General features: G+C 69.4%; 74 protein-coding genes, 2 rRNA genes, 1 other RNA gene and 3 pseudogenes (1 of these 80 running past the window's edge). 52 read left to right on the top strand and 28 right to left on the bottom strand.

Going from position 1 to position 92806, the window contains the following annotated elements:
* Nucleotides 1-74 (top strand): 23S ribosomal RNA (locus AB0M87_RS07715); the annotation flags it as partial.
* A 78-nt stretch (nt 75-152) separates the two neighbouring features.
* Nucleotides 153-269 (top strand): 5S ribosomal RNA (gene rrf, locus AB0M87_RS07710).
* Nucleotides 270-347: 78 nt separating this feature from the next.
* On the opposite strand, the pseudogene AB0M87_RS07705 reads toward rrf, so the two are convergent.
* Nucleotides 348-471, bottom strand: a pseudogene (locus AB0M87_RS07705) (SAM-dependent methyltransferase); the annotation flags it as partial.
* A 159-nt stretch (nt 472-630) separates the two neighbouring features.
* Here AB0M87_RS07705 and AB0M87_RS07700 point away from each other — a divergent pair.
* Nucleotides 631-1749 (top strand): annotated as a pseudogene (locus AB0M87_RS07700) (ISAzo13 family transposase); the annotation flags it as partial.
* A 506-nt stretch (nt 1750-2255) separates the two neighbouring features.
* Here AB0M87_RS07700 and AB0M87_RS07695 read toward each other — a convergent pair.
* A complete protein-coding gene (locus AB0M87_RS07695) occupies nt 2256-2804 on the bottom strand; it encodes a hypothetical protein (RefSeq protein ID WP_365850942.1) in 549 nt (182 codons plus the stop codon).
* Nucleotides 2805-2950: 146 nt separating this feature from the next.
* On the opposite strand from AB0M87_RS07695, the pseudogene AB0M87_RS07690 reads away from it, so the two are divergent.
* Nucleotides 2951-4191, top strand: a pseudogene (locus AB0M87_RS07690) (IS701 family transposase).
* A 47-nt stretch (nt 4192-4238) separates the two neighbouring features.
* Here AB0M87_RS07690 and AB0M87_RS07685 read toward each other — a convergent pair.
* From AB0M87_RS07685 to AB0M87_RS07665, 5 genes are read right to left on the bottom strand one after another with little or no spacing between them, the layout of a single operon-like run.
* A complete protein-coding gene (locus AB0M87_RS07685; protein WP_365850941.1) occupies nt 4239-5549 on the bottom strand; it encodes a DUF58 domain-containing protein in 1311 nt (436 codons plus the stop codon).
* A 10-nt stretch (nt 5550-5559) separates the two neighbouring features.
* Nucleotides 5560-6534: a MoxR family ATPase gene (locus AB0M87_RS07680; protein WP_365850940.1), complete on the bottom strand. Its 975-nt coding sequence runs from the start codon at nt 6532-6534 to the stop codon at nt 5560-5562.
* Nucleotides 6531-7748, bottom strand: coding sequence for a DUF4350 domain-containing protein (locus AB0M87_RS07675; protein ID WP_365850939.1), 1218 nt, complete (start codon nt 7746-7748; stop codon nt 6531-6533). Before AB0M87_RS07675 ends, AB0M87_RS07680 begins: the two co-directional genes overlap by 4 nt.
* The gene (locus tag AB0M87_RS07670; protein WP_365850938.1) at nt 7745-8428 is read right to left on the bottom strand and encodes a DUF4129 domain-containing protein; all 684 of its coding nucleotides are present in this window, start codon (nt 8426-8428) and stop codon (nt 7745-7747) included. Before AB0M87_RS07670 ends, AB0M87_RS07675 begins: the two co-directional genes overlap by 4 nt.
* Before the next feature lie 10 nt (nt 8429-8438).
* Nucleotides 8439-9680 (bottom strand): glycerophosphoryl diester phosphodiesterase membrane domain-containing protein, encoded by a 1242-nt coding sequence (locus tag AB0M87_RS07665; RefSeq protein WP_365850936.1) that lies wholly within the window; start codon nt 9678-9680, stop codon nt 8439-8441.
* Between the two features lie 140 nt (nt 9681-9820).
* On the opposite strand from AB0M87_RS07665, the gene mtnA reads away from it, so the two are divergent.
* The 7 genes from mtnA (at nt 9821) to AB0M87_RS07630 (ending at nt 18263) form a co-directional block, all read left to right on the top strand.
* Nucleotides 9821-10933: an S-methyl-5-thioribose-1-phosphate isomerase gene (gene mtnA / locus AB0M87_RS07660; protein ID WP_365850935.1), complete on the top strand. Its 1113-nt coding sequence runs from the start codon at nt 9821-9823 to the stop codon at nt 10931-10933.
* A gap of 15 nt (nt 10934-10948) precedes the next feature.
* Nucleotides 10949-11626 carry a two-component system response regulator MtrA gene (gene mtrA, locus AB0M87_RS07655; RefSeq protein ID WP_365850933.1) on the top strand — a complete coding sequence of 226 codons (678 nt, stop codon included), beginning with the start codon at nt 10949-10951 and terminating at the stop codon, nt 11624-11626.
* A gap of 1 nt (nt 11627) precedes the next feature.
* Nucleotides 11628-13649: an MtrAB system histidine kinase MtrB gene (mtrB, locus tag AB0M87_RS07650; RefSeq protein ID WP_365850931.1), complete on the top strand. Its 2022-nt coding sequence runs from the start codon at nt 11628-11630 to the stop codon at nt 13647-13649.
* Between the two features lie 64 nt (nt 13650-13713).
* Nucleotides 13714-15528, top strand: coding sequence for an LpqB family beta-propeller domain-containing protein (locus AB0M87_RS07645; protein ID WP_365850993.1), 1815 nt, complete (start codon nt 13714-13716; stop codon nt 15526-15528).
* Nucleotides 15529-15587: 59 nt separating this feature from the next.
* On the top strand, nt 15588-16310 hold the full coding sequence (locus AB0M87_RS07640) for a ComF family protein (RefSeq protein ID WP_365850930.1): 723 nt from the start codon (nt 15588-15590) through the stop codon (nt 16308-16310).
* A gap of 334 nt (nt 16311-16644) precedes the next feature.
* Nucleotides 16645-17334 (top strand): ribosome-associated translation inhibitor RaiA, encoded by a 690-nt coding sequence (raiA, locus tag AB0M87_RS07635; protein WP_365850929.1) that lies wholly within the window; start codon nt 16645-16647, stop codon nt 17332-17334.
* A gap of 185 nt (nt 17335-17519) precedes the next feature.
* Nucleotides 17520-18263 carry a response regulator transcription factor gene (locus AB0M87_RS07630; RefSeq protein WP_365850928.1) on the top strand — a complete coding sequence of 248 codons (744 nt, stop codon included), beginning with the start codon at nt 17520-17522 and terminating at the stop codon, nt 18261-18263.
* A gap of 93 nt (nt 18264-18356) precedes the next feature.
* On the opposite strand, the gene AB0M87_RS07625 is transcribed toward AB0M87_RS07630, so the two are convergent.
* Both AB0M87_RS07625 and AB0M87_RS07620 read right to left on the bottom strand, forming a co-directional pair.
* Nucleotides 18357-19538 carry a crosslink repair DNA glycosylase YcaQ family protein gene (locus AB0M87_RS07625; protein WP_365850926.1) on the bottom strand — a complete coding sequence of 394 codons (1182 nt, stop codon included), beginning with the start codon at nt 19536-19538 and terminating at the stop codon, nt 18357-18359.
* A 48-nt stretch (nt 19539-19586) separates the two neighbouring features.
* Nucleotides 19587-20171 (bottom strand): GNAT family N-acetyltransferase, encoded by a 585-nt coding sequence (locus AB0M87_RS07620; protein WP_365850925.1) that lies wholly within the window; start codon nt 20169-20171, stop codon nt 19587-19589.
* Nucleotides 20172-20389: 218 nt separating this feature from the next.
* Between AB0M87_RS07620 and secA the strand changes: the two genes are divergently transcribed.
* Nucleotides 20390-23221, top strand: coding sequence for a preprotein translocase subunit SecA (secA, locus tag AB0M87_RS07615; protein WP_365850923.1), 2832 nt, complete (start codon nt 20390-20392; stop codon nt 23219-23221).
* A 99-nt stretch (nt 23222-23320) separates the two neighbouring features.
* On the opposite strand, the gene AB0M87_RS07610 is transcribed toward secA, so the two are convergent.
* Nucleotides 23321-23758, bottom strand: a complete 438-nt coding sequence (locus AB0M87_RS07610) for an Rv3235 family protein (RefSeq protein ID WP_365850922.1) — start codon at nt 23756-23758, stop codon at nt 23321-23323.
* Between the two features lie 275 nt (nt 23759-24033).
* Here AB0M87_RS07610 and AB0M87_RS07605 point away from each other — a divergent pair, with 275 nt between their 5' ends.
* The 3 genes from AB0M87_RS07605 to AB0M87_RS07595 all read left to right on the top strand — a co-directional run bounded on the left by AB0M87_RS07605 (nt 24034) and on the right by AB0M87_RS07595 (nt 30724).
* Entirely contained in the window at nt 24034-24540 is a 507-nt protein-coding gene (locus AB0M87_RS07605; protein ID WP_365850920.1) for a hypothetical protein, read from the top strand.
* 117 nt (nt 24541-24657) lie between these two features.
* The gene (locus tag AB0M87_RS07600; protein ID WP_365850919.1) at nt 24658-25320 is read left to right on the top strand and encodes an HAD family hydrolase; all 663 of its coding nucleotides are present in this window, start codon (nt 24658-24660) and stop codon (nt 25318-25320) included.
* A 361-nt stretch (nt 25321-25681) separates the two neighbouring features.
* Complete coding sequence (locus tag AB0M87_RS07595; protein ID WP_365850917.1) at nt 25682-30724, top strand: NAD-glutamate dehydrogenase; 5043 nt, start codon at nt 25682-25684, stop codon at nt 30722-30724.
* 116 nt (nt 30725-30840) lie between these two features.
* On the opposite strand, the gene AB0M87_RS07590 is transcribed toward AB0M87_RS07595, so the two are convergent.
* Nucleotides 30841-31614, bottom strand: coding sequence for an ABC transporter ATP-binding protein (locus AB0M87_RS07590; protein ID WP_365850916.1), 774 nt, complete (start codon nt 31612-31614; stop codon nt 30841-30843).
* Nucleotides 31607-32494, bottom strand: a complete 888-nt coding sequence (locus AB0M87_RS07585; protein ID WP_365850991.1) for an ABC transporter permease — start codon at nt 32492-32494, stop codon at nt 31607-31609. Before AB0M87_RS07585 ends, AB0M87_RS07590 begins: the two co-directional genes overlap by 8 nt.
* 203 nt (nt 32495-32697) lie before the next feature.
* Here AB0M87_RS07585 and AB0M87_RS07580 point away from each other — a divergent pair, with 203 nt between their 5' ends.
* The 3 genes from AB0M87_RS07580 (at nt 32698) to AB0M87_RS07570 (ending at nt 36923) form a co-directional block, all read left to right on the top strand.
* Nucleotides 32698-33306 carry a TetR/AcrR family transcriptional regulator gene (locus tag AB0M87_RS07580; protein WP_365850914.1) on the top strand — a complete coding sequence of 203 codons (609 nt, stop codon included), beginning with the start codon at nt 32698-32700 and terminating at the stop codon, nt 33304-33306.
* 119 nt (nt 33307-33425) lie between these two features.
* A complete protein-coding gene (locus AB0M87_RS07575; protein WP_365850912.1) occupies nt 33426-34772 on the top strand; it encodes a hypothetical protein in 1347 nt (448 codons plus the stop codon).
* Between the two features lie 138 nt (nt 34773-34910).
* Nucleotides 34911-36923 carry a glycosyltransferase gene (locus tag AB0M87_RS07570; RefSeq protein ID WP_365850910.1) on the top strand — a complete coding sequence of 671 codons (2013 nt, stop codon included), beginning with the start codon at nt 34911-34913 and terminating at the stop codon, nt 36921-36923.
* 75 nt (nt 36924-36998) lie between these two features.
* Here AB0M87_RS07570 and AB0M87_RS07565 read toward each other — a convergent pair whose 3' ends face one another.
* From AB0M87_RS07565 to AB0M87_RS07550, 4 genes are all read right to left on the bottom strand, one after another.
* The gene (locus AB0M87_RS07565) at nt 36999-37955 is read right to left on the bottom strand and encodes a carbohydrate ABC transporter permease (protein WP_365850908.1); all 957 of its coding nucleotides are present in this window, start codon (nt 37953-37955) and stop codon (nt 36999-37001) included.
* The gene (locus AB0M87_RS07560) at nt 37952-39301 is read right to left on the bottom strand and encodes a sugar ABC transporter permease (RefSeq protein WP_365850906.1); all 1350 of its coding nucleotides are present in this window, start codon (nt 39299-39301) and stop codon (nt 37952-37954) included. Before AB0M87_RS07560 ends, AB0M87_RS07565 begins: the two co-directional genes overlap by 4 nt.
* Before the next feature lie 7 nt (nt 39302-39308).
* Nucleotides 39309-40694: an ABC transporter substrate-binding protein gene (locus AB0M87_RS07555; protein WP_365850904.1), complete on the bottom strand. Its 1386-nt coding sequence runs from the start codon at nt 40692-40694 to the stop codon at nt 39309-39311.
* A 156-nt stretch (nt 40695-40850) separates the two neighbouring features.
* Entirely contained in the window at nt 40851-44147 is a 3297-nt protein-coding gene (locus AB0M87_RS07550; protein WP_365850902.1) for an FtsK/SpoIIIE domain-containing protein, read from the bottom strand.
* Nucleotides 44148-44555: 408 nt separating this feature from the next.
* Between AB0M87_RS07550 and AB0M87_RS07545 the strand changes: the two genes are divergently transcribed.
* From AB0M87_RS07545 to AB0M87_RS07530, 4 genes are all read left to right on the top strand, one after another.
* A complete protein-coding gene (locus tag AB0M87_RS07545; RefSeq protein ID WP_365850901.1) occupies nt 44556-46199 on the top strand; it encodes a serine/threonine-protein kinase in 1644 nt (547 codons plus the stop codon).
* A gap of 189 nt (nt 46200-46388) precedes the next feature.
* Complete coding sequence (locus AB0M87_RS07540; RefSeq protein WP_365850899.1) at nt 46389-47642, top strand: serine/threonine-protein kinase; 1254 nt, start codon at nt 46389-46391, stop codon at nt 47640-47642.
* Nucleotides 47643-47727: 85 nt separating this feature from the next.
* On the top strand, nt 47728-48834 hold the full coding sequence (gene prfB / locus AB0M87_RS07535) for a peptide chain release factor 2 (RefSeq protein WP_365850897.1): 1107 nt from the start codon (nt 47728-47730) through the stop codon (nt 48832-48834).
* Between the two features lie 291 nt (nt 48835-49125).
* Nucleotides 49126-49959 carry a hypothetical protein gene (locus AB0M87_RS07530; protein WP_365850896.1) on the top strand — a complete coding sequence of 278 codons (834 nt, stop codon included), beginning with the start codon at nt 49126-49128 and terminating at the stop codon, nt 49957-49959.
* 82 nt (nt 49960-50041) lie between these two features.
* Here the strand turns inward: AB0M87_RS07530 and AB0M87_RS07525 are convergent, their stop codons facing one another.
* Entirely contained in the window at nt 50042-50236 is a 195-nt protein-coding gene (locus AB0M87_RS07525) for a hypothetical protein (RefSeq protein WP_365850895.1), read from the bottom strand.
* A gap of 290 nt (nt 50237-50526) precedes the next feature.
* On the opposite strand from AB0M87_RS07525, the gene ftsE reads away from it, so the two are divergent.
* The 8 genes from ftsE (at nt 50527) to AB0M87_RS07485 (ending at nt 57447) form a co-directional block, all read left to right on the top strand.
* Complete coding sequence (gene ftsE / locus AB0M87_RS07520; RefSeq protein ID WP_164266073.1) at nt 50527-51216, top strand: cell division ATP-binding protein FtsE; 690 nt, start codon at nt 50527-50529, stop codon at nt 51214-51216.
* A gap of 9 nt (nt 51217-51225) precedes the next feature.
* Complete coding sequence (gene ftsX, locus AB0M87_RS07515; protein ID WP_365850892.1) at nt 51226-52146, top strand: permease-like cell division protein FtsX; 921 nt, start codon at nt 51226-51228, stop codon at nt 52144-52146.
* 68 nt (nt 52147-52214) lie between these two features.
* Nucleotides 52215-53387, top strand: a complete 1173-nt coding sequence (locus AB0M87_RS07510; RefSeq protein ID WP_365850891.1) for a S41 family peptidase — start codon at nt 52215-52217, stop codon at nt 53385-53387.
* An 18-nt stretch (nt 53388-53405) separates the two neighbouring features.
* Nucleotides 53406-53885 (top strand): SsrA-binding protein SmpB, encoded by a 480-nt coding sequence (gene smpB / locus AB0M87_RS07505; protein WP_365850889.1) that lies wholly within the window; start codon nt 53406-53408, stop codon nt 53883-53885.
* Nucleotides 53886-54041: 156 nt separating this feature from the next.
* Nucleotides 54042-54430: a transfer-messenger RNA gene (ssrA, locus tag AB0M87_RS07500) on the top strand.
* 43 nt (nt 54431-54473) lie between these two features.
* The gene (locus tag AB0M87_RS07495) at nt 54474-55802 is read left to right on the top strand and encodes a putative T7SS-secreted protein (protein WP_365850888.1); all 1329 of its coding nucleotides are present in this window, start codon (nt 54474-54476) and stop codon (nt 55800-55802) included.
* Nucleotides 55802-56539, top strand: coding sequence for a hypothetical protein (locus AB0M87_RS07490; protein ID WP_365850887.1), 738 nt, complete (start codon nt 55802-55804; stop codon nt 56537-56539). The genes AB0M87_RS07495 and AB0M87_RS07490 overlap by 1 nt, the downstream gene beginning before the upstream one ends.
* Nucleotides 56536-57447, top strand: a complete 912-nt coding sequence (locus tag AB0M87_RS07485; RefSeq protein WP_365850885.1) for a hypothetical protein — start codon at nt 56536-56538, stop codon at nt 57445-57447. The genes AB0M87_RS07490 and AB0M87_RS07485 overlap by 4 nt, the downstream gene beginning before the upstream one ends.
* Nucleotides 57448-57505: 58 nt before the next feature.
* Here the strand turns inward: AB0M87_RS07485 and AB0M87_RS07480 are convergent, their stop codons facing one another.
* From AB0M87_RS07480 to AB0M87_RS07470, 3 genes are all read right to left on the bottom strand, one after another.
* Nucleotides 57506-58495, bottom strand: a complete 990-nt coding sequence (locus tag AB0M87_RS07480; protein WP_365850883.1) for a MarR family transcriptional regulator — start codon at nt 58493-58495, stop codon at nt 57506-57508.
* Between the two features lie 499 nt (nt 58496-58994).
* The gene (locus AB0M87_RS07475; protein WP_365850882.1) at nt 58995-59195 is read right to left on the bottom strand and encodes a DUF397 domain-containing protein; all 201 of its coding nucleotides are present in this window, start codon (nt 59193-59195) and stop codon (nt 58995-58997) included.
* Nucleotides 59101-59700, bottom strand: coding sequence for a DUF5753 domain-containing protein (locus tag AB0M87_RS07470; RefSeq protein WP_365850990.1), 600 nt, complete (start codon nt 59698-59700; stop codon nt 59101-59103). The genes AB0M87_RS07475 and AB0M87_RS07470 overlap by 95 nt, the downstream gene beginning before the upstream one ends.
* 341 nt (nt 59701-60041) lie before the next feature.
* Between AB0M87_RS07470 and AB0M87_RS07465 the strand changes: the two genes are divergently transcribed.
* On the top strand, nt 60042-60593 hold the full coding sequence (locus AB0M87_RS07465; RefSeq protein WP_365850988.1) for an ATP-binding protein: 552 nt from the start codon (nt 60042-60044) through the stop codon (nt 60591-60593).
* Nucleotides 60594-60725: 132 nt separating this feature from the next.
* Here AB0M87_RS07465 and AB0M87_RS07460 read toward each other — a convergent pair whose 3' ends face one another.
* The 3 genes from AB0M87_RS07460 to AB0M87_RS07450 all read right to left on the bottom strand — a co-directional run bounded on the left by AB0M87_RS07460 (nt 60726) and on the right by AB0M87_RS07450 (nt 63030).
* Nucleotides 60726-61757 (bottom strand): hypothetical protein, encoded by a 1032-nt coding sequence (locus AB0M87_RS07460; RefSeq protein WP_365850880.1) that lies wholly within the window; start codon nt 61755-61757, stop codon nt 60726-60728.
* Nucleotides 61745-62407 (bottom strand): hypothetical protein, encoded by a 663-nt coding sequence (locus tag AB0M87_RS07455; RefSeq protein ID WP_365850878.1) that lies wholly within the window; start codon nt 62405-62407, stop codon nt 61745-61747. The genes AB0M87_RS07460 and AB0M87_RS07455 overlap by 13 nt, the downstream gene beginning before the upstream one ends.
* 200 nt (nt 62408-62607) lie before the next feature.
* Nucleotides 62608-63030 carry a hypothetical protein gene (locus tag AB0M87_RS07450; protein WP_365850876.1) on the bottom strand — a complete coding sequence of 141 codons (423 nt, stop codon included), beginning with the start codon at nt 63028-63030 and terminating at the stop codon, nt 62608-62610.
* Nucleotides 63031-63216: 186 nt separating this feature from the next.
* Between AB0M87_RS07450 and AB0M87_RS07445 the strand changes: the two genes are divergently transcribed.
* On the top strand, nt 63217-63801 hold the full coding sequence (locus tag AB0M87_RS07445) for a dienelactone hydrolase family protein (protein WP_365850874.1): 585 nt from the start codon (nt 63217-63219) through the stop codon (nt 63799-63801).
* A 123-nt stretch (nt 63802-63924) separates the two neighbouring features.
* Here the strand turns inward: AB0M87_RS07445 and AB0M87_RS07440 are convergent, their stop codons facing one another.
* Complete coding sequence (locus AB0M87_RS07440; RefSeq protein ID WP_365850872.1) at nt 63925-64932, bottom strand: LacI family DNA-binding transcriptional regulator; 1008 nt, start codon at nt 64930-64932, stop codon at nt 63925-63927.
* Nucleotides 64933-64974: 42 nt separating this feature from the next.
* A complete protein-coding gene (locus tag AB0M87_RS07435) occupies nt 64975-66270 on the bottom strand; it encodes an MFS transporter (protein WP_365850870.1) in 1296 nt (431 codons plus the stop codon).
* 101 nt (nt 66271-66371) lie between these two features.
* Between AB0M87_RS07435 and AB0M87_RS07430 the strand changes: the two genes are divergently transcribed.
* From AB0M87_RS07430 to AB0M87_RS07405, 6 genes are all read left to right on the top strand, one after another.
* Nucleotides 66372-67364 carry a LysR family transcriptional regulator gene (locus AB0M87_RS07430; RefSeq protein WP_365850868.1) on the top strand — a complete coding sequence of 331 codons (993 nt, stop codon included), beginning with the start codon at nt 66372-66374 and terminating at the stop codon, nt 67362-67364.
* 210 nt (nt 67365-67574) lie between these two features.
* On the top strand, nt 67575-68315 hold the full coding sequence (locus AB0M87_RS07425; protein ID WP_365850866.1) for a hypothetical protein: 741 nt from the start codon (nt 67575-67577) through the stop codon (nt 68313-68315).
* A gap of 23 nt (nt 68316-68338) precedes the next feature.
* Entirely contained in the window at nt 68339-70516 is a 2178-nt protein-coding gene (locus AB0M87_RS07420; protein WP_365850864.1) for a bifunctional polysaccharide deacetylase/glycosyltransferase family 2 protein, read from the top strand.
* Entirely contained in the window at nt 70513-71676 is a 1164-nt protein-coding gene (locus tag AB0M87_RS07415; protein ID WP_365850862.1) for an acyltransferase, read from the top strand. The genes AB0M87_RS07420 and AB0M87_RS07415 overlap by 4 nt, the downstream gene beginning before the upstream one ends.
* A 148-nt stretch (nt 71677-71824) precedes the next feature.
* Complete coding sequence (locus AB0M87_RS07410) at nt 71825-73159, top strand: nitrate/nitrite transporter (protein WP_365850860.1); 1335 nt, start codon at nt 71825-71827, stop codon at nt 73157-73159.
* Between the two features lie 84 nt (nt 73160-73243).
* Complete coding sequence (locus AB0M87_RS07405) at nt 73244-74416, top strand: uroporphyrinogen-III synthase (RefSeq protein WP_365850858.1); 1173 nt, start codon at nt 73244-73246, stop codon at nt 74414-74416.
* A 29-nt stretch (nt 74417-74445) separates the two neighbouring features.
* Here the strand turns inward: AB0M87_RS07405 and AB0M87_RS07400 are convergent, their stop codons facing one another.
* Both AB0M87_RS07400 and AB0M87_RS07395 read right to left on the bottom strand, forming a co-directional pair.
* Nucleotides 74446-74886 carry a type II toxin-antitoxin system VapC family toxin gene (locus tag AB0M87_RS07400; protein WP_365850856.1) on the bottom strand — a complete coding sequence of 147 codons (441 nt, stop codon included), beginning with the start codon at nt 74884-74886 and terminating at the stop codon, nt 74446-74448.
* Nucleotides 74876-75115: an AbrB/MazE/SpoVT family DNA-binding domain-containing protein gene (locus AB0M87_RS07395; RefSeq protein WP_365850854.1), complete on the bottom strand. Its 240-nt coding sequence runs from the start codon at nt 75113-75115 to the stop codon at nt 74876-74878. Before AB0M87_RS07395 ends, AB0M87_RS07400 begins: the two co-directional genes overlap by 11 nt.
* An 80-nt stretch (nt 75116-75195) precedes the next feature.
* On the opposite strand from AB0M87_RS07395, the gene AB0M87_RS07390 reads away from it, so the two are divergent.
* From AB0M87_RS07390 to AB0M87_RS07360, 7 genes are all read left to right on the top strand, one after another.
* Nucleotides 75196-75747, top strand: a complete 552-nt coding sequence (locus tag AB0M87_RS07390) for a GNAT family protein (RefSeq protein WP_365850852.1) — start codon at nt 75196-75198, stop codon at nt 75745-75747.
* Nucleotides 75748-75794: 47 nt separating this feature from the next.
* On the top strand, nt 75795-76376 hold the full coding sequence (locus tag AB0M87_RS07385; protein ID WP_365850850.1) for an ABATE domain-containing protein: 582 nt from the start codon (nt 75795-75797) through the stop codon (nt 76374-76376).
* A 97-nt stretch (nt 76377-76473) separates the two neighbouring features.
* Entirely contained in the window at nt 76474-77037 is a 564-nt protein-coding gene (locus AB0M87_RS07380; RefSeq protein WP_365850848.1) for a sigma-70 family RNA polymerase sigma factor, read from the top strand.
* Complete coding sequence (locus AB0M87_RS07375) at nt 77034-77804, top strand: zf-HC2 domain-containing protein (RefSeq protein ID WP_365850846.1); 771 nt, start codon at nt 77034-77036, stop codon at nt 77802-77804. The genes AB0M87_RS07380 and AB0M87_RS07375 overlap by 4 nt, the downstream gene beginning before the upstream one ends.
* A gap of 129 nt (nt 77805-77933) precedes the next feature.
* Nucleotides 77934-80393 carry a UvrD-helicase domain-containing protein gene (locus AB0M87_RS07370; RefSeq protein WP_365850844.1) on the top strand — a complete coding sequence of 820 codons (2460 nt, stop codon included), beginning with the start codon at nt 77934-77936 and terminating at the stop codon, nt 80391-80393.
* Between the two features lie 428 nt (nt 80394-80821).
* Nucleotides 80822-82255 carry an NAD-dependent malic enzyme gene (locus AB0M87_RS07365; RefSeq protein ID WP_365850842.1) on the top strand — a complete coding sequence of 478 codons (1434 nt, stop codon included), beginning with the start codon at nt 80822-80824 and terminating at the stop codon, nt 82253-82255.
* A gap of 345 nt (nt 82256-82600) precedes the next feature.
* Nucleotides 82601-82882, top strand: a complete 282-nt coding sequence (locus tag AB0M87_RS07360) for an HU family DNA-binding protein (RefSeq protein ID WP_003968811.1) — start codon at nt 82601-82603, stop codon at nt 82880-82882.
* A 92-nt stretch (nt 82883-82974) separates the two neighbouring features.
* Here the strand turns inward: AB0M87_RS07360 and murA are convergent, their stop codons facing one another.
* Nucleotides 82975-84321 carry a UDP-N-acetylglucosamine 1-carboxyvinyltransferase gene (murA, locus tag AB0M87_RS07355; protein WP_365850840.1) on the bottom strand — a complete coding sequence of 449 codons (1347 nt, stop codon included), beginning with the start codon at nt 84319-84321 and terminating at the stop codon, nt 82975-82977.
* A 289-nt stretch (nt 84322-84610) separates the two neighbouring features.
* Here murA and AB0M87_RS07350 point away from each other — a divergent pair, with 289 nt between their 5' ends.
* The 7 genes from AB0M87_RS07350 to AB0M87_RS07320 all read left to right on the top strand — a co-directional run.
* Complete coding sequence (locus AB0M87_RS07350) at nt 84611-85294, top strand: YqgE/AlgH family protein (protein WP_365850838.1); 684 nt, start codon at nt 84611-84613, stop codon at nt 85292-85294.
* 29 nt (nt 85295-85323) lie between these two features.
* Nucleotides 85324-85629 (top strand): DUF3039 domain-containing protein, encoded by a 306-nt coding sequence (locus AB0M87_RS07345; RefSeq protein WP_365850836.1) that lies wholly within the window; start codon nt 85324-85326, stop codon nt 85627-85629.
* 94 nt (nt 85630-85723) lie between these two features.
* A complete protein-coding gene (locus tag AB0M87_RS07340; protein ID WP_365850834.1) occupies nt 85724-87379 on the top strand; it encodes a beta-N-acetylhexosaminidase in 1656 nt (551 codons plus the stop codon).
* A 300-nt stretch (nt 87380-87679) separates the two neighbouring features.
* Nucleotides 87680-88576, top strand: coding sequence for an FAD binding domain-containing protein (locus AB0M87_RS07335; RefSeq protein ID WP_365850832.1), 897 nt, complete (start codon nt 87680-87682; stop codon nt 88574-88576).
* Complete coding sequence (locus AB0M87_RS07330; RefSeq protein WP_365850830.1) at nt 88573-89997, top strand: 2Fe-2S iron-sulfur cluster-binding protein; 1425 nt, start codon at nt 88573-88575, stop codon at nt 89995-89997. Before AB0M87_RS07335 ends, AB0M87_RS07330 begins: the two co-directional genes overlap by 4 nt.
* A gap of 32 nt (nt 89998-90029) precedes the next feature.
* On the top strand, nt 90030-92300 hold the full coding sequence (locus AB0M87_RS07325) for a xanthine dehydrogenase family protein molybdopterin-binding subunit (RefSeq protein WP_365850986.1): 2271 nt from the start codon (nt 90030-90032) through the stop codon (nt 92298-92300).
* A gap of 337 nt (nt 92301-92637) precedes the next feature.
* Nucleotides 92638-92806, top strand: the start of a protein-coding gene (locus AB0M87_RS07320; protein WP_365850828.1) for a terpene synthase family protein. 2036 nt of this gene lie beyond the right edge of the window; 169 of the gene's 2205 nt are visible here — the first part of the coding sequence; the start codon lies at nt 92638-92640; its stop codon lies beyond the right edge, outside the window.

Here is a 92806-nt window from a genome sequence, read left to right as displayed (position 1 = left end):
GGTTGATAGGCCAGATGTGGAAGCCCGGTAACGGGTGGAGCTGACTGGTACTAATAGGCCGAGGGCTTGTCCTCAGTTGCTCGCGTCCACTGTGTTAGTTCTGAAATAACGAACAACCGTGATTACACCCGGTGTTGTTGATTTCATAGTGTTTCGGTGGTCATTGCGTTAGGGAAACGCCCGGTTACATTCCGAACCCGGAAGCTAAGCCTTTCAGCGCCGATGGTACTGCAGGGGGGACCCTGTGGGAGAGTAGGACGCCGCCGAACAATTATTGTGGGGAGCCCCGCACCGTATGGTGCGGGGCTTTTCCGCGTTCCAGTCCCAATGCATCTAGTCACCGTGAGGAGTCGGTAGACGGATACGTGGGAGCGCGATTCGGCGGTGAATTCGCTTCCGCGCCGGTCGGCATGCCCGGACTCCAGCTTCGAAGCCGGCCAACTGAGCCATCAGATCGAGCTCGGCCAGCCATCCAGGCCCCTACCTAAGGGCTTGCAGATCATCAAGGTGTTGCTTCCAGCCCCATGGCTCGTTGATGTGGTATGCGCATCCCAAATGAGATCAGTTCAACTTGCTGTGAAGTTCGGGGTGTTGTCGCCGCATCTGAACGAGCGGCAACGACGGCTGCTGATGGCTGCAGAGGCCCGGGGGCTCGGGCACGGTGGCGTTCGGGCCGTCGCGCGGGCGGCCTCGGTGAGTGAGACCACGGTGCGCAAGGGTGTGTTCGAGTTGGAGGCCGGCGAGGAGCCTCTGGGGCGGGTGCGGCGGCCGGGCGGAGGCCGCAGGAGAGTCGCAGACCTCGATCCGGGGCTGCGGCCGGCACTGCTGACGCTGGTCGAACCGGACGAGCGCGGTGATCCGATGTCACCGCTGCGGTGGACGGTGAAATCGACCCGCACGCTTGTACGGGAACTCAACCGGGCCGGGCACCGGGTCAGTGCCGACACCGTAGGCGACTTGCTGCGGGAGGAGGGCTTCAGCCTGCAGGCCAACGCCAAGACGATCGAGGGCACCCAGCATCCGGACCAGGATGCCCAGTTCCACTATCTCAACGAGCAGGCCCGCGATCACCGGGACACCGGCCAACCGGTGATCAGCGTGGACACCAAGAAGAAGGAGCTCGTCGGCGAGTTCAGGAACAGCGGCCGCCAGTGGCGGCCCGCAGGTGACCCGGTGCCGGTCAGCGTCCACGACTTCGCCGACCCGCAGCTGGGCAAGGCGGTCCCGTACGGAATCTACGACCTCGCGGCGAACACCGGCTGGGTCAACGTCGCCACCGATCACGACACCGCCGCGTTCGCCGTGGAATCGATCCGCCGCTGGTGGCACGGCCAGGGCCAGATCGCCTACCCGCGGGCAACACGACTGCTGATCACCGCCGACGCAGGCGGCTCCAACGGCTACTGCACCCGGGCCTGGAAACTCGAACTCGCCCGCCTCGCCGCCGAAACCGGGCTCACGATCACCGTGTGCCACCTGCCTCCGGGAACATCGAAATGGAACAAGATCGAGCACCGGCTGTTCTCGCACATCACCATGAACTGGCGTGCCCGCCCGCTGACCAGCCACGAAGTCATCCTGAACAGCATCACGGCGACCACCACCCGCACCGGACTGCGCGTGAGGGCCGCCCTCGACACCAACACCTATCCCACAGGAGTGAAGATCGCGGACGCGGAGATGACCGCCCTGCCGCTTACCCGGCACACGTTCCACGGCGACTGGAACTATGCCCTGCACCCCCAGCCACGCCCTGCCATCCAAGCGCCGCGGGCCCCACAGGCTGCCGCCGACAAAAGGGGACCAGGCCCTGCTGGCCGATCCCACCCTGACCGGGATGCCCCACCGCCAACTGGACGACCTCACCCAAACACTGGCCCCCGACGGTGATACCCAGCGAGGCCGCCCGCCCCGGCTCGCCTTCCCCGAACAGGTCCTGGCCACCGTGCTCCACCTGAGAGTCGCCTGGCCGCGGAACCTCTCGCCGTGCTGTTCGGCAGCAGCCGTACGGCCATGCACCGCACTCTCCTGAAGAACAGAAGGCTGTTCGAAACCCACGGGTCACCATCCCGCCCGCAACGACCCCACCCGCAGCCCTCGCAACCCTCCAGGCCAGGGTCCTCGCCCTGACCGACGAGCCCGGCAACAAGATCAAGACGACGTGTTAATAATCTGCAAGCCCTAAGGGCTGTCCCGCAATTCACGGGGACAGCCCTTAGTACTCCAGCTGTAGATCGCTTCTGTGCCGACAGCTCCTATGCTCGCCGTGGCTTGCGCGGCTTGCCCCAGTTGCCGTGCGGCCGGTTTCGTGCCTGGGCCAGCGCGGCTGCGTCAAAGTCGGCCTTACTGGTTACCGCTCGTGGTTCAGGTGCGAGCAGGACAGCAGGAGATTGCCATGGGACAGCTGAGGCCCAACCGACCAATGGCATCGTCTCGTTGTAGCGAGGAGCGAACTGCGCGACGGTAATGGTGGGCATCTGATAGTTCAGGTGGCGGACGTGTTCGACGAATGCGTCGGGCAGCGAGACGTGGTGCGTCTCCACGTAGTGCGGGAAGTCCTGGCGCCAAAGCCAGGTACCGTCGGTCACCAGCGACGAGCACCCCGGTGAGTGGCGGTGGGCGCTGCCGGTGATGGCGTCGCGTCCCCCCTCCATTACGTCGATGAGGACATGGCCGGCATCCAGGTAGGCCACCAGGTCCGTCTCGTCCGGCTCGCCGACGGGCCGGACAGCGTCGCGTATCGATCCGTTCGGCTGGCCGGAGCGGTTGTCCAGTTCGTCGTAGAAGCCCAGCAATCCCAGCACTGCGTCCTCCTCGACAAGCCGTGCCACCCCGCTGACACCCAGATGCGGCCACCGTTGATCATCAGTGTGTGAAGACAAACGATCACGCGGTGGCCGCAGGTCACAGCGTAGACCCTGCCCGTTGGCAGGAGGCGTTCGGCGGCCTGATGGACCGTATCGCCGGCCGGTTCGCCCCGGGTCGAACCGCGCCGTCGAGTACGGCGTCTGGTCATGGGATTGCTGGCGGACCTGCCGCGGAAGAACTGCTGGACCATCGCCGAATGGGCAGGCGAAGCGACACCTGACGCCATGCAGCACCTGCTGAGCCGCGCAAAGTGGGACGCCGATGCCGTCCGCGACGACCTGCGCGACTACGTCGTCGAGCACCTGCACGACGACCAGGCAGTGCTCGTGGTCGACGAAACCGGCGACGTGAAGAAGGGCAGCCACACCGTCGGCGTCCAACGCCAGTACACCGGCACCGCTGGCAGGATCGAAAACTCCCAAGTCGCCGTCTATCTCGTCTACGCAGGCCACCGGGGACACGCCGCACTGGACCGCGAGCTCTACATACCGCGCTCGTGGACCGACCAGCCCGACCGCTGCCAGGCCGCCGGACTCGACCCGGACACCGCGTTCGCCACCAAGCCCGAACTGGCCACCCGCATGATCACCCGCCTCCTCGACGCCGGTCACCGTGTCCCCTGGGTGGCCGGAGACGAGGTCTACGGCGGGAACCCCAAACTGCGAACCGCCCTCGAGGAACGCGCCACCAGCTACGTCCTCGCGGTGGCCCGCATCCACGAGGTCACCACCGGCGCCGGGAAGTTCCGCGCGGACACCTTGGCCAAGAAGCTCCCCCAACGGGCCTGGCAGAAGCTGTCCGCCGGAGCAGGAGCCAAAGGACAGCGCTTCTACGACTGGGCCCACATCGAGCTGCCCAGCACCACGCCCGGCCACCGCCACCTGCTGATCCGCCGCAACCGCACCACCGGCGAACTCGCCTACTACCGCTGCTACTCAGTCGAACCGGTGCCCCTGACAGCCCTGGTGCGGGTCGCGGGGTCCAGGTGGAGGGTCGAAGAGACGTTCCAGTCAGGAAAGGGCTTGGCCGGACTGGACGAGCACCAGCTCCGGCGCCACACGTCCTGGTCTCGCTGGGTCACCCTCGCCATGCTCGCCCATGCCTTCCTGGCCGTCGTCCGCGCCGACGAGCACCGTCTCCGCCCCGGACCCCCACGACCTGATTCCGCTGACGTGCAACGAAATCCAGCGCCTCTTCATAGTCCTCGTCGCCCGGCACGGCCACGAGGCCGACCACTGGCTTCGCTGGTCCCTCTGGAGACGCCGACATCAGGCGCGTTCCCAGGCCCGCCACTACCAACGCCAAACCGCGCTGCCAGCGTGATCGTGATCTACAGCTGGAGTATTAGGTAGACGTTGCCTGATGCGGCACTAGAGACGGCCTGTCGCCTTGAGCGCGAGATAGCTGTCCGCCAGAGCCGGGGCAATGTTCCCAGGGGGCGCGTCGACGACGATTACGCCGTGACGCATCAACTGTTCCGCGGTACGCCGACGCTGTCCCTGTGCCTGAGCTCCGGCTGCTGCTTCGTACACGGCGTCCAGGGTGCCGCGAGACCTCGCCATCTCTTCGATGTGCGGATCGGCGACCGAAGCCACGACCACCGTGTGCCGCCCGGTGAGCTGCGGGAGCACCGGGATCAGGCCTTCTTCGACGGGCGCGGCATCCAGACCGGTGAGCAGGACGATGAGGGAACGCCGGGGTGCATGGGCGAGGGCCGCCGTGCTGAGTCCGCGGGCATCCATCTCGACGAGTTCGGGTTCCAGAGGGGCCAGCGCATCGACCAGGGCAGGCAGTGACTCAGACGCTCTTCGCCCCTGGACCAAGGCACGGATGCGCCGGTCGTAGGCGAGCAGATCGACTCGATCGCCGGCTCGGGTGGCGAGAGCAGCCAGCAGGAGTGCCGCGTCCATCGATGCATCCAGACGTGGAACATCGCCCACACGACCGGCGGACGTCCGTCCCGTATCGAGCACGATGAGGATGTGACGGTCGCGTTCGGAGCGCCAGGTGCGGACCGCGACCGTGCCGCTCCGGGCTGTGGCGCGCCAGTCGATGGACCGGGTTTCGTCGCCCGGTACATAGTCGCGGAGGCTGTCGAACTCTGTCCCCTCACCACGGGTCAGCGCGGTCGTGCGGCCGTCGAGTTCGCGTAGCCGGGCCAGCCGGGAGGGGAGATGCTTGCGGCTGGTGAAAGGCGGAAGAACACGCAGGGTCCACGGCACGCTGTGTTTTCCCTGGCGGGATGCCAGGCCGAGGGGACCGTAGGAGCGCAGCGTGATGCGCTCGGCACGGCGGTCGCCGCGCCGCGTCGGCTTCAGGACCGTGGTGATACGTCGGCGTTCCCCTGCCGGAACCATCAGCCTGTGCCGGGAAGCGGGCTGTGCGGTGCCCGGTAGCCAGCTGCTGGGCGGCCAGGCATCCCGGAGCTGCGCGCGTAGCCGCCGACCTGAAGGGTTTGTGACGGTCAGTTGTATCTCCGCGCTGTCACCGAGTCGAACGGACGTACTGCCCGTTCGGGTGAACTGCACCGTCCGTACTGGCGCGGCGCGGAGCAGGTCGTACAGGATGGCGAGTGAAAGGGGGACATTGACGGCGAGTATCCCAGCCCAACTGGGGGCAAGGATGCCGATGGGGAGAGAGCCGGCGGCGGCGAGCAGTGCGGCGCGTCCAGTGAGTGCCATGGCAGTGGCCTCAGCGCGGGACAGGGACGTGGGCGAGGATCGCCGTGATGACGGAGTCGGCGGTGACGCCTTCCATTTCGGCCTCGGGGCGCAGTTGGATGCGATGCCGGAGGGTGGGGAGCGCCAGGGTCTTCACGTCGTCGGGGATGACGTAGTCCCTGCCGGTGAGCCAGGCCCAGGCGCGAGCAGTGGAAAGCAGGGCGGTCGCGCCCCGTGGTGAGGCGCCGAGCCTCAGTGACGGCGACTCGCGAGTCGTTCGGCAGATGTCGACGACATAGCCAGTGATCTCCGGGGACACGCTGGTTTTTGACACTGCTGTGCGGGCTGCTTCGAGATCTGCGGAGCCCGCCACGGCACGGAGCCCAGCGGCTGCAAGATCACGGGGATCGAAACCGTCCGCATGTCGGGTGAGGACGCTGATCTCGTCTGCGCGCGATGGAAGGGGGACGGTGAGTTTCAGTAGGAAGCGGTCCAGTTGGGCTTCGGGGAGGGGGTAAGTGCCTTCATATTCGACCGGGTTCTGGGTCGCGGCGACCAGAAAGGGGTCAGGGAGGCGCCGGGGGGTTCCGTCGACGGCGACCTGGCGTTCTTCCATGGCTTCGAGAAGGGAGGACTGCGTCTTGGGGGGAGTTCGGTTGATTTCGTCGGCCAGCAGAAGGTTGGTGAAGACGGGTCCCTGCTGAAAGGAGAATTCAGAAGTCCGGGTGTCGTAGACCAGCGAGCCTGTGACGTCACTCGGCATGAGGTCCGGAGTGAACTGCACACGCTTGGTCTCCAGGGCAAGCGATGCCGCAAGGGCTCGGACCAGCAGCGTCTTGGCGACTCCGGGGGCTCCCTCGAGGAGCACGTGTCCCCGGCAGAGGAGCGCGACCACGAGTCCCGTGACGGCGGGGTCCTGGCCGACCACGGCCTTCCCGATCTCGGCACGCAGCGCTTCCAGGGAGGAGCGGGCACTGTCCGCGTTATCAGTGGTCGGGGCCGTCATGAGGAACGAATCTCCTTTTCCAGGGCGTCGAGTTGGTCCGCAAGGCGGACGAGGGCAGCGTCGTCAGCCGGCGGAGGGCCGAACAGCAGAGCGCGGTATTCCCGTCCGGCCTGCGAGAGCCGGACGGAAACAGCGGGGAGGAGAGCGTCGGGAGAGTGGGTTTCCGCCGCCGGCACCCCGAGGAGGGGGGCCAGCCGGGTGCGGGTGGCCGAGCGCAGAACTGAAGCCGCGCGATCGCGGGCGTTGGTCTTGCGGTAGAGACGGGCGCGTCCTTCGGCCGACTCGGAGGCACGGATAGCGACCGGTAGTTGTTCGGACACCAGCGGGCCCAACCGGCGTGCGCGCCAGATGGCGGCGAGCACCGCGGCGACCGAAAGCTGCAGGGTGGCCCAGAGCCACCCGGTCGGGATGAGGTCGAAGAAGCTGCGGTGGCCGCCCTGGGTGGCTGACGCATCACCCAACGAGGGGAGGTACCAGACGAGATGAGGGCGGGATCCCAGGAGTTGAAGGGCGAGCGAGGCGTTGCCCTGCTGGTCGAGCCGATGGTTGTACAAGATGTCGGCCGAGCCGAGCAGTACGGTGTCCCCGTCCCCGTCCCCGTCCCCGTCCCCGCCCGCGCCCCCGCCGGGGACCGGGACCCGGAGCACGGTGGGCAGGCCGTTGCTGGGGTAACAGGCGTCGGCGCCGGGCTGGGTGGTGGTGTACCGGACGCCACCGGTGAAGGCCTTGCCCGCGCGAGCGGCGGCGGGCAGCGAGCACTTCGGCGTCCGGGCGGAGGCTGCGGCTGGGTCCGCTGCCTGGACACGGGGAGCCAGCGTGGCGACGGAGAGCGGGCCGGCTCCGACCAGCACGGTGCGTCCTCGGGCCCGCAGAGCCGCGTCGTGCAGCGAACGCTTCTGCGGGTCGGTGAGCTGGTCGGGGGAGACGATCAGCAGGGTGGTGTCCGCTCTCGTCGCGGACATCGCGGCGGCGGATGTGGTGACGACACGGATGGACACACCGCGGTCCTTGAGGAGTTCGGCCACCGCGCGACTGCCGTAGCGGTCGGACGAACGGGGATCGAGGCTGCCATGCCGCTCGCCGGAGCGCACAGCGGCGAGCGCGACAGCCGCGGCGAGGAGCACGACCAGCGCGAGCAGCAGGCCGCGGGCCCGCTTCCAGACCTGGCCCGCGCCGACCGAGAGCGACGTGGCGCGGGCGGGGATTTCGGTCACTCGGCAGTTCCCGGGATGGCCCCGGCCAGCTGGGGCTTGGTGCGGCCGAGAGCGAGGTCCAGCTCGCCGATGCGCAGATATGCAGGTTCGTCGGCGGTGCGCCCGCCATATGTGACGTCGTCGAACACCCGGGCGGCGGCACGCAGACCGTCGGCATGGCCGGGAAGGGGACGGGCGGCCTCGGCTGCGGCCTCGTCGGCGGTACGGCCCGGGCGGGGCTCGAGCAGGGCGCGCTCCTCAAGAGCGCGCACGATGGCTCGCATCCGTTCCTGGACGGCCTGGTTCCAGCGGCCTGCGGAGGCGTGCGCGGCGGCCTGGAGCCGGTGCTCGGCGGCGGTGCGCGGTCGGTCGTCGAAGAGGGACTCCTGCCGGGCCGGTACGCGCCGGGGGACACCGAGGCGCCACCAGAGGGCTGCGATGACGGCCAGCGCCGCGAGGCTGATCACGACCAGGCCCGCCGAGCCCCCGGGAGCGGCCCCGGAGGCAGCACCGACGAGATCGCCGATCCACTTCCAGAAGTGGTCGATGCCGCGTTGGAGGAGGTTCGGGTCGTGCTCGTGGTACATCGGCTTGGACAGTTCTCGCCGTGCGGCCTCACGTCCGGGGACACGAGGAGTGTCCAGCGGTATGTGGTCGCCGGCGCGGATCAGCAGCCGCGCTGTTGTCGTGCCCCCCGGCATCGGCACCGCATCAGCCCCCGGAGGTCTGGTAGCCCGGTACGCCCGCGGACCGTGCGAGGTCGATGTCGAGGGCCTCGCGACGGATGCGTTGGTCCACGTAGAGAAGCACCGTGACTCCTGCGGAGAACGGGTAGGTGAGTGCCGCGGTGATGACAGCACCGACACCGCTGATGATCAAGTAGGACCAGCCGAATTCCGGGGAACTTCCGGAGAAGAGGCTCCCGAGGCTCTTGCCGTCCGCCGCGACGGCCAGGACATTGAACGGCACGCTGATGATCATCGACACGATCAGCGACAGCAGCACGGTGAGCAGCATGATGCCGAAGATCCGCCACCACACTCCTCTGACGAGCTTGGCGGAGCGCCGCATCGCGGCTGGGATGCCTTGTCGTTCCAGCATCAGCGCGGGCCCTGCCAGGCTGAGACGGATCCACAGCCAGACCACGACCACCAGAGCGGCCAGGCCGCCGAGGGCGCTGAGTCCGGCACCTGCCGCGCCGCCGGCCAGAAGGCCGGGAAGGATGCCGATCGTCACCACGGCCGCGTAGATCAGCGGCAGCAGCAGGCTGAGTCCCACCAGACGCAGGAGCTGGGGCTTCGCCTCGCCCCACGCGTCGGACAGGGTGACCGGACGGCCCAGCACGGAACGGCTGACGACGATGGTCAGGACCGCTGTGGTGAAGATCGTGCCGACCAGCGAGATCACGGAGACCGGGCCCAGGTCGAGCATGCTCGTCCGGAGCGAGTCGAGGCTCTGGCGCAGCTGTTCGGTCGGGTCGGCCGATTGATCGATCTGCGCCGGTTCCGGGAGGAAGAAGTGCTGGAGGAGGATCGAGCAGAGCTGGACGACCGCGGCCACGCCGATCGTGACACCGAGCACCGTGCGCCAGTGGGCGCGCATCGTCGACACAGCCCCATCGAGGATCTCGCCGATGCCGAGGGGGCGGAGTGGAATGACGCCCGGCTTCGCCACGGGAGGCTGCCCCCAGCCGCCCGGTTGCGGAGCGCCCCAACCACCGCCCTGCGGAGGGTCGCCGCCCCAGCCGGGGGCGGGCTGCGGAGGCGCGGCGCGGGGCCCTGGAGGGGCCGGCTGGGTCCACGGCGCGGCCGGCGGCTGGTCGCTGGACCATTGGGGAGCGACTTCCGGTGCGGCTTGCCCCTGGCCGGACGGCTCGGCCGGCCGTGGGACGCCCGGCTCCTGGCCGTCGGAGGGGGCGGATCCGGGCGAGGCCCAACCCGGAGAGTCGTTCATTGTCGCTCCTTCACATGCCTGTCCGCACGACGCGGCAGCAGGCTGTCAGCCATCGTGCCACGCGTTGTCCAGCTCCGGACCGGACCCCGTATCTCCGTTGGACCTTCAATTGTCGGTGCCTTCCGGGGCAGACTGTGCGGATGGCTGATCAGGACGTGCAACCCCCGTTGGACAACAAGCCTCCCCCGCTGCCTTCGTTGCGTTGGGACGAGCCACCGGAGGGCCCGGTGCTGGTGCTGCTGGACCAGACCCGATTGCCCGCCGAGGAGGCCGAACTGGTGTGCACGGACGTGCCGGCGCTGGTGCAGGCTATTCAAACGCTCGCCGTTCGGGGCGCCCCGCTGCTGGGAGTCGCCGGGGCGTACGGAGTGGCGCTCGCCGCGGTCCGCGGCTACGACGTGGACGAGGCAGCCGCACTGCTGGAGCGGGCGAGGCCCACCGCGGTCAATCTGGGATACGGGGTGCGCCGGGTGGCTGAGGCGTACCGAGCGGCTGTCGGCGGTGGTGCTGACCCGGAGGACGCGGCAGCGGCGGCACTGGCCGAGGCCAAGGCGCTGCACCGGGAGGACGCCGGGGCCAGTGCGCAGATGGCCGTGCGGGGTCTGGCACTGCTCGACGAGCTGTTGCCGGGCGGCGGACACCGGATCCTGACGCACTGCAACACGGGCGCGCTCGTCTCGGCGGGGGAAGGTACGGCTTTCGCTGTGGCACTGGCGGCGCACCGTGCCGGCAGTCTGCGGCGCCTGTGGGTGGACGAAACCCGTCCGCTCCTCCAAGGGTCGCGGCTGACGGCGTACGAAGCGGCACGCAACGGCATGGCGTACACCTTGCTCACGGACAACGCCGCGGGCTCGCTCTTCGCGGCGGGTGAGGTGGACGCGGTGCTGATCGGTGCCGATCGGATCGCTGCCGACGGCTCGGTGGCCAACAAGGTGGGAAGCTATCCCCTCGCGGTACTTGCCAAGTACCACCATGTGCCGTTCGTTGTGGTGGCCCCCACGACGACGATCGACCTGTCCACCCCGGACGGGGCGTCCGTCGAGGTGGAGCAGCGGCCCGGCAGCGAGGTCACGGAATTCGGCGGTGGGGCCCCGGTGGCTCCGCTGGGAACACGGGCGTACAACCCTGCGTTCGATGTCACGCCACCGGAACTCGTGACGGCGATCGTCACGGAAACAGGAGCCGTTTCCCCTGTCACGGGGGATGCACTCACCGCGTTGTGTGCCAGGTCACGCCAGGTAACGATGAGCTAATGGGATGATGTCGGTATGAAGGGACGCGTCCTTGTCGTCGATGACGACACCGCACTGGCCGAGATGCTCGGCATTGTGCTGCGTGGTGAAGGTTTTGAGCCGTCGTTTGTAGCGGACGGCGACAAGGCACTGGCCGCATTCAGAGAGGCGAAGCCGGACCTGGTGCTGCTCGACCTCATGCTGCCCGGACGGGACGGTATTGAGGTCTGCAGGCTGATCAGGGCCGAGTCGGGTGTGCCGATCGTGATGCTCACGGCGAAGAGCGACACCGTCGATGTTGTGGTGGGCCTGGAATCCGGGGCCGACGACTACATCGTCAAGCCGTTCAAGCCCAAGGAACTGGTCGCCCGCATCAGGGCGAGGCTGAGGAGGTCGGAGGAGCCCGCACCGGAGCAGTTGGTGATCGGTGATCTGGTCATCGATGTGGCCGGTCACTCGGTCAAGCGGGAGGGACAGTCGATCGCGCTGACTCCGCTGGAGTTCGATCTGCTGGTCGCGCTGGCCCGAAAGCCGTGGCAGGTGTTCACCCGCGAGGTGCTGTTGGAACAGGTGTGGGGGTATCGCCACGCGGCGGACACCCGGCTGGTCAATGTGCATGTCCAGCGACTGCGGTCCAAGGTCGAGAAGGATCCGGAGCGGCCGGAGATCGTGGTGACCGTGCGTGGCGTCGGTTACAAGGCCGGACCGAGTTGACATGACGACAAGCAGTGCTGCTCCGACGCCCGGGGAGCCGGGAGCGCACACGGAGCGGCCTGCCGGTTCGCAGGGGGGTGCGTCCCGGCTCGGTCCACAGCCGGATATGTCCGGCGGGGGCTCCGGGACGCGTTCACCGGGAATGTTCGGTCGCCGGCTGCGGCAGGGTGGCCGGCTGTTGTCCGACGGAGCGCCCGGGAGCCCCATGCTGCGGCTCATCGCGCGCTGGGTGCGCCGTCCGTTGCTGCCCGCTGTGCGGCTCTGGCGGCGGAACCTCCAGCTCAGGGTGGTGGCGGGCACGCTGCTGATGTCGGTGGCCGTCGTCCTGGTGCTCGGGTTCGTCGTCGTCGGCCAGGTACGCAACGGCCTGCTGGACGCCAAGGAGAAGGCGGCGGTCTCGCAGGCGGCCGGCGGATTCACCGTGGCCAAGGACAAGGCCAATGTGCCTGCGGTTCCCGACAGCGACACCGGGGACAGCAGGGCGGCCAGCAGTTCGACGCAATGGCGTACCGACCTCGTCGCGCAGCTCGCCAGCGGGGGGCAGGGGGCGTACAACGTGATCACCCTGGCGCCCACCTCGGAGAGCGCCGACGCGGGTACCGGCGGGCAGCGTTCGTCCGGATCGGTGAGTCCCGACAGCGTCCCTGCCGAGCTGCGCAGCAGCGTCGACCAGGGGACGACGCCGTACAAGAGATACACGGAGATCAAGTACTTCGACGGCCGCCATCCCGAGCCCGGCCTCGTGGTGGGACAGCGTCTCGAGGACATCGACCACAAGCCGTACCAGCTCTATTACCTGTTCCCGCTGGCCCAGGAGGAGAAGAGCCTCGGCCTGGTCGTGCGCACGCTGGCGACCGCGGGGCTGTTCGTGGTGGTGCTGCTCGGGGCGATCGCGTGGTTCGTGGTGCGGCAGGTCGTGACGCCGGTTCGGATGGCCGCCGGGATCGCCGAGCGGCTGTCCGCAGGCCGGCTCCAGGAGCGGATGAAGGTCACCGGTGAGGACGACATCGCCCGGCTCGGTGAAGCCTTCAACAAGATGGCGCAGAATCTCCAGCTGAAGATCCAGCAGCTGGAGGGTCTGTCGCGGATGCAGCGGCGCTTCGTCTCCGATGTCTCGCACGAGTTGCGGACCCCGCTGACGACCGTGCGGATGGCCGCGGACGTCATTCATGACGCCCGCAGCGATTTCGATCCGGTGACCGCGCGCTCCGCGGAGCTGCTCGGCGACCAGCTGGACCGTTTCGAGTCGCTGCTCGCAGATCTGCTGGAGATCAGCCGCTTCGACGCGGGCGCCGCGGCGCTGGAGGCCGAGCCGATCGATTTGCGCGAGACGGTGCGCCGGGTGATATCCGGAGCCGAGCCGCTTGCCGAGCGCAAGGGCAGCCGGATCCGTGTCGTCGGTGCCGAGCAGCCGGTGATTGCCGAAGTGGACGCGCGGCGGATCGAGCGGGTGCTGCGCAACCTCGTGGTCAATGCCGTGGAGCACGGGGAGGGCAAGGACGTGATCGTACGGTTCGGCGTCGCGGGCGGCGCGGTTGCCATCGTGGTGCGTGATTACGGAGTGGGGTTGAAGCCCGGTGAGGCGACCCGGGTGTTCAGCCGCTTCTGGCGGGCCGACCCGGCGCGTGCCCGCACCACGGGGGGCACCGGTCTGGGTCTGTCCATCGCAGTGGAGGATGCCCGGCTGCACGGGGGCTGGCTGCAGGCCTGGGGTGAGCCGGGTGGCGGTTCGCAGTTCCGGCTGACTCTTCCGCGCACGGCGGACGAGCCACTGCGTGGTTCGCCGATCCCGCTGGAGCCGGAGGACTCGCGTCACGGACGGGCCCGGCTCAGGGCCGACGAGGGACGGCTCGCCGCCGTGCCGGCCCAGCCGGTGGGGGAGCGTTCGCCGCTGCCGTCTCCGCCTCGTGCCATACCGGCCGATCCGACGGCTCTGCCGGGCAGTGGCGCCCGGGTGGTGCCGCGTGCGGGGGAGCCGACCACGCAAGCTTCGGACCGGGAGGGCACTGCGCGTGGGCGCTGACCAGGGGGGGAAGCGCCCCGGCGGGCGCGGACTGCGGCTGTACGCACTGCTCGGCTGCGGGGGGATGATGCTGGCCGGTTGCGTGTCCATGCCGAGTAGCGGAGACATCGAAGCGGTTGACCCGTCGCAGCGCACCGACTCGCAGGTCAAGGTCTATGCCGTGCCGCCACGGGAGGGGGCGGCACCCGCCGAGATCGTCGACGGTTTCCTGGAGGCCATGACCAGTGATGATCTGCAGTTCGCCACGGCCAGGAAGTATTTGACGAAGGCCGCGTCGCGAAGCTGGGATCCGGGCACTCGGACGACACTGCTGGCCGACGGCCCCACCCGGCGGGCCGATCCGGCCAATGACCGTGATGCGCCGCAGGTGTCCGCGACGTATCAGCTGAGCGGCACTGAGGTCGCCGTGATCGACAAGCAGCATGTCTACCGGCCGGACGAGGGTAAGTACCGGAACGCCATTCATCTGGTCCGGCAGAACAACAAGGACTGGCGCATCGACGACCTTCCCGCGGGTCTGCTGCTGAGCCTCTCGGACTTCCAGCGCAATTACCACTCCGTCAATAAGTACTACTTTTCCTCCGTCCCGCCGTCCGGAAGTCCGGGCGAGGAAGGAGAAACGGGCGAGGGGTGGCTGGTCGCCGATCCCGTCTACCTGCGCCAAGGCATAGACCCGGAGACGCGGATGGATCCGCTGACGCAGGCCGTCGCCTCGCTTCTGGCGGGCCCGACCAACTGGCTGAAACCGGTGGTGGGCTCCCGGTTCCCCACCGGCACGACCCTGAAGAAGGGCGTCCGGACGCTGACGATCGACGACCGGAACGCGCTGGTGGTGCCGCTCAACGAGAAGGCGTCCGGGGTCGGTCAGGGCCAGTGCAGGAAGATGGCGGCGCAACTGCTCTTCACTGTGCGGGATACGACGTCGATGCGGCTCGACCAGGTGGAGCTGCAGCGTTCGGACGGTTCGCAGCTGTGTGTGCTCAGCGGTGACCAGGCGGCGGACTACACGCCGGACAGGCATACGGGCACTCCGGCGGGCGAGTATTTCGTCGACGCCAAGGGGCGGCTCGTCCGATTGCAGGCGAGCGGGAGCGCCGCCCCCGGCAAGGCCGACCCTGAGCCGGTGCGAGGACCGCTCGGCTCGGGGGACAAACCGTTGAGCACGGTGGCGGTGGCACGCGATGAGCGCCAGGCGGCAGGGGTCTCGAAGAACGGGAGCGTTCTCTCCACGGCGTCGCTCGTCTCGGGCACCGAGCCGGCGCAGTCGCTGTACACCAGCCAGGGCAAGAACGAGAAGGATCGGTTGTCCGCGCCGAGCTGGGACGGGCGCGGCGATCTGTGGGTGGCCGACCGGAACCCGGCCCGTCCGAGGCTGCTGCGTTTCGCCGGGGGGACCGGTGACCCGCAGGAAGTCACGATCGACGGGCTGGACGGGGCCCGCATCCAAAGCCTGCGGATGTCGTCGGACGGGGTGCGGATCGCCCTGCTGCTGTCGCAGAACGGCCACACGGTACTGAAGGTCGGCCGGGTGGTGCGCCAGGGCTCCGGGAGCAAGACGGTCACCGTCGAGGAGCTGCGCCCGGCAGCGCCGCAGATGGCCGACGTGGCCGCCGTGTCCTGGGCCGGTCGGAGCCGCCTCGTGGTGGTCGGGAAGGAGTCCGGCGGCGTGCAGCAGGTGCGTTACATGCAGGTGGACGGCTCGGTTTCGGGGGCGAACACGCTGCCGGGTGCCAACCGGATCACCGCGGTGGCCGCTTCGGACGACGACCGGCTTCCGGTGATGGCGCTCTCGGCCGAGGACGGAATTGTGCGTCTGCCGCTGCGTTCGAATTGGAAAACCGTGGTTGAAGAAGGAACGTCTCCGGTCTACCCGGGATAGCCACCGTGCGTTGTCCACAGGGGTGGATCGAGGTCGGAAAACTCGGCACAGTGGTCGCCATGCGGGAATGGTGGCGGGAAATTTCGGATCTCGTGCTGCCGGTCGCGTGTGGCGGCTGCGGCAGACCTCGCACGGCGCTGTGCCAGGAATGTGCCCGGTCGCTGTACGGCGCTCCGGCTCGCCGGGCGAGACCCGACCCCGAGCCCGCGGGACTGCCCGCGGTGTTCGGGGCGGCGCCGTACGAGGACGCGGTGCGAGCGGTGCTGCTCGCCCACAAGGAGCGGGGCGCTCTGGGGCTTGCCGGGGCTCTCGGCCGAGCGCTCGCCGGCGCGGTGCGGGCCGCTGCCCCGTCCGTGCCCGGTGGTGGGCCGCTGCTGCTGGTGCCGGTGCCGTCGGCGCGCGCCGCGGTCAGGGCACGCGGCCACGATCCGGCGCGCCGGATCGCCTGCGCCGCCTCGCGCGAGCTGCGGAGAACGGGCACCGCGGCCCGTGTTGTCGCGGTGCTCGGACAGTGCAGGACCGTCGCCGACCAGACGGGCCTGGACGCCCGGCAGCGGCTGGCGAATCTGGCCGGCGCGCTGCACGTGGTAGCCGGGGGCGTACGGCTGCTGGAAGCGGGCAGGGTGGTGTTTGTGGACGATCTCATGACGACCGGAGCATCACTGGTGGAGGCGGCTCGTGCGGTACGTGCCGTGGGCAGCCGGGCATTCCCCGGCGGCGGTGAACCGTGCGCCGCTGTGGTCGGCGCCCCGCCCCTTGCTTTCGAAATAAACCGGAACTGATCAGAGGCGTACATCGTTGCAGGTAGTGAGCCGCAAAAAGCACCTGAACGGAGGTACGCGCGAGTAGCGGGTGCCGACACCCGCCCGGGCGAGCTATGTTCGGTTGTGAGGAATGGCGAAAGCCGCGACTCACCAAATGCACGGGCGTGCGCGGACACACTTTCCGGGTTCTGCTGGTTCCACGGAGCTCAGAAGTTGGTGGGGGTGGGGATCTTCCCGACGGGGGAGGAGGAGGTGAAAGTCGCCAAGTCCGAGACTCCGGTGCTCATCGGAGTCTGGTGCAAGAGGGAGTTGCTCCGCCGTTGAGCGGAGTGATCCGGGAACGGAGTTCTGCGTGGACATCGTCGTCAAGGGCCGCAAAACCGAAGTACCCGAGCGGTTCCGCAAGCACGTGGCCGAGAAGCTGAAGCTGGAGAAGATCCAGAAGCTCGACGGCAAGGTGATCAGCCTCGACGTCGAGGTCTCGAAGGAGCACAACCCGCGGCAGGCCGACCGTTCGGACCGAGTGGAGATCACGTTGCACTCCCGAGGCCCGGTCATCCGGGCGGAGGCGGCGGCAGGCGACCCGTACGCAGCGCTTGATCTGGCCACCGGCAAGTTGGAGGCGCGGCTGCGCAAGCAGCACGAGAAGCGTCACAACCGCAGGGGCGTCGGTCGTATGTCGGCTGCCGAGGTCGTCGAGGCAGTGCCGCAGGCGGCGCAGCTCAACGGCAGCGGGGAGCTCGTGGCCGACCGGACGCCGCCCTCCATTCCCACCACCAGGATGGGCTCGCTCGAAGTGCAGGGCGAGGGACCGCTGGTGGTCCGCGAGAAGACCCACGTCGCGGCACCGATGTCTCTCGACCAGGCTCTCTACGAGATGGAGCTGGTCGGGCACGACTTCTATCTGTTCGTCGATGCGGAGACGAAGGAGCCCAGTGTCGTCTACCGGCGGCACGCCTACGATTACGGTGTCATTCACCTGACGACGGACCCGCTCGCCAATGTCGAGGCGGGCGGCGCCGGCGGTGCGCTCGGCGGATGACTTGATGAACCGCGGCGGTGCCCCTGGAAGCGCGAAGCGCACCCAGGGGCACCGCCGCGCGGTGACGGGACCACCGCTCCGCCGCCAGGGCATGAAAGCATGGCGTGACACGCCAATAGGCGCTCTGTGAGCTGCGGTTGGCGCAGAACATGAACTCCGGGCCATGGCCTTCAGGGGGAGGAACGATGGCGGACAGCTTCGGTCCCGTGCACGACGAGGACGAGGGCCGCATGGACCGCACGGATCGCGGCAGTGCGGCAGCACCCGAGGAACCGATCAGGGTTCTGGTGGTGGATGATCACGCTCTTTTCCGTCGTGGTCTGGAGATCGTCCTGGCCGCCGAGGAGGACATCGAGGTGATCGGTGAGGCGGGCGACGGGGCCGAGGCGGTCGACAAGGCCGCCGATCTGCTGCCCGACATCGTGCTGATGGATGTCCGGATGCCCAAGCGCGGCGGCATCGAGGCGTGCACCGCCATCAAGGAGGTGGCGCCCAGCGCGAAGATCATCATGTTGACGATCAGCGACGAGGAGGCCGACCTCTATGAGGCGATCAAGGCGGGGGCCACGGGCTATCTCCTGAAGGAGATCTCGACCGATGAGGTGGCCACCGCGATCCGGGCAGTGGCCGACGGCCAATCGCAGATCAGCCCCTCGATGGCCTCGAAGCTGTTGACCGAGTTCAAGTCGATGATTCAGCGCACCGATGAGCGCAGGCTGGTGCCCGCGCCGCGGCTCACCGAACGTGAGCTGGAAGTGCTGAAGCTGGTGGCCACCGGGATGAACAACCGCGACATCGCGAAGGAGTTGTTCATCTCCGAGAACACCGTGAAGAACCATGTGCGCAACATCCTGGAGAAGCTGCAGCTGCACTCCCGGATGGAGGCCGTGGTGTATGCGATGCGGGAGAAGATCCTCGAGATCCGCTGAGAGATCCGTCGGCCCCGCCGGGCTGCTTCAGGCCGACGCTCCACGCCCGCGGCTTCAGGCCGAGGCCCCACACCGAGCTTCCACGCCCGGGCTTCAGGCCGAGGCGCCCCCCGCCGCCAGCGCTGCGGCGAGCGGCGGGCGCAGCGCCGGCGGGTTGACGCGCTCGATGCGGACGTCCGTGCAGCCGACCCAGCGGGCCGCCTCGGTGAGGGCCTGGGCCATCGGCCGAGCCGCCTTGTGGTTGTCCAGCGAGATCTGCCTGGCCACCAGAGTGGTGCCCTGACGGGCGGGGTCGACCCGGCCGACGAGCCTGCCGCCGGAGAGCAGCGGCATGACGAAGTAGCCGTGCACCCGCTTCGGCTTGGGCACGTACGCCTCCAGGCGGTGGGTGAAGCCGAAGATCCGTTCCGTACGGGCTCGCTCCCAGACCAGCGAGTCGAAGGGTGAGAGCAGCGTCGTGCGGTGGCGGCCGCGAGGCGGGGTCGTCAGGGCTGCCGGGTCTGCCCAGGCGGGCTTGGCCCAGCCCTGCACCGACACGGGAACCAGACCGGAGTCCGCGACGACCGCGTCGAACTGCTCCCCCCTGAGCCGGTGATAGTCCGCGATGTCCGTACGGGTGCCGATGCCCAGCGACTTCCCTGCCAGGAGAACCAGGCGGCGTATGCACTCCCTGTCGTCCAGGTCGTCATGGAGCAGCGCATCGGGGATGGCTCGCTCGGCCAGGTCGTACACCCGCTTCCAGCTGCGTCGCTCGGTGCACACCACCTCGCCGAACATCAGCGCCCGCTCGACCGCGACCTTCGAAGCCGACCAGTCCCACCATTCGCCGCCGTTCTTCGCACCGCCCAGCTCCGTGGCCGTGAGCGGACCCTCGGCGCGCAGCTGCTTGATCACGGTGTCGTACGCACCGTCCGGCAGCTCGTGGTGCCACTGCGGGCGGTCGCGGTACGCCCGGCGGCGGAAGGCGAAATGCGGCCACTCCTCGACGGGCAGGATGCAGGCGGCGTGCGACCAGTACTCGAAGGAGTGGCCTTCGGTCCAGTACGCGTCCTCGACCGTCCTGCGGCCCACCGCCCCGAGCCGGGCGTACGGAATCAACTCGTGTGAGCGGGCCAGCACGGAGATGGTGTCCAGCTGCACCGCGCCCAGGTGGCGCAGCACCCCGCGCACCCCGCCACGCCGGTCCGGTGCGCCGAGGAGCCCCTGGGCGCGCAGGGCGATCCGACGGGCCTCGTCTGCGGAGAGTTCGACGGCTGGAGACGGCACGGAAGTCATGCCCCGAACGATAGAGCGGAGGACTGACATCGACACCGCCGCTGCAGCTCAGCTCGGCTTGTTCTCGGTCGGCAGGTACGCATGCTCCGTCGGCAGCCCCAGATCGGAGGGCAGCAGCGCCCCCACCCAGGCATCTCTGCGGGTGCCCTTGTTCAGCAGGTTCGAGCGCAGCGTCCCCTCGACCCGGAAGCCGGCCTTCTCGGCCACCGCCCGGGAGCCCGTGTTGCCGACCTCGGCCCGCCACTCCAGGCGTTCCACCCCCAGCGTGGAGAGTGACCAGTGCGCCAGTACCGACACCGCCTCGGCCGTGTAGCCGCGGCCCCGCTGCTCCTTCGCCGTCCAGTACCCGATCTCCCAGGTGCCCGGCTGCGAGCGCTGGAAGACGGAGATCGCGCCGTGCAGCGGTCCGCCCTCGCGTGGCAGTACGGCGAATGCCAGGCTGGTGCCGGTTCGCCAGCCGTCCGGCACCAGTTGTCCGACGAACGTCTCCGCGTCCGCACGCCCGTAAGGCGATGGAATGACCGTCCAGCGCTGGATGTCGGGGTCCTGGCAGGCCCGGTGGACGGTTGCGGCGTCCTCGGCCTTGAAGGGGCGCAGCAGCAGGCGCTCCGATGTGAGTATCACGGGGTCCATCACGTGATTCTCCGTCCCGGACCGGGCGGGCGCTATGCCTTTTTCGGGGTCGTCCCGGCACCTTCCGGACGCCTCGGCCGTTGTCCTGGGCGGCAGGCCTCCCGGCGCGGCGGGGTCCTCGCTTACGATGGCCGTTGCCCTACCCAGCCCGAGACACCGTTCGACCCCAGCCCGACCGATGATTTCGACCGGCCCGACCGGCAAGGAGACCAACCCCCGTGTCCGTCTTCAACAAGCTCATGCGTGCAGGCGAAGGAAAGATCCTGCGCAAGCTGCACCGCATTGCGGACCAGGTCAACTCCATCGAAGAGGATTTTGTCAACCTCTCCGACGCCGAGCTGCGGGCCCTCACCGACGAGTACAAGCAGCGGTTCTCCGACGGCGAGAGTCTGGACGACCTGCTTCCCGAGGCGTTCGCCACGGTCCGTGAAGCCGCGAAGCGCGTGCTCGGGCAGCGCCACTACGACGTGCAGATCATGGGTGGCGCCGCTCTGCACCTGGGGATTGTCGCCGAAATGAAGACCGGCGAGGGCAAGACCCTGGTCGGTACGCTGCCCGCTTATCTGAACGCGCTGTCAGGCAAGGGCGTCCACCTAATCACGGTGAACGACTACCTGGCCGAGCGTGACTCCGAGATGATGGGCCGGGTCCACAAGTTCCTCGGCCTCGAGGTCGGCTGCATCCTGGCCAACATGACTCCGGCGCAGCGCCGTGAGCAGTACGGCCGCGACATCACGTACGGCACGAACAACGAGTTCGGCTTCGACTACCTGCGCGACAACATGGCCTGGTCCCAGGACGAGCTCGTCCAGCGTGGCCACAACTACGCCATCGTCGACGAGGTCGACTCCATCCTGGTCGACGAGGCGCGTACGCCGTTGATCATCTCCGGTCCGGCCGACCAGGCCACCAAGTGGTACGGCGACTTCGCCAAGCTGGTCACCCGGCTGACCAAGGGCGAGGCCGGCAACCAGCTCAAGGGCATCGAGGAGACCGGCGACTACGAGGTCGACGAGAAGAAGCGCACCGTGGCCATCCATGAGCCCGGTGTCGCCAAGGTCGAGGACTGGCTCGGCATCGAGAATCTCTACGAGTCGGTCAACACCCCGCTCGTCGGTTACCTCAACAACGCGATCAAGGCCAAGGAGCTCTTCAAGAACGACAAGGACTACGTCGTCATCGACGGCGAAGTCATGATCGTTGACGAGCACACCGGCCGTATCCTCGCCGGCCGCCGCTACAACGAGGGCATGCACCAGGCGATCGAGGCGAAGGAAGGGGTGGACATCAAGGACGAGAACCAGACGCTCGCGACGATCACCCTGCAGAACTTCTTCCGCCTCTACGACAAGCTTTCCGGTATGACCGGTACGGCCATGACCGAGGCCGCCGAGTTCCACCAGATCTACAAGCTCGGCGTGGTCCCGATCCCGACGAACAGGCCGATGGTCCGGGCCGACCAGTCCGACCTGATCTACCGCACCGAGGTCGCCAAGTTCGACGCGGTCGTCGATGACATCGCGGAGAAGCACGAGAAGGGCCAGCCGATCCTGGTCGGCACCACGTCGGTCGAGAAGTCCGAATACCTCTCGCAGCAGCTCTCCAAGCGCGGCGTGCAGCACGAGGTGCTCAACGCCAAGCAGCACGACCGTGAGGCGCCGATCATCGCCCAGGCCGGCCGCAAGGGCGCGGTCACCGTCGCCACCAACATGGCGGGCCGTGGTACGGACATCAAGCTCGGTGGGAATCCGGACGACCTCGCCGAAGCCGAGCTGCGCCAGCGCGGCCTCGACCCGGACGAGAACGTCGAGGAGTGGGCCGCGGCGCTGCCCGCCGCTCTGGAGCGCGCCGAGCGGGCCGTCAAGGCCGAGCACGACGAGGTCAAGGAGCTCGGCGGTCTCTATGTGCTGGGGACCGAACGGCACGAGTCGCGCCGTATCGACAATCAGTTGCGCGGTCGTTCCGGACGACAGGGGGACCCCGGTGAGTCCCGCTTCTACCTGTCGCTCGGCGACGACCTGATGCGTCTGTTCAAGGCGCAGATGGTCGAGCGGGTGATGTCGATGGCCAACGTGCCCGACGACGTACCGATCGAGAACAAGATGGTGACCCGCGCCATCGCCTCCGCCCAGTCCCAGGTCGAGCAGCAGAACTTCGAGACGCGGAAGAACGTCCTGAAGTACGACGAGGTGCTCAACCGGCAGCGTGAGGTCATCTACGGTGAGCGCCGCCGGGTCCTGGAGGGTGAGGACCTGCACGAGCAGGTGCAGCACTTCATGGACGACACCATCGATGCCTACATCCAGGCGGAGACGGTCGAGGGCTTCGCCGAGGAGTGGGACCTGGACCGGCTGTGGAACGCGTTCAAGCAGCTCTACCCGGTGAAGGTCACCGTCGAGGAGCTGGAGGACGCGGCGGGAGACCGTGCGGGGATCACCGGCGACTTCATCGCCGAGTCCATCAAGGACGACATCCACGACCAGTACGCGGACCGGGAGAAGCAGCTCGGCTCCGACATCATGCGTGAGCTGGAGCGGCGTGTGGTGCTCTCCGTGCTGGACCGCAAGTGGCGTGAGCACCTCTACGAGATGGACTATCTCCAGGAGGGCATCGGTCTGCGGGCGATGGCGCAGAAGGACCCGCTGGTGGAATACCAGCGTGAGGGCTTCGACATGTTCAACGCCATGATGGACGGCATCAAGGAGGAGTCCGTCGGCTATCTGTTCAACCTGGAGGTCCAGGTCGAGCAGCAGGTCGAGGAGGTTCCGGTGGAGGCTCCGGCGGCTCAGGAGGCGGCGGACAAGACCTCACTGGACAAGCGGGACGTGGTGCCCGCGGGCGCTCGCCCGGAGATCCGCGCCAAGGGTCTGGACGCCCCGCAACGGCCGGACCGGCTGCATTTCTCGGCTCCCACAGTGGATGGCGACGGCGGTGTCGTCGAGGGCGACTTCGAGAACGAGGACGGCGCGTCGCGCTCCGAGGCGGACGGGCTGACGCGCGCCGAGCGCCGCAAGGCGCAGAAGGGCGGCGGCCGCCGCCGCAAGAAGTAGCGCATCAGCTGCGGCCGGGGTCCGGAACACGACTGGGACCGCAGCAGGCCGGATCGAGCCGGGGCCGGCACCGCAGAGGTGCCGGCCCCGGCTCGCGCTTCAGACCCCCACCCGCTCGCCGCCGAGCTCGATCGCCGCACACCGCCAGCGCAGGTCGGCGCCCTGCTCGAGCCGGAAGGCCATGGCCTGCACGTGCTCGCCGGTGCCGATCCGCGCGAAGGCCTCGATCACGCCGGGCGCCGGCACGAATTCGCCGCAGTGGCGCACGACCGGTCTGATCCCCGGAGCCCGCAGCGGTGTGCCGGGCGCCAGCCTCACCAGCTGGTCGTACGCCTCGCCGATGGTGTGCCCGAGCATCCAGTGCACCGGCCGTTGCCCACTGAGCACCGCGAGGAGCCGCTCGGCGAACCAGTAGTGCGGTTTGAGCCGCCGCCGCTGGCGCGGTGTGGTGCTGGGCCTCTGGTGATCGTGCCTGCCCGCCGGCCTGGTCCGGTCCATGACGTACGCGCCCCGCTCTGCCGGGCCCGGTGTGTTCATACCGGGCGGTAACCTCTGCTGTCCTTCTTCTACGGCCGGGGCGCGGACGCTGGCAAGGAGCGTCATCCCGGGCCGGTGGGGTCGTGAGAGTTCACCTATCCGAGTGACGGGGCGGGGCGCGCAGGCGTGCGTGCCGTATCACCCGTACCCCCTGGGTGGACGGGGCGGTGGCTCGCATGGGCACCCCGAAGGGGGACTCCGTACGTATTCTTGAACGGCCTCCACCTGGGCGCTCGACCGATGAGCGCTCGCACCGACGACGAAAGCGGCCGGCCATGCGCGTGTATGTCCCAACGACCCTCCCCGGCCTCGCGGCGGTGTACGCGGCGGGCGAGCTCGGTCCGGGGCCGCTCACCGCCTATGCGGTCACCCCCGGCCTGCGCGAGTGGTATGTGTCGGACGACATCGAGGAGCTGGAGTACGCCGCGCTCAACCGGGCGGCTTCCGCTTCGCTGAGGCTGCTGGCCGGTGCACCGGACACCGCGCGCCGACGGGTGGTCGTCGCCGTGGACGTGCCCGACCAGGACGCGGTGGCCGACCCGGACCGCGGCCTCGAAGCGAGTGCGCTGGGCGAAGTGCGGATCGCTTCCGCGGTGCCACTGGCCAAGGCCGCCGCCGTGCATGTCGACGCGGACGACGCGGAGGCCGATGTCGCCGCAGCGGCTGCGGCACTGGGGGCCGCGGACCACGGGGACGACGACGCACAGTTCACCGTGGACGGGGCCGAGGACCACGAGCTGCTCTGGTACGGGGTGCAGGAGATCCCGAACCTGATCGGCTGATCCCGTCGGCTGTCAGTGCCGGCGAGTACGGTTCTGCGCATGGGGGAATGGCACGGGGTCGCATTGCACGCGGGCGGAGCACGGGGGACAGAGATGGGCACACCTACGGACGCAGGCATGCGGGCACGCGCCACCCACCTCGTCTGGGACTGGAACGGCACGCTGTTCCACGACATCGACGCGGTGATCGACGCCACCAACGCCTCGTTCGCGGAGGTCGGCCTGGGCCCGATCACGCTGGAGCGTTACCGCGAGCTGTACTGCGTACCGGTTCCGCGGTTCTACGAGCGGTTGATGGGGCGCCTGCCCACGGACGCCGAGTGGAGCGTGATGGACGAGGCGTTTCACCGGCACTACTGGGCGCTCGCCGAGCACGCCCGGCTCGCCGTGGGAGCCGAGCAGTTGCTGACCGACTGGCAGGCCGCGGGGCTGACCCAGTCGTTGTGTTCGCTGGCGCCGCACGACCATCTGATACCGATCGTCCGGACGCACGGTATCGAGCAGCGGTTCATCCGGGTGGACGGCAGGACCGGGTCATCGAGGGCGGGCAAGGCCGAGCAGATGGTGCGCCATCTGGCCGCGCTGGAGGGCGTGGCACCGGAGCAGGTCGTGGTGATCGGCGACGCGGTCGACGACGCCGTGGCGGCTGCCCACGCCGGGGCGCAGGCAGTGCTCTATACGGGCGGCTCGCACAGCCGGGCCGGTCTGGAGGCCGCAGGGGTGCCCGTGGTGGATTCGCTGGCCGATGCCGTGCGGGTGGCCCGCTCTCTGACGGAGTAGCCGGGGAGGGCCGGCGGCCGGTGGACCGCAACTGGCCGAAGCGTCCAAATTCGGCTGCCTGACTTGGACAGATACGGCTCATGACGCCCACCGGTCCGGGAGCGATAGCCTGGGCTCATGATCAGCGCGATATCTCGCGGGGGCATCGACGCCTCTGCCCTGCGCCCGGAGGACCACCGTCTCCGGGCGATCGCTGACACCCCGACCCCGGACCGGCTTCTCAAATTGGCCAATAACGTCACGGGCATCTCTCATGGCGGCATAACGTCGACTTCGACCGGATACCCCGCGTCGTGGTCGTGGCGTTGGACCGCTTCTTTCACCTACGTCACGCAACGGCGCGCGACAGGAGCCAGAGGACATGCAGACCAAGCTGGACGAAGCCAAGGCCGAACTGCTCGCACGCGCGGCCCTGGTAGCTGAGAAGAGCCCGGCCGGAGGGCAATTTCCGAGCGGGGCAACGAGCGGCGAGAGTCCCGACCAGGACGCCGTCCTCGCGTATCTCCAGCGCTACTACCTGCACACCGCCCCGGAGGACGTGGACGACCGCGATCCGGTCGATGTCTTCGGAGCGGCACTCTCGCACTACCGGCTGGCGGAGAAGCGACCGCAGGGCACCGCGAATGTCAGGGTGCACACCCCGACCGTCGAGGAGAACGGCTGGACCTGCAGCCACTCGGTCGTCGAAGTGGTCACCGACGACATGCCCTTCCTTGTGGACTCGGTCACCAATGAGCTGTCCCGCCAGGGCCGCGGCATTCATGTGGTGATCCACCCGCAGGTTCTGGTCCGCCGGGACCTCACCGGCAAGCTCCTCCAGGTGCTCGACAAGGGCGAGAAGATCCAGGGCGTGCACGACGCACTCGTGGAGTCCTGGATCCATGTCGAGATCGACCGGGAGACCGATCGCTCCGATCTGAAGCAGATCACCGACGATCTGCTGCGGGTGCTCTCGGACGTCCGGGAGGCGGTCGAGGACTGGGAGAAGATGCGCGACTCCGCGCTGCGCATCGCCGATGAGCTGCCTGCCGAGCCGACCGCGGATGATCTGCCCGACGAGGAGGTCGAGGAGGCCCGTGAGCTGCTCCGCTGGCTCGCCACCGATCACTTCACCTTCCTCGGATACCGCGAGTACGCGCTGACCGAGGACGACTCGCTCGCCGCGGTGGCGGGCACCGGTCTGGGCATCCTGCGCTCCGACCCGCACCACAGCACCGAGGACACACACCCCGTGTCGCCCTCCTTCGGCCGCCTCCCGGCGGATGCCCGCGCGAAGGCCCGTGAGCACCGGCTGCTGGTGCTCACCAAGGCCAACAGCCGCTCGACGGTCCACCGCCGTAGCTACCTCGACTACGTCGGAGTGAAGAAGTTCGACGCCAAGGGCAACGTGGTCGGCGAGCGCCGCTTCCTCGGTCTCTTCTCGTCGGCCGCGTACACCGAGTCCGTGCGCCGGGTGCCCGTCATTCGCCGCAAGGTCGCCGAAGTGCTGGAAGGTGCCGGCTTCACGCCCAACAGCCATGACGGCCGTGATCTGATGCAGATCCTGGAGACGTACCCGCGCGACGAGCTCTTCCAGACGCCCGTCGACCAGCTGCGCTCCATCGTCACCAGCGTGCTGTACCTCCAGGAGCGGCGCAGGCTGCGGCTGTATCTCCGCCGGGACGAATACGGGCGCTACTACTCCGCGCTGATCTATCTGCCGCGCGACCGCTACACCACCGGTGTGCGGCTGCGGCTCATCGACATCCTCAAGGAGGAGCTCGGCGGCACCAACGTCGACTTCACCGCCTGGAACACCGAGTCGATCCTCTCCCGCCTGCACTTCGTGGTGCGGGTACCGGTGGGCACGGAGCTGCCCCAGCTCACCGACGCCGATACCGAACGCATCGAGAAGCGTCTGGTCGAAGCCGCTCGTTCCTGGGCCGACGGCTTCTCCGAGGCGCTGAACGCCGAGTGCGGCGAGGAGCGCGCGGCCGAGTTGCTGCGTCGTTACGGTCAGGCCTTCACCGAGGGGTACAAGGCAGACCACTCGCCGCGCGCCGCGGTGGCCGACCTCGGCCACCTGGAACAGCTGACGCAGGGCGAGCAGGACTTCGCGCTCTCGCTGTACGAGCCGGTCGGCGCCGCCCCCGGAGAGCGCCGCTTCAAGATCTACCGGGCCGGCACCCAGGTCTCGCTGTCGGCGGTGCTGCCGGCGCTCCAGAAGCTGGGTGTCGAGGTCACCGACGAGCGCCCCTACGAGCTGCGCTGCGCGGACCGCACGCATGCCTGGATCTACGACTTCGGGCTCCGGCTGCCGCAGCCGCTGGCCGGCGGGGGCGGCAGCGACCTGCTCGGCGACGACGCGCGCGACCGCTTCCAGGATGCCTTCGCCGCCACCTGGACCGGGCAGGCGGAGAACGACGGCTTCAACGCTCTGGTGCTGGGCGCCGGGCTGACCTGGCGGCAGGCGATGGTGCTGCGCGCCTACGCCAAGTACCTGCGCCAGGCCGGGTCCACCTTCAGCCAGGACTACATGGAGGACACCCTCTGCACCAACGTCCACACCACCAGGCTGCTGGTCTCCCTCTTCGAGGCGCGGATGGCCCCGCACCGCCAGCGGGCCGGCACCGAGCTGATCGACGGACTGCTCGAAGAGCTTGAAGGCGCCCTGGACCAGGTGGCGAGCTTGGACGAGGACCGGATCCTGCGGTCCTTCCTCACGGTCATCAAGGCCACCCTGCGAACCAACTACTTCCAGAGCGCCGGCGGCAGGGTACAGAGCGCGAGCGGCGGAAGCGGGAACACGGGTCAGAGCGCCGGCGGGGGAAGCAAGGGCGACGGTGCGGTGGCGAAGGCCGGCGAGCCGCACGCCTACGTCTCGATGAAGTTCGACCCGCAGGCCATCCCCGACCTGCCCGCGCCCCGTCCGGCGTACGAGATCTGGGTGTACTCGCCCCGCGTCGAGGGTGTGCACCTGCGTTTCGGCAAGGTCGCCCGCGGTGGTCTGCGCTGGTCCGACCGGCGCGAGGACTTCCGTACGGAGATCCTCGGCCTGGTCAAGGCCCAGATGGTGAAGAACACCGTCATCGTGCCGGTGGGTGCCAAGGGCGGCTTCGTCGCCAAGCAGCTGCCGGATCCTTCGGTGGACCGGGATGCCTGGCTCGCCGAAGGCATCGCCGCCTACAAGATGTTCATCTCCGCGCTGCTCGACATCACCGACAACCTGGTGGCGGGTGAGGTCGTACCCCCCGCCGACGTGGTTCGCCATGACGGGGACGACACCTATCTCGTGGTCGCCGCCGACAAGGGCACCGCGACCTTCTCCGACATCGCCAACGAAGTCGCCGGCTCCTACGACTTCTGGCTGGGCGACGCCTTCGCCTCCGGCGGCTCCGCCGGTTACGACCACAAGGGCATGGGCATCACCGCACGTGGCGCCTGGGAGTCCGTCAAGCGGCACTTCAGGGAGCTGGGCCACGACACCCAGTCCGAGGACTTCACCACCGTCGGTGTCGGGGACATGTCCGGTGACGTCTTCGGCAACGGGATGCTGCTCTCCGAGCACATCCGCCTGGTCGCGGCCTTCGACCACCGGCACATCTTCATCGATCCGACCCCCGACGCGGCCACCTCGTACACGGAGCGGCGGCGGCTGTTCGACCTCCCGCGTTCCTCGTGGGCGGACTACGACAAGAGCCTGCTGTCGGCGGGCGGCGGCATCCACCCCCGTTCGGCCAAGTCGATCCCGGTCAACGCGCACATGCGCGAAGCGCTCGGTATTGAGCCGGGCGTGGTCAAGCTGACGCCGGCCGACCTGATGAAGGCCATCCTCAAGGCCCCGGTGGACCTGCTGTGGAACGGCGGCATCGGTACGTATGTGAAGTCCTCCGCGGAGTCGCACGCCGAGGTCGGCGACAAGGCGAACGACGCGATCCGGGTCGATGGTGTGGACGTGCGCGCCAAGGTCATCGGCGAGGGCGGCAACCTGGGGCTGACCCAGCTCGGCCGCATCGAGTACGCCAGGTCCGGCGCCGACGGCTCGGGCGGCAGCTGCAACACCGACGCCATCGACAACAGCGCGGGCGTGGATACCTCCGACCACGAGGTGAACATCAAGATCCTGCTGAACGGCCTGGTCACCGACGGCGATCTGACCGTCAAGCAGCGCAACAAGATCCTCGCCGGAATGACGGACGAGGTCGGCCGGCTGGTGCTGCGCAACAACTACGCGCAGAACACCGCACTCGCCAACGCCGAGGCCCAGGCTCCCTCGCTGCTCCACGCCCACCAGCGCGTCATGCGCCGACTGGCCAGGGACGGCCACCTGGACAGGGCGCTGGAGTTCCTGCCGACCGACCGGCAGATCCGTGAACTCCTCAATGCCGGCAAGGGCCTGAGCCAGCCCGAGCTCGCGGTGCTGCTCGCCTACACCAAGATCACGGCCGCTCAGGAGCTGATCACCACCGATCTGCCGGATGCCCCGTATCTGCAGGATCTGGTGCACCGCTACTTCCCCCAGGAGCTGCGCGATCGCTACCCCGAAGCGATCGCCGGACATGCGCTGCGCCGCGAGATCATCACCACGGTGCTGGTCAACGACACGGTGAACAGCGGAGGTTCGACCTTCTTGCACCGGCTGCGGGAGGAGACCGGCGCATCGATCGAGGAGATCGTGCGGGCCCAGTTCGCGGCCCGGGAGATCTTCGGTCTCGCCCAGGTCTGGGACGCCGTGGAGGAGCTCGACTCCAAGGTCGATGCCGATGTCCAGACCCGCATCCGGCTGCACTCGCGCCGACTGGTCGAGCGCGGCGCCCGGTGGCTGCTCGGCCACCGCCCGCAGCCGCTGGAGCTCAGTGACACCATCGACTTCTTCACCCAAGGGGTGGAGCAGGTCCGGTCCGAGCTGCCGAACCTGCTCAAGGGGGTCGACCTGGAGTGGTACGAGCGCATCCTCGGCACACTGACCGAGGTGGGGGTTCCGGAGGAGCTGGCGCGCCGGGTGGCCGGGTTCTCGTCCGCCTTCCCCACACTCGACATCGTGGCGATCGCGGACCGCACGGGTACCGGGCCGATGGCGGTCGCCGAGGTGTACTACGACCTCGCCGACCGGCTGACGATCACCAAGCTGATGGACCGGATCAGCGAGCTGCCGCGGGCCGACCGCTGGCAGTCCATGGCCCGTGCCTCCATCCGTGAGGACCTGTACGCGGTGCATGGCGGGCTCACCCAGGACGTGCTGTCGGTGGGTGACGAGTCGGCGTCCCCGGAGGAGCGGTACAAGGCCTGGGAGGAGAAGAACGCGTCGATCCTGGGGCGTTCGCGCTCCACGCTGGAGGAGATCCACTCCTCGGACGCGTTCGACCTGGCGAATCTGTCGGTCGCCATGCGGACCATGCGGACCCTGCTGCGTACGCACGTGTAATGCGGCGGCTGACCCGCGGCCGACGCTGACGAGCGTCCGACGGCGGCTTTCGCAGCCCGGCCCCGCCTGGTGGTCCAACCAGGCGGGGCCGGGCTGTGCTGTCTGCGGGCGGTGTCCTATTTCCTGGTGTAGTTCTCGTATGCGGCGATGACCTCGGCGGCCGGACCGTCCATCCGCACGGTCCCCGACTCCAGCCAGATGGCCCGTTCGCAGCTGTCGGTGATCGACTTGTTGCTGTGGCTGACCAGGAAGACGGTGCCGGCCTCCGCTCGCAGCTCCTCGATGCGCCGGCGGCTCCGGTTCTGGAACTTCGCGTCGCCGGTGGACAGCGCCTCGTCGATCATCAGTACGTCGTGGCTCTTGGCCGCGGCGATCGAGAAGCGCAGCCGGGCGCCCATGCCGGACGAGTACGTCCGCATCGGCAGCGAGATGAAGTCGCCCTTCTCGTTGATCCCGGAGAAGTCGACGATGTCCGGGTAGCGCTCGCGTACCTCTTCCCGGCTCATGCCCATCGCGAGTCCGCCGAGGATCACATTGCGTTCGCCGGTCAGATCGCTCATCAGCGCGGCGTTGACCCCGAGCAGTGACGGCTGGCCCTGGGTGAAGACCCGCCCGCGGGCGGGCGGGAGCAGTCCGGCGATGGCTTTCAGCAGGGTGGACTTGCCTGAGCCGTTCGAGCCGATCAGGCCGATCGCCTCTCCCCGGTGGGCGACGAAGCTGACGCCCTTGACGGCGTGCACCTCGCGTACGCCGGGGCGGGGTTTGCGGCTGACGATCCGGTTCAGCGCCGAGGTCGCGGTGCCCTTGCCGGCTCCGCTGCCGTACACCTTGTAGACGATATGGACGTCGTCGACGATCACTGTGGGGGCCGGTGAGCCGTTCTCAGCCACGTCCGTACTGCTCCTCTGCCTGCCAGAAATAGATGAAGCCGCCCACTCCGGCAACGGCCGCCCAGCCGATGGCGAGGGCCCAGACGTGCGGGGGGAGCTGGGAGGCGGTGAAGCTGTCGACGAGCGCGAAGCGCACCAGGTCGATGTAGACGGCGGCCGGGTTGGTCTGCAGCGCCAGCAGCACGATATGCGGGAGGTGGTCGCTGGCCAGCACTTTCTTGATGCTCCACATCACACCCGAGACGTACATCCAGGTGCGCATGATGAAGGGCATCAGCTGGGAGATGTCCGGCGTCTTGGCGGCCAGCCGGGCCATGATCATGGACAGCCCGGTGTTGAACACCGTCTGCAGGGCAAGCGCGGGGACCGCGAGCAGCCAGGCCGGCTTCGGGTATTCACCGAAGCAGACCAGGATGACGATCAGCGCGCCCATCGAGAAGAGCAGTTGCTGAAACTGCTGGACGGCGTAGGCGATGGGCAGTGAGGCGCGCGGGAAGTGCAGGGCGCGCACCAGTCCCAGGCTGCCGCTGATGGCGCGGGTGCCGGTCTGGATCGAGTTGTTGGTGAAGGTCCAGATGAAGACGCCGGTGACCAGGAACGGGATGAAGTCGGGGACGCCCCGGCTGGTGCCGAGCAGTACCCCGAAGATGAAGTAGTAGACGGCTGCGTTCAGCAGCGGCGTCATGATCTGCCAGATCTGGCCCAGCTTGGCCTGGCTGTACTGCGCGGTCAGCCGGGCCGTCGCGAAGGCAGTGATGAAGTGCCTGCGGCTCCAGACCTGGCGGATGTACGCACCGAGGGGCGGCCGTGCGCCGCTGACGGTCAGACCGTGGGCGGCGGCCAGTTCAGCCGGGCTCCGGGGGTCCGGCTGCGGGGGGATCTTCGGGGCCTGCGCCTGTGGCGCGGGCCTGGCCGGGGCGGTGTTGGGGCTCACGGCAGTCGCTTTCGACGGGGGAGGGAGGGCGGGGCGACGGGAGCATGGCGATAGATGACGTGGGGACGGACCCGTATCGTCGTAACGCTGACAGTAAGACCCCGTGGCGTCGAAACGCAACCGTTGCGTCGTCACGTAACATCGCCGGTATGACTTCCAGCGCTCCCCGTCCGCCCCGCCGAGTCCCCGCAGGAGCCGCCGTGCTCCGGGAGGATGTGACGGAGGCGATCCGCGCAGCCGTCTTCGAGGAGCTGGCCGCGGTGGGCTTCTCCCGGATGTCGATCGAGGGCATCGCACGCCGCGCGGGTGTCGGCAAGACCGCCGTCTACCGCCGTTGGAAGTCCAAGCTGCACCTGGTGCTCGACCTGGTCACCGCGTTCGCGGCGCAGGGGCTGCCGGCGCCGGCGACCGGTTCGCTGTACGGAGATGTGCGCGCGCTCCTGGCAGTGGCCTCGCACGCGCTGCGCCACCCCGTCGCCTCCCAGGTCATCCCCGACCTGCTGGTCGAGGCGGCACGTCAGCCGGCGATCGCGGACGCCATCAAAGCGGCGCTGCTCGACCCGCAGAAGGGGGTGGCCGCTGCGGTGGTCCGGGATGCGGTCGCCCGCGGCGAGCTCCCCGGGGGAACGGACCCCGAGCGGGCGCTCGAGCTGATCGTCGGGCCGCTGTACTGGCGGCTCGTGGTGGTCAGGGACGGCCTCCCCAAGGGTTACCTGGACGGTCTCGCGGCGGCGGCGGTGGCGGGGCTCAAGGCCTGAACCGGCACCGCCCCCGCCGCCGCGCCGGCGCGGGCGGGGTGGGTGGGGTGGGTGGTGCGCTGGTCCGGTTGGAGCCGTGGCGCGTGACCTGGGCGAGGCCATCGGCGTTGCGCTTGTTCATGCAACGACTTTCCTATCCCGCCGTTCGCCGGCCCCGCTCGCTCGTCGTATGGTTCCTTCTCATCGCCGCGGTGTTCGCGCTCACCCAGCTGTTCCAGGTCACCGGCCGGGCGTCGCCGGACACGCGTCACTACGTGTCGTACAGCCTGATGCTGTCGGGGCAGAGCCGTGAGCAGGCGGCCGCCCACACCATCGACTTCTACTGTGCGAGTCAGCGGGCCAGGGGTGCGCAGGCGGATCGGCTGGACCTGAAGAAGTTCACCGAGCCGGGCCATGGTGAGCGTTCCTACCGGGCCTGCCGCAAGGACGCCGAGAACAGGGTGCGCACGGTCACCGAGCAGGGCGGTGTGTCCGGCTACATGTCACTGTTCGCGACGCCGCGGATGTCCGCGATCTTCGTGGCGCGTCCCGCGTACCCCGCCTTCCTGGTGCCGTTCATCGCTGTTCTGGGGGTCACCTGGGGACTGTGGGCCGCCGCGATCGCCGTCACGGTGGCTGCCAGTGCCCTGGTCGTGGCGGTACTGCGCACCTTGGGGGCCGGTGCGCCTGTCGCGCTCGCCGGTCAGGTTCTCTACTACGTGCTGCCGATCGGGGCACAGTCCATGCGGCCGATGACCGAGGGTTTGATGCTGGTGGGCGTGCTGACCGTGGTGCTGGGCTGCGTGGGCGTGCTGTACCGGCCCGAGCGTTCCCGGCGGTGGATGTGGGCCGCCGCTGCCGGCTTCGCGCTGGCGGCGGCGGCCAAGTACTCCCAGACGTTGCTGCTCGCGGACTGTCTGGCGTTGTCCCTGCTCGGCGTCGCTGCGGTACGCCGCTCCCGGGGCCGTCCGGTGCCCCGGAACCTGACGCTGCTTCTCGGGTTGTGCGCGGGGGTGGCCGTACTGGTGCAGACCGGCATCGGGGTGCTGCATCTGCCGACCACCCGGGACAGCATGCAGGACCTGTTGGCGTTCCATTTCAGCCGTCCGGACGTCACCGACCCCTGGCACCGCTTCCTGCTGCTGAACCGCAACTTCTGGACCGAATGGCTGCGTGATCAGTGCGTCGAGCCGTTGACGGTGGCCCTGCTCGCGACCGGGATCTGGGGCGCACTGCGCCGGGGGCGCGCCCTCGCGGCGGTGGCGCTGGCCGTGGGAATCGCCGGACTGGTCAACCAGGCGGGACACCCCGACGTGTCGGTGGGTCCCCGGCTGATGGTGCTCGTGTGGGTACTGCCTGTGGTCGGACTGCCCCTGCTGTGGGCGGGGCGGCGGGCGTCCGGGCAGGCGCCCGGGGGCATGGTGGCGCGGCAGAGTCAGGCCCAGTGGCCGGATCCGGGCGTGCTGGCGGCCCGGCAGGACGTCTGAGGACGCGGACTTCTGAGGACGCGGACTCTCGCCGCCAGGGCAACCAAGCAAACAATCATTCAATAGGAAATGTCTGAAATGGTAGTAATGTGCCTGAGGTGGTGGGGGTGATCCTGCGGCGGGAGTGAGTGCACAAGCATGACGATCAAGGTCAGCGTGGTCATCCCGGTCTACAACCCGGGCCCGTACATCGAGGACTGCATCGCGTCGCTGCTCCGGCAGAGCCTCCCCCAGGACGCGTACGAGGCCGTGTTCGTCAATGACGGGTCGACGGACGGAACCCCGGCCCGGCTGGACGCGCTCGCGGCGGAACACCCGCACATCCGGGTCATCCATCAGGAGAACTCCGGCTGGGCGGGCAAACCGCGCAACGTCGGGATCGAGGCGTCGACCGGTGAGTTCGTGATGTTCGTCGACAACGACGACTGGCTCAGCGACGAAGCCCTGGAGCGCATGTATGCCTATGGCGTCGAGCATGCGGCGGATATCGTCGTGGGCAAGATGGCGGGTCGCGGCCGGCCGGTGCCACGCGAGCTGTTCCGGACCAACCGGCCACGCGCCACGGTGAAGAACGCACCGCTGATCGACAGTCTCACCCCGCACAAGATGTTCCGGCGAGCCTTCCTCGAAGAGCACGGGCTGCGTTTTCCCGAGGGGCGGCGCCGGCTCGAGGACCACGTCTTCGTCACCGAGGCCTATCTGACCGCCGGCAGCGTCGCGGTACTGAGCGACTACGTCTGCTATCACCACGTCAGGCGGGACGACGCCGCCAACGCCGGTTTCCAGCAGCTGGACCCGGTGGGCTACTTCCGCAATCTGCGGGAGGCACTCGACGTGGTGGCGAAGTACACGGAACCGGGGCCGCTGAGGGACAAGCTGCACCGTCGCTGGTTCCGCAACGAGATGATCGAGCGGATGCGCGGCAGGCGGTTGCTGGCCATGCCGGACGGCTATCGGCAGCAGATGTTCCAGGAGATGCACAAGGTGGTGGTGGAATACTTCGGCCCGGGCGTCCTGACGGGCATGGCCCCCATGCAGCAGATCGTCGGCGCGCTCATCACGGCGGACAGCTACCCGGACGTCGAGGAGTTCGCCCGGTGGGAGAAGACCATCGGCGCCCACGCCGAACTGACCGGCCTGGGCTGGCAGGACGGCGCCCTGCAGTTGGAGTTCACCGCCGGGATGCTGGCCGGGAAGAAACCCGTTCAGCTGCACGGCGCGGTGGGTGAGGAACTGGTCCGACTGCCGGCCGGGCTGGACGGCAGCGACGCCTTCGCGCAGCTCGGTGTCCGGCCGGATGCGCGGGTCGACGCGTCGAAGGCCGAGGTGGTGGTGCGGGAGCGGTCCACCGCGGCCGAGTTCTACCAGCCCGTCGGATTCAGCCGGGAGCGCGTACCGGGCACCGGGCAGGGCGCCGGGCAGGACGACGTACGGATGGTGCTGCGGGCGAAGGCGACGGTCTCCCCGGAGACCGCTGCGGGCGGTGAACCGCTGTCCCCCGGGGTCTGGGACGTATCGGTCCGCGTGCACCTGGCCGGGTGGACCAAGGATGTCCGGCTCGGATCGGTCCGGAGTGAGACGGCCGCCCGGGGCTGCCGGGCCGCCGTGGTGGGCGAGCCGGCCCGGCTCGTTCTGCCGTACTGGACGATCCCGCACGGAAATCTGTCGCTGGACATCGGTCGCACGACCGGTGGGCTGACCCAGCAGTTCGGCGAACTCGACCGACGGGACCTGCGGGTGCTGCCGGAACCGCTGCTGCTCGAAGCACGGCTCCCGGTGTGGCCGGCCGCCGCCACGGTCCCGGCCGTCCTGCACCTCACCGAGCAGTCCGGTTCCCGACGCACGGTACGGGTGGCGGCCGCGCTGGCCGCCACCGACGATCCCGGCCGTTCGCTGCTGCGCGCCGAACGGCCCGAACAGCCGCTGACCGGCGGGAACTGGGGCATGGCGGTGAGCCTGGGGGAGGGCGACGAGCGTCCGACGCGGTTGCCGTTCGTCCTGGCTGTCGCGGCGGGAAGCGGTGCGCTCACCATCCGTGCGGTTCCTGAGCGGCCGGCGAAGAAGCACGCTCCGTTCGCCCGGAGGTTCGCGCCCCGATTCGTGCGGCGGATGGTGCGCAAGGTCCGGGGGCGGGCCGCCCGTTCGCACTGAAACGCCGCACGGAAGCATCCCGCCGGGGCTTCCCGTCGGGGCTTACGGTGCCCGGTCGGCCGGGCACCGTAAGCGCTACTTGACCGCGCCCGCCATCACTCCGTTCACGAACTGCCGCTGGAACGCGAAGAACACCGCCAGCGGGATCACCATCGACACGAACGCGCCCGGCGCCAGCACATCGATGTTGTTGCCGAACTGCCTGACCTGCTGCTGGAGTGCCACGGTGATCGGCGGGTGTTTGGAGTCCGCGAAGATCAGCGCGACCAGCATGTCGTTCCACACCCACAGGAACTGGAAGATGCCGAGCGAGGCGATGGCCGGGCCGCCCAGCGGCATGACGACGCGCGTGAAGAGCCGGACTTCGCCGGCCCCGTCCAGCCGCGCCGCTTCGAGGAGCTCCTTGGGGATCTCGGCGAAGAAGTTCCGCAGCAGGAAGATCGCGAACGGCAGACCGAAGGCCACATGGAAGATGACCACACCCGCTGTGGTCTCGAAGAGCCCGATCTCGCCGAAGAGCTTCGAGACCGGGATCAGCGCGACCTGCACCGGCACGACCAGCAGACCGACCACGATCAGGAACCACCAGTCGCGGCCGGGGAAATCCATCCAGGTGAAGGCGTATCCGGCCAGTGAGCCGATCACCACGACCAGCACGGTCGCCGGGACGGTGATCTCGATGGTGCTGAGCAGCGAGTCGGTGATGACCTTGTTGTCGAGGATCCTGGAGTAGTTGTCGAAGGTGAGTTGGGAAGGGGCGGTGAACACCTTCCACCAGCCGGTCGCCGCGATGTCCGAAGGACCGCGCAGCGAGGACAGCAGCAGGCCGATCGTCGGCATCAGCCAGAAGAGGCCGACCAGCACGAGGAATACCCGCATCACGCTGCCGCCCGCGCGGGCGGCGATACGTGCGGCCAGCGGCTGCTTCGGCCGGACCCCCGGGATCGTCGGCGCCCCACCCGTGGGACTGCCGTCGGCCGGAGCGCTGTCGTGCGGGGCCCCGTCTGCCGGGACCTGGGCCGCGGTGGTCATCGGCGCCCCTCCTTCCGCATCCGGCGGATGTTGACGAGCATGATCGGCACCACCAGCAACAGCAGCAGGACGGCGATCGCGCTGCCGACGCCCAGATCCGCGTCCGTGCCGAACGAGGAGCGGTAGAGCTGCAGGGCGAGCACGTTCGCATCGTCCTGCGAGGAGCCCGGTGCGACGATGAAGACCAGGTCGAAGATCTTCAACACGTTGATCATCAGGGTCACCATGACCACCGCGAGGACCGGACCCAGCAGCGGGATGGTGATCCGGCGGAAGACCTGCCACTCGTTGGCGCCGTCCACCCGGGCCTGTTCCAGGAGTTCGCGGGGGAGCCCGGCCAGTCCTGCGGCGATCAGCACCATGGCGAAGCCCGCCCACATCCAGACGTAACTGCCGATGATCGACGGCGTGACCAGGGTCGGGCCGAGCCAGTTGGCACCGTTGTACGGCTCACGGAAGTTGGAGTCGGGCAGCTTCAGCCGGGCCCCGTCCGCCTTCGCGGGCAGGGTGAAGGTGCCGTCGGCCGACGCCTTGGCGCTGGCCACCACCTTGCCGTCCTTGACCGCCTGGATGGTGACGCCCTTGAGGCCGAGCTCCTTCGGATCGATGACGTTGGGCTTGCCGCCGCCGCCCAGGGTGAAGTCGAGCCAGGCGGTGCCGGTGATCGAACCGCCGGCCGGCTTCGCCGCCGCGGCGGGCCTCGCCGACGAGGGCATCTTCGTGGGGAGCACACCGACCAGCGGCAGCCGTACCGGAGTGCCCGCGCTGACCGGCTGTTTGGTGATGAACCAGCCGCCGCCGCCCGCCTTGATCGGAGCCGCCGGCAGCGGATGTGCCCCCGGATAACCCGCCGATTCGGCGAAGGTGTCGTGCACGCCGACCCAGACGGCGTTGGCGACGCCGCGACCCGGGTCCTGCTCGTACACCAGCCGGAAGATGATGCCCGCGGCGAGCATCGAGATCGCCATCGGCATGAAGACGATCAGTTTGAACGCGGTGCCCCAGCGGACCCGTTCGGTGAGGACGGCGAAGATCAGGCCGAGCACGGTGGCGACGGTCGGTGCCACCACCACCCAGATCGCGGTGTTCTTGATTGCGGTGCGGATCGCGTCATCGGTGAAGAGTGATCTGTAGTTGTCGATGCCGATGAAATGGGAGCCTGCCTGGTCGAAGAACGACCGGTAGACCGAGTACCCGATCGGGTAGACGACGAGCGCACCGAGCAGCACGAGCGCGGGCAGCAGGAAACCGACCGCCATCGCTTTACGTGTGCCTGTCACGCTCTTGCGCGGTTTTCCCGCGGGGGGCGCCGAGTTGATCGCGCCCCCCGCAACAGCAGAGGTCATCGTGCCGTCAGTTCTTGTAGGCCTTGGCCGCGTCGGACTCCAGTTTCTGCTGGGTGCCCGCGATGTCCTTCGGGTTCTTCAGGAAGTCCTGCAGGTCCTTCCACTCGCCCTTGCCCGGGGTGCCGCCGAAGGACTGCGGTGCCTGGTCGGACATGTCGAAGCGGATGTCGTCGCCCGCCGCGATCAGCGCCTGGGCGATGGTGCGCTGGACGTCGTTCGGGTACGCCGCGGCGTCCAGGGCCTTGTTGGGTGAGATGAAGCCACCCGAGGAAGCCGCGATCTTGGCCGCGTCGGTGGAGGCCAGCCAGGTCAGCAGTGCCTGGGCGCCCTTGGAGTCCTTGAGGATCACCGCCGCGTCGCCGCCGGTGACCACCGGGGACTTGGCACCCACGGCCGGGAACGGGAACACCTTGGCGTCGGTGCCGACCTTCGCCTTGGTCTGGGCGATGTTCGTCTGCGCGAAGTCGCCCTCGAAGACCATCGCCCCCCTGGGCTGGTCACCGCCGGTGAAGGTCTGGGTGACGGAGGCGGGGAACTCGGTCTGCAGCGCGCCGTCCGCGCCGCCCGAGATCAGCGACGGCTTCCCGAACAGCTGCGCCAGAGTGGTGAGCGCCGCCTTCACCGAAGGATCGGTCCATTTGATCTTGTGCTGGGCGAGCTGGTCGTACTTGTCGGGGCCGGCCTGCGAGAGATAGATGTTCTCGAACCAGTCGGTCAGGGTCCAGCCGTCCGCGCCGCCGACCGAGACCGGGGTGACACCCGAGGCCGAGATCGTCTGGGCGGTCTTCATGAAGTCGGGCCAGGTCTTGGGCACGGTCGCACCCGCGTTCTGGAACGCCTTGGTGTTGTACCAGACCAGGGACTTGTTGGCGGCCTTGAAGTAGACGCCGTACTGCTTGCCGTCGACCGCGCCGAGGTCCTTCCAGACCTGCGCGTAGTTCTTGTCCAGCTCCGCCTTGGTCGCGGCGTCCACCGGCTTCGCCCACTTCTTGGCGACGGCCTGGGTGATCGCGCCGACCTGCGGCATCATCGCCACATCGGGCGGGGCGCCGCCGGCGATCTTCGTACCGAGGAAGTTGACGATCGGGTCCTGCGCTGGGACGAAGGTGACCGATGCACCGGTGCGCTTCTCGAACTCCTTGAGGACCTTGACGAAGTTCGCCTGCTCGGGCCCCGTCCACACGGCCGCGACCTCGAGCTTGGTGCCGTTGAGCTTGGGCAGCTGCACCCCGGAGGCAGGCGCGCTGCTCTTGTCCGCGGCCGTGCCACCGCCGTCACCCTTCTTGCTGTCGCTGCCGCATCCCGCGGCGAGGACCAGCGACCCGGCGGCGACGACCGCCAGAACGGCCCTGCGTGAGCGTAGAGCTGTACTTGCTGTGCCAGATGTGCGCATCTGTGCCCCGACCTCTCCCATGCGCGTGCGGTCGGCGCGCCCATGACGTCGGCGACGCCGTTGTCCCGTGGGCTCAGTCCTACGCCCCGGCACTTGAGCGCCGCAATACCACTCCTGGGGTCCCCCACGTGATCGTGATGGGCCTGTGACGTTACGTCAGTCCGTCAGCGGCGCCACGGGTATCGCGTCCACCGATCTGGCCGCCCGCTCCAGCGCGCTGGCGAGCAATGCCAAGTCAGTGGGCCCGTTGCCCAGTTCGCGGACCGGCCGACGGGTCGGCGGGTCGCCCATGCGTTCCCACTCCAGTGGTACGACGGTGGGGCGCAGCGTGCCGGTGCGCGGGATGCGGCCGGTGACCCGGCCGCCCTGGAACGGTGTCACCCCGCAGCCGGGGCGGCCCAGTCGGCCGCGGCCCGGTGACGCGGCATCGGGCGCGGGGGCCACGGGTGGCGGGTCGAGAATCACCCGCAGTCGGCTGAACCGGGCGAGTTCGGTGTCCTCGGTACGGTCCGGGCGCGCGGATGCGGCGATCAGGTGCACGCCGAGGCGCTCGCCATCCCTGGCCACTGCGTCCAGGGCCCGTACGACCGAGCCGGCTGCGGGGCGTCCGGGGCTGCCGAGTGCCGGGGCGACCAGTGCGTCGAAGTCGTCGACCAGGACGACGAGCCGGGGCAGCGGGGTGGGGCCCGGCACGGCCGCCGCGAGGGCGGCGGCGGGGCGCAGCCGCAGGGTGCCGCTGGGGGAGTCGAGGTCGCCGTACTGGTCGTCCGCTCCGACGGGCCGGCGGCCGGCCTGCCTGCCTGCGGTGTCGTGGCGCCGGTGCCATGCGGTGAAGTCGTCCTTGCCGACCAGCTCGGACCTGCGTTTCAGCTCGGCGCCGAGCGCCTGAGCGAATTCCCGCATCCTGACCGGGTCCGACGCCACCAGATGGGTCGAGGCGTGCGGCAGTTCCGTACAGACCCGCAGCCCGTCTCCGCGGTCGCCGCCTGCTCCGTCGACCAGGATCAGGGCGAGCCGGTCGGGGCGGGCCGCGGCGGCCAGCGAGGCGGCGGCGGCGCGCAGCAACTCCGTACGGCCACTGCCCGGCGGGCCCTCGATCAGCAGATGGGGTCCTTCGGTGGCCAGGTCCACGGTGACCGGGCCGCGCGGCCCCGCCCCCAGCACCGCGGTGGCATCGGCGGCGGACGCCCAGCGCGCCATGAGCGATGCGGGGGTCGCCCGGGCCAGACCCAGTTCGTCGAGCAGCCGGGCCGACGGGGGCAGCGCGGCGGTCTGCCGCGCCGTTGAACCGCCGACCGGGCCGTCCGCGCGCAGTGGGGCCAGGGCCCTGCCGAACCGCTCGGCCCAGGCCGCCGACACCGCGTCCACCACGGCCGGTGTGCCGCGGCCCGCGGACTGCCCGCCGGCCGTGCGCAGCAGCCGCAGGGTGGTCGCCACATCGCCGCTCAACAGGGCGGCGGCGCCGCACTCACGGAAGGCGAGGGAGGCGGCGCAGGCCGTCTCGTAGGTCGCTTCCAGCGGCGACGCGGGGGAGGCGGGCGGCGTTTCGGCGAGACAGAGAAGGTGGATGCCGGCTGCGGCGCCCGCGGACGCCAGGCGGGCGGTGGTTTCGCGCAGTGTCGCGGACCCGGGATCGCCGTCCACGATCACCACGGTTTTCGGGCCCTCGTGCCGCTCGGCGGCCGCGGACACCGCCTCGGTTCCGGCCGATGCCCAGCCGGTGCCCAGCGGGCCGTCGTCCAGACGGCGCACCAGCTCGGCGGTCCGGGCGGTGGCCTGCTCCCGGTCGTAGGAGAGCAGCAGCCGGCAGTCCTGCCCGTGGGCCGGCCGCACATGGGGGAGCCAGCCGAGCCAGGACCAGTCGCTCCTGCGCGCCTGCACCGAGCGGGCGCGGTCCGTGCTGATCAGCACGATCTCGAGGTCGGTCGGGGAGTGCAGGGCAGCGAGCTGGGCGACGACCGAACGGGCCAGCCCGGTGAGCCGCTCGCGGGGGCCGGCGAGCCCCAGCGAACCGGCCTCCCGCAGCGATACGGTCACCGGCACCGCGGGCAACAGGCCCAGCGGACCCGGTCCGCTGCGGTCCGCCGTGCCGAGCCGGACGACGAGTGCTTCGCGGTGGCCGGGCCCGCGCTCCCACAGCCGGGGGCCCGGGCCGAGCGCGGTCAGCAGCAGCGAGGCCGGGTCCGGCCAGGTGTCGGGGGTGGGCGACTGGGCCACGGGGCGGCCCGAGTCACTCGTACGGTCGGGGCCGGTCGCCTGGACGGGCACCCGCTCGCGCACCGGGTCGGGCCTGCCGCCCGCCAGCCGCCTCGCCCAGGCCCCTATCCCACCGCGCCTGCGGACGGTGTCCGCGTCGCTGTCCTGCAGCGGCTCGCCGGCCCGCTCGTGCTCGACGGGCACCCGGGTGCCGCGCGCGGGTGTGCCCTTGGGGCCCCGGGCGGCGAATCCGGGGTCCTGCGCATACGCGGCGGCGGCTTCGTCATACAGGTTGCTGTAGGGGTCGCGGTCCGTCTCGTCGCCGCGGTCGCTGACCCGGCGGGAGCCCGGCCCCGCCTGCACGGGGATGCGTCCGGAGCCGGCGCCACCGTGGCCGGGGTGCCCGGCGGGACCGCGGTCAGCGGGCTGCTGCGGTACGGGCTGCCGGGGCACGGTCTGCTGGGGCGCGGCCGGTCCGGGCGCGGCCGGCCCGGGGGCGGGACGCGCTGGTGTGGCGGCGGGTGCGGCGCTCCGGGCCGACCCGGGGCCACCGGGGGCCGTTTCCCCCGTATCGATCCCGCCCGCACCGCCACGGGCCACTCGCAGGTGGCCTTCCCCGTCCGGCACCGCGGCCGGCGCACCACCGTCCGCCTGGGCCGCCCCGTCCGCCGGGGTGATCCGCAGGGCGGTTTCACCGACCCGCAGCAGCGACCCCGGAGCGAAACGGACCGGGCGTTCGCCCACTTCCGCGCCGTCCAGCGTGGTGCCGTTGGTCGAGTCCAGATCGGCCACGGTGACCCGGCCGTCGTCCGCGACCGTCACGGTGCAGTGCAGCCGCGACACGTCGGGGTCGTCCAGCGGAACGTCGGCATCGCCGGAGCGGCCGATCCGGATCTGACCGCCGTGCAGCAGGTGGACCCCGCCCGCATCGGGCCCGGCGACCACGTGCAGTTGGGCGGCGGCGCCGGCGGCGCCGTGGTCCTCGTCGTCGGCGGGGAACTGGAGGGAGAGCACCGCACCGTCCACCAGCGGTGGCTCGCCCAGCACGCAGCGCTGCAGGTCGAGGCGGAGGCGGCCCGCGTACAGCACGATGCTGTTCGAGCCCGGGCCGTCCGGCCCCGCGACCGCGGTGGCCAGGCCGGACGCCACGGTGGCCAGGGGCGCCCCGGCGGGGGCGGTGACGACCACGTCACAGGAGCGCGCCTCGGACGCGGATCGGCCGCTGCGCGGCGCGAGGACGGTCAGCCGGATCTGCATAGCCGTCAGCGGTCCCTTCTGCGGAGGGTGCCTGGCAGGGGGCTGCTGCCCTGTGATCTCCCCCACCCGACAGGTCGGCACGGATCGCGGGGCTCCCGACCCCGACATCTCCGTGCTTCAGGCATCCTCGCACCTGCCACCGACAACACGCCCGGGGGTAGCCGCCAAGTGATCTTGAATGGTCGGCTCTGGACCCAAAAGTGCCTGCTTGAGACCACGAACGGACTACGCGCCTCAGCTGTCCGGCAACCATCGGCCCGGTGCTCGCGTCTTCAGAGCGGACACAGCCGGCCCACCTCCGAAGATCCCCGGCAGTGATTTCGCCGACGGCATTACAGTGGGGCGGACATCCGGGCGGCGGGGGCCGGTGGACCACGCAAGGACGACGATCAGCAGGGAGCGCATGACGTGCGGCCCGTAGGCAGCAAGTACCTGCTCGAGGAACCGCTCGGCCGCGGCGCCACGGGCACTGTTTGGCGAGCCAGCCAGAGGGAGACCGCGGGCGTCGAGGCGGCCGTGCAGGGCCGGCCGGGCGAAACCGTCGCGATCAAGGTCCTCAAGGAGGAGCTCGCGAGCGACCCTGACGTGGTCATGCGTTTTCTGCGTGAACGTTCCGTCCTGTTGCGCCTCACCCACCCGAACATCGTGCGCACCCGCGACCTGGTCGTCGAGGGTGATCTGCTCGCCCTCGTCATGGACCTGGTCGACGGCCCGGACCTGCACCGCTACCTCCGTGAGAACGGTCCGTTCAGCCCGATGGCCGCAGCACTGCTCACCGCGCAGGTGGCGGACGCGCTGGCCGCCAGTCACGCCGACGGAGTGGTGCACCGCGACCTGAAACCGGCCAACGTGCTGGTGAAGCAGGATGCCGACGGACAGATGCACCCGATGCTGACCGACTTCGGCATCGCGCGGCTCGCGGACTCCCCGGGCCTGACCCGTACCCACGAATTCGTCGGCACGCCCGCCTACGTGGCGCCGGAGTCCGCCGAGGGCCGGCCGCAGACCTCCGCGGTCGACATCTACGGCGCGGGCATTCTGCTCTACGAGCTGGTCACCGGCCGGCCGCCGTTCGCCGGCGGCACCGCGCTCGAGGTGCTCCAGCGTCATCTGAGCGAGGAGCCGCGCCGCCCCACCACCGTCCCCGACGCGTTGTGGACGGTCATCGAGCGCTGCCTCAGCAAGGACCCCGACCGCCGTCCGAGTGCCGAGAACCTGGCCAGGGGCCTGCGTACGGTCGCCGATGGCGTCGGCGTGCACGCGTCAGCGGCGCAGGTGGCTGCGGCGCTGGGCGTGGGCGCCCTGCTGGCACCCGATCCGGCGCCCGCCGCGGTCCCCGACACGCCGGGGGCGGCCGACCCGACCCAGGTGCTCCCGAGCGACGCGGGTGCGTACGACCCCAATGCGCGCACCAGCGTGCTGCCGAGTTCCGGCGCGGCGGACCCGACGGCGATGCTGCCGCCGATGCCGCAGTCGGGGCCGGCGAACCCGTCGCCGGACCAGCCCGAGCAGCCGCACCCGTGGCAGAGCCAGCTGAGCGCGGCCCGCGACCGCAACGAACAGACTCAGGTGCAGTACCTGGACCCGAACCAGGACCCGCTGCGCCGCCGACCGCAGCGCCGGCAGCAACCGCAGCAGTACCCGCCGCAACAGCAGCAGCAGTATCAGCAGCAATACCAGTCACAGCAGCAGCCTCAGCAGCAATACGGGCCCCAACAGCCCCAGCAGCAGTACGCGCCCCAGCAGCCTCAGCGGCAGCAGCGCCCGCAGCAGCCGTACGCGCCGCCGCAACAGCCCCAGGCCCCCGCCCGGCGGGAGCCCCGACAGCCGAGGCAGCGCAGCTCCAGCCCGATGAAGATCCCCGGCCTCGGCTGCCTCAAGGGCTGCCTTTTCATGGTCGTCATCCTCTTCGTCGGCTCGTGGCTCATCTGGGAGCTGACCCCGCTCCAGGACTGGATCGGCACCTCCAGGAGCTTCTTCTCGGAGATCGCCACCGGCTACCACTCGGTCAAGGACTTCCTTCAGGGCATCGGCGGATCGACGGGTAACTGACCGGCGCCGCCGGTGCCTTCTCCGGGCCGGTCTGTAAACATGTCGACTTCTGCGGGACGAAATGCCCCGCAGAAGTGAAGGTTGGTGCCAACCGGGGCACTGAACACCCCGACGCCCGCGTATTTTGAGAGCGAGTGTGCGGGGGTCCGCCCCCGCACAGGCACAGCGCCAGCCGCTGAGGGAGCAGTCTTGGCACGGAAGATCGGCAGCCGGTACACCGCTCACCAGATTCTGGGACGGGGGAGCGCCGGCACGGTGTGGCTGGGTGACGGGCCCGAGGGGCCGGTCGCCATCAAGCTGCTGCGCGAGGACCTCGCCGCCGACCAGGAGCTCGTCGGCCGCTTCGTCCAGGAACGCACCGCCCTGCTCGGCCTCGACCACCCGCACGTCGTCGCCGTACGCGATCTCGTCGTGGACGGCAACGACCTCGCGCTGGTCATGGACCTGGTCCGCGGGACCGACCTGCGCACCCGGCTGGACCGCGAGCGCCGCCTGAGCCCCGAGGCCGCCGTGGCGATCGTCGCGGACATCGCCGACGGTCTCGCCGCCGCGCACAAGGCGGGCATCGTGCACCGGGACGTCAAACCCGAGAACATCCTGCTCGACATGCAGGGCCCGCTCGGTCCGGGCGGCTCGCACCCGGCGCTGCTCACCGACTTCGGTGTGGCCAAACTCATCGACGTCCCGCGCCGCACCCGGGCGACCAAGATCATCGGTACGCCCGACTACCTCGCCCCGGAGATCATCGAGGGCCTCCCGCCACGCGCCTCCGTCGACATCTACGCCCTGGCGACCGTCCTGTACGAACTCCTGGCCGGCTTCACCCCCTTCGGCGGCGGCCACCCCGGCGCGGTGCTGCGCCGGCACGTCACCGAGACGGTCGTCCCGCTCCCCGGCATCCCGGACGACCTCTGGCAGCTCCTCGTCCAGTGCCTCGCCAAGGCCCCGGCATCCCGGCTGCGCGCTTCGGAGCTCGGCGAGCGACTGCGTGCGCAGCTCCCGCACCTCGCGGGCATCCCCCCGCTGGACGTCGACGAGCCCGACGAGTCGGAACCGGAGGAGCAGCCGTACGAGGAGGCCTCGTACGAACCCTCCACCCCCGCCGAGCCGCGCCGCCGTGGCGCGGTGCCGCTGGTCCCCGGCTCCTCCCCGGACTCCAACCGGGACACCCACACCAGCATGCGCGTCCCCGGCCCCGACGAACTGGCCGGCGGTCCCCTCGGCACCGCCCGCGCCCCCCGATCCCCGAGCCTGCGCCGGCCGGGTTCGGCGCGCCACCGATCCTCCGCCGAGGCGATCCGGCGCCGTCGCATCAAACTGGGCGCGGCCACCCTGGTCGCCGCTGCGGCACTGGGCATCGGCGGCTGGCTGGCCACGTCGTCGAGCGACCACGGGGGCGCCCCTTCCCAGGACAACCGGCAGTCGGCGCCGTCCCAGCGCTAGCGGACGGGCCGTGGCCCCGGACCGGTCCCGGCCGCGGTGCCGTGGCCCGGGGAAGGACCTTGCTTCGAGCCGTTACGCTGGTGGCGTGGCAGTCGTCGATGTATCCGAAGAGCTGAAAACCCTCTCCTCGACCATGGGGTCGATCGAGGCCGTCCTGGACCTCGACAGGATGAGGGCCGATATCGCCGTGCTCGAGGAGCAGGCCGCGGCACCGTCCCTGTGGGACGACCCGGAAGCGGCGCAGAAGATCACCAGCAAGCTTTCCCACCTGCAGGCCGAGGTCCGTAAGACCGCGGCGCTGCGATCGCGGATCGATGATCTGAGCGTGCTCTTCGAGCTCGCCGAGGCCGAGGACGACGCCGACACCCAGGCCGAGGCCGAGTCGGAGCTCGTCGCGGTGCGCAAGGCACTGGACGAGATGGAGGTCCGCACGCTCCTCTCCGGCGAGTACGACGTGCGTGAGGCGCTCGTCAACATCCGGGCCGAGGCCGGCGGCGTCGATGCCGCCGACTTCGCGGAGCAGCTGCAGCGCATGTATCTGCGCTGGGCCGAGCGGCACAGCTACAGCACCGAGGTCTACGAGACGTCGTACGCGGAAGAGGCCGGCATCAAGTCGACCACCTTCGTGGTCAAGACGCCCTACGCCTACGGCACGCTCTCCGTCGAGCAGGGTACCCACCGGCTCGTGCGCATCTCGCCGTTCGACAACCAGGGCCGCCGCCAGACGTCCTTCGCCGGCGTCGAGGTGCTGCCGGTGGTCGAGCAGACCGACCACATCGAGATCGACGAGACCGAGTTGCGGGTGGACGTCTATCGCGCCTCGGGCCCCGGCGGTCAGGGGGTCAACACCACCGACTCCGCGGTGCGGCTGACCCACATCCCGACCGGCATCGTGGTCTCCTGCCAGAACGAGCGCTCGCAGATCCAGAACAAGGCCAGCGCGATGAACGTCCTGCAGGCGAAGCTCCTCGAGCGCCGCCGCCAGGAGGAGCAGGCGCTGATGGACTCGCTCAAGGGCGACGGTGGCAACTCCTGGGGCAACCAGATGCGTTCGTACGTCCTGCACCCTTACCAGATGGTCAAGGACCTCCGTACCGAATTCGAGGTCGGCAACCCTCAGTCGGTGCTCGACGGCGAGATCGACGGTTTCCTCGAGGCCGGAATTCGCTGGCGCAAGCAGCAGGAGAAGTAGTCGACCCACCAGTTGGCGTTTTGTCGACATTGTCGATCAGGGAACTGCCGTCCTGTGGACGGCAGTTCTTCTTTTCCGTCACAGTCGTATTCCCGTACGCCGGGCAAGTCGCCGCAAGCCGGGCATCGCGCCCGCAACGTCCTTGACGTGGTCTTTAAAACTGGGAAGGGTGACACGCGGCATGCGTATTTCTGGGGCGCGTGTGATCGGGGGGCGCGACACACACCCCTTACGGCCCGCCTGCCCCGTGCGCTGCACCATTAACGATGAGCTACTGGGGGTAGCAGCCAGATGACCAAGAAGACGCGGATTCGCGTAGCGCGCATAGCCGCCGGCGCGGTGATCGCCGCGGGCGCCTCGCTGACCGCCGCGGGGGCGGCCCAGGCCGCCGGTATCGTCAACCTTCCCGGTGCCGAGGTATCCATCCAGACGACGGGCGACGACGGCGGGGGCACCCTCATCGGCGGCATCGACGGCGGCGCCACGGATCAGGGGTCCACGGACCAGGGGTCCACGGACCAGGGGTCCACGGACCAGGGGTCCACGGACCAGGGGTCCACGGACCAGGGTTCCACGGACCAGGGGTCGACCGACCAGGGTTCCACGGATCAGGGTTCCACGGACCAGGGGTCGACCGACCAGGGTTCCACGGATCAGGGTTCCACGGATCAGGGGTCGACCGACCAGGGGTCGACCGATCAGGGTTCCACGGACCAGGGGTCGACCGACCAGGGGTCGACCGACCAGGGTTCCACGGATCAGGGTTCGACGGATCAGGGGTCGACCGACCAGGGTTCCACGGATCAGGGTTCCACGGATCAGGGTTCGACCGACCAGGGTTCCACGGACCAGGGGTCGACCGACCAGGGTTCCACGGATCAGGGTTCGACGGACCAGGGGTCGACCACCTCGGGTGGCACCACCAACGGCGGCTCGACCACCGGCACCGCGCCCGACAACCTCGGCTCGCAGCCGGTGGAGCAGGGTAAGGCCAAGCAGGAGCTGGCCGAGACCGGTGCGGGAGAGACCACCTTCCTCATCCTCGGCGCCGCGACGATGATCGCCGGTGGCATCGGCTTCCGTATGCTGCCGCGTCTCGCCGGCCGCGGTGGCAACATCGCCTAAGCGTCCAGCGCATACCTGAGAGCGGGCCCGGGTTCCGATCGGAACCCGGGCCCTCTCCGTGTCACACGCGACGCGGCCAACGTCAGACGGTCTGATGCGCCACCAGCGCCAACGCCGCCACCATCAGAATCAACAGGGCGATCAGTGCCACCGGACTGAGACCGCCCAGGAAGCCCTCCTGCTGCTGCAGCCGCTCCCTGCTGGCCCGGCACACTCGGCAGCGGCCCTCGCTGACGGGGGACGCACAGTTCGCACACACCAGTCGGTCATAGGTCATGCGCACTCCTCCTCCCGCGCGGCGGAGCCGCTCACACGCTTATTCTCCGCACAACGCACAGGGAAACGGAACTGTTCCCCGTGTTCCCTCTACCACTGTGCCAGCTTTCGCGCCTTTCGGCGCGTCCGGCCGAATGACGAGCGCCTCCTACCCTCGCAGCACCCGGAGAAAACCCGCAAATACCCCGTCGATAACCTGGACATACCACGCATCCACGGACGCTGCCTGCGGGCGCACAGCCGGTTCGCGTAAGGTCACGCACACCTATTCCCGGCCGACGTGGTGCACTCGTGATCCGATTCGACAACGTCTCCAAGACCTACCCCAAGCAGAACCGTCCCGCCCTTCGGGATGTCTCCCTTGAGATTGAGAAGGGGGAGTTCGTCTTCCTGGTCGGTTCCTCCGGTTCCGGTAAGTCGACTTTTCTGCGGCTGGTGCTCCGCGAGGAGCGCACCAGCCATGGCATGGTGCACGTCCTCGGCAAGGACCTCGCGCGTCTGTCGAACTGGAAGGTGCCGCAGATGCGCCGCCAGCTCGGCACGGTCTTCCAGGACTTCCGGCTGCTTCCCAACAAGACCGTCGCGGAGAACGTGGCGTTCGCGCAGGAAGTCATCGGCAAGCCGCGCGGCGAGATCCGCAAGGCCGTTCCCCAGGTCCTCGATCTCGTCGGCCTCGGCGGCAAGGAGGACCGGATGCCCGGTGAGCTCTCCGGTGGTGAGCAGCAGCGCGTGGCGATCGCCCGGGCCTTCGTCAACCGCCCGATGCTGCTGATCGCGGACGAGCCGACCGGCAACCTCGACCCGCAGACCTCCGTCGGCATCATGAAGCTGCTGGACCGGATCAACCGCACCGGAACCACCGTGGTGATGGCCACCCACGACCAGCAGATCGTCGACCAGATGCGCAAGCGCGTCATTGAACTCGAGAAGGGCCGTCTCGTGCGCGACCAGTCGCGTGGCGTCTACGGCTACCAGCACTGAAAGGACGCCATGCGCGCCCAGTTCGTCCTGTCGGAGATCGGCGTGGGTCTCCGCCGCAATCTCACGATGACCTTCGCGGTCATCGTCTCCGTCGCCCTGTCCCTCGCCCTGTTCGGCGGCTCGCTGCTCATGCGCGACCAGGTGAACACGATGAAGGGCTACTGGTACGACAAGGTCAACGTCTCGATCTTCCTTTGTTCCAAGGGGGATGCGACGTCCGTCCCCAAGTGTGCCAAGGGTGCCGTCACCGACGAGCAGAAGAAGTCGATCGAAACCGATCTGAACAAGATGAGCAACCTTGTCCAGAAGGTGACCTACGAGTCGAGCGACGAGGCGTACAAGCACTACCAGCAGGAGTTCAAGGGGTCCCCGATGACGGGCTCCATCACCCCTGACCAACTGCAGTCGTCGTTCCGCGTCAAGCTCAAGGACCCGACCAAGTACAAGGTGATCGCGACGGCGTTCGCCGGCCGTGACGGCGTGATGACCGTCCAGGACCAGCGCGGCATCCTGGAGAACCTCTTCGCTCTGCTCAACGGCATGAATGTGGCCGCACTCTGTGTGATGGCGCTGATGCTCGTCATCGCGCTGATGCTGATCGTCAACACCGTCCGTGTGTCGGCGTTCAGCCGCAGACGTGAGACCGGGATCATGCGCCTGGTGGGCGCGTCGAGTTTCTATATCCAGATGCCGTTCATCATGGAGGCCGCCTTCGCCGGTCTGCTCGGCGGCCTGGTCGCCTGCGGAATGCTGCTGGTGGGCCGCTACTTCCTGATCGATCACGGACTCGCGCTGCACGAAAAGCTGAATCTGATCGACTTCATCGGCTGGGACGCGGTCCTCTCCAAGCTGCCCCTGGTCTTGGCAATCGGACTGCTGATGCCTGCACTTGCCGCGCTTTTCGCATTGCGCAAGTACCTGAAGGTGTGAAACTCCCCCCGCGCGGTGAACGGCCAACCAGCCATGCGCCGCACGGGGGTTGTTCTACAGTGGGCGCCATGCCAGGACCGGACTTCTGTTCATCGCCCCGCAGTGTTCGCCGCGGGGCCGTCCTGACACTGGTCTTTGTGAGCGTCCTGGCCACCGCGGCGGCCACCAACTCCTGGCCGGAGAGCGAGGCGAGGGTGCCGCGCCCGTCGCACACCCGTGACGTGGCGTCGACCGTCGACCGCGCGGAGTTGGCCAAGGCGGCATCCGAAGCCGAGGCCGACGGCAAGTCCGGGACGAAGGCGGCCGAGGAGGTCGTCAGCCGCAGCGGGGACCGCTGGGGCGCGGTGTACGACCGCTCCGAGTACAAGGAGTTCGAGGACTCGCTCGACGGCGAGTACACCGGCGTGGGCCTCTGGGTCAGACGCAGCCGCGACGGACACATCGAGGTGGCCAAGGTCCAGCCCGGCGGCCCGGCCGCGCTGGCCGGCCTCCGCCCCGGTGACGGGCTCCGTACGATCGACGGCCGTCAGGTCGGCACCAGCCCGGTGACCGCTGTCGTCGCGCAGCTGCGCGGTGGCGACGAAGCGTCGGCAGCCGGCACGGCGGTGGCCGTCGGTGTGCAGCGCGGCCGCCAGGGCTGGACGAGGACCCTGCGCAGAGTCCGGCTCGCCACCGACGCGGTCACGGTCCGCAAGCTGTCCGGTAAGGCCACGTTGGTCAAGGTCACGGCCTTCTCCCGGGGCTCCGGCGCACAGGTGGACCGCGCCGTCCGGACCGCACCGGCCGGCGGCGGCATCCTTCTCGACCTCCGCGGCAACAGCGGAGGCCTGGTCTCCGAGGCCACGGCCGCCGCCTCCGCCCTGCTCGACGGCGGCCTGGTCGCCACTTACGACGTGCACGGCACCCAGCGAGCCGTCTACGCCAGGCCTGGCGGGGACACCGGCCGACCGCTGGTGGTGCTGATCGACGGTGGCACCATGAGCGCGGCCGAGCTGCTGACCGGCGCGCTCCAGGACCGTGGCCGTGCCGTGACGGTCGGCTCACGCACCTTCGGCAAGGGCTCGGTGCAGATGCCGAGCCCGCTGCCGGGCGGCTCGGTGGCGGAGCTCACCGTCGGCCATTACCGCACTCCGGCCGGGCGCAGCGTCGACGGACACGGCATCACACCGGACGTGACGGCGGGCGATCGGGCCGAACCGAGGGCCGAGACAGTATTGAGTGGCCTCGGGGGAGGGGCGTAGTGCGAAAATGGTCGCACTATGGCTAAGGAAACAGGGCGCAAAATGGTCGCCCAGCACAAGAAGGCGCGGCACGACTACCTCATCCTCGACACCTACGAGTGCGGGCTGGTCCTGACCGGCACCGAGGTGAAGTCGCTGCGGATGGGCCGGGCCTCCCTGGTGGACGGCTTCGTGCAGATCGACAACCACGAGGCGTGGCTGCACAACGTGCACATCCCCGAGTACACCCAGGGCACCTGGACCAACCACAGCGCCCGCCGGAAGCGGAAGCTGCTGATGCACCGCATCGAGATCGACAAGCTGGAGTCCAAGACCCAGGAGTCCGGTCACACGATCGTGCCGCTGGCGCTCTACTTCAAGGACGGCCGCGCGAAGGTCGAGATCGCACTGGCCAAGGGCAAGAAGGAGTACGACAAGCGGCAGACCCTCCGCGAGAAGCAGGACCGGCGCGAGACGGACCGGGCGATCTCCGCGGTGCGCAGGAAGCAGCGTGCCTGACGGCCGGCGCGGCGTCCGTCGGCAGCCGAACGCCAGGCCGACGGACACCGGGCCGACGGGCACCGGGCCGACGGGCCGGGAATACGCTGGCACCGCCCCCGGTTGTTCACGTACGATGGCACCGCACCCCACGGGGAGCGTTTGAAAAATCAACATGGGGATGATCGGTTTCGACAGCGGCTGTCGAAGCAGGTGAAGCGAGCCGAGGAAGCGGCAATGATCTCGTAAACCATATGTCGCAAACAATAATCGCCAACTCTAAGCGCGATTCCCAGTCCTTCGCCCTCGCTGCCTAATAAGCAGTGACTGAAGGACCCTAAATGGGTGTCAGCCCGGGGAAGTTCCCGACCCGGATCCTGGCATAAGCTAGGGAACTAAACCATCGGTCCCGGTCACGGGGACCGATGGGAAATCAAACAGTGACTGGGCCCGTCGGAGACTTGTTCGCGAGATCTCCGGGGCCGAGAAAATCACAGCGAACTGCGCTCGGAGAAGCCCTGGTTCTGCACCGTTGGACGCGGGTTCGATTCCCGCCATCTCCACCACCCCATGTGTGGCTCATGCCCCGCCGGAACCTTCCGGCGGGGCATGAGCCTTTTGTGCAGTCATTCCTACCTCGAACACCGTCTCTCCCCCGCCGCTCCCGCCTACGCTTCCGGCAGGGCCGGTGCGACGGCTCTGGCCAAGACGGTCCGCAAGACGGCGAAGGCGCTGGTCGAGATCTGTCAGGTCCTGCATGGCACAGGTGCCGGTGACTGGAAGGGCAAGACGGCGGAGGCCTTCCGCGAGAAGTTCGACGACGACTTCCGGCCGCGTATGGACGATGCCCGCGACTCGTTCAACGGCGCTGCGTCCGCCCTGAAGGACTGGGCGGATTACATGGAGCGCAAGCAGAAGGCGGCCGTGCATCTGGAGTCCGAGGCAGTCGACGTCAAGAAGCGGCTGGGTGCGGCGCACGAAAAGGCAGACACGCTCAGCAAGGCCGACTCCGACGTGAAGGGCACCGATGACCACAAGGACAAGGCCACGGCGGCCAGCAAGGCAGTGAACTCCCACGAACATGAGTTGCATGAACTTCGCCGCAAGGCGCACAGGCTGGCGAAGGACTACCAGACGTATGGCGGGGAGATCGCCAGCCGGCTGAAGACGGCCATGGACATCGCCCCGAACGAGCCCGGTATGTGGGACAAGCTCGGGCACGCCATCGAGGGGCTCGGCGAGGTGCTGGCGGACCTGCCGGGCGCAGTGGCTGATGTCCTCGCCGACGTCGGCACCTGGCTGCAGGACCATGCGGACTGGATCACCGTGGCAGCCTCCGTCATCGGCGTCATTGCCATCTTCTGTCCCGTACTTGCGCCGCTGGCCATTGGACTGAGCGCCGTCGCGCTCTTCGCGCACGCGACGAAGTACGGCAAAGATGGTCTCTGGCCGCCCTTCGGCGACAATGCCTCCAACTGGCTCACGCTTGGCGGCGACGCGCTTGGCATGGTGCCCGGAGTCGGCGCGGTGGGTAAGGGAATCGGTGCTGGAGCCAAAGCGGCACGGGGGGCTGAGGGTCTTGTCGCCGGCACCAGGGTCGGCCTCAAGACGGCGGGTGCGACAGCAAAGGGACTGATGAAGGCTGCAGACCCGGTCGCCATGGTGATCGACAAGCCCGTCATGGCTGCTGCCGCCAAGCTAGGAGTCTCACGCGCCGCCGCCCTGAGCGTCACGGAGGGTGTCCAGGCCGCTGCCATGGTCGCCTGGACCGCACCGACCGCCATCAATGCCGTGAGCACCAGCCCGGGCAGGGCCGATGCTGCCACGTGGGGCACCGGCGTGGCCGACATCGCCACGGGGGCCGGTGGTGGGAAGGTGGGCGGAGTCCTGGCCATCGGCAGTGCCATCGGCCTGGGTGTCTGGGAGTTGACGAACTGATGACAGTCGACGACGTGGTGCCGATCACCGCGCCCGCATCTGCCTCTATCGAGGTACTTGCTGCGGGGCAACCCGATCTTTGGTTCGAACTGCCTCCCGGTTTCACGGAGTTCGACCTGGGCGAGGATCCGGAAGAACGCATGCTGCGGATGGTGGACGCGGTCGACCGGCTTTTCGCCGAAGTTGCGTCCGAACAGAAATTCGGCTTCGTCGTGGCCGGCGAATACGCGCTGCGGACTCTGATCGCGGCAGGGGCTGAGCATGCGTCCAGCTGCCTTCTGAGAATGCCCGATGGCAGACTGTCCCAGGGGACGCTGTGCGTGATCGTCGAAAATCCGGTGGTCGGCCCGGAGGACCAGGACAGACGGGGGGTTGCCACGCGTACGGCCATTCAGTGGCGCGAGCAGGACCCGGACGCTGAGGTCGGGCTGATCATGCTGCCGTACGGTCCTGCCGCCGTGTGTATACGCGATCAGGACCTGCGGATCCCTGGCGGAATCTTCGGCCTGAACGACTCCATCCCTACCTCGACTCGGCAGGTGCAGTTCTGCGTGCCGCTCAGGACCAGCCCTGGCTCAGCGCTCTTCACCTTTATGACCGAGGACGTCGAGCACTGGGCCGAGTATCTCGAAGTTGTCAGCGGAATCATGAAGTCGGTTTCGGCGGATGAGCCGGACATGGAGAGCCTTCAGGTGTCCGACAGTCCGGATGCCGGAGGAACGGAGGGGCAAATATGAGCAGTGCTACGGACGGCATGTCACAGGAGAGTCCTATACGGTATCGCATTCCGCTGGCGGCGGGCATCGGTTGTTATGTGCTTGCTGTGATTGTGGGGATGTTTCCCTTGTCGGACGACCTCGGCAGCGGTCTTCTGATTCTTCTGTGGATTGTGCACGGAGTACTTCTCGCTGTGCTGATCAGCAGGCTGCGAGTCAGTATCGAGACTGCTTTGGGCGCGGCACTGTTCATCGTGCTCGCCTCTGTGATGTCCGTGTATGTCGCCGGGACAGCCCGTGACGATTTCACTCTGCAGTCTCGGGGGGAGCGGGTTACTGCCACGGTTGTGAAGGAACGGCTCGACCCGCCCCAGGGGCGCCAGGCCCGACACTCCCATTACACGCTGAAGCAGCAGGACGGCACGCGGGTCCCCGGGCCCGAGATGGACACGATCTCCGACCTGTACAACGTTGGCGAGGTGCTGACGGTCATTCAGGATCCCCAGGGCAAACTCCGCCCTGAGACGCCCGGTGAGGCTGACTCCACCGGTGATCTGGTCGGCGCCGGGGCGTTTGCTCTCGCGGCGCTCGGTGCTGTCGCCTGGATGGCATGGCGGGGATCGGATACCGCGAAACGTCGGAACAAAGAAAAGAAGAAGTCGCCGTCGGGGACGCAGAAGGCGTACAAGGCTGTCTCCAGTAGCCACACGACGCAGGCCGAGCAGGAGGAGAAGCTCCGCCAGGCCCTGCGTACCTTTCCCCCAGACCGGCGCGGCTACATCAAATTGCAGCCCGAGTCGTACCCCGACGTATCGCAGCATCGGGCCGCCCGTATCGCCTGGGAGATGGGACTGCGTCCGGAGGCGGTAGGAAACCGGGGTTCGTGGCGCTTCGGAGAGACGGTGATGGAGGCAGTCCCGTACGACTGAGCCTCGATCGACCGATCGCTCACATGAGCACATGAAGGCGCGAAGCGCGTGAAAATCCTCACGGGTTGCGTGCCAGGGCTCGGAGGGCTTCGACGCGGGTGTGGACGTCGCGTGGGGGCACCGTCTGGGCGCCGGTGTCGGCGTTGGTGGTCGCTTGGGCGCTGGGTGGTGTGCGGTGGCAGGGGCGGCAGAGGCCGTCGGGGAGGGCTTGGGGGCGGCCTGGAGTGCCGCATTTGGTGCACTCCACCATCAGGCCAGGGGACGGAGCGCCGACCGCGTTCGGCGTGGGGGTGGATGACTGACGCGGTGGTGTCTTTTCCCTGAGGCGGTGGCGGACGAAGCCGAGGGGGGAGTTGATCGGTTTGGCGGGCAGTCCGGCAGCCAGCACCTGGACGATGTACGCCGGCGTCACCCCGCGCGCCAGCCACTCCATCGCGAGCCCTTCCAGCTCCTCGCAGTCTTCGGCCGAAAGAGCCAGCCGCTGCTCTACGCAGCCGAGTTGAGCCAGCGCCTGGTACGCGGGCGAAGGGTGTTCGGGATCCCGTTCCGGCTGCTGTGGTGTGACCGGCGTGGGCGCAGGCGCCAGCGGTGTGGCCCGAGCGGCGGCGGCCGGGGGTGTGGGCGTCGGTACCTTCACTGGCACGTCTGCCGGGCCCCGGTCGTGCGCTGATGTGGTGGTCTCCGGGTCCTTGGCGGCGGCGCGGTTGCCCTCGGTGGCGAGGAACGTGGTCCACCACTCGTTGTCGCGGGCGGTCCGTGACCAGAAGGTCCTGAACACCCAGCGGACCTGGTCGCCGGTTCCGGTCAGGCAGCGCACCCGGCGGAGGTGCCCGGCGACGGAGAGCTCGGTGAGGGCTGTGCTGACGGCCTGCTGTCCGTAGCGGGGGAGTTGCTTGGCAAGGGCCTTGACGGCCATTGCGGCGCCCTCGGGCAGCCGGTCGATGAACGCGGCGATGTACCGCTCCCGCTCGGGCAGCAGCAGGAAGTCGTCGGACCGGCGTGGGGTCTGGTCGGGGGCCGAACGCTTGCCGTAGCCGGCGGCTGCCATCGGGTGGGCGGGGGAGGATGCGGGGGCGCGCAGGGCGGCGCTAAAGTTTTGGGTAGCCACGAGATCGCTTCCTTCGATCTTGGGGTGAGACCCCGGCCTGGTGCGCTAACACCTCGTCGGGGTCGTTTAGTTGATCGCACCGTAAGCAGCCGCGCCGGCGCGCCGCAAGTTGGTCCGGATTAGTCGTATTTCCTCACCGTTGCGGCGGTAGGGGAGGCGGGGAGGATTTCCCAACCACCTTTATCTACCTACCCGGTAAAAGAAGAGGCTCGGATCCCGAAGCTCGTCTCTCGGCCCTCGAAGCTCGATGCTCCGAGTCGGTGCTCGAAGCTCGGCCCTCGCACCTCGGACCCCGAGCTTCGGGAATGCGAAACGCTGAGTAGCTAACCTCAGCCTCGGGGCCCTGGTCGACCGCCGGGTCGGAGGCGGCACGCCAGGGATATCGGGTAGGGCTTGGCTCTGGGTGTGAACCAGCCACCTGTGGTGGCTGGTTGTGCGTTCATATCAGGTGGGCGACGAAGGCGGCCCATGCCGTGCCGGAGATCAGGAGCGCCGCGCCACTCGGGCGCTTGCTGTCGCGTACTGGCACGAGACCGGGGAATCCGTCAGCGACCTCGACGCAGTCGCCGCCCTGGGTGTTGCTGTGGCTGGACTTGCGCCAGTCGGCGGCGCTGAGTTCGGGTGGGGAGACGCGCGTCATGACAGATGTCCTCCATCGCAGAACGGATCATGCAGGCTGAGTCCCTGGGCGACAGCGCGCGGGCCTGCAAGTGATCGAAAGCCAGTGAATACTCTGCGAGAGTTGCGGGTTGCTCGACAAGTTCGCCGGAGTGGGAGCTTTGCAGGTCGGCGACGTCTGGGCGACGGGAGAACGACAGGACGGTCAGGGAACCACCGAGGAGCGGATGTTCCTCCTCGTCGAACGGCATCACCTGTACCGTCACCTGCCCCATGTCCGTGGCTGTACGAAGAAGCTCGCCGAGTTGCTCATGCATGACGACTGCACCTCCCACCCGCCGCCGCAAAACTGCCTCGTCGAGGACGGCCCACAGGACGGGACTCTCCGGCTGGGCAAGTATCGACTGGCGTGCGAGCCGTGCGGCCAGCATTTCGCCGAGCCTGTCACCCACGCTCGGACGCGCAGCCTCCAGCAGAGACCTTGCGTACGACTCCGTCTGCAGCAGGCCAGGCACCGTATGCGCCATGTACTTCCGGATCTTGCCGGCTTGCGGCTCCAGTTCTACGTACTTCCGCACCCAGTCAGGGAACGGCGTCCGCCGGATGAGCGTCCCGAGGTCCCGTAGGTCACCATCCGCAACCAACACCTTGTTCAGTGCATCGGACACGTCCGGGGGCGGGACCTCGTTGCCCCGCTCAAACTGGGCAATCCGGCTGTGTGCGATCGGGATTCTGTCTCCCAGTGGCGGAGCTTGCGCAGCTTCGCACCGTAGAGCGCGGGGAGAGAAGTGGTCGGGTCAAGGTCCTCCGGTGCGGGCATTGTTGGTCCCCCGTTTTCTTTCCGCCACCGCGAAAATAGTTACGCTTGGTGATCGTATGCGTACCCAGTGATGCTGATTGCTATGAACGAGCAAATGCCTGCCACTGGGCAGGAGTTCACGCAACTCTTCGACTGCACCGGAAAGGCGCACACTTTGCGCGAGTAGGCGCCACTCGAACCCTGGCTGCATGGGGCTACGTCTCCGACGACGTCGCCCTCGTCGTCTCCGAGCTCGCCGCCAACGCGGTGGCGCACGGCCGCGTGCCCGGGCGGGGCTTCCTACTGCGCCTTGCTGTGGGCCCCGGGTGCCCTGCCGTCCTGCGGATCGAGGTCTCCGATGCCTGCGGGAAGCGGAGGCCACAGCCGGACCCGAGGATGCCGGAGAGCGACGCTGAGACTGGGCGGGGCCTGCTGCTCGTCCAAGCCATGGCCCTCGACTGGGGCGTTTCGGAGCGGCTCTACGGCAAGACGGTATGGGCGCGTGTACAGATGGAGGATCGGATGAGGCTGTCGTGCGGCAGCAGTGAGACGGCGAAGCTTGCCGCTGTTGATGACCGCACGGGACATGGGCCTCTGGAGATGACGGAAGCCGGAATCTGACGCTGCCACCGTCGCGGTTGCCTCTGGCAGCCCCGGGGCGTGAGGGCGGCTCTTCCCCCTGCCGCCACACCTGGTCTTGAGGATGGCGCTGCTGTGTGGTGACGGGGGTGCGGAGCCGGCGGGGTGGGGGGGTCAGCGGTTGATGGCTTGGATTTCGTCGACGGTGACGTCCTGGGTGTTGCCGAAGGCGCCGTCGGGGAGGGTGCCGCCCGCGGTTCCTGTGCCGGTCCACGTGATCTTCCACGTGATGGTGGCCTTCAGCTTGAACGGCCCGTTGTTGCCGGAGGCACGGAGGTAAGTGACACCGCAGGGCGGGGTTTTGTCGGCGTCGCCCTTGGCGTAGGGGGTGCCGATGGAGCCGTTCACGAAAGTGCACTCGCCGGATGCGGGGAAGAGTTGGGCGTCGGCGGTGCCTGGTTCGATTTTGAGCGATTGAGGCGTCGCCGTGACGGTGGATGAGATGTTGTAATTCGCCAGAGTTGCGGTCACGGAAACGGGCTTGAAGGCGGTCTTGTCGAGCCAGACCCAAGTGGGGAGGTTGACCTTCGTCGCCCCGGCCGGGGCGAGAGTGACTTTGGTGTCCGGGACGTGCACGAAACCGTAGGCGATGTGGGCTAGATCCTCAGGGGTGGCTGCGGCCTGGCTGTCCGGCACCGGGGGCGGGTCGCCCTTGTCCACCCAGAAGGGTTCCTTTGTGCAGGAATCCCATCCTGGTGGGAAGCTGCGGTTCACGTCTGACGTCCACCAGAAGCCCTTGCCGGCTTTGTCCTTGTTGAAGTCCTTGTAGGGCTTCCCTCCAGCGTATTTGTCGCGCTGTTCGGCGTCCCACTGATACCCGGTCGATTCGAGCGACCAGGTATGTTCCTCGAGTTTCTTGAACTCGGCAGGTGTGTACGTAGGCGCGTACCAGCAGGCGGGGGGCTTCCAGTTGCTCACCGGGGCCAGTGGGCCGGCTTCTGGATCCTGCGAGTTCTTGCTGGTGTCAATCTTGACCGCAGCAGTCAAGTCCTGACCGTTGGCCGTAGCCTGCTGATCGGGATCGGAATGCTGGGCGCCGCCGTCACCGTACCCGTTATCCGCCAGTGCTGGGACGGACGTAAGAACTAGCGCTCCAGCTGAAAAGGCGGCAAGGAGTAGTGCGCGGCTCCGATTCAGGGCTGGCACTTGGCACTCCCCCTCTGGGAGTACAGCTTTGTAGTGACCCACACGCCCTTGTCATTCTTGCGTAGGGCTGCGTTGTAGAGCACGTAGCTGTTCTTGGTTACCTGAGTCTTGTTAATCTTCTTTGACTTGATATCCATGTCATAACCTTTTCCTTGGTCCTGGCAATAGGAGAGCGTAGCCGTGTCGGCGCCGCTCATGGTCACAACATCTCTGTAATAGCGATAAGCACCTGTGGTCCGGGCGTTGTGCTTGACGTAGTCGCTGATGTACTCCTGAGTCGATGCAGCCATCTCTCCCTCGGTGTAGAAGCGATATGCCTTATCCAGCGGGTCTTGATTAGCGATGGCCATGTCTCGAGATTTGATGAACTCTTTCGTATCGGACAAGACGGAATCCTTGGCTGCACTGCCCGTTTTTGGCCAATCGAAGGTGTTTTTGATGTCCGACGGCAGGTGGATCGTCGGTCGGTCCACGCCGGCCGAAGCCGAAGCCGACGGACTGGGCGAGGCCGGCTTGGAGGCCCCCGTGTCGGCGCCCGCGATCTTGTCCGAGTCCGTGGACTTGCTGTCACCGCCTCCGCCGCAGGCGGTGAGGAGGAGGGCCGCTGCGGTCGCGAGTGCGGCGGCAACGGGCAAAGATCGGCGGTTCACGAGCGACTCCCGGTGGGGCGGTTGCGGACTATAGGTAATTGACGCTATCCGGACGGTACTTGGTTTCACCAGGGCGAATTGAGCAGCCCAGTCGGAACACTTGTGGTGTTTCGGGTGAATCGGTCGGGCGGGGGGTCGTGAGCGGCCAGTGAGAGCTGAGCCCTCGACCGCCGGGTCAACCGCTGATACGACCAGTGGATTCAGGCAGTCGGCCGGTACCCGTTGAGCATGCCCAGCATCTGGTCCATCTCGGCACGCCACTGGCGGTGCACGTTCATCTTGACCGGCATCGGCTGGTCCGGGAGCTGGAAGCGGAACGAGCTCCAGAGTGCGCCGCGGTTGATATCGCTGACCGAGCGCATGGCTTGGGCCGGCGGCAGTGCGTATGCGATCTCCTGGGGGCGGTTGCTCATCCGGTTCACCTGGTGGATCAGTACGGCCTGCTCGGTCACGGTGATGAAGTAGTACGTGAGGAACGCCTGGCCGATGATCCCCAGCAGGCCCACCAGCATCGGGTTCGGGCCGGCGATGGCCTGCACGGACACCAGCGGGCGGTCGCCCGGGTTGACGCTGTATATGGCAGCGCTGAGCTGTTCTTGGATGGTCGACTTTCGTATGGCCATGAGCCCTCCCCGGTAAGTGTCGAACGGTGCAGAGTATCCAGGCTGTGGTCGGCCCTCCTTCCCGGCATCGGTGATCTCGCGCCGTGCACCGGTCGCGCCGCGCACCGGTCCAGCGGAATTGTCAGTGCCCCGCGCGATACTCAGCGGTGCGGAGCCGCCTGGGCGCCGCACGGTGAAGGGAGTCGCATGGCTGAGGTGCTGCTGTTCCATCATGTGCAGGGACTGACCTCGGGGGTACTCGGCTTCGCCGAGGAACTCAGTCGAGCCGGCCACACCGTGCACGCCCCGGACCTGTACGAGGGGAACGTCTTCGACACCCTCGACGACGGCATGGCCTACGTTCATGCGACCGGCTTCGGCACGCTCATCGAGCGGGGCGTGGACGCCGTGCAGGGGCTCCCCGCTGAGCTGGTCTACGCAGGGTTCTCGCTCGGGGTGCTGCCCGCGCAGAAGCTCGCCCAGACGCGGGCAGGCGCGCAGGGCGCGTTGCTGTTCCAAGCCTGCGTCCCGGTCTCCGAGTTCGGGCCTGCCTGGCCGGAGAAGGTCCCGGTGCAGATCCACGGCATGGACGGTGACAAGAGCTTCGTGGACGAGGGTGACATCGACGCGGCCAGGGCCCTGGTCGAGTCGGTGCCGGACGCGGAGCTGTTCCTCTATCCGGGGGACCGGCACTTGTTCGCGGACAACAGCCTGCCGGATTACGACGCGGCTGCGGCGGAGTTGATGATGCGGCGGGTGCTCGGCTTTCTGGGCGCCGCGGGCTCTGCGTAACCGCACGGAGCGGACACCGCCCGACCTTGTCGGTGGGCTGTCGGCAGGCTGTCGGTGGCAGCTCCGGACAGGCTGGCCCGCGAGGTCCGGGACGTTGCGCGACAGGTCTTTCCGGGCTGCGGGTCAGGCCGCCCTCGGCGCCGTCGACGCCCGTACCGTCAGCTGGGGCGGGAGCAGGGTCGTGGACGGCACCGGTGTGCCGTCGAGCTTGCGCATCAGGAGTTGGACGGCGCGGGTGCCGACCTCTTCAGCGGGGACGGTCACCGAGGTGACCGGGATGGTGGCCTGTTCGGCGGTTTCGGATGGACAGATGGCGATGACCGAGAGGTCCTGCGGGACGCGGTGGCCCAAGGCCTGGAAGGCGTCGATCATGGGCTGGATCAGTGGCTCGTTGTGGATCACCACAGCGGTGGGGGCGGGGTGTTGGTGGACCAGGGCGGCCGCGAGATCGCGGGCGGCCGCCGGGGTAGGAGCGCACGGGTGACTGGTGGCGGTCAGGCCGTGGCGGTCGGCGGCCGCGGTGAAGCCCTCGGAGACGCGGTGGGCGAAGCCGGTCTCCCGCGCGTAGACCTCGGGCGGCGAGCCGATCAGCGCCACGGTGCGGTGGCCGAGGCCCGCCAGGTGGTCCACGCAGCTCTCGGCGGCCGCCTGGAAGTCGAGGTCGATGCAGGTCAGGCCCTGGGGGTCGGCGGGGTAGCCGACCAGGACCGCGGGACGCTGCAAAGTGCGGAGCAACGGGAGCCGCTCGTCATGCAGTTGGATGTCCATCACGATCAGCGCATCGACCAGCGCGGTGTCGGCGACCCGGCGGATCCCGTCCACGCCCTCCTCCTGGGTGAGCAGCAGGACATCGTTGTCGTACTCCCGGGCGGCCGTGACGACCGAGACGGCGAACTGCATGACGATCGGCACATGGATACCGCTGCGCAGCGGGACCACCAGCGCCAGGACATTGGAGCGGTTTCCGGCCAGGGCGCGGGCGCCCGCGTGCGGGCGGTAGCCAAGGATCTGGATACTCTCCTCGATGCGGCGGCGGGTGTCCTCGGAGATCGGGCGCTTGCCGCTCAAGGCGTACGACACCGTGCTCGGGGAGACGCCTGCGTGCTGCGCCACATCGTTGATCTTGACCATGGGTCTCCCTGGGCTTTCTTCGTTCGCAGTGTCGAACGAAGCCTAAGCCAGCGGCGCGCTTCCCGGGCGAGGCCGGTGGGTGACCGCGCAGAGCAGCAGGGCGAGGGCGGCGGCCGAGGCGGGGGCGGCGTAGCCCGTGGTGGCGCCGCCGTGTTCCACCAGCCAGCCCCCGGTGGCCGAACCGGTCGCGATACCGCCCAGGAGCGCGGTCACGGCGAGCGTCATGCCTTCGTTCAGTTGTCCTGCGGGGGTGATGCGTTGGACGAGGGTCATGCCGGTGACCATGGTCGGCGCGGTGGCCGCGCCCGCGAGCAGCAGGGTGCCGGCGACAGCGATGAGGGAGCCGGTCGCCGATGCGGCCAGCAGCGGGCCGGTCATCAGCACGGTCATCGCGGCCAGGCAGCCGAGCAGCCGTCTCCCTACGTCGGCTGCCGGGCGCGCCGATCCGTACAGCAGGCCCGCGACGCAGGACCCCGCAGCCTGGAGGGCCAGGATCGCTCCGGACGCCGAGCGGTGGCCGTGCGCGTCGGCGAAGGCGATGGTGGTGACCTCCAGAGCACCGAAGACCGCGCCGGTGGCGAGGAAGACGGCGAGCAGGGCGGGGAAACCGGGATGCCGGAAGGGAGAACGTGAGCCGGTGGAGCCGGGGATCGCAGGCGGTTCGGTGGCGCGCTGAGCGGCGAAGATCAGTACGCCGGTGACCAGCAGGAACACTCCGACCAGGGTGCCGGCCTCGGGGAAGAGCGCCGAGCAGAGAAAGGCCGCGATCACCGGGCCGAGCATGAAACAGAGCTCGTCGGCGGCCTGTTCGAAGGAGTTGGCGGTGTGCAGAACGGCCGGGTCGTTCCGGTGCAGGTGGGCCCAGCGGGCGCGGGACATGCCACCGGTGTTCGGGGTGGTGGCGGTGGCCGCGTAGGCAGCGAAGAGGGTCCAGTCGGGCGCGTTGTAGCGGACGCAGAGCAGCAGGGCGAGCGAGCCGAGCGCCGCGAGCAGGGTGGCCGGCACGGCGATACGGGCCTGGCCGTGGCGGTCGACCAGGCGGGCGGTCCACGGGCCGACGACCGCGGTGGCGGCGAGGCCGGTGGCGGTGACGGCGCCGGCCAGTGCGTACGAACCGCGGGCCCCGGCGATCATGATCACGGCGCTGACGCTGAACATGCCCATCGGGAGCCGGGCGATGAGGCTGCCCACGGTGAAGGCGCGGGCGCCAGGGGTGGCGAGCAGCCGGCGGTAGGCGTTTCCGCCGCTGATTTTCGTGGCGGCCGCGCGTTCACGGGCACCTGCCGGGGGCGCGGCGTGGGTGGTGGCCGGTATGGACTCGGTGGATTCATGCGGCATGGCCACCACCCTCGGTGCCGGGTCGTTCCGCGGTCCAACACCTGTTCAGTGGCAATTCACGCGCCTGTGATGTGAATGTGTCGCGGTCTAAAATTCGCCGGATGCCCCAGGTACCGCAAGACATCGACCCCCGCCTGCTGCGGGCCTTCGTCGCCGTGGCCGAGGATCTGCATTTCACCCGCGCCGCCGCCCGCCTCTACGTGGCCCAGCAGGCGCTGAGCCGTGATGTCCGGCGAGTGGAGCGGGAGGTGGGCGCCGAGCTGTTCTCGCGGACCACCCGGCAGGTCGCGCTGACGGCCGAGGGGCTGAGGCTGCTGCCGTACGCCCGACGGGTGCTGGCGGCGTACGACGAGCTGGCCGCGGCCCTGGACCGGGACCAGCGCCCGCTGCTGGTCGATGTGGGAGCCCCGGTCAGTACGGCCTCACGGCTGCTCGAACGGGCCCGCGGAACGGCGCCGGAGGTCGAGTTCGTGGCCCGGTTCCTCAGCGGTCTGACCGGGGCCGCGACGGAGATCGCGGCGGGACGGCTGGACGTCTCGGCCGGCCGGGTGGCGGGGCTGCCCGCCGGGCTGCTGGAGGTGCTCGACCACCGGCCGGTCCGCTTCGAGCGGGTGGCGGTGGTGCTCCCGGCCGACCACCCTCTCGCGGCTCTCGCCGAGGTCCCGCTGGACGCGCTGGCGGGGGAGACCCTCTACGCGGCGGCGGGAAACGCGGCCACCGTCGAGTGGACCGATCTGGCGCTACGGCTCTTCGCCGGCCGGGGTATCGAACTCGCCGCGCCGTTCCCGAAGATCGAGGGCCCGGAGGAGTTCAGCCGGGTGATCCGCAAACGCCGCTGGTCGGTGCTGGCGAGCACCGAGTTCATCGGGGTTTCCGGCATGGTGCTGCGGCCGATCGTGGACCCCGTACCGCTGTCGCTGGTTTCGCTGGTCTGGCGGAAGTCCCTGCGGCACCCGGGGCTCGGTGCGCTCCATGCGGCGGTCGACGAGGCGGTGGCGGAACACGGATGGCTCGAACTGCCCGCCGGGGCCTGGCTTCCTGCCGTGGACATGGCGATGTATGAGCAGATCAGGACGCTATACGGGCAAGTGTGAACAAGGCCCCGGTTGCGCCCTCGGGATGCGTTAGATTCGCGCCCCGGACGGCAGCAGGCCAGGTCCCATGGCCTGGGGGGCGTTCGTCACTGAGTGGGGACTCGGGGCGGCGGCGGCGAGCGGTCCGGTCAATCACGCGCGGATGAATCTGCCTTGGGGGATGTGCGTACACCGGTGGAAAAATGGCGAGAAGGTGCCCGATTCGGGCAGATGTACGAACCGCACGATGTGACGGTCCAACTGGACGGCGTGGGGCGGGAATTGCCGGGACCGCTGCAGCGGAGCCGGAAGGAGCCGGACCCGGTCGGCCGGCCGGGCACCTCCCGCGATCCGCAGGAGGACGGCCAGGCCGGCCTCCCCGAAGGACCGGTCTTCGTGGACGAGAGCGGTCGGCGGAGCCGGAAGTACCGACGGGTCGGCTGGGCGCTGGCCGTGGCCTGCGCGTGTTACGCGGTGATGCTGATCGCCACCGTCGTCGGGGGTAACTCCACCGCGCCCTGGCTGCTGATCCCCGGCCCCGCCGCCGACAAGAAGACGGACACCGTCAAGGAACCGGCAGACCCGAAGGCGTCCCCGACACCGGCCGATCCGGTGCCGGGAATGACAGCGCCACCCGGCCCGGTGGACGTCGTGGCTCCCACGCTGCCCAAGCCGAGGACCACCATCTCCAACGGCGTACGGGTCACCGTCCCCCCCAAGCCGGGCAAGAAGCCGGCCGTGACGGTGCCCGGCGCGCCCGCACCGGCCCTCCCGGCGCCGGGCGGCGGCAGTTCGGCGCTTCCCGCACCGGGCGGGCCCCTGCCGATCACCGGCGGCTCCACCGAGTCGTCACCGTCCCCCTCGGCCTCGCCGGATCCCGTTCCCTCGACCAGCGCCCCCGTGACCCCACCCGAGCAAACCGCTCCGCCCGAGACAGAACCGGCCCCGCAGAAGGCGCACCGTAGAAAATGAGAAACCGCCGGCGCAGTCTTCCCATGCGCTACCTCCTGCCGCTGCTCCTTCTCGTCGCGCTCTTCGGCATGCTGATGGTGCGCGGATACGTGCACAGCGAGATCCTGGCCGACCAACGGATCAGGCCCCCGGCCGCCACCGATCAGGTCCCCGCAGCCATCCTCGACGGCGGTCCCGTCATCGACGCCCGGGCCAAGGGCAACCCCAGCAGCCTGCGGATCCCCGACCACACCATCGTCCTCACCTTCGACGACGGCCCCGACCCGAAGTGGACCCCGAAGGTCCTCGACCAGCTGAAGAAGTACCACGTCCACGCCGTCTTCTTCGTCACCGGCACCATGACCTCGCGCTATCCGGCGCTGGTCAAGCGCATGGTCGACGAGGGCCACGAGGTCGGCGTGCACACCTTCAACCACCCCGACCTGTCGTACCAGTCGAGGAGCCGCATCGACTGGGAGATCTCGCAGACGCAGCTCGCCATCGCGGGCGCGGCCGGGATCCGTTCCTCGCTGTTCCGGCCGCCCTACTCCTCGTTCGCCGACGCGCTCGACAACACCAACTGGCCGGTGGTGAAGTACGTCGGCAGCCGGGGCTACATCACCGTGCTCGACTCCATCGACAGCGAGGACTGGCAGCGGCCCGGCATCCCCACCATCCTGCGCAACGCCACGCCGAAGGCGGGTAAGGGCGCGATCGTGCTGATGCACGACTCCGGCGGGGACCGGTCCCAGACGGTGGCCTCCCTGGGCCGCTACCTGCCCGAACTGCAGCACAAGGGCTACCGGTTCGCCAGCCTGACCGACGCACTGGGCGCGCCGTCCGCGCAGACCCCGGTGAGCGGTCCGGCGCTGTGGAAGGGCCGGGCCTTCGTCTTCGCGGTGGGGGTCTCCGACGATGTGACCGACGCGCTGATCGTCGGGCTCGCCGTCATCGGTGTCCTCGTCTTCACCCGCTTCGGGCTGATGCTGGTCCTGTCGTTCGTACACGCCCGCAAGGTCCGCAGACCCGGCTTCCGGTGGGGACCGCCGGTCACCGAGCCGGTCTCGGTGCTTGTCCCCGCCTACAACGAACGCGAATGCATCGCCAACACGGTCCGTTCCCTGCGCGGAAGCGATCACCCGGTCGAGGTGATCGTCATCGACGACGGTTCCTCGGACGGCACCGCCGACATCGTCGAAGCGATGCGGCTGCCCAACGTCCGGGTGGTGCGCCAGCGCAACTCCGGCAAACCGGCCGCCCTCAACAACGGCATCGCGCACGCCCGGCACGACCTGGTGGTGATGATGGACGGCGACACCGTCTTCGAGCCCTGCACGGTGCGTGAGCTGGTGCAGCCCTTCGGGGACGAGCGGGTCGGCGCGGTCGCCGGAAACGCCAAGGTGGGCAACAAGGACAGCCTGATCGGCGCCTGGCAGCACATCGAGTACGTCATGGGCTTCAACCTGGACCGCCGGATGTACGACGTGCTGCGCTGCATGCCCACCATCCCAGGCGCCGTCGGCGCGTTCCGCCGCAGCGCGCTGGACCGGGTCGGCGGGATGAGCGAGGACACCCTCGCCGAGGACACCGACATCACCATGGCGCTGCTCCGCGACGGCTGGCAGGTGGTGTACGCGGAGAACGCCCGGGCCTGGACCGAAGCCCCGGAAAGCGTGCAGCAGTTGTGGTCGCAGCGCTACCGCTGGTCCTACGGCACGATGCAGGCGATCTGGAAGCACCGCCGCGCGGTGGTGGAGCGCGGTCCGTCCGGCCGCTTCGGCCGGGTCGGGCTGCCCTTCGTCTCGCTGTTCATGGTGGTGGCCCCGCTGCTGGCGCCGCTCATCGACATCTTCCTGCTGTACGGGGTGGTGTTCGGCCCCACCGGCAAGACCATCGGCGCCTGGTTCGGGGTCCTCGCCGTACAGGCCGTATGCGCCGGGTACGCCTTCCGGCTCGACCGGGAGCCCATGCGGTACCTGATCTCGCTGCCGCTGCAGCAGGTCCTCTACCGGCAGCTGATGTACGTGGTGCTGCTGCAGTCCTGGATCACCGCTCTCACCGGGGGCCGGCTGCGCTGGCAGAAACTCCGGCGCACCGGTGCCGTCGAGGAGCCGGGTGCTGTGCCGGGATCCCGCCGCACCCATGACAACCGCCGCACCCCTGACGACCGCCACACCCCTGACGACCGCCGAACCCCTGACGACCGGAGGCCCGTCGCATGACCGCCACGACGCATGCCGCGGAGCGGGCCGTTCCGGGTCCGGCCCGGAAAGGGGCGCCCGGCCGGGACCGTTACCTCGATCTGCTGCGTACCACCGCCCTGGTCAGGGTGGTGTTCTACCACCTGTTCGGCTGGGCCTGGCTGTCGGTGGTCTTCCCCTCGATGGGGGTGATGTTCGCCCTGGCGGGTTCGCTGATGGCCCGCTCGCTGAGCCGACCCGCTCTCGGTGTCATCCGCGGACGCGTCCGCAGGCTGCTGCCGCCGATGTGGGTGTTCGGCGGGCTGATGGTCGCCCTGATGGTCTACGCGGGATGGCGGCCCTCGGTCACCAAGGTGCTGCTCTATCTGGTGCCGGTCGGTGCCCCGCCGTACCCGGACTCGCTCGGGTCGGCCTCCGGACTGCTGGAGCAGAGCTGGCCGGACCAGGCGGTGGGACCGCTCTGGTACCTGCGCGCGTATCTCTGGTTCGTCCTGCTCTCCCCGTTGCTGCTCAGGGCCTTCCGCAGGCTGCCCTGGCCGACGCTGCTGGCGCCGCTGGCGCTGACCGCGGTCGTCGGTACCGGCCTGGTGACGGTCCCCGGCGAACCGGGCCTCGCGCTCACCGACTTCGCGGTCTACGGCTCCTGCTGGATGCTGGGCTTCGCCCATCAGGACGGCGTGCTCCAGAAGGTCCCCCGCTACCTGCTGGTGTCCTGTGCGACACCCGTGATGGCCTTCGGCCTCTGGTGGGCGCACGGGCATCTCGGCCCGGACGGCTGGGACCTCAACGACATCCCGCTCGCCCAGGCCACCTGGTCCCTGGGGGCCTGCGCGCTGCTCCTCGCGTACTCCCCTTCCTGGCAGCAACTACCGGGAAGGTTCGCCAGGTTCGACCGACTGATCACCCTGTCCAACAACCGGGCGGTGACCATCTACCTCTGGCACAACGCCCTCATCATGGCGACCGTGCCGCTGATCGACGCGCTGTACAACGTGCCGTTCATCGAGAACCGCTTCGACAGCCTGCTGACCGCGACCTACAACGTGTGGATGTTCCTGGTGGTCTGGCCGCTGATCGGGCTGGTGGTGCTGGCCGTGGGATGGATCGAGGACCTGGCGGCCGGGCGTAGGCCCCGCCTCTGGCCGGACCGGGCCAGGCCGGTCCACCGCCACGGGGGCTGACCGCTGCGCGCCCCGCCGGTACGCCCTCACCTCGGGGCGTCCGGCCGGGTGAGCGCAAGGTTGCGCGCCGGTCACCTCGGGCCACGGCGCTGAAACCCGGCGTCCCTACGGTCGGGGTCATCGGACAAGACCCCTGTGGAGGCGCGTGATGAATGGCCGCTGGATCGAGCAGTGGGACCCGGAGGACGAGACGTTCTGGGAGCGGACCGGGAAACGCACCGCGCACCGCAACCTGCTGCTCTCGGTGCTCTCCGAACACATCGGGTTCTCCATCTGGAGCTTGTGGTCGGTACTCGTCCTCTTCATGGGGCCGCAGTACGGAATCGACCCGGCCGGGAAGTTCTTCCTGATCTCGATGGCCACGCTGGTCGGCGCTGTGGCCCGGGTCCCGTACACCTTCGCCGTCGCACGGTTCGGCGGACGCAACTGGACGGTCATCAGCGCCGGACTGCTGCTGGTACCGACCGTGGCGGCCTACGCAGTGATGAAGCCGGGCACCTCCTACACCACGTTCCTGCTGGTCGCGGCGCTCACCGGGGTCGGCGGCGGGAACTTCGCCTCGTCCATGACGAACATCAACTCCTTCTTCCCGCTGCACAGGAAGGGCTGGGCCCTCGGGCTCAACGCGGGCGGCGGAAACGTCGGGGTGCCGGTCGTGCAGCTGATCGGTCTGCTCGTCATCGGCACGGCGGGGGCCGGACACCCGCGCGTCCTGATCGGTGTCTACCTGCCGCTGATCGTCCTCGCCGCCACCTGTGCCGCACTGCGGATGGACAACCTGGCACCGGTGCGCAACGACACGGGCGCGGCCCGGGAGGCGGCCCGCGATCCGCACACCTGGATCATGTCGTTCCTCTACGTCGGCACCTTCGGCTCCTTCATCGGCTACAGCTTCGCCTTCGGCCTGGTGCTGCAGACCCAGTTCGGCCGGACTCCGCTGCAGGCCGCGTCCATCACGTTCCTCGGACCGCTGCTCGGCTCGCTGATCCGCCCGGTCGGCGGCCGGCTCGCCGACCTGCACGGCGGCGCCCGCATCACCCTGTGGAACTTCGCCGCGATGGCGGTGGCGACCGGGGTGGTGCTGTTCGCCTCGGTGCAGAAATCACTGCCCGTCTTCCTCGTCGGCTTCATCGCCCTGTTCGTACTGAGCGGGCTCGGCAACGGCTCCACGTACAAGATGATTCCGGGCATCTTCCAGAACAAGGCGCTGGCCGGCGGCATGACCGGCGAGGCAGCGGCGGCGTACGGGCGCCGGCTGTCCGGCGCGTCCATGGGGCTGATCGGCGCGGTCGGAGCGCTCGGCGGGCTGGCCATCAATCTCGCCTTTCGCCAGTCCTTCCAGACCGCCGGCACCGGCACGGCGGCCTTCGTGGCCTTCCTCGCCTTCTACGCGGTGTGTTTCGCCGTGACCTGGGCGGTATACCTTCGCCGTACGGCGCCCGTAGAGTCGGTGAAGGCACAGCTCAGCTACGCGAAGGTCTGACCGGGGCCGGCGCGGGGCAGCCGTAACACCCGGGAAATCCCGTTGAACCGAACCCGTCACGCGTCCTTGGCAGGCTCACCCACTATGCGCGACATCGCACCATCACAGCAGGGTCCAGCGGCGCTGGACGGGCCGCTCGCCGGATTCACCGTCGGAGTCACCGCCGCACGGCGTGCCGACGAACTCGGGGCGCTCCTCCAGCGCAGGGGCGCCGCGGTACTGCACGCCCCTGCGCTGCGCATCGTGCCCCTCGCCGACGACAGCGAACTGCTCTCCACCACGGAGCAGTTGATGGACCAGGCGCCGGACGTGGTGATCGCGACCACCGCGATCGGCTTCCGCGGCTGGATCGAGGCGGCGGACGGCTGGGGCCTCGGCGAACGGCTCCTCGGCCGGCTCCGCGAGGTCGAGCTGCTCGCCCGGGGGCCCAAGGTCAAGGGGGCGATCCGGGCGGCCGGACTGACCGAGGAGTGGTCACCGGCCTCCGAGTCGATGGCCGAGGTGCTGGACCGGCTGCTCGACGAGGGCGTCGACGGTCGGCGGGTCGCCATCCAGTTGCACGGCGATCCGCTGCCCGGTTTCGTCGAGGCGCTGCGGGCGGCGGGCGCCGAGGTGGTGGGCGTGCCGGTGTACCGGTGGATGCCGCCGGAGGACATCGCGCCGCTCGACCGGCTGATCGACGCGGTGCTCACCCGTTCCGTCGACGCGCTGACCTTCACCAGCGCGCCCGCCGCCGCGTCCCTGCTGGCCCGCGCCGAGGCGTCCGGACGGCGCCCGGAGCTGGTCGCGGCGCTCGGCCATGACGTACTGGCGGTCTGCGTGGGCCCGGTCACGGCGCTGCCGCTCCAGGACCAGGGCATCGAAACCCTCCAGCCGGAACGCTTCCGGCTCGGCCCGATGGTGCAGATCCTCTGCCAGGAGCTTCCGTCCCGGGCGGCCGTACTGCCCGTCGCCGGCCACCGGATGCAGCTCCGGGGCCAGGCGGTCGTCGTCGACGGTGCGCTGCGTCCGGTTCCGCCCGCGGGCATCTCCCTGCTGCGTACGCTGGCCCGCCGCCCCGGCTGGGTGGTGTCCCGCGGCGATCTGCTGAAGGCACTCCCGGGGGCCGGCCGCGACGAGCACGCGGTGGAGACGGCCATGGCCCGGCTGCGGACGGCGCTGGGTGCGCCGAGGCTGATCCAGACGGTGGTGAAGCGGGGCTACCGGCTCGCGCTCGACCCGGCATCGGACGACAAGTACGGCGGCGAGGGCGGCTGAGGTTTACGTACCGCGTCGGTGCGCCGTGCTCACGGGGCTATGACTTGGAGGCGGGGGAAGTACGTCCGATATCGGGCCGCGTCCCGAGTGAGCAGCCGAAAACCGGCCACGGCAGCGTGGGCGCCGATGTAGAAGTCGGGGAGCGGCGAATGCTTCCGGCCGCCATTCGCCCGGTACCGCTTGAATGCTTTTCCGGCGAGAAAACCAGCCGTCCACGGCAGTGGTTGACGCTCGTAGTCGTCTGCCAGCAAAGCATCGAGAGCCTCGACCGAGCTGTAGCCAACCGAAATCTCGGCGTAGATGATCGGGTTGATGACAAGGGCGCCTTCGTTGCGCGCGTCCGCGAGGCGCTCCGCAGACCAGTCTGCCCACTTGGCGTCGCCAGTCGTGAGATCCAGGATCACGCAGGCGTCGACCAGAGTTACCGGCTGGGAATGCTTGCCGGCCAATCGCAGCCGGTCATTCGCCACGGAGCATCTCCATGATTTCGTCGGTGGTCATGCCTTCCACGTCCTTGCTCATGGGGATGCGGCGCATGCGCTCCACCATGCGCTGACCCGGTGAGGATGCACTCTCTGCCCGGACGATGCGGAGAACGCCGTCCTCCTCTATGACGTCGACCTCGTCGCCCTCGTTCAGGCGGTACTTGGCACGCAGCGCGGCGGGGATGGTGACCTGACCCTTGCTGTTGAGCAGCATGTCCGACCCCTTTGGACCTATTACGTAATACCCGTGTCACGTAATACTACACCGCACGCAGGTTGAGTTACCGTGCCGGAATGATCGCCGACGGTATCCGCCTCCGCCCAGCCGGCCTCGCCGACGCCGAGCCGCTCGCCGCCGCGTACCGGCGCAACCGGGCACACCTGCGGCCCTGGGAGCCGGTCAGACCGGGGTCGTTCTTCACGGCCGAGGGCCAACGGGCGCGTCTCCGCGCCATGCTGGCCGAGCGGGACGCCGGACGGTCCGCGCACTGGGTGCTGGACGAGCCGGGCGGGGGCGCTGGCCGGGTACTCGGCTCCGTCAATCTCAACAACGTGGCCCTCGGGCCGTTCTGCAGCGCCGACCTCGGCTACTGGATCGACGCCGGGTACACCGGCCGGGGACTGGCGTCGGGCGCCGTCGACGAGGTCTGCCGCATCGCCCGTGACGAACTCGGGCTGCACCGCGTGGAGGCCGGCACGCTGCTCGACAACGCCGCCTCGCAGCGGGTCCTCGTCAAGTGCGGCTTCGATCCGTTCGGCACCGCGCCCCGGTACCTGCACATCAACGGCGAGTGGCGCGACCACCGCCTCTTCCAGCGCATCCTGCACGAGCGGAGCCCGTTCTGACCGCAGCGGGGTTCCGGCGCGGCCCCTCGCCGGGCACTGTAAGAGGTATGGGTTCGCACGCGTACGAGTTGCGGTTCGATTCCGGGCGGGTCTGCCTGGACCTGGTGGCGACGGAGACGGACGCGGTCGAGCAGCTGGACACCGGCCGGCGGCTCGCGACCTGGCTGGCGGGCGCCGGACTCGTACCGCCGGGAACTCCGCTGCCCGCGCTCGGCGCCGACTGGCTGGCCGCGTTCACCGCGCTGCGGCGGTCGGTGGGGGAACTGGTACGGGCCGAGGTGGCGGGCCGTACCGCCGACAGCGCGCTGGCCGCGGTCAACGCCTGCGCGGCAGGCCCCCTGCCCGGCCTGCGGGCGGTACGCGACGGGAGAGGGCAGCTCACCAAGGAACTGGCCGGGGCCGCCGAGCGCGACGCGCTGCTGGCCGTCGTGGCGAGGGACACCGTCGAACTGCTCACCGACCCGGCGTCCAGGGACCGGTTGCGGCAGTGTGAGGGCGACAACTGCCGGCGGCTCTACCTCGACACGTCCCGGGGACATCGCCGCCGCTGGTGCTCGAGCGAGGTCTGCGGCAACCGCGAACGGGTGGCCAGGCACCGGCGCCGGGCCGCGGTCGCCGATCGCTCCTGAGAAATTCTCGATTGATCCGTCAGCCGTTGAACGGTTCCCGCCCCGGGGCCGTACAAGGAGCAGACGAGTCAGTCAGGGTCTCGACCGGGAGGTTCAGGTGCGCAAGGATGCCGCCGTGGCCGATGACCGTCCGCCCGGCGCCCGGCATCGCTCCGTTCCCGACGAGGAACTGATGCGGGCGTTGTACCGCGAGCACGCCGGCCCGCTGCTCGCGTATGTGCTCCGTCTCGTCGCAGGCGACCGCCAGCGTGCCGAGGACGTGGTGCAGGAGACGCTCATCCGTGCCTGGAAGAACGCCGGTCAGCTCAATCGGGCCACCGGTTCTGTCCGACCCTGGCTGGTGACGGTGGCTCGACGCATCGTCATCGACGCTCACCGCAGCCGGCAGGCCCGGCCGCAGGAGGTCGATCCGTCGCCGCTGGAGGTCATGCCCGCGGAGGACGAGATAGACAAGGCGTTGTGGCTCATGACGCTCTCGGACGCACTCGACGACCTGACTCCCGCGCACCGGGAGGCATTGGTGGAAACGTACTTCAAAGGGCGTACGGTCAATGAGGCGGCCGAGGCGCTCGGCATTCCCAGCGGGACGGTGCGGTCCCGGGTCTTCTACGCACTGCGTTCCATGAAGCTCGCCCTGGAGGAGAGGGGGGTACAGGCATGAGCACGTACGAGCAGCAGCCGCCACCGGAACACGAATCCGAGCACGACGCGGTTGCCGCCTATGCCCTCGGTATCCTCGACGACGCCGAGGCCACCGCTTTCGAGACGCATCTGGCCGGCTGCGACATCTGCGCCGCCGAACTGGACGGATTCGCGGGCATGGAGCCGATCCTGGCGTCCCTCGCCGAGTTCCCGGGACCTGCCCCGCAGCCCGTGAAGGCCCCGTCCCCACAGGTGCTCGGCCGGCTGGTCGACGAGGTGGCGGTGCAACGCGCCCGGCGCCGCAGGCGCACCCGGTATCTGGTGGCGGCAGCGGCCGCGCTGATCATCGGCGGTCCCACCGTCGCGGTGCTGGCGACCTCCGCCGACTCCGGTACCGGCGTCTCGGCCCGGTCCTCGTCGGCCGGCGCGGCAGAGAACGACTTCGGCCGGATGACGAAGAAGGTCAGCGCGACCGACCCGGTCACCAAGGTGTCGGCGACCGTCGGCACCCAGGACAAGGCGTGGGGCACCGACGCCGTCCTCGAACTGAAGAACGTCAAGGGTCCGCAGAAGTGCAGCCTGATCGCCGTGTCGAAGACCGGCGCGCAGGAGACGCTGACCACCTGGTCGGTGCCGGAGTGGGGTTACGGCGTCCCGGACGCGGCACATCCGGCGGCCCAGTACCCGCTGTACGTGCATGGCGGATCGGCGTTCAAACGCAGCGACATCGACCACTTCCTGGTACGCACCCTGGACGGCAGGAGCCTGGTGCGGGTGGCCGCCTGAGCGCGCCGGGCCGGCCCGGCCGGTGACCGGGCCGGACACCCGCTGGACACCCGCTGGACACCGCCTGACATACGCTCCCCGTTCGCATAGGGTTGACGGTCGCCCAATGCATGCAAGAAGGGGGCCTCAGTGGCCGCGCAGGACGCCGCTGTCGACTCGGTCAGGGACCGCGAGATCGCGACCGAGCAGGAGCACCTGGACCAGGTGTACCGGCGCCTCGAGGAGAAGATCCACGAGGCTGAATTCCTTATGCACGATGCCGCCAAGCGCGGTCAGGTCGGCACGCCCGGCGCGCTCGCCGAGCGGGACGCACAGGTCTTCAGGGCCGGTATCCACCTCAATCGCCTCAACAACGAGTTCGAGGACTTCCTCTTCGGACGTGTCGACCTGCTGCACGGCAAGGACGGCAGGCGGGGGCCGGACGGCGCGTACACCGCCGTCGAGCCCTCCGACGACGCGGTGCGCGACGACCGTACGGCCGACATCGCGGAGACCCTGCACATCGGCCGGATCGGCGTGCTGGACTCCGACTACTCCCCGCTGGTCATCGACTGGCGGGCGCCGGCCGCCGCGCCGTTCTACCGCTCCACACCGGTCGATCCCGGCCGGGTGGTACGCCGCAGGGTCATCCGCTCCAAGGGCCGCAAGGTGCTCGGCGTCGAGGACGACCTGATGCGTCCCGAGCTGACCGCATCGCTGGACGGCCGGGAGCTGGCGGTCGTCGGCGACGGGGCGCTGATGGCCGCCCTGGGACAGGCCCGCAGTCACACCATGCGGGACATCGTGTCGTCCATCCAGGCCGAGCAGGACCTGGTGATCCGGGCGCCCGCCGCTTCCGTCACCGAGGTGGCCGGCGGTCCGGGCACCGGCAAGACCGCGGTGGCGCTGCACCGCGCCGCGTACCTGCTCTACCAGGACCGCCGCAAGTACGCGGGCGGCATCCTGATCGTCTCGCCGACGCCGCTGCTCGTCGCCTACACCGAGGGCGTACTGCCCTCGCTCGGCGAGGAGGGGCAGGTCGCGATCCGCGCGGTGGGCTCGCTGGTGGACGGCGCGGAGGCGACGGCGTACGACGAGCCGGGCATCGCCCGTATCAAGGGCTCGTCCCGGATGCTGCAGGTGCTGCGCAAGGCGGCCCGCGGGTCTCTCGAAACGGCCCCGCCGCGCCCGGAACGGCGCGGCGGCAGGGACCGCGGCGGGGCGGGCGGCGAACAGCAGCTCGCCTTCGGCGACGACGCCACCGAGGCGGCCGGACCACCGGACGCCACCCCGGACCGGTTGCGGGTGGTCGCCTTCGGCGGGCGTCTCGAACTGGAGGCGGCCGAGCTGCAGCGCATCCGCAACCAGGTGCTCGGCGGCACCGCCCCCGTCAATCTGCTGCGCCCGCGGGCCCGGCGGCTGCTGCTCGACGCGCTCTGGGCGAAGAACGCGCGCGGCCGCGCGGCGTCCACCGGGGGCGATCCGGAGCTCGCCGCCGAACTGCGCGCCTCCTTCGACGAAGACGTGTCGGGCGAGGACAGCTTTCTGGAATTCCTGGACGCCTGGTGGCCCGAGCTCACCCCGCGCGGTGTGCTCTCCGCGATGTCCGACGAACGCCGGCTGGGCCGCTGGGCGCGGCGGGTGCTCAACCAGGGGGAGGTGCGCAGGCTGGCCCGTTCGCTCCGGCGGGAGGCGCTCTCCGTGCACGATGTGGCACTGCTCGACGAGCTGCAGATGCTGCTCGGCACCCCGCACCGGCCCCGGAAGCAGCGGGAACACGACCCGCTGGACCAGCTCACCGGTCTCGAGGAGCTGATGCCGCGACGCGAGGAGACCCAGTGGGAGCGGGCCGAGCGGCTGGCGCAGGAGCGCACCGAGTACGCCCATGTCATCGTCGACGAGGCGCAGGACCTGACGCCCATGCAGTGGCGGATGGTCGGCCGCCGCGGCCGGCAGGCGACCTGGACGATCGTCGGCGACGCCGCCCAGTCGTCCTGGCCGGCCCCGGACGAGGCGGCCGCGGCCCGCGACGATGCGCTGGGCAGCCGTCCGCGCCGTCAGTTCACCCTCACCGTCAACTACCGCAACCCGGCGGAGATCGCCGAACTGGCCTCGAAGGTCCTCGCGTTGGCCATGCCGGGCATGAAGTCGCCGTCGGCGGTCCGCTCCACCGGGGTCGAGCCGCGCTTCGCGGTGGCGGGCGATGACCTGGCCGGCTGTGTACGGCAGGAGGCACGGCGCCTGCTCGACCAGGTGGACGGCACGATCGGCGTGGTGGTCGCCATGAACCGGCGCGAGCAGGCCAGGAAGTGGCTGGCCGGTCTGGGAACGGGGGTCTCCCCGGTCGAGCCAAGCCGGGACTGGGGGAGAGTGGTGGTCCTGGGCAGTCTCGAGGCGAAGGGCCTGGAGTACGACGCGACGGTGGTGGTGTCGCCCGCGGAGATCGCCAAGGGCGCCCCCGGCGACGAGGTCACCGGGGGCGGCGCGTCGCCCACCGGGCTCCGGGTGCTCTATGTGGCGCTGACCCGCGCCACCCAGCAGCTCACGGTGATCTCCACCGGTGACGACACACCGGACTCCGACGGCGTGCCGCGGCTGCTGCGGGACTGAGCCTGCCGCGGGTCGAGGCCGCTGCGGGGCTGGGCCTGCTACGGGACCGGGGAGTTGTACGATGCCGTGACCCGGACCGGAAAACACGCCGCGAGAATCAAGCCCCGCGGGGGAATCACTTTCGCCGGGTGGTTTGTTAGCCTGGGTGTGACACCGGCTCGATCCAAGCCCCCGGGCCCAACCTTCGTCGCTTCGAGCGACCACTTGCCGCGAGGCGAGCATGGCGGGTCGGTGTCACTAGCTTGAAAAGGTCCGTACCACCTACCCGGTGGTGCGGACCTTTTTCGTGTGGGGGTTCCCCCGACCATGATCTTCTCGTATGGTGGAAAAAACTTTCCGAAAGAGCCCTCGTTACCGGGTACCCATCGGTAGGTGCGACCATCGGATTGCGTTTCAAGCGAAATAGGGAAAGCAAAGGAAGTCGGCCCATGGCAACGGCGCCCAGCGTCTCGTACTCCATCACGGCGCGGCTGGAGGTCCCCGCGAGCGGGACCGCGGTCAGCCAGCTCACCACCGCCGTGGAGTCATCCGGCGGCTCGGTCACCGGCCTCGATGTCACCGCCTCGGGCCACGAGAAGCTGCGGATCGACGTCACCGTCGCCGCCAGCTCCACCGACCACGCCGACGAGATCGTGCAGAAACTGCGCGGGATCGAGGGCGTCGAGCTCGGCAAGGTCTCCGACCGTACGTTCCTGATGCACCTCGGTGGCAAGATCGAGATGGCGTCGAAGCACCCCATCCGCAACCGTGACGACCTCTCCATGGTCTACACGCCGGGTGTGGCTCGCGTCTGCATGGCCATCGCCGACAACCCCGAGGACGCCCGCCGGCTCACCATCAAGCGCAACTCCGTGGCGGTCGTGACGGACGGCTCCGCGGTGCTCGGTCTCGGCAACATCGGACCGATGGCCGCGCTGCCGGTCATGGAGGGCAAGGCGGCGCTCTTCAAGACCTTCGCGGGCATCGACGCCTGGCCGATCTGCCTGGACACCCAGGACTCCGACGCGATCGTCGAGATCGTCAAGGCGATCGCCCCCGGCTTCGCCGGCATCAACCTCGAGGACATCTCCGCGCCCCGCTGCTTCGAGATCGAGGCCCGGCTGCGTGAGGCGCTCGACATCCCGGTCTTCCACGACGACCAGCACGGCACGGCCATCGTGGTGCTCGCCGCGCTGACCAACGCCCTCCGGGTGGTGGACAAGCAGTTCAGCAATGTCCGGGTGGTCATGTCCGGAGCCGGCGCGGCCGGTACGGCCATTCTCAAGCTGCTGCTCGCGGCCGGCGTCAAGCACGCGGTCGTCGCGGACATCCACGGTGTGGTGCACGCCGACCGCGCCGACCTGATCGGCGCGGCGCCGGATTCCCCGCTGGGTTGGATCGCCCACAACACCAACCCCGAAGGTGTGACGGGTACCTTGAAGGAAGCCGTCGTCGGCGCCGACATCTTCATCGGTGTCTCCGCCCCGAACGTGCTGAACGGCGAGGACGTCGCGGCCATGGCGGACGACGCGATCGTGTTCGCGCTCGCGAATCCGGACCCCGAGGTGGACCCGGCAATCGCCCGTCAGACGGCGGCAGTTGTGGCCACCGGGCGTTCCGACTTCCCGAACCAGATCAACAACGTGCTGGTCTTCCCCGGCGTCTTCCGCGGCCTGCTGGACTCCCAGTCCCGCACCGTCAACACGGAGATGATGCTCGCGGCGGCCGGCGCGCTCGCCGATGTCGTCGGCAGCGACGAACTCAACGCGAACTACATCATTCCCTCGGTCTTCAACGACAAGGTCGCGGGAGCGGTCGCGGGTGCCGTCCGGGCGGCCGCCAAGCCGTCCGGTGCCGCTGTGACGACGCCCACGTCCGCGTAACGCCCGGCGCGTCGCGGGACTCATGGCCCCAAACCCCCCTTTAGGGTGGCGGAAATAGGGTCGACCGGCCTCATGTGCCGGTCGATCCGAGCCCCTGGGCTGCCTGCAGCTGTCATTCCAGGAGTCGGCGAAGCCTTACCACCACGAACCGGTGACGCGTTCGTGTGACTCCGGTGAGTGCCGGATTGGCTTTCCCGCCGTTGGTGGGGGCAGGATGCATATTCGGGCGCGAGGGTCTGACGTCAGACCCGGGTCCGGGGACTGACCTAGTGCCCTCCCTAGGGCCCTGGCAGCATCGGCTTCGATCTCACGCCTTACAGGCAAGAAGAACACGGGAGTAACGACATGAACCGCAGTGAGCTGGTGGCCGCCCTGGCCGACCGCGCCGAGGTGACGCGCAAGGACGCCGACGCAGTGCTGGCCGCCCTTGCCGAGACCGTCGGTGAGATCGTCGCCAAGGGCGACGAGAAGGTCACCATCCCCGGCTTCCTGACCTTCGAGCGCACGCACCGTGCCGCTCGCACCGCGCGTAACCCGCAGACCGGCGACCCGATCAACATCCCGGCCGGCTACAGCGTGAAGGTCTCCGCGGGCTCCAAGCTCAAGGAAGCCGCCAAGGGCAAGTAAGCAGTTGTCCTAAGCAGTACGGAGGGCGGCCACCCGGTCAGGGTGGCCGCCCTCCGTACTGCTCGGCAGGGCCGCCGGTGCGTCGTCCGGCGTCAGACCAGCGCCCCGCCCGGCAGTTCGACCTTCGCGCCCAGCTCGATCAGCTTGTCGAGGAAGTTCTCGTAGCCCCGGTTGATCAGGTCGATACCGTGCACCCGGGACGTCCCCTGCGCGGCCAGCGCCGCGATCAGGTAGGAGAAGCCACCGCGCAGGTCGGGGATGACCAGATCCGCGCCCTGCAGCTTGGTGGGGCCGCTGACGACCGCCGAGTGCAGGAAGTTGCGCTGCCCGAAGCGGCAGTCGGAGCCGCCCAGGCACTCGCGGTACAGCTGGATGTGCGCGCCCATCTGGTTCAGTGCGGAGGTGAAGCCGAGCCGCGACTCGTACACCGTCTCGTGGACGATGGACAGGCCGGACGCCTGCGTCAGGGCCACCACCAGCGGCTGCTGCCAGTCGGTCTGGAAGCCCGGGTGGACGTCCGTTTCGAGGGCGATGGCGTTGAGCGGGCCGCCGGGGTGCCAGAAGCGGATTCCCTCGTCGTCGATCTCGAAGGCGCCGCCGACCTTCCGGAAGGTGTTGAGGAAGGTCATCATCGAGCGCTGCTGGGCACCCCTGACATAGATGTTGCCCTCGGTGGCCAGCGCCGCCGAGGCCCAGGACGCGGCCTCCAGACGGTCCGGCAGCGCACGGTGGTTGTAACCGCCGAGCTGGTCGACACCGGTGATCCGGATCGTCCGGTCGGTGTCCATGGAGATGATCGCGCCCATCTTCTGCAGCACGCAGATGAGGTCCTCGATCTCCGGCTCCACCGCGGCGTTCGACAGCTCGGTGACACCCTCGGCCAGTACCGCCGTCAGCAGTACCTGCTCGGTCGAGCCGACCGACGGGTACGGCAGACGGATCTTGCAGCCGCGCAGCCGCTGCGGGGCCTCCAGGTACTGGCCGTCCGCCCGCTTCTCGATGGTCGCGCCGAACTGGCGCAGTACCTCGAAGTGGAAGTCGATCGGCCGGCCGCCGATGTCGCAGCCGCCCAGGCCCGGGATGAACGCATGGCCGAGCCGGTGCAGCAGCGGCCCGCAGAAGAGGATCGGGATGCGTGACGACCCCGCGTGGGCATCGATGTCCGCGACGTTGGCGCTCTCCACGTGCGACGGGTCCAGGACCAGCTCGCCCGGTTCCTCACCGGGCCGCACGGTCACACCGTGCAGCTGCAGCAGCCCGCGTACGACGCGTACGTCGCGGATGTCGGGCACATTGCGCAGTCTGCTCGGACCACTGCCGAGCAGCGCGGCGACCATCGCCTTCGGCACGAGGTTCTTCGCGCCGCGAACGCGGATCTCGCCTTCGAGCGGGTTGCCGCCGTGGACGAGCAGTACATCGTCGGTACCAGTGCCGGTCATGGATCTCGCGTTCCGGGAGGGGGGTGGACAGGGGGCCAGGGTCAAAGGGTAAGGGGCGAGTACCCCGGTTCCATAAGCCTCAGGCGTGGGCCGGACCGTCATGAATTCGCTACAACACGCTCCGTAGGGGATCGGCGACGCACTGGCGCCGCGCCGTGTGAGCTGCCGCACCCATTCGTCACGTACCGTCGCCGTCCCTGCACGCTCCCCTCGCGCTCCCCTCCTGCGCGGAACTGCGCCCACGCGTACTCCTGCGCCCGCCCCCCACGGAGGGCGAAGATGCGGGATCATGTCTGTCATGACGGAGGTGTCCTCGCTCACAGGGCGGCTGCTCATCGCCACCCCCGCCCTGGCGGACCCGAATTTCGACCGCGCCGTGGTCCTCGTCCTCGATCACGACGGCGAGGGTTCCCTCGGCGTGATCCTCAACCGCCCGACCCCGGTCGGCGTCGGCGACATCCTGGTGGGCTGGGAACAGCTCGCCGGGGAACCCGGGGTGATATTCCAGGGCGGCCCGGTGGCGCTGGACTCGGCGCTCGGCGTCGCGGTCATCCCCGGCGTCGAGGGTCCCGCCGTGACCCCGCGCCGCAGTCCCTGGGGGGAGCCGTCGCCGAGCTCGCGCTTCAGCTCCGGCAGCAGAGACCCCTTCTCGAGCGCGCCGCCGCGTTCGAGCAGCGAGGATCCCATCGGCTGGCGGCGAGTGCGTGGCGCGATCGGCGTGGTGGATCTGGAGACGCCGCCCGAACTGCTCGCCGCCGCGCTCGGCTCCCTGCGGATCTTCGCCGGTTACGCCGGCTGGGGCCCGGGCCAACTGGAGTCGGAGCTGACCGAAGGCGCCTGGTACGTGGTGGATTCGGAGCCCGGTGACGTGGCCTGCCCGGAGCCGGACGGTATGTGGCGGGCGGTGCTGCGGCGGCAGCGGAGCAAGCTCGCGATGATCGCCACCTATCCGGACGACCCTTCGCTGAACTGAAGGCGGAATGAGTCAGTACCCTGGGGGCTATGAGCACTCTTGAGCCCGAGCGCGGGGCAGGTACCGGAACCCTCGTGGAGCCGACGCCGCAGGTGTCGAACGGCGACGGCGACCACGAGCGCTTCGCCCATTACGTCCAGAAGGACAAGATCATGGCGAGCGCGCTGGAAGGCACGCCCGTCGTCGCACTGTGCGGCAAGGTGTGGGTACCGGGCCGCGACCCGAAGAAGTACCCGGTCTGCCCGATGTGCAAGGAGATCTACGAGTCCATGGGCGCCGGCGGCGACAAGGACAAGAGCGGCAAGGGTGGCAAGGGCGGCGGCAAGGACCAGTAGGCCCCCCGCGATCCGTGTACGGCTTCCACGACCCCCGAGGTGCGCTGTGGCGCGCCCCGGGGGTCGTTCGCGATGTTCGCCGAGGAGTTCACCGATGGATCTGATACCCGCACCCCGCCTGGTCACCTGCTCGTCCGGGGCCGGCTTCCTGCTGGACGCCGGCACCGCGCTGCGGGCCGCCCCCGGCACCGACGGCGTCGAGCGCTGGCTGCGGTCCACGCTGGGCGCCGCGCTGGGGCTGCCGCTGCCACCGGCCGAGGCGGGTGCCACGGGCGCCGGCGACTCCAACGCCGTGAGCCTGTCCCTGGACGCCGGCCTCGCCGCCGAGGCGTACCGGCTCGAGGTGACCCCCGAGCGGGGCATCGGGATCCGCGGCGGCGACGCGGCCGGGGTCTTCTGGGGCGCGCAGACGCTCCGTCAGCTGCTCGGCCCGGACGCCTTCCGCCGGGCCCCGGTCCGGCCGGGCGCCCCGCACGGCGTTCCGTACCAGGTCATCGAGGACCGTCCCCGGTTCGGCTGGCGCGGCATGATGCTGGACGTGTCACGGCACTTCATGGACAAGGACGGTGTGCTGCGCTGTCTCGACCTGCTCGCCGCGCACAAGCTGAACGTCTTCCACTTCCACCTCACCGACGACCAGGGCTGGCGCATCGAGATCAGGCGCCACCCCCGGCTCACCGAGGTCGGCTCCTGGCGGGCCCGGACCAAATACGGGCACCGGGCGTCGCCGCTCTGGGACGAGAAACCGCACGGCGGTTACTACACCCAGGACGACATCCGCGAGATCGTCGCCTACGCCGCCGAACGGCACATCACCGTGGTTCCCGAGATCGACGTCCCGGGCCACTCGCAGGCCGCGATCGCCGCGTACCCGGAGCTGGGCAACACCGACGTGGTGGACACGGCCGCGCTCACCGTCTGGGACACCTGGGGCGTCAACCCCAACGTGCTGGCGCCGAGCGAGACTTCGGTGCGGTTCTACGAAGAGGTGCTCGAAGAGGTCCTGGAACTCTTTCCGTCCACCTTCATCCATCTGGGCGGCGACGAGTGCCCCAAGGAGCAGTGGAAGGACTCCGCCGCGGCCCAGGCCCGTATCGAGGAGCTGGGGGTCGCCAACGAGGACGAGCTGCAGTCCTGGTTCATCCGGCACTTCGACCGCTGGCTCACCGCCCGGGGCCGTCGGCTCATCGGCTGGGACGAGATCCTGGAGGGCGGGCTGGCGCCCGGCGCCGCCGTCTCCTCCTGGCGGGGGTACGCGGCCGGGATCGCCGCCGCCGAGGCCGGACACGACGTCGTCATGTGCCCCGAGCAGCAGGTGTACCTGGACCACCGTCAGGACGACGGCGAGCACGAACCGATGCCCATCGGGTACGTCCGCACGCTGGAGGACGTCTACCGGTTCGAGCCGGTGCCGCCCCAGTTGACGCCGGAGGCGGCCGCGCATGTCCTCGGTACGCAGGCCAACGTCTGGACCGAGGTGATGGAGAACCGTGACCGGGTCGACTACCAGACGTTTCCCCGGCTGGTCGCTTTCGCCGAGGTCGCCTGGTCGGCGCTGCCGGCCCCGGCCGAACGCGACTTCGCGGACTTCGCCCGGCGGATGACCGTGCACTACCGGCGACTTGACGCCTTCGGTGTCGCGTACCGGCCGCCGGGCGGCCCGTTGCCCTGGCAGCGGCGGCCCGCTCCGGCGGGGCTGACGGCCCGCGATCTCGGACGCCCGATCGAGGGGACGCCCCCGAACGTGTGAGCATGGCGGTAAGGCAGGTGCCCGGGGTGCGACTCCCTGGGAGCATGAACCGCGGTACCGAACAGGGTGCAGAAGTGGTGCAGAAGAGCCGCAAACCGCACGCTGATCGGCAGTAACCGACAGATCGCTGCGAATCGGGATCATCAGCCCGTGGGGGGATGGATTTGCCCTTCACGGACCCTCGCGTCGGACGGCTCGGAAGATGTGCCAGAGTTGCGTCGTCGGGGCTCTGAGCACGTACCGTACGGCGCAGTAGGCGGGACAGCAGGGATGCCGGGACACCGGGAAGGGGCAGCTGGGTTGACCACGCACGCACCGCAGGCGGCGCAGTCCGTGACGCTGCCGACCACGCTCGACGAGGCGGTGGCGGCGCTGACCGCCATGCCCGCCGCCGTGCCCGTCGCCGGTGGTACGGACCTGATGACGGCGGTGAACTCCGGACTGCTGCGGCCCGCCGGACTCGTCGGACTCGGCCGGATCAGCGAGATCCGCGGCTGGCACTACCAGGACGGACATGCGCTGCTCGGCGCCGGTCTCACGCACGCCCGGATGGGCCGGCCGGACTTCGCCGCGCTCATCCCCGCGCTCGCCGCCGCCGCACGCGCCGCCGGGCCGCCCCAGGTCCGTAACGCCGGCACCCTCGGCGGCAACGTCGTCACCGCCGCACCGACCGGGGACGCGCTGCCGGTGCTGGCCGCGCTGGAAGCCACCCTGATCGTCGCCGGACCCGACGGCTCGCGCCGCGAGACGCCGGTCTCCCATCTGCTGGCCGGGCGGGACATGCTGCAGCCGGCCGAACTGGTCGGCTTCGTACGGGTTCCGCTGCTGCACGCCCCCCAGGTCTTCCTCAAGGCCACCGGCCGCACCGGTCCCGGCCGGGCGACCGCCTCGGTCGCCGTGGTGCTGGACCCGGCCCGGCGCGGGGTGCGCTGCGCGGTGGGTGCCATAGCGCCGATGCCGCTGCGGCCGCTGGAGGCCGAGCGGTGGATCGCCTCGCTGATCGACTGGGACGGCGAGCGCGGACTCGCCGACGAGGCGCTGACCGCCTTCGGGGAGTACGTCGCCGCCGCCTGCATCCCGGATGCGGCGCCGCCACCCGACGGGGGAGAGGCCCAGCCGCTGTCCCCTGCCGTACTGCACTTGCGGCGCACCGTCGCCGCGCTGGCCCGGCGAGCACTGGGGAGGGCACTGTCGTGACCGCGAACGACGACGACCGGGGCGGCTGGCAGCCGGTCCCCCAGGGCGGCGACTACGACGCCGAGGCGACCGCCTTCGTGCACCTGCCCGAGGACATGGACTTCGACCAGGCGCCGCTGGCCGCACCGGGCCACGGCTACGTACCGCCGATGATCCTGCCGCTGACCCCGGCGGCGGGGACGGACCCGGCCGCCACCGGGTCGTGGTCGGTGCCGCAGACGGTGCAGTGGCCCGAGGCGCAGGCGAGGCCGGGGCAGGTGCCGGACGCCGCCTTCGACGGCACGTACGGCACCGGTTTCGACGCGGCGTCCGGTTACGACCCGCGGGCCACCGGGCAGTGGACGTTCAGCGAGGCCGAGGGCGGTGCCGCGCCGGAAGCCGATGCTGCCGGGGAACCCCCGCAGACCGGTGGAAACCTCACCGGGCAGTGGACGATCCCGGTCGCCGGGGGGAACGTCCCGGAAGAATCGGGCGAGTTCACCACCTCGTCCCTGACGCGCCCGGCGACACTGCCGGGCGGTGCCCCCGCGCCCTGGGCCCTGCCGCCGCAGGACCCGGAACCGGCGTCGGAGACGGCCGACACCGACGAGAGCAGCCGCGCCGAGGACAACCGGGTCGAGGACACCGCTCGGAACGGTGCTGAGGACGGCGGTACACCGCCCCACGGCACTCCCCACCACGGCACACCGCCCCACGGCATCCCGCTACCGCAGCACGAGACGGACCACGTCCCCGAGCCCGAACCCGTCGAAGCTCCGGCAGCGGAGGCCGGCGAGGTCCCGGCCCCGGACCCCGAGCCGGAGCCGACGGCGGATCCCGAACCGCAGTTCGCGCACAGCGAGCACACCCCCGCTTCCTACGTGCTGCGGGTCAACGGCTCGGACCGCCCGGTCACCGACGCCTGGATCGGTGAGTCGCTGCTGTACGTGCTGCGCGAGCGCCTCGGTCTGGCCGGCGCCAAGGACGGCTGTTCGCAGGGCGAGTGCGGCGCCTGCAACGTTCAGGTCGACGGCCGCCTGGTCGCCTCCTGTCTGGTGCCCGCGGCCACCGCGGCCGGCTCCGAAGTCCGTACGGTCGAGGGCCTCGCGGTCAACGGCGAACCGTCCGACGTGCAGCGCGCACTCGCCGACTGCGGGGCCGTTCAGTGCGGCTTCTGCATCCCCGGCATGGCCATGACGGTGCACGACCTCTTGGAGGGCAACCACGCCCCCACCGAACTCGAGACCCGGCAGGCACTCTCCGGAAACCTCTGCCGCTGTACCGGGTACCGCGGCGTACTCGATGCGGTGGGCGAGGTGGTCGCCGGGCGCGCGACCGCGCCCGGCGTCGCCGAGGAAGCCCGCATTCCGCACCAGGCACCCCCCGGGGCGGGCGGCGTCCAGCCCCCGCACCCGCAGCAGCATGACGGAGGCATGGCGTGAGCAGCGACGCGGCCACCGAGGCCAACCCGGCGGTGGACGAACCCGAGCAGGAGCCGGCGGCGCACGGTCTCGGCGCCTCACTTCCGCCGGCCGACACCCGTGCGAAGACCGAGGGAACGTTCCCCTACGCGTCCGATCTGTGGGCCGAGGGCTTGTTGTGGGCGGCGGTGCTGCGCTCCCCGCACCCGCATGCCCGGATCCTGTCGATCGACACCGCCGCGGCCGCCGCGATGCCCGGGGTACGCGCGGTGGTCACCCACACCGACATCCCCGGTGACAGCGCGCACGGGCGCGGGATCGCCGACCGTCCGGTCTTCGCCGCCGAACTCGTCCGCCACCACGGTGAGGCCATCGCCGCGGTCGCCGCCGACCACCCGGACACCGCCAGGCTCGCCGCCGCCGCCATCGCGGTCGAGTACCAGGTCCTGGAGCCGATCACCGACCCGGAGAAGGCCTTCGCCGCCGAAGCGCTGCACCCCGACGGCAATCTGATCCGGCACATCCCGCTGCGCTTCGGCGACCCGGACGTCACGGGAGAGGTGATCGTCGAGGGCCTGTACCGGATCGGCCGCCAGGACCCGGCGCCGATCGGCGCCGAGGCCGGACTCGCGGTCCCGCGCCCGGACGGCGGTGTCGAGATCTACACCGCGTCCACCGACCCGCACGCCGACCGTGATCTGGCCGCCGCCTGCTTCGGCCTCGACCCCGAGCGGGTCAAGGTCGTGGTGACCGGGGTCCCCGGCGCGACCGGCGACCGCGAGGACACCAGTTTCCAACTCCCGCTGGGCCTACTTGCGTTGAAGACCGGCTGTCCGGTCAAACTCGCGGCGACCCGTGAGGAGTCCTTCCTGGGCCACGCGCACCGCCACCCCACCCTGCTGCGTTACCGCCATCACGCGGACGCCGAGGGCCGACTGGTGAAGGTCGAGGCGCAGATCCTGCTCGACGCGGGAGCCTACGCCGCCGCGTCCGCCGAATCGCTGGCCGCCGCCGTCGCGTTCGCCTGCGGCCCCTACGTCGTCCCGCACGCCTTCATCGAGGGCTGGGCGGTCCGCACCAACAACCCCCCGTCCGGACACGTCCGCGGCGAGGGCGCGCTCCAGGTCTGTGCGGCCTACGAGGGCCAGATGGACAAGCTGGCCGCCAGACTCTCCCTCGACCCGGCCGAGCTGCGGCTGCGCAATGTGATCGCCACCGGCGACCTGCTGCCCACCGGCCAGACCATCACCTGCCCGGCGCCGGTGGCCGAACTGCTCCGCTCGGTACGGGACTTCCCGCTACCCGCACTGCCCAAGGACAGTCCGGAGGGCGACTGGCTGCTGCCCGGAGGACCCGAGGGCGCGGGCGAGCCCGGCGCGGTGCGCCGGGGCGTCGGCTATGCGCTGGGCATGGTCCACATGCTCGGCGCCGAGGGCGCCGACGAGGTCTCCACCGCCACCGTCAAGGTGCACGACGGGGTGGCCACGGTCATCTGCGCCGCCGTCGAGACCGGCCAGGGCTTCTCCACGCTGGCCCGCCAGATCGTCCAGGACACCCTCGGCATCGAGGAGGTCCACGTGGCGTCGGTCGACACCGACCAGCCCCCGGCGGGCCCCGCCACGCACGGCAGGCACACCTGGGTCTCCGGTGGCGCGGTCGAGCGGGCGGCGAAGATGGTCCGCACCCAGCTGCTGCAGCCGCTGGCCCACAAGTTCGGCATGTCCACCGAACTGCTGCAGATCGCCGACGGCAAGATCACCTCGTACGACGGGGTGCTCTCCACCACCGTCACCGAGGCGATGGACGGCAAGGAACTCTGGGCGACCGCCCAGTGCCGCCCGCACCCCACCGAGCCGCTCGACGAGTCGGGCCAGGGCGACGCCTTCGTGGGTCTGGCCTTCTGCGCGATCCGCGCGGTGGTGGACGTCGACATCGAGCTCGGTTCGGTGCGGGTGGTGGAGATGGCCGTCGCCCAGGACGTGGGCCGGGTCCTCAACCCCCGGCTGTTGACCTCCCGTATCGAGGCGGGCGTCACCCAGGGCGTCGGCGCCGCCCTCACCGAGAACCTCCGCACCACCCGCGGCGTGATCCGCCACCCCGACCTGACCGGTTACGCCCTCCCCACAGCGCTGGACGCACCCGACATCCGCATCGTGAAGCTGGTCGAGGAGCGTGATGTGGTGGCGCCGTTCGGGGCGAAGGCGGCCAGCGCGGTGCCGGTGGTGACCTCACCGGCCGCGGTGGCGGCGGCGGTCCGCGCTGCGACCGGCCGCCCGGTCAGCCGCCTGCCGATCCGGCCGCAGGCGGCGGTGGCCGCGGTCTGAGGGGGGCCGCCTTTTCGGGGGCTCCGCCCCCGGCCCCCGCTCCTCAAACGTCCCCCAGCTACCGCTGGGAGGTGCCCCCAGGAGGGGCTTGGTTTAGCTGACGTGGCGGGACCCCGCTTCGGGAAGGTGGGGGTCCCCCCGGCCGGAGGCTGGGGGAGGGGTGGGGAAAAGGCCCGCCGCCGGGCGACCCGCATGCACACCACCCCCACCCCCGTCCCGCATTCGCCCCCAAGTCATACATACGGGCATAACGACCGGCCCCCAGGAATGTCCCCCCAGCCCCCCGGGTAACGCTGAGCCGATCGCGCAAGACCCCCCGGGAAAGGGCCGTACACCCGTGTCAAAGCCTTTTGAACTGCCGGACTTCTACCTGCCGCACCCGGCCAGGCTGAACCCCCACCTCGAAGAGGCCCGCGCCCACACCAAGCAGTGGGCCAGAGACATGGGAATGCTGGAGGGATCCGGAATCTGGGAGGAACACGACCTGGATTCCCACGACTACGCGC

The sequence above is a fragment of the Streptomyces sp. NPDC051320 genome (assembly GCF_040682175.1).
Classification (GTDB): Bacteria; Actinomycetota; Actinomycetes; order Streptomycetales; family Streptomycetaceae; genus Streptomyces.
This window is presented reverse-complemented; position numbering and strand designations above follow the sequence as displayed.

Coding starts and splice junctions, on each gene's coding strand:
- AB0M87_RS07360 (WP_003968811.1), top strand. CDS start 82,601: ATGAACCGCAGTGAGCTGGTGGCCGCCCTGGCCGACCGCGCCGAGGTG.
- AB0M87_RS07560 (WP_365850906.1), bottom strand. CDS start 39,301: ATGACCTCTGCTGTTGCGGGGGGCGCGATCAACTCGGCGCCCCCCGCG.
- AB0M87_RS07490 (WP_365850887.1), top strand. CDS start 55,802: ATGACAGTCGACGACGTGGTGCCGATCACCGCGCCCGCATCTGCCTCT.
- murA (WP_365850840.1), bottom strand. CDS start 84,321: ATGACCGGCACTGGTACCGACGATGTACTGCTCGTCCACGGCGGCAAC.
- AB0M87_RS07630 (WP_365850928.1), top strand. CDS start 17,520: ATGGCGGACAGCTTCGGTCCCGTGCACGACGAGGACGAGGGCCGCATG.
- AB0M87_RS07445 (WP_365850874.1), top strand. CDS start 63,217: ATGGCTGAGGTGCTGCTGTTCCATCATGTGCAGGGACTGACCTCGGGG.
- AB0M87_RS07625 (WP_365850926.1), bottom strand. CDS start 19,538: ATGACTTCCGTGCCGTCTCCAGCCGTCGAACTCTCCGCAGACGAGGCC.
- AB0M87_RS07610 (WP_365850922.1), bottom strand. CDS start 23,758: ATGAACACACCGGGCCCGGCAGAGCGGGGCGCGTACGTCATGGACCGG.
- mtnA (WP_365850935.1), top strand. CDS start 9,821: ATGGCTGATCAGGACGTGCAACCCCCGTTGGACAACAAGCCTCCCCCG.
- AB0M87_RS07605 (WP_365850920.1), top strand. CDS start 24,034: ATGCGCGTGTATGTCCCAACGACCCTCCCCGGCCTCGCGGCGGTGTAC.
- AB0M87_RS07435 (WP_365850870.1), bottom strand. CDS start 66,270: ATGCCGCATGAATCCACCGAGTCCATACCGGCCACCACCCACGCCGCG.
- AB0M87_RS07470 (WP_365850990.1), bottom strand. CDS start 59,700: ATGGCGCATACGGTGCCTGGCCTGCTGCAGACGGAGTCGTACGCAAGG.
- AB0M87_RS07645 (WP_365850993.1), top strand. CDS start 13,714: ATGATGCTGGCCGGTTGCGTGTCCATGCCGAGTAGCGGAGACATCGAA.
- AB0M87_RS07580 (WP_365850914.1), top strand. CDS start 32,698: ATGACTTCCAGCGCTCCCCGTCCGCCCCGCCGAGTCCCCGCAGGAGCC.
- AB0M87_RS07575 (WP_365850912.1), top strand. CDS start 33,426: ATGCAACGACTTTCCTATCCCGCCGTTCGCCGGCCCCGCTCGCTCGTC.
- AB0M87_RS07395 (WP_365850854.1), bottom strand. CDS start 75,115: ATGCTGCTCAACAGCAAGGGTCAGGTCACCATCCCCGCCGCGCTGCGT.
- AB0M87_RS07475 (WP_365850882.1), bottom strand. CDS start 59,195: ATGACGCGCGTCTCCCCACCCGAACTCAGCGCCGCCGACTGGCGCAAG.
- AB0M87_RS07425 (WP_365850866.1), top strand. CDS start 67,575: ATGTACGAACCGCACGATGTGACGGTCCAACTGGACGGCGTGGGGCGG.
- AB0M87_RS07410 (WP_365850860.1), top strand. CDS start 71,825: ATGAATGGCCGCTGGATCGAGCAGTGGGACCCGGAGGACGAGACGTTC.
- AB0M87_RS07340 (WP_365850834.1), top strand. CDS start 85,724: ATGGATCTGATACCCGCACCCCGCCTGGTCACCTGCTCGTCCGGGGCC.
- AB0M87_RS07440 (WP_365850872.1), bottom strand. CDS start 64,932: ATGGTCAAGATCAACGATGTGGCGCAGCACGCAGGCGTCTCCCCGAGC.
- mtrA (WP_365850933.1), top strand. CDS start 10,949: ATGAAGGGACGCGTCCTTGTCGTCGATGACGACACCGCACTGGCCGAG.
- AB0M87_RS07570 (WP_365850910.1), top strand. CDS start 34,911: ATGACGATCAAGGTCAGCGTGGTCATCCCGGTCTACAACCCGGGCCCG.
- AB0M87_RS07350 (WP_365850838.1), top strand. CDS start 84,611: ATGTCTGTCATGACGGAGGTGTCCTCGCTCACAGGGCGGCTGCTCATC.
- AB0M87_RS07510 (WP_365850891.1), top strand. CDS start 52,215: ATGCCAGGACCGGACTTCTGTTCATCGCCCCGCAGTGTTCGCCGCGGG.
- AB0M87_RS07600 (WP_365850919.1), top strand. CDS start 24,658: ATGCGGGCACGCGCCACCCACCTCGTCTGGGACTGGAACGGCACGCTG.
- AB0M87_RS07640 (WP_365850930.1), top strand. CDS start 15,588: ATGCGGGAATGGTGGCGGGAAATTTCGGATCTCGTGCTGCCGGTCGCG.
- AB0M87_RS07550 (WP_365850902.1), bottom strand. CDS start 44,147: ATGCAGATCCGGCTGACCGTCCTCGCGCCGCGCAGCGGCCGATCCGCG.
- AB0M87_RS07420 (WP_365850864.1), top strand. CDS start 68,339: ATGCGCTACCTCCTGCCGCTGCTCCTTCTCGTCGCGCTCTTCGGCATG.
- AB0M87_RS07390 (WP_365850852.1), top strand. CDS start 75,196: ATGATCGCCGACGGTATCCGCCTCCGCCCAGCCGGCCTCGCCGACGCC.
- AB0M87_RS07685 (WP_365850941.1), bottom strand. CDS start 5,549: ATGGCACTCACTGGACGCGCCGCACTGCTCGCCGCCGCCGGCTCTCTC.
- AB0M87_RS07365 (WP_365850842.1), top strand. CDS start 80,822: ATGGCAACGGCGCCCAGCGTCTCGTACTCCATCACGGCGCGGCTGGAG.
- ftsX (WP_365850892.1), top strand. CDS start 51,226: ATGCGCGCCCAGTTCGTCCTGTCGGAGATCGGCGTGGGTCTCCGCCGC.
- AB0M87_RS07495 (WP_365850888.1), top strand. CDS start 54,474: ATGAGCCTTTTGTGCAGTCATTCCTACCTCGAACACCGTCTCTCCCCC.
- AB0M87_RS07620 (WP_365850925.1), bottom strand. CDS start 20,171: ATGGACCCCGTGATACTCACATCGGAGCGCCTGCTGCTGCGCCCCTTC.
- AB0M87_RS07345 (WP_365850836.1), top strand. CDS start 85,324: ATGAGCACTCTTGAGCCCGAGCGCGGGGCAGGTACCGGAACCCTCGTG.
- AB0M87_RS07415 (WP_365850862.1), top strand. CDS start 70,513: ATGACCGCCACGACGCATGCCGCGGAGCGGGCCGTTCCGGGTCCGGCC.
- AB0M87_RS07680 (WP_365850940.1), bottom strand. CDS start 6,534: ATGACGGCCCCGACCACTGATAACGCGGACAGTGCCCGCTCCTCCCTG.
- AB0M87_RS07555 (WP_365850904.1), bottom strand. CDS start 40,694: ATGCGCACATCTGGCACAGCAAGTACAGCTCTACGCTCACGCAGGGCC.
- AB0M87_RS07670 (WP_365850938.1), bottom strand. CDS start 8,428: ATGCCGGGGGGCACGACAACAGCGCGGCTGCTGATCCGCGCCGGCGAC.
- AB0M87_RS07530 (WP_365850896.1), top strand. CDS start 49,126: ATGACCAAGAAGACGCGGATTCGCGTAGCGCGCATAGCCGCCGGCGCG.
- smpB (WP_365850889.1), top strand. CDS start 53,406: ATGGCTAAGGAAACAGGGCGCAAAATGGTCGCCCAGCACAAGAAGGCG.
- AB0M87_RS07375 (WP_365850846.1), top strand. CDS start 77,034: ATGAGCACGTACGAGCAGCAGCCGCCACCGGAACACGAATCCGAGCAC.
- AB0M87_RS07565 (WP_365850908.1), bottom strand. CDS start 37,955: ATGACCACCGCGGCCCAGGTCCCGGCAGACGGGGCCCCGCACGACAGC.
- AB0M87_RS07595 (WP_365850917.1), top strand. CDS start 25,682: ATGCAGACCAAGCTGGACGAAGCCAAGGCCGAACTGCTCGCACGCGCG.
- AB0M87_RS07525 (WP_365850895.1), bottom strand. CDS start 50,236: ATGACCTATGACCGACTGGTGTGTGCGAACTGTGCGTCCCCCGTCAGC.
- AB0M87_RS07665 (WP_365850936.1), bottom strand. CDS start 9,680: ATGAACGACTCTCCGGGTTGGGCCTCGCCCGGATCCGCCCCCTCCGAC.
- mtrB (WP_365850931.1), top strand. CDS start 11,628: ATGACGACAAGCAGTGCTGCTCCGACGCCCGGGGAGCCGGGAGCGCAC.
- AB0M87_RS07385 (WP_365850850.1), top strand. CDS start 75,795: ATGGGTTCGCACGCGTACGAGTTGCGGTTCGATTCCGGGCGGGTCTGC.
- AB0M87_RS07480 (WP_365850883.1), bottom strand. CDS start 58,495: ATGGCAGCCGCCGGCTACGGCAAGCGTTCGGCCCCCGACCAGACCCCA.
- AB0M87_RS07450 (WP_365850876.1), bottom strand. CDS start 63,030: ATGGCCATACGAAAGTCGACCATCCAAGAACAGCTCAGCGCTGCCATA.
- AB0M87_RS07485 (WP_365850885.1), top strand. CDS start 56,536: ATGAGCAGTGCTACGGACGGCATGTCACAGGAGAGTCCTATACGGTAT.
- AB0M87_RS07430 (WP_365850868.1), top strand. CDS start 66,372: ATGCCCCAGGTACCGCAAGACATCGACCCCCGCCTGCTGCGGGCCTTC.
- AB0M87_RS07405 (WP_365850858.1), top strand. CDS start 73,244: ATGCGCGACATCGCACCATCACAGCAGGGTCCAGCGGCGCTGGACGGG.